Below are 115,343 nucleotides of genomic sequence, written 5' to 3'. Positions count from 1 at the left end.
TTGTATTAAATCAGAAACAAATTTTGAGTTTGGAGTAAGACCAATGTATATAAATATACCATCTATATCTAATCTTGATTGTTGTTTTGTTTTTACATTCTCAATGAGGACGCCTTTAACAAATTTATCGCCTAAAATTTCTTTTACTACACTATCAAATACAATTTCTATCTTATTATTTTTCTTTACTCTATCCTGTAAAATTTTTACAGCCCTAAATTGATCTCTTCTATGAATTAAATATATCTTCTTTACAAGGTTTGCTAAATACAAAGCTTCTTCTAAAGCAGAATCACCACCACCTACTACGGCAACTGTTTTGCCTTTAAAAAATGCACCATCGCATGTCGCGCAATATGAAACACCTTTGCCAATAAACTTTGCCTCTCCTGGACAGCCCAGCCTATCCGCACTTGCTCCTGTTGCTAAAATAATTGTTTTTGTTGTTATACAGCTTTTATTTGTAAGAATTACTCTTTTGCAAGAGATATCGTTTTCTATCTTCTCAACACCATCATAGCTAATTTCAACTTCAAATTTTTTTGCCTGTTCTAAAAACTTGTCTATTATATCCATGCCGCTTATACCTTCTGGAAATCCAGGATAATTTTCTAAATCGGCGCTAAAAACTATCTGTCCACCGAATACTTTTTCTTCTAAAATAATTGTCTTTAAACCACTCCTTGCTGCATAAATACCTGCTGTTAAACCAGCTGGACCGCCTCCTACAATAACAACATCATACATCCCATAACCCCTTTTAAAAATTGGACCGAGAAAACCTCGATCCAATTATAAAATTTTATCCAACCTTTGAGTGAAATATTCTTTTGGTGCAGCACCGATAATCTGATCTACTACTTCTCCGTTTTTAAAAATCATAAGTGTTGGTATACTCATAATTCCATATCTAACAGCAATATCAGGCTCTTCATCCGTGTTTAATTTTCCAACTTTAAGCTTACCTTCATACTCATGCGCAATTTCTGATACTACAGGTGCAACCATTCTGCAAGGACCGCACCATGGAGCCCAAAAATCTACTAAAACCGGAATATCCGATTTTAATACCTCTTGTTCCCAGTTATCAGTAGTCAACTTTACCTCGACTGCCATAATTCCTCCTTGAATAAATCTCGTTTAGATTCTATAACGAAAAATATTTTTTGTCAAATGTAACTCATTAACTTAATTTTTTCAAATAGCTTGGCAACCTGTTTTTTTGTGTCTTCTAACGAATAAGAATTATCAATTACAAAATCAGCTCTTTGTTTTTTTTCTTCTATATCCATTTGTAAATTGATTAGTTTTAACGCTTCAGTGTATGTTAAATTTTGCCTTTTCATTAATCTTTCTATTTGTATTTCTTTTTTTGCATAAACTACAATAATTTTATCAAAACTATCTTCTAAGTGCTTTTCAAACAACAATGGAACGTCATAAATAATTATAGCATTTTTTTCTTTCTTCAAAATAGATTCTTCAATTTCTCTTCTTTTTTGCTGAACAAATGGGTGAATAATCGACTCTAAAAGAGTCAATTTTTGTTTATCACTAAATACAATTGCACCTAATTTTTTTCTATCTATATTACCGTTTTCATCAAGTATTGACTCTCCAAACACTTCAATTATTTGCTTGTGTGTATTTTGATTTTTTTTAAGAGCATCATGCGCAATCTCGTCTGCATCAATCACATATGCACCAAGCTCTTTAAACATGTTTGCAACTGTAGATTTACCGGTGGCTATTGAGCCAGTTAAACCTACGCGCATTTAATGGGGCACTCCGTACAGTATGGGTTTTTTCTGCAATATGTTTTGGCTAATTTTACAATCAAAGCGTGGTATTCTTTAAACAATTCAACATCTTTTGGTAAATTTTGCATAAAAAAAGACTGAACCTCTTCATATTTGCTTGACTCAAAAAGCTTTTTTCGCTTTAAAAGTCTTATTGTATATGCATCTATAACAAAAACTGGCCTTGAAAATGCATAAAGCAAAATTGAATCGGCTGTTTCAAAACCTATACCTTTAACATTTAAAAGCATTTTTCTAAACTGCAAAGTATCTGTATTTTCATCAAAGTTTTCAAAAAATCTTGCAATTTCTTTTAAATAAACACTTTTTTGTTTATAAAAACCCGCAGGTTTTATTAGCTGTTGTATATCTTCTAAAGGAATTTCTCTAATTTTACAGAGACTACAAAAACCTTCTTTTTTTAGATTAAAAATAGCTTTTTCAACATTATGCCAGCTTGTATTTTGCGTTAGAATTGCTCCAATTATTATTTCATCTTTCGTTTCAGCTGGCCACCAGTATTGCTTGCCAAAAAATTGTAAAAGCGATTTGTAAATTTCAATGAGCATTAAGTTCGCTTAAAATCTCTTCCAAAATTTCCGAAGCACTACCTTCTAAAAATACATCTACAATCTTATCAGTATATTCACTAAATGTTTTGTTAATTTCGATAATTTTTGCACCTTTTTTCTTTGCCATAGGCGGCAAAAAGGCCGCTGGATAAACTAATCCACTTGTTCCAATAATTATTAACAAATCACAATTATTCATTAATTGTTCGCTTTTTTCTTGAACTTCTTTTTGTATCATCTCACCAAAAAAAATAAAATCAGGCTTCAATGGTATCTTACAGTATGGACAATATGGAACGCTTGATAAATCAAAATCGCTTATATTAAATTTTCTACCGCAGTTTCTACAAACAAGCATTCTTGAGTTACCGTGGTATTCAACGATGTTTTTGCTGCCTGCTAAATAGTGTAAATTATCTATATTTTGGGTTATTAGGGCTTTTATATAACCTAATTCTTCAAGCTTTGCAAGCGCAAAATGGGCTTTGTTTGGCTTTTTGTCTTTGAGCACTTCAAAAAAAATTTTGTTGATCAAAGCCCAGGATTTATCTGGGTGTTTATAAAAATAATCTATTTCAAACATGCTTGGGTCATACTTTTCCCATAAGCCATCTTCCCCTCTAAACGAAGGAACACCGCTTTCTACACTTATTCCAGCACCAGTAAAGCAAACTGTAAATTTTGATTGTTTTATTAAATATGCTGCTCTTTTAACCTGACTCATATTTGCCCCCAATCCCTTAAAAATCTGAAATCCCAGTTTATGCTTCTTCTACTAACTTTAGCTATGATTGGCGGCAACCTTTTAAACTGGTTTTTCCTTACTCTCTCAAAAATGCCATTTACAATGTTTTTTGAAAAACCTAGATTAATAACTTCATCAATACTTAGTCTCTTGTCAAATAAGTGATACAAAATCAAATCTGCCTCATCGTAAGAAAAACCCAATTCTTCTTCATCGCTTTGACCTACCCATAAATCTGCAGTAGGTTTTTTATCAATAATGGATTGAGGCACTCCCATGTATTTTGATAAAATTCTAACTTGCGTTTTGTACAAATCACCAATTGGGTTTAGGCTTGATGCCATATCACCATACCATGTACCATAACCAAGCAATAATTCTGTTTTATTGCTTGTTCCCACAACAAGTGCATTTGTTTCATAACTTTGATCAAACAAAACTATCATTCTAAGTCTAGCTAAAATATTGCCTATCCTTACTTTATCAAAATTATTTTCAATATAGCTATCAGCCATCTTTGTTATATCTATTTTTTTATAATTTATGCCAAGTTCATTTATTATTTTAAATGCATCATCAACACTTTCAGCAGAGCTAGTTTTATATGGTAGAATAATTGCATATACATTTTCTTTTCCTAAAGCTTCTTTCAATAAATAAGCCACCAAACCAGAATCAATACCGCCTGACAAACCAATTACTGCCTTTTCAAAACCAACCTTGTATATTTCATCCCTTAAAAACTCAATTAAATAATCTGCAATTTTAGGTTCATCAAAACCCAATACTTTATATGGATCCATAGCTTTTATCCTTCAATAAAGGCATAAATTCCTTAGCGTGTGCAATATCGCTTAATTCTAAATCAAGTATATACAGATTTTCTTTTAAAAAATCTCCTTTAAATATGCACGCACCAAATGGATTATAAACCAAAGAACTACCAAAAAAACCCACGCCATCTTCAAAACCTGCCCTGTTTACATATATTACAAAGTTGCCGCTTAATGATGAGATATTGTTGCAAATATTGTCCCATATTTTTGTTTTATCTGCCTTATTTTCATAAATCCAGTAAGGGGAAGCAGATATGATAATTGTCAAATCACTTTTACTTTGTTCAACAAAATGGTGAACACTTAAATGAAATGCTTCTTCACATATAAGTATATTTACTTTGCCAAATTTTGTTTGAGTTGTTTCAAGTGTATCACCCTTTGCAAAGTATCTTGCTTCTTCAAACATTCCGTAGTCTGGCAAGTATACTTTTTTCCTATTTGTTAAAATAAGGCCTTCTGATAAATACAGGGCACTATTGTAGTACAAATTATCTTCTTTTTGAGCATAGCCCAGCACAATATCTATAAAATTACTTTTTTGTATAATATTGCTTAAATCTTTGTTTTGTAAGTTTATGCTAGCATAACTAACCAAATCACGCAGCGCATACCCGCTTGTGGCTAGTTCTGGGAAAATAATTAAATCGCTTTTTTTGTTTATAGCTTCATCTATAAAAATTTCAATCCGCTCTAAATTTTCTTTTACCTTGCCAAGTTTTGGCTTGAATTGAGCAATAGCAATTTTCATTTAAACACCAATTTTCATATTTACATCTACCCAAACGGCATGATGTATTATAGAACCACTTGATATAAAATCCACACCTGTTTTTGCAATCTCAACAATATTATCCTCATTAACATTGCCAGATGCTTCAAACAAAACTTCACCTGCAAACATTGATACACAGTTTTGTATAGTTTCTACATCCATATTGTCAAGCATAACCACATCAACTTTTAACGATACAGCTTCTTTTACTTCTTCAATGTTTGAAGTCTCGACTTCTATTTTTTTCATAAAGTTTGTTTTTCTAGCAAGTTCTACTGCTTTTGTTATACTACCAGCAATTTTTATATGATTATCCTTAATCAGAATTGCGTCAAACAAACCAATGCGGTGATTTAAGCCACCTCCAACAAGAACTGCATATTTTTCAAAATATCTAAAGCCTGGTGTAGTCTTTCTTGTTTCAACAATTTTAGCTTTATAGTCTTTTATCAATTGGCTATAAAATTTAGTTTTAGTTGCAATACCTGATAATCTTCCAATGATATTTAAAATAAGCCTTTCTGCCTGTAGCAATGCACTATCTTTTGCTTCAATTACAGCAATATGACTACCAGCCTTAACAAATTGACCTTCTTGAACATAAAACTCAATTTTGGCTTCTTCTTTTAAAACATCAAAGATCGGTTTTATAAAAATTAAACCCGCAACTATAAAATCTTCTTTTGCTTTAATTAATGCTTTTGTTTTAGATCCATTACATATACTTTCTGTAGTTACATCGCTATAGTAAATGTCTTCTAATAGATATGACTTGAGTAAATCTTCCAAAAATAATCTGTTCATTGTCTTTTTATGGATATCATGCGTTCAATTGGCTTCTTTGCTTTTTGAATTTGCTCATCTGTAAGAATTATCTCATAAACTTCTCTTTCAAGTGCATTTAACACATCTTTTAATGTTGTTTTTTTCATATTGGCACAAATAGATTTCGAACCTAATGTATAAAAAGTTTTATCTGGCGCTTGTCTTTTAAGTTCAAAAACTATGCCACTTTCGGTTGCTATTATAAACTCTTTTGCATTGTTTTTTATGCAATAGTTTATAATCCCGGCAGTAGATCCTATAAAATCTGCAAGTTCAATAACCTCCATTGGAGATTCTGGATGAACACATACTTTAGCTTCAGGATGAATTTTAAGCAAATCCTGTATGTCTTTTCTTGTAAAACTATCATGAACCAAACAATACCCATCAAATAAATAAATTTCTTTATCTGCTACATTTTGTTTTACATATTCACCTAAGTGCTTATCTGGTACAAAAAGTATCTTTTTGGCTTCCAGACTTTTTACAACATTAATTGCATTCGCTGAAGTACAACAAATATCTGAAACCATTTTAACATCTACATTTGTATTAACGTAAGAAACAATGCTCACATCACCAATTTCATTTTTCATATTAAGCACTTTTTCGGCTGTTGCCATATCAGCCAAAGGACATCCAGCATCTATAACTGGTAAAATTACCTTTTTTTGAGGCGATAAAATCTTAGCAGTCTCTGCCATAAACTTAACACCACAAAACACTATTATATCAGCATCAGTTTTGGAAGCTTCTATTGATAAAGCTAAAGAATCACCAATAAAATCAGCTAATTCCTGCACTTCATCTCTTTGATAATAATGTGCTAGAATAATAGCATTTTTTTCTTTTTTAAGCCTTGTTATTTTAGATTGTATTTTTTCTTCCATAAAAACCTCGCTTTTTAGTATATAAAATTTAAATATTTAATCAAGCTTTTTATAACGTTTAAACTCATACTTTTATTAACAAATTGACAAATACTTAACTATATGCTAAAAATAAAGTGTTGCAAGTTCAAGGGAAGAAAGGGTGAGATTCCCTCGCTGTACCCGCAGCCGTATTAAGGCAAAAAGCTTAAGAAACAGCCACTGCCTCTTTGGCGGGAAGGCCTTAAGCCATAGGCCTTTAAGCCGGAAGACCTACTTGCAGCAAAAGTATCTTTTTATGCAGCGGGAGTTCTGCTAAAAAGATTGTAAAATTTCATATAGGAGGCTTTATATGTGGTATAAGTTATTGGTTGGTTTTGTATTGGTGGGATTTTTGTGTAATTTTGCTTTAGCTGATGAAAATGTTGTTGTAACTGCTTCTAAAGTAGATACGCAGATTGCTAAAACACCTTCTTTTGTTGAAGTTGTTACCCAAAAACAAATTGAAGATTCTGGCTCTATTTTCACACAAGATGCGCTTATTGGCTTACTTGGTATATCAATTTCATCAAATGGTCCATTTGGTGGTCAAACCTCTTTTTATATGAGAGGACTTAGAAGTTACTATACAAAGTATCTAATGGATGGCGTAAATATAGGTGATCCATCTTTAATGCAATCGCAGTTTGATATGTCCTCACTTTTGCCATACAACTTAAGCAGAATTGAGATTGTTCAGGGCTCTCAAAGCGGGCTATATGGAGCTGATGCAATTGCTGGCGTGGTAAATTTTATCACAAAAAAAGGCGAAGGTAAACCTCATGCAACCTACACTCAAATGTATGGTTCGTTTGGCACATACGCAGAAAACCTATCTTACTCTGGTAAAGTTGGCAATTTTTCTTTTTATTTAGATGGCACCAGATTTGACACTACAGGTACATCAAAAACCAATTCTTACAATCACCAAACTGATTCATATTCCTATGGAGGCAAAAGGGATGGATATCACCAAAGTGCTTTCAATTCAAGGTTAGAATACGATTTAAATGATTTTAAAATTGGTTTACTCATTAATGCACAAAAAGTACAAAACTATTTAGATCAGTATAGTCCAACATATTTTAAACCAGACAATAGCTCATGGTTAAACACAACATATCCAGGCAAATCCTATAGAGAAGATAGCGAAACCTACCTTACAAAAGTTTACGCTCAAAAAACTTTTGATAAGCTGACATTAAAGCTGGATGGTTATTATTTTCAAAACTTAAGATACTTTAAGGATAATTACAGCTACCCATATCCGGCTACTATACCAGCTCCACAAAGCGACTTTTACAGCAATAACTACAAAGGTTATCGCTATGGAAGTGATCTGCAACTTGAGTATGTTTTTAGTAAAAACTTCAAGGCTGTAGGCGGTTTAAACTATACAGTTGATAGAATGAGCTATGACTACCCGAGTTATTTTAGTAAAAACAGAGACAATGTAGGTGCTTTTGTTGAATTTTTGCCAAGCATAGGTAATTTAAACCTTCAAGCAGCTTTTAGAGAGGATCATTTTCAAACATTTGGAGACCATGGCACATACAAGCTTGGCGCAAGCTACTTAATTGAACCTACAAACACAATTTTAAAAGCCAACTGGGCAACAGGTTTTGAAGCACCTACTTTATTTGAGCTTTATGCATCCGGCGTTCCTGCATGGTTTTTTAGCGGAGGAAATAGAAATTTATCACCAGAGCAATCAAAAAGCTGGGATATAGGATTTATACAAAACCTATTTAACAATAAAGTCATGCTAGGCGCAACATACTTTAGAACAACAATAACAAATAGAATTGAATACTATACAAACCCAAATACATGGGAGTCTACATATAAAAACGTTCCAGGAAACACAGTAGCAACAGGTATAGAATCCTACATAAAAGTAAAACCAATAAAACAAATTGAATTAGGTCTAAACTATACCTATACAGACAGTACAAACCCAAACACAAATATGCAGTCAGCACGTATACCATACAGCATTACATCGGGCTATATAAACTATTCACCAATAGAAAACCTAACACTCCACTTAGATGGTAGATATATAGGCACAAGGTATGACAATGATTCTCATACACATCAAACAGGCAGATACACAGTATTTGATGCAAATATTGCATATAACATTACAAAAGACCTGAAGGCATCTGTTGCTATCTACAATATTTTTGATAGGTTCTACCAGGATATTTGGGGTTACACAACACTAAAGCGCAGTGCCTATGCAACGCTTAACTACACATTCTAAACCCATAAGCTGGGCTTTAGCTTTTTTGCTAAATATGGCAATAGTGGTTGGCTTTGCCCAGCTTTTTAAACTTTATACAATCAAAACATCAAAAATATACACAGTAGATATTTATAATGTAAATCAATACCAAAAAACAATAAGAGCTAATCAAACTTTAACACAAATTAAGCCAGAAAATACAAAAAAGTCTTTATTTCAAAAAATACCAAAAAACGATATATCAAATCAAACTATCAATCATAATCGCACATTAATTACACAAAAAGCTCCACTACTTAAACATGATAGGAGATTTTTCGCTAACGCTCAAAATGACAATGAAAGCCTCACACCAACAAATCAATCCACCAATCAACCTCAAACAAGCCCAATACAAAGCCCACAAACAACCACTGTTAATACAAACTCACCAAATACTTTAGCTAATCCAATTGATATTCAAAATACCCCTCAAATTGCAAATTGGATTGAAAAACACAAATTCTACCCACAAGAAGCTATTTTTAAAGGCGAAGAAGGTAAAATTAAACTGGTTTTTTTGATTGATAAAAACGGCTATCTAAAAAACATCTCAATATTGGAAAAATCCCCATACGATAGTTTAAACAAAGCAGCAATAAAAATAATACATAATTCTTCACCAGTTCCTCAAAAACTATTAACAAATGTTAATCTGCCATTTTATGCAAAAATAAATATAATATTCAAACTTGAATAAGTTTTGATAAAATATTCTTATAACAAGTTATAATTTCTTGAGTTTTTCGTTCTAAATTACAAAAGTTTGATTTTTCATACTCTAATATGTAGCTTTTTAAGTTATCGAAATTATCTATTTGAACCAAACAACCTGATCTTTTTAAAAACTCAACTTCTTGAGCAAAACTATCCATATATAAACCACAAAACACAAAATTGTTGTAAATTGCTGGCTCAATTGGATTATGACCTTTTAGCTTGTAAGATAGTGAGCCGCCAATAAATACCATAGAACTTACCGAGTAAAATGCTTCTAAAACGCCAAATTTATCAATAAGTATGCAATCTTTAATGCTTGCAAGTTTTGATAACATTGTATATTCTATATTAAGTTCTTTTAAAAAATCTGTAAATAAAGGTAAATCTTCCAAGTACCTGGGTGCAATAATAATTCTAAAACCCATATTTAAAACATCAATAAGTCCTTTTCGCAAAAATTCTAATTCCAGCTTATGAAGACTTGCAAAAACAAAAATTTTTTTATTATCCATTTTTATAAAATGTAAAAAATCGTTATCAAATACTTTCTTTCTTAGAGCGTATTTTATATTGTCACACAACTTAACATTGTTATTAAACTTATCAAATTTCTCTTTATCTTTTTGTGATTTTGCAATTATAACATCAAACTTTGAGATAGTTTCATAAAACACTTTAAATCTTAGGTAAAATTTATAGCTTTTATCAGACATTCTAGCATTAATCAAAATAACTCTTGTATTATGCTTTTTAAGGTAATTAATATAAGATGGCCAAATTTCTGTCTCAAAAAAAATAGCTAAATGTGGCAAATTTTGCTTAAACAACCTTTTGTATAAAAAATTAAAATCAAGAGGTGCTAAAAAAACCTCTAATCCTTGAGATTTTAGGTAATCATAGCCGATATTGCTTGTTACGCTAAAGAGTAATTTTTTTTTAAATATACTTTCAACTGTCTCTTTTATATTTAAAAAAGCTTTTGCTTCACCTAAGCTTGCAAGATGTATCAAAATATAGTCGTTTTGTTTTATGGGTTTTGGGTTTATTCTATCAAAAAATTTATATCTAAAACGTTTGCTTGATACAGCTTTTACTAACAAATAAGGCAAACTCAACAAAAAAACAAAAAAAAATATAATATTGTAGCTAAACATTTTCAAACTGAAGCTCTATAAGTCTTTGATAGTATTTGTTGTTTTCTAAAAGTTCTTTATGTGTACCGATACCTACAATCTGGCCTTGCTTTATTACTACAATTTTTGATGCGCTAAGTGCAGTGGACAATCTATGAGCTACCAAAAAAACCGTTCTATTTTTAATCAAGTTTGAAATAGCTTTTTGTACATAACTTTCTGCTTCTGCATCAAGTGCACTTGTTGCTTCATCTAAAATTAAAATATCAGGGTTTTTCATAATAGCTCGAGCAATTGCAATTCTTTGCCTTTCTCCTCCAGACAAAATTACAGCTTGTTCACCAAGATTTGTATCGTAAGCATTAGGTAGTTTCATTATAAAATCATGTGCATAGGCTAGTTTTGCAGCTTCAATTACTTTTTCTTTATCTGGATTTTCTAAACCATAAGCTATGTTGTTAAAAACTGTATCTGCAAAAAGTAGTACATTTTGTGAAACACTGGCAATTTTTTTTCTTAAACTTTTAATATCAAAATCTTTTATATCTATTCCATCTATTAAAATCCGCCCATCAGTTGGATCATAAAAACGCGGTATCAAATCCATAAGGGTTGTTTTACCCCCTCCACTTTCACCAACAAATGCAACGATCGTTTTTGCTTTTACTTCTAAATTAATATTTTTTAGAGCATATTTTTTACCATCGTATGAAAAACTTACATTATCAAATACAATTGAGTTTTTAACACCTTCAAAAATAATTCCTTTAGAAGTGTTTTCTTGCGTAGATTTTGTATCTAAAATGAAAAACACCCGCTCTATTGCACCAATAGAAGAATTTATACTGTTACTTGCTTTGGCAATTGTTTTAAACGGTCTATATAGCATAAAAAGGCCTGCCATAAATGAAAAAAACCCACCAACACTAATTGCACCTCTAAAAACAAGCAAACCCCCAAACCAAATCAAAAATGCAATACCCAAAGACCCTATAAACTCCATTAATGGGCTTGTAATTTCTGATATTCTAAAGCTTTTTAAATTAATATTTAAAAATTCCTGACTTTTTTTAAAAAACTTTTCTGTTTCTTTTTCTTCGGTCAAAAAACCTTTTATAAGGCGTATATTAAAAAATGATTCCTGAATGAGTGTAGTAATAGCTGCTATTGAAACCTGTCTTTTTTTGCCAAGTTTTTTCATATCCTTACCAAATTTAATAATAGGGTAAAGTGCAATAGGAAACACAATCGTTGAGATTAAAGCCAGTTTAAAGTCTATTGTATAAATCACTATAAATAAAAATATTATTGTAAAAAATTCTCTTATTGCCTCTGGCATCACTCTTGCAATTGTATCTTGAAGACGCTCGGTATCATTTAATACTCTAGATAGTAGCTCTGAAGTATGATATTTTTCAAAAAAATCAACAGGTAAACTCACTATATGCTTAAACATCTGGTTTCTTATGTTAAATAAAATATTTTCTGCTACATATGCTGTCTGATAAGATTGAATGTATGTAAATAAACCCTTAAAAAAATAAGTTGCCATAACGGCAAATGGTAGCAAAATCAGCATCTTTTTATCTTTTGCTATAAAAATTTTGTCTAAAACAGGTTTAATTAAGTATGCAGTAAGAGAAGTTAAAGCACCAACAATAATCATAGCTATAAAAGACAGAATAATCCTTTTCCAGTATGGCTTTATATACAATAATAGTCTTTTTAAATATTCTTTGTTTATATTAAGTTTCACGCAACACCTTCTAATAGCTTTTCATAGTCAAGCAAAATTTCAATATCAACATAAACTATCCCTGATTGTTCAATTTTTACAAAATCTTTGTATGTAGTAAGTAGAACTTCGGATTTGGTTTTTGACTTTAAAGTTCGAAGTATTTCTATATCTTTTTTTGTATAATTATAATGATCTCTAAAGCATTTAAAGCCTTTTACAAAAATTCCAGTCTCTTTAATGCTCGATAAAAATTTGAAAGGATTACCAATAGAACAAAATACAAAAGCACTTTCAGGTTTGTTGACCCTCCCATTAATATCAAAAAAACCATTGTTTACTATTTTTGCTTTTATTTCGCAATCCCCTTCAAAACATATAAGTTTACTACACCTTTTTAAGCTTTTTTTGCTATCGCGCAAAAGCCCAAAAGGCAAATAAAACTTTTCTTGATCTATTATACAAACCTCTAAATCTTTTGCAATTTTTCTATACTGTAGACCATCGTCTAAAATAACATAGTTGGGTTTAAATTTCTTTAATAATTCTACAGCGCTCAATCTATCTTTTGCGCTTGCTACAATTGCTTTAGTTTTTTTAGCAATAAGGTATGTTTCATCATTTACAAAAGGTGTTTTGTAAAAAACGCTTTTGCCATCAGAAACAATCAAAGCATTTTTGTGTTTTGCTTTGTAAGCATTTGTAACAATAGCTACTACATATCCTAAAGAAAGCAAATAATTTGCAATTCCTATGCAAAGCGGCGTTTTACCTGTGCCACCTGCTTTAATATTGCCTATACTTATAATTTTTACATCATCAACTTTTACTGTTTTAAAAAAACCAATATCGTATAAAAAATTCCTTGCGCTTACTATAGCTAAATATAGTAATGAAACCGGAAATAAAATTGGCGCTAAAATCGTTTGGAAAAATTTAATATTCTTCATTGTTTAGCTTGCTTTCAAGCTCTGCAACCTTTGATTTTATCTCTTCTTTTGTTTTAACGTAAATGGGTTTTTTGTATATGAATGTGACACTTGAAAAAGGTTTTGGTATGGCAAACCTATCCCAGCTATTTAGCCTCCAGGCGCTTTTTGGCTCAAAAGCTATAGGTACAATAGGGTGTCCAGAAAAATAAGCAAGCTCTAATACACCAAGTTTTGCCTTTCTTCTTGGACCTCTTGGCCCATCTGGCGTTATACCTATATCGCACGCTTGATTCTTAATTAGTTTTAACATCTCTAAAAATGCTTTTTTAGGATTTCTGTTGACTGAGCCGCCAATTGTTCCCATTTTAAAATACTTTATAACATCGCTTGCTAATCTGCCATCTTTGTGAGTACTTATCAATACACTCAAATTATTGCCTAAATAAACAAAAGGCAAAAATAAAATACTCTCATGCCAAAAAGCATAAATTATAGGTGAATTAATAGATTTTATTGGGTATTCTTCAACAACATTTATTCGCAAAAATAACCTGTAAAATCTCAAAAAAATATAAAAAACAAATGCCTTCATGCTAAATAATCTAATATGGTTTTTGCTATTTTTGGTGTTACAGGATAATTTCCCAAAGCATAGCTTATTTGCTTAAAATCATGTTTTATTTGTCGCTGGTAATTGTTGCTTTGAAGGATTAATTTTGAGTATTCATAAATTTTTTTAGGTGTTGCGTCAAATTGTATTAACTCTGGTATAATTTTTTTCCCATATATAATATTTGGCAAGGCAATTGAATCAACTCCATGAATTAAAGCTTTTCCTATAATATAGCTCAAATTTGACAGTTTATACGCAACAACACATGGCAAACCAAACAAAGCAGCCTCTAAAGTAACAGTGCCGCTTTTCGTAATTGCAAATGACGCTTTTTTCATCATATCGTATGTATCGAGACTGAATTCAATAAATGGAAATTCACTTTTGAATTGCTCAAAATATTTTAAAAAACGCTCTTGCGTTGCCACAACAAATTTATAGTCACTAAATTCTTTTTTTAGTAAATAAGCAGCTTCAAAAAAATTTTTAGTATGAAAATGCAATTCTGACATTCTTGAGCCTGGCAAAATAAGAATAATTTTTTCTTTATCCTGACGTTTTTCTAAATAATCGTGAAGTATGTCTACAAGGGGATGCCCAAAATAAGCTACCTTTTTAAAATCAAAATTATGCTTAACAGATTGAGTGTTAAAAAATGTACGTTCAAACGGTAGTATTGGTATAATAAGGTCTACATATTTAAACAATTGTCTTATACGGGATTTTCTCCATGCCCACAACTGGGGTGTAATGTAATAAATAACCTTAATATTATTTTTATTTGCAAACTTTGCAAGTTGCATATTAAAATCTGGAAAATCCATTAAAACTAAAGCATCTATATTGTTTTTAATAATTGCTTTTTTTACAACATTTAAAATTTCAACTGCTTTTGGCACAACAGAAAGAGCTTCTTTAAAGCCAATTACACTTATATCTTTGTAATCAGCTATCTTTTGAGATTGAGTCGCCAGCAAATCTGAACCAAATGATAAAATTTCAATTGAACTATCGGCTTTTTTAAGCTCTTGAGCCAACAAAAATGCGTATTTTTCTGCAGATCTTTCTCCTACGGATAAAAAAAATTTCATCGTTCTCTGCAAAAACCGCGCTCTGATTTCCTTAAAAATTCAATCATATCAATTACATGTTTAGATGAGCTTTCTTTGAGTTTTTCATAAGCTTCATCAAATTTTAGGTTTGACCTAAATATAACCCTGTATGCTTCTTTTAGTTTCTCGATTTCTGAAAGGCTAAATCCATTCCTTTTTAAACCTACCAGATTAAGTCCATTCAATTTAGCTCTGTTACCTACTGCCAATGTAAAAGGCGGAACATCCAGTGATACTCCACTCATACCGCCTACCATAGACAAACTACCAATTCTCACAAATTGATGAACAGCACTCATACCACCAATTACAGCGCTATCTTCTACAACCACATGGCCAGCAAATTGAACCATATTTGCAATTATACAATTATTTCCAATAATACAATCATGAGCTACATGCACATAAGCCATTATTAAATTATTATTACCTATTTGGGTTTTACCTATACCACCTTTTGTACCTCTATTTATCATAGCAAATTCTCTTATTGTATTGTTATCTCCTATAATAAGTTCGCTAAACTCGCCAGAAAATTTCAAATCCTGAGGAATTGTACCAAGTACAGCTGAATGAAACACTTTGCAATTATTACCAATAGTTGTAAATTCATCAATTACCACATGACTTTGTATATCACAATTATCTCCAATTTTTACATTAGATTTTATAATAGAATAAGGACCTATCGTCACATTTTCACCTAATTTAACATTATCTCCAATAATTGCCGTTTTATGGATATTTACCATGCTAACTCCTTAATCCAGTTTTGCACTCATTGTTGCCTCAGCCACAAGGACATCATCAACAAAACACTTACCAGACATTTTCCAAACCTTCATTTTATGCTTTATAATCTCAACTCTAATTTTTAACGTATCCCCGGGCACAACAGCTTTTCTAAATCTAGCATTTTCTATACTCATAAAATATACAACTCTATTTGCATTATCTTCTTCTTCTAAAGATAAAAAGGCCAGTATCCCACCAGCTTGAGCCATTGCTTCTACAATAACAACACCAGGCATAATATGCTTTTTAGGAAAATGTCCTTGAAAATATGCTTCGTTATACGTTACATTTTTAATAGCTTCTATAAATTTAAATTTTTCATAATTTATTACTTTATCTACGAATAAAAAAGGATACCTATGTGGTAATATTTCTTTAATCCTTTCAATATCAATCATTTTTTTCAAGCTCCTTAAGTCTATTTTCTAATTCCTGTATTTTTCTGTATATATCTGGCAACCTTGGTATTATTGCACTTGATTTTAACCATTTTGAATGTTCATATACTGGTATACCACTATATATACCACTTTTTTTAATATTGGTACCAACGCCAGATTTTGCTGTAACAATAGTATTATCAGCTATAGTTAAATGACCTGCAATTCCAACCTGTCCTGCCAGTATTACATTATTGCCAATTTTTGTAGAACCTGAAATGCCACATTGAGACACTAAAATAGAATTCTCACCTATCTCAACATTATGTGCAATTTGGACTAAATTATCTATCTTTGAACCTTTTCTAATTATTGTTTCATCAAGCGTAGCTCTGTCTATAGATACATTTGAGCCTATCTCAACATCATCTTCTATTATAACTTTACCTATTTGTGGAATTTTATAATGTCTTCCATTATCTTTAACATAACCAAAACCATCACTTCCTATAACGCTTCCAGAATGAATTATCACATTATTTCCAATTTCAACATTTTCTCGAATTGTAACATTTGGATAAATAATACAATTATCGCCAATTATTGAATTTTCACCTACATAAACCATAGGCATAATATAGCTATTGCCAATTTTTGCATTTTTTGCAATATATGAAAAATCCCCAATATAAGCGTTTTCGCTTACAATTGCAGAACCATCTATAGTAGCTTTTGGACTCTTAAAATTACCATCTAATTTAGTTTTGTAAAAATACGTTAAGGCAAGTGCAAAACCTAAATAAGCATTTTTACATACAATAAAATTTTTATCTTTATATAAAGAGATATCAAATAACTCATCAACTATTATGCAACCTGCTTTAGTACTAGATATGTATTTTGTATATTTTTTATTTGATAAAAAACTAACTTTATATTCATCTGCACGCATTAAGCTAGCTACACCATCTATCTTAATATCCTTTTCCCCAATATAAGTGCCATTTATAATCTGGGATAGTTCTAAAGCACTGATCATTTTTTGCTTTGCTCGTATATTTTGTTATATTCTTTTATAACTTGTGGCGTAATATCTAAAGCATCATTCCAGTAAACTAAACCTTGGTGAACTTCAAACACAAGATCTATACCTTCTTTTTGACTTATATTTTTGACTGTTTCAACAAGCCCATTTATGATATTTTGTGTATATTCTCTTTCTTTTGATACAACATCATCTGTAGCATCAGCTTTATATCTTTCCAAATCTCTTGCTTTTGTTTGATATTCAACTTCTAATTGTTGTTTTTCTTTTTTAGGTGTTGATGGATTTTGAATTTTTTGTGCCAAAGCATTTAATTCTTGTTGTTTGTTATCTATCACAGTCTTTTTTGCTTGAATAATCTTTTGAAGCATGGATTTTGCATCAATACCTGCTTGGCAATCCTGCAATGCTTTATTTAAATCTACGACAGCTACTTTTAGTGCAAATGCATTTGCGCTAAAAGTCAGTACCGAAAAAAAGACTACCAACCCTAAAATGTATTTTTTCATAAATCTTCAAACCCTCCTCAAATTATTTTCAAAATAAAGCTCCCATGGAAAATTGGAACACATAAGATTTTTCTCCATTTTTAGGCGCTAAATTCTTACCTACTTCAACTCTAATTGGCCCAAGCGGTGATATCCACTTAATACCGACACCCACATCTTTTTTTAGGTTACCAAAATCATACGAATATAACCATGAATTACCTATATCAAAGAAAGCTTCACCGTACAACTTTAAAGCCTCAACTAACGGGAAAATAGTTTCTGCTTGAGCATATGCATATCTTGTGCCACCTATATAGTTTCCATACTTATCAGTTGGGCTTACAGTACCATAATCAAAACCTCTTAAGTTATCTATACCACCCAAAAAATACCTATCCTGCAAAGGAACTCCTTTCCCACCTATGCCTTTTGCAAAACCTACACTACCTTTTAGGTGTCCAATCATACTCCAAAAAATTGGATGAAAGTATTCTACAGTATTGTCCCATTTTATATATCTAGTGTTTCCTCCAAAACCAGTCAATCCTAAACTTGAGGAAAACAGTGTGCCTATAGTAGGAAATATGTTATTATCAAGAGAATTCCACTTTATAAATGGTGTAATGGTACTTTCTGTAGTTGTGCCTTCTTCTTGCAATAAGTAATAACTTGGTGTACCTGCTGTTATATTGATTTTATTTTGAGATAATGAATAAGAAGCGCCAACACTTAATTGATCATCATAAAATCTTTTTGCAACAGTAAATTTAAAACCATACGTTTTCTGATCATAATCCCAGCCATAATACATCATATTATACAAATCTAAGCCTACAGATATTGGCCTATTATCAACCCATGGATTTACAAAACTTACATCAAACAAATGGCTGTTGGCAGAAAGATTTGCATAAAGCTTACCATATATACCAGAACCAAATAAGTTTCTTTGCGTAACAGAACCCATAACACCTACTTTGTAGTACGAACTATAGCCAACACCTAAAGATAGCATACCTGTCATTTTTTCTTTTACATTAACTTTCATATTCACTTCATCTTTACCAGGAATTTTTTCTGTACTAATTTTAACATCATCAAAAAAATCTGTATTGTAAATTTTTTGTCTTGATTCTTTTATTTTTGATTCTGAATATAAGCTACCCTGATCAAGCCTAATTTCTCTTCTTATTACATTGTCCCATGTTTTATCATTACCAGTTATCTCAATCCTGTGAATATAAACTTTATTGCCTTTGTTAATATCAAATGTAACATCAACTGTATGATTTTGTCTATCTAGAGTCACTATTGGGTTAATATCACAAAACGCATACCCTTTGTCTGCATAAGCAGTTGTTAAATTTTCAATATCTTTTCTCAATTGCACACCATTAAATGTTTTATTTACTTTCAATTTCACTATGTTTTCTAATTCTTTTAAGGTAAATGGCTCAATATGTTCAAATTTAAGATTTTTTAGTGTATATTTTGAACCTTCATCAATAGAAATATCTATATCAATATATCCTGTATCAGGCTCTATGTTTATAGTTGGCCCATTTACTTTAACATCAGCGTAACCTTTTGAAAGGTAAAGATCTCTAATTGCTTGTATATCAGCATCAATATCTTGAGGATACAATTTACCAGTATAAAACCAAGGTAAAAACGTTAGTATATAAGGACCATATTTTTCATGATTTTTCATTACATCAAAAATTTCACTTGTTTTAATATGGTGATTGCCAATAATATTAATTTTGTGTATAAATGTTTTTTTACCTTCTCTTATTTGGAAAACGACATCTACGCGATTGCCTACCACAGGTTCTAACTTGTATGAAACATTTGTCAAGTATATGCCTTTAGATGCATAAAAACCAATAATTGCCGCAACACTTTCTTGCAAATTTTTTTTGCTAAGAATTTGATACTCTTTAACTTTACAAACTTTGTATAATTCTTCATCCTTAAACATTTTATTGCCTTCAAATTTTACAAATCTTATTGCTGATTTTTCTTTTACATCAAATGTTAAAATAACTCCACCGGCAACATTTTTTATCTTAGCTGAAACTGTTTCAAAAAAACCTAAATTGTATATATTTTTAATGTCTTCATTAACAGCTTCTAAATTTAGTGGTGTATTGGTTTTTTCTTTAACGACACTTAGAATTGTAGGTTTATCTATTCTTACATTGCCTTCTACATTAATTTCAACGATATTTTGTGCGTATGCAAAATTTATCAAAACAAAAAATATGAACAAAGAGCTAAATATTATTTTCATTGGCTAAAACCCCTTCTGATAAAAAATATGTAATATCACAAAAATTAGCAATTTTTTTGCTATGTGTGGAAATTACTACTGTTGTGTTAAGTGACTGTTGTAAATTTCGCAAAAGCGTCATCAAAAGCATAGCATTATTTTCATCTATATTAGATGTTGGCTCATCTGCAATTATTAGCTTTGGTTTATTTACCAAAGCACGAGCTACAGCAACCCTTTGTTTTTCTCCACCAGACAAATTATAACTCCGTTTGTCAAAAAGTTCTTCACTAATTCCAACTCTCAATAAGAGTTCTCTTGCATAATCTTTTTTTATTATACCATTAATCATAGTGGGAAGCAAAACATTTTCTAACACTGTAAGCTCGTTTATAAGAGAATAAAACTGAAAAACAAAACCAATATAACTATTTCTGAAAATTGCCAGCTTTTTTTTATCAGAAAAAATTACTTTTTCTCCAAAAAACAATACCTCGCCATCATCTGGTTCATCAAGTAAACCAAGAATATGAAGCAATGTTGATTTACCTGATCCAGAAACACCCATAATAGCAACCATCTTACTTTCTTCAACATCAAGATTTACATTGTTTAAAACCAATGTATTGGTTTTTCCGCTTTTAAAAGATTTTTTTATGTTATGAGCACTAATTATCATTGTCTTAAAACCTCAATTACATTCATTTTGGATGCTTTTGATGCAGGATATAGGCTTGCAAGCGTACACAAACCAATAGATACTATAGAAATTATAACTACATATGTAAACGTTATATCAACTGGTATTTTTGTTATATAGTAAACTTGCTTTGGAAGACTAACAATATTATAGTGCTTTAGTAAATAACCAAGAGTCAAACCTAAAAAATCACCAAAAGCAGTACCTATAATACCAAGAATAAGACCCTGTTTTATAAAAATTCTTTTAATATTACTTGCTGTAGCACCAAGCGATACAAGTATTGCTATATCTTTAACTTTTTCCATAACAAGCATTGTAAGAGAGTTCATTATATCAAATGCAGCAACAATTATTATCAAAAGTAAAATTATAGCCATTGCAATTTTTTCTAATTTCAAAGCGGTAAAAAAGTTTTTATTCATTTGAGCCCACGTAACAAAATAATAACTTGCTGGCAAAATATGCTCTAAATATTTACCGACTTTATTTATATCATAAGGGTTATATAAGTTTATAGCTATTGTATTTATTAAATCGTATGTTTGCATTTTTTGCCAGAGTATATTCAAAGGTATATATGAAAAAGCAAGATCATACTCGTACATACCAGAATCAAACACACCTGTAACTGGAATTTCAAAAGAAACAGGTGAAAAACCAATGGCTGTTGGGTTGGAATAAGCAAGCGTAACTCTAACATTTTGACCTACTCTAACGCCAATAGCTTTCATCAATTCTTTGCCGAGTACAATACCTTTGGTGTTTCCTTTAATGTATTTTTCTATGTATGGTTTATCATTAAAATCAACACCATTTAGTATTGATCCACTTGATTGGCCATTTGCACTTATTATACACTGTTCTACAAGCGATGGATAAACATTTGAGACAAGTTTATCTGTTTTTATTGATTTTATAAGGTTATTATCTAAATTAAATGTTCCATTAAAATTTTTTACAATAATATGTGGATTTGCCCCTATAATCTTTGATTCAAGCATTTTATCAAAACCATTCATAATTCCTAAAACTAAAATCAAAGCTCCCACACCAATTGCAATGCTGATAATAGAAAGCAAAGAAGACAAAGAAATAAGTTTCTCTTCTTTTTTCGAACTTATGTACTTTATAGCTAAAAAATTTTCAAAATTGAATTTTTTCATTGAAAAATCATTCGTCTTTTAGCGCATATTTTAAAACTTCTTTCATATCCTTTACAAAATAAAACTTTACATCTTTTATTTTAAGTTGAGATTGGATTTCTGCTACATCTTTTTTATTATCAAATGGCACTATTATTTCTTTAATACCAGCTCTAAGTGCAGCTAAAGTTTTTTCTTTGAGACCACCTATAGGTAAAACTCTTCCAGTAAGTGTAATCTCACCAGTCATTGCAACATCCGATCTTACAGGTTTATTTGTTAAAGCAGAAATTATTGCACATGCAATGGTTATACCTGCACTTGGACCATCTTTAGGTGTTGCACCTTCTGGTACATGTATATGAAAATCATATTTTTCATAAAATTCCTCTTCAAGATTTAACTCTTTATACTGAGCCCTTGCAAAAGAGACAGCAGCTTGAGCAGATTCTTTAAACACGTCTCCAAGTGAACCGGTAAGTATAAGCTTTCCACTACCTTTAACTTTTAGTGCTTCAATAAATAGCACATCACCCCCAACGGGTGTCCAAGCAAGACCGGTAGCAATTCCAACATAATCTCTATCAAGTTTTTCGCTGCTATAAAATCTTGGTATTCCCAAATACTTTTCTAAATTTTTCACATTAATTTCATACAAAGTTGTTTTATCCTTTTTTGGAGACTCCACAATCTGTCTTGCAATTTTTCTCAAAATAGCTGTTATATTTTTTTCTAAATTTCTAACTCCTGCTTCTTTGGAGTAGTTTTCAATTATACTTAAAATAGCTTTATCTGTAAATTTTATGTTATAATCTTTAAGGCCATGATTTTCGATTTGTTTTGGAATAATATATTTTTTTGCAATTTTTAATTTTTCTATAGTAGTATAGCCAGAAAGTCTAACAATCTCCATCCTATCTAAAAGTGGTGCTGGTATTGTATCTGTTGAATTAGCTGTAGTAATAAAAAAAACTTTTGATAAATCAAATGGGACACCAATATAGTGATCTTCAAATTCATAATTTTGCTCTGGATCTAAAACTTCAAGCATAGCACTTGCTGGGTCACCCCTAAAATCGCTACCAAGCTTGTCAATTTCATCTAGCACAAAAACTGGATTGTTTGTACCTGTTTGCTTTAAACCCTGTATAATCCTGCCAGGCAGCGCTCCCACGTAAGTTCTTCTATGCCCTCTAATTTCGGCTTCATCTCTTACACCACCTAACGAAATTCTCCAAAGTTTTCTACCCATTGCCCTTGCAATAGATTTTGCAAGAGAAGTCTTGCCTACACCAGGCGGTCCAACAAAACACAAAATAGGACCTTTCATATCATTTTTTATTTTTTTAACAGCTAAATACTCCAAAATTCTTTTTTTTGCATCCTCTATATCATAGTGATCTTCATTTAGTGCTTTTTCGACAAGTTTTATATCAAGTTTATCTTCAGATGATACACTCCATGGTAAACTGATCATCCAATCCAAATAAGTACGTATAACATTTGCTTCCGCGGAATCGGGGTACATTTTTTCTAGCCTAGAAAGTTGTTTTAAACATTCTTTCTTAGCTTGTTCACTCATATTTGCAGCTTCAATTTTTTGCCTTAACTCTTCTATTTCGTCTGAATCTTCTTTTTCGCCAAGCTCTTTTTTGACAGCTTTTAATTGTTCTTTTAAAAAATATTCCCTTTGAGCCTTTGAAATTTCTTCTCGCGCTTCACGCTGAATTTTAGCCTGCATATCAAGTATCTGTAATTCTCTATTTAAAATACTTACAATTTTTCTGAGTCGTTCTTTAACTGAAAGTATTTCTATTAATTCTTGCATCTGATTAAGTTTTAACTGTAAATTTGCAATTATAATATCAGCAAATTGTTCGCTTTTTTCTATATTATTTGCAATCACTACAATATCATTTGGTATATTTTTATTTAATGCAACGAGTTTTTGAAGCTGATCCTTTATTGTTCTAATTAAAACTTCTACTTCAATTTCTTCTTCGGGTGTTGATGGGAGCTGATCTTGCAATATCGAAATGTGAGCTTCAAAGTAAGGACTATCGCTTATTGTTTTTGTATAGTTAACAATAGAAGCTTTTCTTAAACCTTGAACAAGTATTTTAACTCTCCCATCTGGCATTTTTAGCATTCTTAAAATTAAACATACTGTACCAACAGTATTGATTTGGTCTGGTGTTGGTTCATTTACTTCAAAATTTTTTTGGCTTACAACAAAAATTATTCTATCTTTTGACAAAGCTTCATCTATTGCCTTTATAGAAAATTCTCTACCTACAAGCAGTGGCGTTACCATATAAGGGAAAACAACCATATCTCTAAGAGGTACAACAGGCAAAATATTAGGTATTTCTATATCTTGGTTAAATACATTTTCGTTAGTGTCGCTCATAAATTAAAACCTCTCTAAAATAATCTCTAATACTCCATTATTGTAATTAACTTTACTTATACTTTTGAAATGAAACGGTAAGTCTATGTATTTTTTAAAATAACCAAATATACGTTCTGCAACCATGTATGTAGCGTTATTTTTTTCTCTTTTTTTCTTTATACCAGAAACAATTAAAGACATACTATTTTTTTCTATAACCAAGCTATCTACTTCTAAATCAGGTATCTCAAGTTCAATGTATACTTTGCCATTTTCTTCATAAATATCAGCTAAAATTGAATCAGAGCTAGCATTTTTTTGTAAAACAAAAAATTGGGCCAAAATAATAACTTTGTTGGGATTCATTTGCCTGCCTTATTTAACTCCTTTTCAAATCGGATAACATACTTGCTATTTGGATACTTCTTTTTTAACTCATCAAAAAAATTTAAAGCTTGCTGTTTCTTGCCTAAGTGATCATAAACAGATGCCAGTAAATATAACATTTCATCATTAAAATTTAGATCAGAAAAATGCTTTGCCATATAGTTAAGTTCAATTTCAGCTGCTCGATATTTTCCTAAATCATAATAAAACTTTGTAATATACAATTGGTGCATATAAAGCTGTTTTACACATTCAGTTAAATGATCATAAACTTGGTCCTTATATGGGTTGTTTGGATATTTATCAAGCAATATGAGAAAATTTTCTATTGCATTTTTTGTAGGTGTTTGATCAAGCTTATATCCGTTCATCATTTTATAATAACTCATTGCAATTTTATATTGAGCAAACATAGCATCTTTTGTATTTGGATATAATTCTATAAATTTCTTATATTCATCGATTGCCAAAAGATAATCACCTTCACTATAATACACATCCCCTAAAATAAGACTTGCTTTTTTTCCATAAATACTACCTGGGTGTTGTTGATTTATCATGGATAAACTGTGTTCAGCTTCTTTGTAGTTATGATTTATGTAATATTGAACGCCTTCGTTGTACCATTCATAAGCACTTTTTTCAGGTTCAGTTTTTACTAACTCTTTAGATGTTGAACAACTTGAAATAAAAAAAACTACCAAAGCCAGCGCACTGTAAATAATGGTTTTTTTCATATTAATAACCTATTTTTGTATCAAGTGCTAAAATCATAAATTTATCTCCTTTACGACTATAGTATCGAATTTCAAATCACTTGATAATTCATTTAATTTCTTTATGATAATGTCTTTTATGTTTTCTATTTCCTGATGCCATATTGAATTACAAACACCTAAAGTTAAAGTACCTTCTTTATAATTAAGAACACAAACACTGTTTTCATCAAAATTAAGTTGTCTGAAAATATCTTTTGCTTTAACTATATACACAGCTCTTTCTAAACCTAGATCTTTTAATAGATCAAAAGTAGCTGTGGATATATCAACCAAAGCCATTTTTTTTATGCGTTTTGCGTTTGCTTAACATCATTTTTTATCATTATAACAAAATCATGTTCATTTTTCTTAAGTACATTTTCTATATAAGCACCAAGCTGTGATAATTTTTGGGCAATTTTAGATATATAATCGTATTCATTAACATAAGCAAGCACATATTTACCCTTTTGGGCACTTTTTATTGTTCCATCTAATATACTATAAGCCTCATTTTCACTTTTACCCCTTAAATCCAACTCTTTTGCTATATCAAAGCTATCACTTTTGCCGTCCATAAAACCTCCTATTTTTTAGCATATTTTTTCTGGAACTTGTCTACTCTTCCACCTTCATCAACAATTTTTTCTTTACCAGTAAAAAATGGATGACACTTATTGCATATTTGAACCTTAAGATTCTTAATTGTTGAACGCACTTCTACTTTATTTCCACATGCACATTCTATCGTGGTTAGCTCATACTTTGGATGAATATCTTTTTTCATTTACTACCTCCCTTTTGCTAACGTTAAATTATCATAAATCAAGCTTTTTATCAAGTGCCAATATCCCTTTTGTATATATAATCTTTTATTGTCTGGTTTAGTCTTTTAAGTTCATTTCTTATGGATAAAAGCACTATAGGTAGTGCTACCCACATTACAATACTAACGCTTAAAAATACAATTATTATTACAAAAAAAACATCATAGATAGTTGAAGTAAAAGACTTACTTAATATAGAAATCATTTTTCACCCACCAACACACTAAAACCACCTTCACCATAACCTTCTTTGGGTTCTTGAATAAGATCTATTTTGCTATAATCACCAAAAAGTACCTGATAGGCTTGTTTAAAAACAAACCCCGCCTTTTCAAATAAATCTAAAATTTCCTTTGATGAAAAAAACCTCGCATACTTATAAAAAACACTATTTTCCTTTTTTTTCAAATAGACCTTACCAAGTGGCGTATCTGCATCCACAATACCTACTATAATTTGCCCTTTTGGTTTTAAAATCCTATAACATTCCTTAAGACTCTTTAGTGGATCGTTTACAAAACAAATTGTAACTGCCATTAAAGCAAAATCAAAACTATTATTATCAATCGGTAAATTTTCAGCAACACCAAATATTACATCAATACCATTTCGTTTTGCAATTTCACCCATTTTTCTTGAGGGTTCAACACCTACTTTGATACCAAGCGGAACCGCAAACTTTCCGCTTCCAACACCAATCTCAATACCTTCGCCATGCAGAGGCAATGCTTTTTTTAGTGCTTCTATTTCGGATAAGTAAACATACTTATTTTTTTCAAACCAATCTTCGTACTCTTGTGTATTTTCATCAAAAACCTTTATTTTATTTGAATAATCCTCAAAATAATTTAAAGCTTCATCAATATTTAAAAAATCTAAAAATATGTAATCGAATTTTTTATCTTTGATAATGTTTCTAAATTGGTCCGAAGCATTTCTACCTATCAAAACGTAATCTTTTAGCTCACTCAAATTCAGTGCGCAATCTTGTATTTTTTTTCTTTCATTTTTACCTCTAACTATCAAATAAAATGGAGAATCTTCAAAATTACCTTCAAATAAGTTACCTTTTTCATTAATTGCTATGACAGCTTTTTTCATTTTTATCCCCCTTTTTAATTTATTATATTCATAAAGTACTCAAAACTCAAGAAATTTTAGAATTTTACTTGCAAAAAAAAAGCTTTTTTGTAAAATTGATTTTGATAATGAGCTTGCCATGCTTTATTGGAAAATTTTCAGATGGCTACTTAATTATAGATGGGCAAGAATACCATCATGCAATAAATGTCAAAAGATTAAAGATTAATGATAAAATTGAAGTTAATGACTTGAATGGCAATTATTTTGTAGCAACAATCAACAAAATTGAAAAAAAATACTTAACAGCAGTAATTAATAATAAAGTTAAAAAAAATATTCCTAAAGCAAGCATAGTGCTTTACCAGTGTTTGCCAAATAAATTATCAAAAATCGATGAGTTAATAGAACCAATATCTCAACTTAATACAACAATATTTATACCAACTATATCCCAATATTGCGCTTTGAAACCTAAAGACATTGAATCTAAAATTGCCAAATGGGAAAAAATTGCAATCCAGTCTATTAAACAATGTAAACGACTTTTCCCAGTTAATATTGATAAACCTCAATACTTATTTAATATTAACCCACAAGAACAAATAAAAATAGTCTTTTATGAAAACGAAAAATCTATGACACTCAAGAATTTGGAAATTAAAAAATTTGACAGCATAGCAATTTTAATAGGTCCAGAAGGTGGATTAAGCGAAAAAGAGATAATTTACCTACAAAAAAAGGGTTTTAAAACTCTAAGTTTAGCAACAAATATATTAAAAACCGAAGTTGCAACCATTACAGCGCTATCTCAAATAGAGTTAATGCTTAGATAGTTTTCCATCCATCTAAAACCAAGTATTTAAACCCAAGAATTTTATTAAGCTTTATTGTGAAATTTTCACTGTCTCCTACAAATTTATCTATATAAACATCTACGCCGTCAATATTGACCAAGATATACTTATCAGGGTTAAGGGGTAAACCGATTGACACTTCAGGAATTGTTTTTACATCTATACAGGTATTTGCAACATCATGGTAGGTAATGCTGACTTTACCACCTTTTTTTAAAATGTAGTCTCTTGCTGAAGCGTCAATCTTCATTTAAACCCATTAAAATTAAGTTTTTTCTATTTCTACATCAGCTGCAAATGGCTGATAAGATTCCTTTTTAATTAGCCAATTATACCATTTAATAAATGAATCTACAATTATGCCGATTGCTGTTAGCATAATCATAATTGTCAATACAACAAGTAAAATTTTTCCCTTTGGCAAAAAATTGCCTACGATATTCAAATAAGAAGCGTATAATGTAGTCACAGATACAAAAGCAAATGGTATAAATGTAATCCATGCATATTGGGCTCTGCCTAACTTTATAATAACAGTCGTGCCAATAGCCAATGCAAGAGAAGCAAGTAATTGATTGGATGTTCCAAAAAGTGGCCATATAGTAGATATATCACCACCATAAACTAAATATCCCCAGGTAAATGATATTAATGCGCTCGTTATAATTATTCCTGGCCACCAGTTCTTATCTTTAAATGGCGCATATATACCGCCAAATGCTTCTTGTAATAAATACCTTCCAACACGTGTTCCTGCATCAACTGTTGTTAATATAAACATCGCTTCAAACAAAATTATAAAATGATACATATAGGACATCAAGCTATCAAGCCAAGGTATTTTTGAAAATATAAATGCCATACCTACAGCAAGCGAAACCGCGCCTCCTGGTCTGCCTGCTACATTTTCACCTACCATTGCAGACAAGTTTGCTAAATCAACTGGATGCATGCCAAGTTTTGCAAAAACAGCAGGTGGTACATTAATAGCAAAGTAATCCGCAGGAATAAGGCTTGTTGCTGCAATTAGAGCCATGATTGCAACAAAACCTTCTGCAAGCATTGCACCATATCCAATTGGCAATATGTCTTTTTCGTTTTCTATCATTTTTGGCGTTGTACCAGATGACACAAGGGCATGAAACCCAGATAATGCCCCACATGCAATTGTTATAAACACAAACGGCCAAACCTTACCAGGAACAATTGGTCCACCACCATGAATAAACTGTGTCAAAGCTGGCATTTTTAAAGTTGGGTTTACGATAATTACACCAATAGCCAATAAAAGCATAACCCCAAGCTTCATATAAGTACTCAAATAATCCCTTGGGACAAGCAATATCCAAACAGGCAATACAGCTGCAATAAAGCCATATGTTGCAATAATAACAGTCATCTGTTTTTTACTAAACGTTAGCGCACTTGCAAAACTGCTGTGTTGAATGAAAGGGCCAACCACAACGCTGATAATCAACAATGCTACACCTATAATCGTAGCTTCCATAACCTTACCAGGTCTAAACCATTTCATATAAGCACCCATTAATATTGCAATAGGAATTGTCGCTCCTACTGTAAAAGTACCCCACGGACTCTTAAATAAAGCATTAACCACTACTAAAGCAAGTCCGGCCAAAGCTGTAATAATGATAAATATAACTGCAATTGCTGTTAAAATACCACTAAATGTACCGATTTCTTTTTTTGCAATTTCAATTAGAGATAAACCATTATGCCTAACTGACGCAAATAAAATAACCATATCATGTACTGCGCCAGCCAAAACTGCACCTATCAAAATCCATAAAGCACCAGGCAAATACCCAAATTGAGCTGCAAGCACAGGACCTACAAGTGGACCTGCTCCAGCTATAGCTGCAAACTGATGCCCAAACAATACCCACCTGTTTGTGGGGACATAATCATAGCCGTTTTCTAGCCTATACGCTGGTGTCTTACGGTGTGGATCTGTTATTAATACCTTTGAAGCAATAAATGCACCGTAAAATCGATAAGCCAATGCGTATAATGCCACAGCTGCCACAACCAAAGCAATAGCACTCATACAAACCCCCTTTTTAAATTTACTAAATTATAAATTAAAATATCTATTACGTTTTTACAATATTTTTGCCACAAAAAGAAGATTTTTGAAGATAAAAAGAAATTGTGTAGGATTAAAAAGAAAAAAGCAACCCATGTATGTACATATTGGGTTGCTAATAAAAATTAAGCAAGTTCTTCAAATGTTTTGTAGATATTATCAAATGCAGCAGAAAGCCATTCTTTAGCATCGTCTATATACGATAAAACAACATCAGTATTATTTTGATTATCACTAAAATAGCTTTTTGATACTAAATATGCAATTGTTGCAAGTAAAGCAGAATTAACAAACTTAAATTTTTTAAATAATAATTTTTGCAAAATAGATGCACCAAGCAAAGTAGCACCTGCAATATAGATAGATTTTGAATTTGTATCTTCTTGTTGAATTAAATCAATTGGCGCTACATAAAGACCATACTCTGTCAGGCTTTGTGCTCTTTCTAATATTGTTTTTTTCTTGTATTCGTCGATCTGCTTTGAATCAATTAAAGATTTTAACTCCAAAAACATTAGATTTAAATTATTTTTGCCCCACTGATTAATTTCATTTCTAATTTCTTCTAGTAATTGACTTGTTAATGGTTGTTGTTTTACTTTTGCTTTTAAAGATACTATAAAATCATCAAGTTTATTTTTATATACGTCAAATATTTCTTTCATTTAAAATTTCCTCCTTGATCTCTGAGTTAGGTGAAACCTCTTTAAAAATTTGACTTTCAAATCTGTAAAACTTACAATTTCTGTCATTCATACAATCATCATACATTGAAGCTTTTCTGCACACCTCCTTTAAAAATGTTTTTTTATCAAAACCCCACTGAGTAGCAACCTGAGGCAGCAGTAATCCGCTTTTACCATACAAATCGCACACCACAAGCAAACCATCCCTACCAATCTCAATTTGCTCCTCATAGGGCTTATTTTGGTCAAGTGGTATCATGGGCGAAAGTATTGTAACCTCAAAAATTATATCATCCAACTCCTCTTTTTTCACACACTCAAACCTTGGATCTTCGCACGCAGCTTTTATACTTGCTGAAATACACAACTTAATCAACGAGTTAAACGCATAAGGATACCCAATACAACCTCTTAAGTTTTCATTAGGAAATGTTGATAGAGTAACAAATACACCCATGTTTTTATCAAGTTTTGGAGGATAATTTTGTGGGAGAGGTGGGTATTTATTGGAACTTAAAAAGTACTCAACCGATTGCCTTGCCAATTTAACTAAAAACTTGCCTTCCTCTAAGCTAAAATTTAAGACGCTGTTCATTTATTACCTCTTGACAACGTTTACATAGATGATTCTCGTTTTTTGAAACACTTTCATCAAACTTCCAACACCTATCACACTTTTCACCAATTGCTTTTGTTACCTTTACGATTAAACCCAAAGTTTCATCTGTATAATCTACAAGTGCATTATCAACGCTTTTACAAAAAACATGAGATACTATAAAAATATCGGCTAAATTTATTCTTTCATCAAACAAAATACTATTTACTAAAGAATTATTTGAATTTAAATATACATCTGCTTCTAGTGAATTTCCTATATATTTTTGTTCTCTTGCTAATTCTAGAGCTTTTAGTACAGAAAGTCGTATTTTGCTAATTAAACTCCATTTTTCTCTTAAAGGTTCATTTTTATATTTGTCAATTGTAGGCACAAAATATTCCATATGAACACTTTCTTTTTCAGGTTTATTTAGTTGATAGGCTTCTTCGGCTGTAAAGGACAATATAGGTGCTAAAAACTTTATCAGTACATCTAACACTTCTTTCATTGCTGTTTGAGCAGATAATCTTTTTTTAGAATTTAAACTATCGCAATACAATGTATCTTTTAAAATATCCAAATAAAAAGAGCTCAATGTATTAATACAAAAATTTGTAACATTTTGGTAAATCAAATGGAATTCGTAGTTTTCATATGCTTTAAATAATTTTTCTTTTAAATTTTCTAGTTCAGCCAATATCCATTTATCAATTTCTTCTAAATCTTCGTATTTTAAACTGCGCTCTTTATAAAAATCACTTAGGTTTCCCAATAAAAATCTAATTGTATTGCGGATTTTCCTATAACCTTCAATTAAGCGAGTCATTATTTCATTTGAAAGTTTTATATCTTCACGATAATCAGTAGCACAAGCCCAGAGTCTCAAAATATCAGCACCATATTTTTCAATTATGCTTTGAGGTGCAATTACATTGCCCAGCGATTTACTCATTTTTCGCCCTTTCGCATCTACTACAAAACCATGTGTCAAAACACTTTTATATGGAGCTTTGCCAAGTGTGCCTACAGATTCTAAAAGAGATGAATGAAACCAGCCTCTGTGCTGATCTGAACCTTCCAGATACATATCGGCAGGCCATTTTATTTTATTGTAAAGCACTGCTTTGTGAGAAACACCAGAGTCAAACCATACATCAAGTATATCTTCAACTTTCTCAAAATCTTGGCTGCCACACTCACATTTATAATCTTTTGGCAAAAAATATACATTATCTTTTTCAAACCATACATCTGCGCCAAATTGTTCAATACTTTTTGCTGTAAAATCTAGTATTTCTTTATCTTTAACTATTCTGCCACATTTTTTACATCTAAATAAAGCAATAGGCACACCCCAGGCACGTTGCCTTGAAATGCACCAATCTGGCCTGTTTTCTACCATCGCATAAATCCTATTTTGGCCAGATTTTGGTATCCATTGAACTTTTTTTATTTCTTCCAAAGCTTTTGATCTTAAATCATTTTTTTCCAGTGATATAAACCATTGTTTTGTGGCTTTAAATATTACGGGTTTTTTACATCGCCAACAATGCGGGTAAGAGTGAACAATTTCTTCTTCTTTTAGCAGCATACCGTTTTTCTTTAGTAATTCTATAATTTTTTCATTGGCTTTAAATACGTGTTCGCCAGCAAAATATTGAACATCTTGTGTAAACCTACCATCTTCATCAACAGGTGAGTAAATACTTAAATTATATTTAAGACCTACTTCATAATCTTCTTCACCATGACCTGGAGCTGTATGAACTAAACCTGTACCCACCTCTAAATTTACATACTCAGATAGAATCATTTTTGATATTCTATCATAAAATGGATGTGCAAGCTCATACCCTTCTAAATCTTTGCCTTTTGTTTCTTTTATAATCTGTGCATCTTTTATTTCAAATTTTTCCATTAATTTATCGCATAATTCTTTGGCAACAAGCAATACTTCCCTTTCTTTTACTTGTACAAATACATAATCAATATCTGGACCAACAGCCACGGCTAAGTTTGCTGGCAAAGTCCAGGGAGTAGTTGTCCAAATAACTGCACTTACTGCTTTGCCCAAAAACTTTTTATCTTCTGATCCTAAATCGCTTATAAAATCAAATTTAACATATATAGAAATAGATTTATCTTCTTCATATTCAATTTCTGCTAAAGCAAGTGAGGTTTTGCAAGACATACACCAATGAACTGGTTTTTTGCTTTCATACACGTAACCATTATTTAGAAACTCTAAAAATTCCTTATAAATTGTAGCTTCATAATCATAACTCATTGTTAAATAAGGTTTATCCCACTGACCCAATACACCGAGTCTTTTAAATTCCTGCTTTTGAATATCTATAAATTTTGTCGCATAATCTCTGCAAGCTTTTCTTGTTTTTGCTTTATCCATCACGCCATATTCTTTTTCTACATTATGTTCTATTGGTAAACCATGACAATCCCAGCCAGGTACATATGGTGAACTGTAACCCATCATAGTTTTGCTTTTTATAACCATATCTTTAAGTATTTTATTTAATGCAGTACCCATATGTATATGCCCATTTGCATAAGGCGGTCCATCATGTAAAACAAACATATTACTATTTTTTCTTGATTCCAAAATTTTATTATATATATCTTTATCTTCCCAAAATTTTAAAATTTCTAATTCTTTAATAGGCAAATTTGCTTTCATTGGAAAAGCAGTTTCTGGCAAATTCAGCGTATTTTTATAGTCCATTTTCTTTCCCCCTAATAGCAGCTTTAAATTTATCTTTTAAACTTAAAAATATCTCATTGATAAGTTTTTCTATATCTTCATCTGAAAGTGTTTTCTCCTGGGAATATAACTCTATTCTAAAATTTAGACTCTTTTTGTTTGCCATATCGTACACATCAATAAGATTTACTTTATAAACAAATTCAAAATTACTGATAGTACTTTTTATTTCATCTACACGTTCACTTTTATCAACCACAATATTTAAATCTCTAACAACTATCGGGAATTTTGGTAAAGACTTATAATGAAAACTCTTAAATCTATCAAAACTATCAATTAAGATCTCTCCATATAAAACACCTGATTTTAAAAACTTAATCTCAAAAATATCATAAACATTTGGGTGAATTTCTCCAAAAAAACCAATATAATTTCCATTGTTATAGACAGCTAAAGTTTTTTTGGGATGCATAAATGCAAGCTCTTGATTTTTAAATTCTATATTACACTCAAATAAACCAAATATTGCCTCAAATAATCCTTTTATATCATAAAAGTCAAATAAATTTTTTTGCGTATACCAATTTATTGGTTTAAATCCATGCAATATTATGCCAAGTGCATTACTTTCATTTTCCAAATCAAAAATTTTACCAATTTCAAATAAAGCAACGGATTTTATATTGTGATTTAAATTAAAAACTAAATTTTCCATTAAGCCTAAAAATAGCGTATTTCTCATGCAGTTTTGTTCTTGTGTTAGTGGGTTTTTTAAATACAATAGATTACTTGAATTGGTAAGTTTTGATAGTAAATGACCATCAATAAATGAATAATTTATAGCTTCAAATAAACCATTTGATTTTAACAATAGCCTAATTGAGTCTTTTTTATCTTTAACAGGCTCACAGTTTATACTCATACAAGGCTTTGTAGAAGGCAGTTTATCGTAGCCATCAATTCTAGCTATCTCTTCTGCAATATCTTCCATATTTTCGATATCAATACGATAAGTGGGGACAATAGCAACCAAATTCGAAGGTGTTTCTTTAATTTCAAAACCTATTTGATAAAACTTTTTCTTTTCATATTTTGAACCTAAAAAATTATTTATTTCATCAACAGTAAATGTTACTTCTATGGGTGCTTTTTTGGTAATATTTTTTGTGATGCCGACTACTTCAGCATTAGCATATTGCTTTAATAAATCTATAGCAAAATACGTTGCATATTCATTTAAATTTGGATCAATGCCTCGTTCAAACCTATAAGAGCTCTCAGAAGATAACTTTAGTTTTTTTGATGTTTTTCTTATGCGTTCTGGAACAAAATAAGCACATTCAAGAATTATGTTAGTTGTATTTTCATCTATTTGACTATCCCTGCCACCCATTATACCAGCTATTGCAATAGCTTTTTTATCATCAGATATGACAAGATCATCTTCAAGTTCATACTCCACATCATTTAAAGCTACAATGCGCTCTTTTTTAAAAGCATTTCTAACAATAATCTTATTTCCAATTTTATCTTTATCAAAAGCATGCATCGGCTGACCTAAAGCCAACATGCAATAATTTGTAATGTCAACTACATTATTTATGGGCCTTACACCACACTTTATAAGCTTTTGTCTTATATCAAAACATGAAGATGTTATGTTAACTTTCAAATTACTTGCAATGTAACTTGGACAATCTTTATCCAAAATCACACTAAATTTATTATCTTCTTTAATTATCTGGCATTCTTTTAATTTTATTGGTTTATTGTAATAAATGGATACTTCTCTTGCTATACCCAAAATACTTAAGCAATCAGCCCTATTTGGCGTAATACTTATGTCAAAAATAAAATCGTTAAATACTTCCAAGTCTTTAAGTTTTGTGCCAACCTCAAATGAACTATCAAGGACAAATACATTGTTTGAAGTTTCTTCTAAACCAAGCTCACTTGCTGATAGCAAAAAGCCTTCAGAAATGTATTTCCCAAATTTCTTTTCTTTTACTATACCATTAAAATTAGTACCTGCTTGTGCAACGCCAACTTTATCACCGATATCTAAATGATAATCACTTGTTACAATAGAAAGTTGTTTTTTTCCAATATCAACAACTAAAAGGTAAAGATTGTTTGGCAAAGGTTGCCTGGATAAAATTTTTCCTACAATACTATCAAAACATGCATCTTGTGTATTAATGATAGATTCTACTTCTAAACCAGATAACGTAAATTTTTCTGCTAATTCAAAAGAACTAACAGGTATATCTACAAATTCTTTTAACCAATTATACGATACTTTCATACTAAACCTTTTGGATAAAATGAATTACTAAATTGTTCCAAAAACCTTAAATCATTTTCAAACATCAGCCTTATGTTATCAATTCCATACTTTAACATTGCAAATCTTTCAACACCAAGGCCAAATGCAAAGCCTCTAAAACCCTCGTACCCTACATTTTTTAATACATTTCTATGAACCATGCCGCAACCTAGTACTTCTAAATAGCCAGTATTTGTACACACCCTGCAACCTTTACCACCACAAATAACACAGCCAATATCAACTTCAGCTGAGGGTTCTGTAAATGGGAAATAGCTTGGCCTGAATCTCACTTTAGTTTTACCAAAAAATTCATTTAAAAAAGCCTCCAGTACACCTTTTAAGTCGGAAAATCTTATATTTTTATCTACAGCTAAACCTTCAATCTGATGAAACATTGGTGAGTGTGTTAAATCCGAATCACGCCTGTAAACTCTACCTGGAGCTATAAACATCAATGGTGGCTTTTTTTTAAGCATTGTTCTAACCTGGACACCACTTGTTTGTGTGCGCAAAAGTCTATTTTCATCAATGTAAAAGGTATCCTGCATATCACGTGCAGGATGGTTTTTTGGTATATTTAACAACTCAAAATTATATAAATCAAGTTCAACTTCTGGTCCATCTTCTACGCCAAAACCCATTGATAAGAAAATATCAGATATTTCTTTTATCACAAGGTTAACTGGGTGAATACTACCAATATTTGGACTTTTACCATCCAAAAACAAATCAATTTCTTGAATTAATTCTTGTTGTTTTTTTGCATTTTTTATATCTTGAAGTTTACTTTCAATTTTTCGCGTAACAATTTCTTTTAATTCATTTAAAACTCTGCCCTCTTTTATTCTATCTTCTTGTGATAAACTAACCAATTGTTTAAATAAATTGGTTATAAGACCGTTTTTACCTAAAAAAAAGCTTCTTATTTGCTTTATATCTTCTTGTGTCTTGGCTTTCTCAAGTTTTTCATCAAGCTGATTTAATACATCATGCAAATTTGCCTCCTGCAATTAAATAACTTTATGTTCTAACTTTATCCAAAAGCGCTTTAAAGTTCTCAGGATTATTAATAGCAAGCTCACTTAGCATTTTTCTGTTTAGCAATATATTTTTTTGCTTTAAAAGATTTATAAATTGGCTGTAAGTTAAACCATTTTCACGCACTGCTGCATTAATTCTTGCAATCCATAGTCTTCTGAATTGTCTTTTGCGTTCTTTCCTTCCTACATAAGCATTAGCTAAAGCTCTTCTTACTGATTCTTCAGCATTTTTAAATGTAGAATGTCTTCTTTGATAGAAACCTTTTGCTAATTTTAAAATTTTCTTATGTCTTCTTCTTCTTACAATACCAGTTTTTACCCTCAATTTAAACCTCCAAGCATCTTTTTGAGATTGTTAGCAATTGTGCCTTTCAAAATTCGAGCCTGTCCTAGTCTCCTTTTTCTTTTTGAAGATTTGTGCGCAAGTAAATGACTTTTATTGGCTCTTCTTGTTTTTAAAAATCCATTAGCTGTTACTTTAACTCTTTTTGCTGCAGATTTTTTAGTTTTAAACTTCATTAAAATATCCTCCAATTATTTTTTTGGTATAAAAGATACAGTTAACCTTCTTCCTTCGAATGTTTCTTTACCTTCCGGGACTGCATAATTTTCTAAATCATTTTTAATCCTATCAGATAAAACAAAAAACAAATTTTTCTTTTCAATTTCCCTGCCTTTAAAAAATATACTAAATTTTACCTTATCACCATTTTTTAAAAATTCAATTGCATTGTTAAGTTTTACTTTGTAATCATTTTCTGCAATATTGAGCCTCATTTTCAGCTCTTTAACTTTCATTATTTTTTGTTTTTTCTTGCTTTTTTCTTCTTTTTTTTGCTTATCATACTTGAATTTTCCATAATCCATTATTTTGCAAACTATTGGATCCGCATTTGGCGCAATTGCAACCAAATCCAAATCAGCAGCGTGAGCTTTTTCCAAAGCTTCTTTAAGGCTTACTATACCAAGTTGTTTGCCGTCTTGATCAATTAGCCTTACTTTGTCAGCTCTAATCTGGTCATTAATTGGTGGCAGGTCACTTTTGGAAACTATAAAACACCCCCTGATTCATTCTTAATCTTTGTAATAAATTCATCAATACTAAATAGACCCAAATCTCCTTCTTTTCTTTTTCTAACCGAAACCCCATTTTTTTCACTTTCTTTTTGGCCTACAACAAGTATATATGGTATTTTTTCTAGCTCAGCGTAACGGATTTTCTTGCTTATGGTTTCGTTTCTTTTTTCTATATCAACTCTAATTTCGGCTTTTTTTAGTTGCTCATACACATCATTTGCATAATTGTCAAATTTTTCAGAAACAGGAATTACTCTTGCCTGAATAGGTGCCAACCACAAAGGAAAATCACCTGCATAATTTTCTATCAACACAGCAATAAAACGCTCTATCGAGCCAAGTATGACCCTATGTACCATAACAGGTCTTTTTGGTAAACCATCTTTATCGATGTATTCTAAATTAAACCTCTCTGGTAATGTAAAATCACACTGAATGGTAGCGCACTGCCATTTTCTGCCAATTGCATCTTTTAGTTTAACATCAATTTTAGGTCCATAAAAAGCGCCATCGCCTTCGTTTATCTGATATGGCCTTTTTGTATTTTCTAAAGCATTAATTAGCGCATTTGTTGCATTTTCCCAATCTTCATCAGTGCCAATTGATTTTTCAGGCCTCGTTGATATTTCCATCTCGTAATCAAATTTAAATATGTCCATGGCATATTTTACAAAATCCAAAACACCTATAATTTCGTCATTTAGTTGTTCTTTTGTACAAAAAATATGCGCATCATCTTGCGTAAATTCTCTAACCCTAAGAAGACCATGCAACACGCCACTTTTTTCATGTCTGTGAACCACCCCAAGCTCAAAAAATCTTTTTGGCAATTCTCTGTAGGACCTTAAACGAGATTTGTAAACCTGGATATGGCCAAGACAGTTCATAGGCTTTATACCAAAAGAAACATTTTCAATTTCTGTAAAATACATATTTTCTCTGTAATTATCATAATGACCGCTAACTTTCCATAATTGAGTTTTTAGTAATTCTGGACCTCTAACAAATTCATATCCTCTTTTTAAGTGCTCTTTTTTCTCAAATGTTTCAATAATCTCTCTAAGCATTGCACCTTTTGGGTGCCAAATAACAAAACCAGCTCCTACGTCATCATTTATACTAAATAAATCAAGTTCTTTCCCTAACTTTCTGTGGTCTCTCTTTTTAACTTCTTCTAAAAAATTTAAATAATTGTCCAGATCTTCTTTTGTTGCAAATGCTGTACCGTATATACGCTGCATACTTGGACGAGTTTCGTCACCCCTAAAATAAGCGCTTGCAACGCTTAAAAGTTTAAAATGCTTTAAATAATTAGTTGATGGTATATGTGGCCCCCTGCAAAAATCAACGAAATCACCTTGCTGATACAAGCTTACCTGTTCATCTGGTATACTTTCTATAATCTCTACTTTGTACTCATCGCCTTTTTCTTTAAAAAGTCTTAAAGCTTCTTTTTTTGATACATTTGTGCGAACAAATGGATAATTAGCTGCTGTAATTTTTTTCATCTGCACTTCAATAGCTTTTAAATCATCTTGTGTTAGAGGCCTACCAATATCAACATCATAATAAAATCCATTTTCTATTGCAGGACCTATAGCAAACTTTGCATTTTTAAATAGTGTTTGAATAGCTTGAGCCATAATATGAGCTGCAGAATGCCGAAGAATTTCCAAACCTTCTTTTGAATCTATATCTATAAATTCCACATCGCTTTCTTTATCTAAAGTAAAATTTAAATCAACAATTTTGGCATCAACTTTTGCTGCTATAACATTTTTTAACTTATGCGCTTTAACATAATCAAACAAATTTACACCTTTTCCTATTCGCATTTTAACCTCTATATGGTGGGCGCAGGTGGTTTCGAACCACCGACCACTTGCGCGTCAAGCAAGTACTCTTCCCCTGAGCTATGCGCCCAATTGAGACTATTCATAGCATTTTATTTAAAAAATGTCAATTTACTTTTATCTGTGGCAAATCTTTTAACGCTTTTTCAATTAACTCATCTGAAAATTCAGCATCTTGCATACTTCCAGATAAGTAATTGTCATAGGCTGCCATATCAAAATGGCCATGACCGCTAAAACAGATTAAAATATTTTTTTGCTTTTGCTCTTCTTTGGCTATAATTGCTTCATTTATAGCAGCTTTTATTGCATGGGCTGTCTCTGGTGCTGGAATAATGCCTTCCGTTTTAGCAAAAAGTACTGCTGCTTCAAATACTTCCGTTTGTTTAAGTGTTGTAGCTTCAATTAGACCATCTTTGTAAAGCCTGCTAATAATAGGCGAGTCTCCATGATAACGAAGCCCACCAGCATGTATGGAAGGCGGCATAAAATTATGACCTAAAGTGTACATAAACAAAAGTGGTGTCATTTTTGCAGAATCTGCAAAATCGTAAGTATAAACACCTTTTGTAAGCGTAGGACAACTTTGTGGTTCTACTGCAACTACCCTAACTTGTTTACCATTAATTTTGTCTCTAATAAAAGGCAAAGCAATACCACCTAAATTGCTTCCACCGCCGCAGGGCGCAAGTATCACATCTGGATACTCACCAATGAGTTCAAATTGTCTTTTTGCTTCCAAACCAATAATAGTTTGATGAAGCAATACATGATTTAAAACGCTTCCAAGACTGTAATGCGTATTTGGGTTTTCAAGGGCTGCTTCAATTGCTTCACTTATGGCTATACCCAAAGACCCATTGTTATGTGGATCTTTTTCTAAAATTTTTCTACCTATATTCGTTGTGTTTGAAGGTGATGGATATATCGTAGCACCCCATACATTTATCATTGATTTTCTGTATGGTTTTTGCTCATAGCTAACCTTTACCATATAAACTTTTACATTTAAACCAAACATACTGCCAGCAAAAGCCAGTGCGCTTCCCCATTGGCCTGCTCCAGTTTCTGTAGTCAAAGACAATATACCTTCTTTCTTATTGTAATACGCCTGCGCTATAGCTGTATTTGGTTTATGAGAGCCAGCAGGAGAAACTGATTCGTTTTTGTAATAAATTTTAGCTGGTGTATTCAATGCTTTTTCTAAATTATAAGCTCTAACCAAAGGCGTTGGTCTATATATTGCATAAATTTCTCTAATTTCTTGAGGTATTTCTATCTCACTTTTGTTGCTTAATTCTTGTTCAATCAGCTCTTTTGCAAATAAACGCTCCAGATCCTGCGGATTTAAAGGTTGATTTGTGGCTGGATTCAAAGGCGGTTCTATTTTGTTTGGTAAATCTGGCAATACATTATACCAATATTTTGGCATATCCGATTCATTAAGCAAAATTTTTTTTACTTCCATTATCTACTCCTTAATAATTTTATAACAAATTTATAACACTATTGATAAAAAATTTCAACAATAAAAATATTGACTAACCAAAAAAATACCTTCTCGTAAACATTGAACTATTTAAAACATAGACATGTTTTTTTGGATCTACTTGCTTTATATAATTGAGTTCTTTCAATGTTTTTATGTGTTTGTATACAATTACTTTTGATAAACCCAAATCTTCTGCAATAATTTCTGGATCGCCTTTAATTTGCCAATTATCTGTAGGTATCTTTGAGGCTTCATTAAAAAACCACCATAATGTATTTAATGCTCCCCCTAATTCTTTTTCTTTTATATCTTTTAATATTTGAATAATGGTCGATTTTGGTATATCAATATAAATAGTCATAAATCACATTCACTTTCTACCCAGATACGCTTCTACAACTTTCTGGGAAGATAAGAGCTCTTCAGATGTGCCACTTAACACTATTTTCCCCACTTCCAATACATATCCTCTATTTGCAAATTTTAAAGCCGCTTTGGCATTTTGTTCTACCATAAGAATTGTAACACCACTGTTTCTAATTTGCTTTACAGTATCAAAAATAATCTTGGTTAAAGCAGGTGATAATCCAAGGCTTGGCTCATCTAAAAGTAAAAGCTTTGGCTTGCTCATTAAAGCCCTTCCAACTGCTAACATCTGTTGCTCACCACCTGAAAGTGTTCCTGCGAGTTGTTTTGATCTTTCTTTTAATCTTGGAAAAAGATTATAAATCCATTCAAGCGTGTTTTTGTCGATTTGTTTTTGCGTATATGCTCCAAGCATCAGATTTTCATATACTGTCAATGTACCAAATATCCTTCTGCCTTCTGGAGCATGTGATATACCTAAACGCACTATTTTATGGGGATGCAAGTGATCAATTCGTTTTCCTTCAAAAATTATTTCTCCTTTTTTTGGTTTTACCAGACCACTTATGGCTCTTAGCGTTGTGGTTTTGCCTGCACCGTTTGCGCCTACAAGTACAACTATTTCTCCGGATTTTACATTAAAAGTAATATCTTTTAGAGCTACAACAGAACCATAAGAAACTTCTAAGTCAGTTATTTGTAAAATTGTTTCCATTATTCACTTCCCAAATACGCTTCTATTACCTGTGGATTTGATTGAATTTCGCTTGGAATACCTTCAGCTATTTTTTCACCAAAATTCATCACTATTATATATTCTGCAAGACTCATCATCATATCCATATCATGTTCAATAAGAAGTATTGTAATACCCATAGCTTTAATCTGATATATTAAATCAACAAGTTCTTGCGTTTCTTTATTATTTAAACCTGCTGCTGGTTCATCTAAAATAAGCAACTTTGGTTCACTAGCAAGAGCTCGCGCTATTTCAACTTTTCTTTGTAATCCATAAGGCAAACTACTAACAATTGAAGTTGTATATTCACTCAATTTTAACAAATCAATATAATATTTTATTTTTAACCAATTTTCTTTTTCATCTTTAAAGTATTTTGGAGTCCTAATTAAACTATCAAACCAAGTTTGTCTACATTTAGTGTGTCTGCCTGCCATAATATTTTCTGCAACACTCATAGATGGAAACAGTCTAATAGTTTGAAATGTTCGTGCGATGCCTAACTTTGATATAACATGAGGTTTTAAACCCGTTATATTTTTTCCATCAAAGTAAATAGTGCCTTTTTCAGGTTTATATATACCCGTTATACAATTAAAAACTGTGGTTTTACCAGCTCCATTTGGTCCAATGAGACCCAAAATCTGATTGTTTCTTACTTCAAAACTTAAATTATTTATTGCAACTATACCACCAAATGTTTTAAAAACATTATTCAATTGTAAAAGCATACTTAACTCTCTTTGGTTAAATACTTTGGTAATTTTCCAAACTTTGCAGGCCAAATACCTTGAGGACGTAATATCATAGTTAAGATCATAGCAATGCCAAAAACAAAATATCTTGCTGTTGCAAACTCTCTAAAAAATTGAGGCACAACAAACATAACAAAAGTACCAAGAAGTATGCCAGGTATAGATGATGGGCCACCAACAATAACTATAGTAAAAAATAGAACAGATTGTGTAAAGTTAAATGTTTCAGGACTTACAGCAGCATATTGAACTGCAAAAATTACACCTGCTAAACTTGCGACACCAGCTCCCAAAGCAAATGCTAAAACTTTATAAAATCTTTTATTTACACCAAAACTTTCTGCTGCTATTTCGCTTTCTCTTAAATAATGAAACGCTCTTCCTAATTTACTTTTATCGATATTGTATATAATGAGCATTGTAATTAACAAAATAAACCATGCAAAGTAATAGATTGCCCTTTGACTTGAGATATTTATTCCAAATATCACTGGCGCTCCTATACCAAATATTCCATTTGGACCACCTGTTAAGCCAAATAAATTATTCTGCAATGCCTGGTAAAAAATAATATTAAAACCAATTGTTGCAACAAGTAAATAATCTCCTCTTAGATGAATTATTGGCCACGATATGATAATCCCAAACAAAGCGGATAATGCTATAGCAATGGGAATTGTATAAATTATAGGAATATTGTATACTGTATTTAAAATTGCTGCAGTATAAGCACCAATGCCAAAAAAAGTAGCATGACCCATATCAAACATGCCTGCTTTACCCAAAACAATATCCTGACTTAAAGCCACCACAGAGTAAAGTGCAAACGTTGTACCTATATCAACCCAAGATGGATCAACAAAATGTGGGTATATAACAGCAATTGTAAAAAACAAAATATACCAAACCAAGTTTTTTCTCATTAAACTTTCTCCGCTACTCTTTCACCTAAAATCCCGGTTGGCTTTATAATCAAAATTATAATTAAAAGTGCAAAAGTTAAAGCCTCAGACCATGTGTTTGAAACGTAGCCAGCGATAAGCACATTAAAAATCCCAAGCAACATACCACCAAGCATAGCACCGGGAATATTTCCAATGCCTCCAATAATTGCAGCAATAAAAGCATTAAGTCCATAAATCCAGCCCATTTGAAAATAGAGTTCTCGATAATAAATACCTATAAAAAGGCCGCCAATAGAGCCCAAAAAGGAACCTAGCGCAAATATTGCTATTATTATACCATTAACATTAATACCCATCAGTTTTGCAGCATCTTGATCTATCGCGCTTGCTCTAATAGCAGTGCCAATTTTTGTCCTATTAATAAAAATATACAAAGCAATCATTAAAATGATTGAAAGCAAAAGTATTGCTATTTGAGTGGAATTAATAACTACACCACTTATGTGCCACCTCGTGCTTGGAAATACATTTGATGGAAAAACCTTGATGTTTGGTCCCCAAATCAGCATAATACCGTTTTCTATTGCAAGCGATGCACCAAGCGCTGATACAACTGCACTCAGCCTTGGTGCTTTTCTTAGCGGTCTATAAGCTAATCTTTCTAATATTATGCCAAATAAAGATATAAACATAGCTGTTACAGTAAACATTAAGATAACTGCCCATAAATTAGACAAATGCATTCCAAAAGCTTGCATAAGAACAGTTAATCCCACATAGGCCGCAAGGGCCACAAGGTCACCATGTGCAAAGTTGATGAGCTTCATCACACCATACACCATAGTATAACCTATGGCCACAAGGGCATAAATACTTCCTATTGCCAAACCATTAACAATTTGCTGTAAAAAAATTTCCATACTTAGTCTTCTTTGTAAACAACTTTGTATTGATTGTTATTGTAAATTTCATAAGCCATAAACCTGCTACCAGCTCTTTCACCATCTTTTGTAAAAGTTATAGGACCGGTTATACCAGGAAAATTTTTCAAATTGTGCAAAAAGGCTGCTAGTTTTTTGGTATCTGTTGTTTTAGTTTTTTCGATTGCATACATTATGGCCCTTAAACCATCTGCATTAAATAGCGTCCAAATACTTGGTGGCATCATATGGTATTTTGCTTGGTAATCTCTCAAAAATTCTTTTGCTAAAGGATATGGCAAAATATCTGGCCTTGGAACATTAATCATATAAACGCCATTTGCAGACTTTCCTGCTAATTTAAAGAATTCTGGGTTATCATTTGAGTCTCCACCTACAAAAGCTGCTTTAATACCTAAAGCAACTTGTTGTGCCCTAATTAATCCACCATCTGTATAATAGCCGCTAAAATAAATCACGTCAGGGTTCATAGCTTTAATTTTAGTTAAAATTGGCGTAAAGTTTTGTGAACCAGCTTGAATTTTTCCTTTATATATTACATTGCCGCCAATTTTCTTAAGGGCCGCTACAGTAGCATCAGCTAAATCTGAAGAATAAGTAGAGTAATCAGATAAAACCACAATACGTTTAAAATGCATTTTTTTAACTAAAAAATCAGCTGTAAATGTTGCTTCTGCGCTATTTGGACAAGAGTTTCTAAAAAATGTCCAATAACCATGTTTTGTTAGAGAATCGGCTGTAGCATCGCTTGTTTGCAAAACACCTGCTCTTGCATAAATTGGTTCAGCTGACTCTGCTGGTGTTGAAGAATATGTACCAATTACTGCTATAACACCATCATTTACTAGTTTTCTTGCGCAAATTGCTCCTCCTACTGCCGTGCCTTCATCGTCACATGTAACAACCTCTAACTTTTTACCCAACAAACCACCTTTTGCATTTTGCTGTTCAACCAACATTTTTACTGCATTATCAATACCTTGGCCTTCATTTGCAAAAGGACCTGTAATTGGTGCTTGAACACCAATTTTAATTACACCTGCAGCATAAGAACTGCTAAAGCTTAAAACAAAGATGAGCGAAACTACTACCCATAATAGGTTTTTTAGTTTCATAAAAACCCCCTTGCATAAATAAATTTTTACATTTAAATATAGAACTAAATTTACTAAATATCACAAATTAATTTAATAGTCAAGTAGTTTTAAATTTTTTTTATAACTTACTTGACTTAATAAAATTAAGTGTATATAATTTAAAGTAAAGTAAGTTTTTGGAGGTTCAAAATGAAAAATTGTAAAGTTAAATTACCTCAAGCATTAAATGAACCGGTTTATAATTATGAGGTAGGATCAACTCACAGGCAATTATTAAAGGATGCTATAAAAAAAATAAAATCGGAGAGGGTTGAAATACCTTTAATTATTGGTGGCAAAGAGTACAAAACAGAAAAAAAAGTAGAAATTCGTTCCCCTCATGATCACAGTGAACTTCTTGGTTATTATTACAAAGCATCAAAAGACGAAATAGCCCTGGCTATAAATGAAAGCTTAAAGGCTGCAAAAATCTGGAGTAAGTACGATTTTTCAGAACGCGCTGCAATTTTTCTCAAAGCAGCAGAACTATTAAGTACTAAATATAGATACCTGATAAATGCAGTTACGATGATTTCTATAAGCAAAAATGCATTTCAAGCGGAAATTGATTCAGCTTGTGAGCTTATAGATTTCTTGCGTTTTAATGTTTACTACATGCAACAAATTTATGAAGACCAGCCTTACTCGCCAAAAGGGGTGTGGAATATTATGCAGTATAGACCACTTGAAGGTTTTATTTTCGCTGCACCTCCATTTAATTTTGTATCAATATCTGGCAATTTACCTACAGCACCAGTAATTATGGGTAATGTATCAATATTTAAACCTGCATCAAGTTCCGTATATGCCCCATATATTTTTATGCAAGTATTAAAAGAAGCAGGTTTACCTGATGGTGTAATAAACTTTTTACCTGCACAAGGCTCTGAAATAGGTGAATACATTTTTTCTAACCCATATTTTGCAGGTCTACATTTCACTGGTAGTGTGGAAACTTTTCATAATATGTGGTCAACAATTGCCAAAAATATCCCATTATATAAGTCATATCCTCGCATTGTTGGTGAAACGGGCGGCAAAGATTTCATATTTGCACATCAAAGTGCCGATAAAAAAGCTTTAATAACAGCTATAATAAGGGGCGCTTTTGAGTATCAAGGACAAAAATGCTCGGCGGTATCAAGAGTATACTTGCCAAAAAGTTTATACAATGAAATAAAAGATGATCTATTCCATGAAATAGACAAAATTAAAATTGGAAGTCCAGAAGATTTTAGAAATTTTATGAATGCTGTTGTTGATAAAGAAGCATTTAAAAAAATATCTTCATATATTGAGTATGCTAAAAACTCAAATGAAGCTAAAATTCTAAAAGGTGGAAAATGCGACGATACTCAAGGTTACTTCATAGAACCAACGGTTATTTTAACTGATAACCCACAATTTAAAACAATGACAGAAGAGATCTTTGGACCTGTTGTAACATTATATTTATACGATGATTCAAAATATGAAGATACACTCGAGCTATGCGACCAAACAAGCCCATACGGTTTAACAGGCGCTGTTTTTGCACAAGATCGAGCAGCCATTAATCTCGCCGTTGAAAAGTTAGAACAAGCAGCTGGAAACTTTTACATTAATGATAAGCCAACAGGAGCAGTGGTAGGCCAGCAACCATTTGGGGGCGCAAGGGCAAGTGGTACCAATGACAAAGCAGGTAGTCTATTAAACTTAATCAGGTGGACAAGCGCAAGAGCTATAAAAGAAAACTTTAATCCACCCCAAATGTTTGAATATCCTTTCATGATGGAGGAATAAAATAATGTCTTTATTTCACACAATTGTGTCAAATACAATTGATTACGTGCCATCAAACATCGTTTCTATATTTGCCAAAAAATATATTGCAGGTTCATACTTAGAAGATGCTTTGAATCTTACTAAAATATTTAACAGAAATGGCATCATGAGTACGATTGATGTTCTTGGTGAAGATGTAAAAAAAATTGAAGAAGCAGTTTTTTATAAAAATGAGTGTATAAGAGTACTTGAAGAAATTAAAGCTAACAATTTAAATGCCAATTTATCCCTAAAGCCCACACAGATGGGCTTTGCTTTAAGTAAAAGATTAGGTTTTGACCATATTAGAGAGATAGTAAAAAGGGCTTTTGAACTTGATAATTTTGTGCGGATAGATATGGAAAACTCCCCATACACAACAGACACTATTGAAATGTATAAACAACTTAGAAAAGAATTTGGTCAACACGTAGGGACAGTTTTACAAGCTTATTTAAAAAGAACAATAGATGATATTGAGTATTTATCCGATGATAAAATGAACATAAGACTTTGCAAAGGCATTTATGTTGAATCAGAAAAAATTGCCTACAAAAATCGAGAGATTATTGTAGAAAATTATAAGTATTGCTTAGAAGAATTGTTCAAGAAAAAAGCTTATGTGGGCATTGCTACACATGATGAAAAGCTTATATTTCACGCAATGAAATTTATTAAAGATTATAATCTAAAACCAGATGAATATGAGTTTCAAATGTTATTGGGAGTAGGCGAAAACTTAAAACAATTTATATTAGATAAAAAACATAGACTAAGAATTTATGTTCCATATGGTGAACAATGGCTAGCATATGCTAAACGCAGACTAAAAGAAAATCCGAATATAATTAAAACTGCTTTACATTTAGAGTAAATTAATGTCTAAAATAAACATATATAAAGAACAACTTAGTGCATATTTTTATTTAGCGCTTTGTATTATATTATGGGCAGCAATTCCTGTAGTATCAAAAAAAATACTTGTTGAGTTAAATAATATCCAAATGCTTTTTTATTCAAGTATTATATCTTTTGTTGTTTTATTTTTCGTTAATATTTTTCAAAACAAATTACATTTACTAAAACAATACAAATTCAAAGATTATGCAAATATGTTTTTACTGGGCTTTTTGGGTACTTATTTTTGTTATCTTATTCTTTATGGAGCTTTTAGTATTGCTGGTGCACAAGAGGTTTTTCTGCTTGCTTATACCTGGCCTATAATGGTTGTGATTTTAGGAGTTTTTATATTAAAAGAACGTTTAACTTTTAAAAAAATAATCGCTATCCTTATTAGTTTCTTTGGTATATTTGTAATTGTAACAAATGGCAATTTAACAAACCTAAATTTTTCTAACCTCAAAGGAGATTTTCTTGCATTGCTTTATGCATTTGTATTTGCTTTATTCAGCATACTTGGTAAAAAATTTAAATATGATCAAACTGTATCGGCTTTAGTATTTTTTTTAGCTGCAGTTATTTTTATGATACCAACTGTTTTACTATTATCACATATAAAATTACCAAGTATAAATGTATGGTTTTGGTTGTTTTTAAATGGTTTTTTTATAAATGGCATATCTTATGTATTTTGGTTTAAAGCACTAAAAGCTCCAACGCATCTTGTTTCTAATTTGTTATATTTAACACCTTTTCTATCTTTGGTTTATATACATATATTTTTGGGCGATAAAATACTTATTAGTTCATTTATAGGTCTTAGTATAATTGCAAGCGGTATATTAATTCAAAGCATCAAATCAAATTAAATCACCATCAAGACCGCGTATTTTCATTGCTTTTGTGGGACATACTTTAACACATAACTCACATGCTATACATTTATCCTTATAAAATGAAACCTTCATTGTTTGTCTATCATCTATAATAAGAGCATCGGTTGGACAAACACTTAAGCAATACCCGCAGTGGTAGCACAAATCATCGTCTCTAAAAACTCGGTCTTCTATACTAGAAATCTCAACACCGTTTTCTTTTAAGTATTCAATACCGCTATTGTAGGCATTTTCTGTTCCAATAAGCTCAAGTATCATCAAGCCTTCTTTTTTAGGCGAAATTTTTGCTTCCATCACATTAAATGTCAAATCGTACTTTCTGGAAAGTTCACAAATAATAGGTCTACCAGCTGCTTTTTTGGAAAATTTTAATAAAACTTTTTTTGCTATCACTATTAGCCTCCTAACTCAATATCGCCCCAAAAAGCTATCTTGCCATCACAAATAAAGCAACATCCAATTGTTTCTTTGTATTTTCTTGCAAGATCAACTGCTTTATGAAGGTCTTTATCGTTTTTTATTATATTACCACAAGCACTTGCCAGACAATCACTAAAATATGCATCGTGAGAAATAATAAGTGACACATCACTTATGCCAAATGATAGAGATGGCCCTACCTTAGCACTTGATGTGCATATACCATATGGTTTATCAGATTTTTTCAAAAGTATTGTAATATCATTTAATGGGTGATCTTTACCTACATATAAACCTAAGCTTACGTCTTTGTTTAACTTCAAAAAAATATCGCCACCATTTTCTACAATGCATTCTTCGCAATGCTTCAATAATACCTTTCCTAATTCCTGCGAAATAGCCCCAGCTACGCAAGCCATTGGACCAACATCCATCATTTGTGATGTTTTAATCATTTTTTTTACTATAAAGGGAGCGCTTTTATCTTGTTTTATGGGTGAAAGTGATGTAAAAAATTCTTTTGACTTTAAAATATAGTTTTCTAAATCTTTCCTAATTTTATATAATGTTTCAAATGCTATTTCCTTGAGATCTTTGCATGTTTTTACAAATAAATTACTCTCTTTTATTGTTACTTCAAAACCGTATAAATCGTTAACAACATTTTGCCTATAAAATCTTAGCATTTCACATACTTAAGTGGTTCATAATCACTTGATTGCCCAATTAAACAAGCTGGTTTTGTAAGGTAAAATTTGCCATCTAATATCCATTTTTTTAACTCTTCAGCAATTTCAAGCGCCATGTAATAGCTTGATAGTGGTGTTGTTGGTACTTCTTTGCCGTCAATTATGATTGTTCCACTTTTTAGCTCTTTGTAAGTTACAAGACCATATGTTTTGCTAATTTTATTTGGATAATCATAACCGTAATCATAAACATATGCCTGTATATCTTCATCGCTAACACCGCAAAAAAAAGCCATTTCTTCATTGATTATCGGTATAGGTACACCAATACCTAAACTTAAAGATACACCGTATCCTAAAATTGATGCTCCTTTTATATATCTAGTATTCATTTGCTTCATATCGCCAGCAACCGCTAATGTTCCTGCACCTGATTTTGGCAAGCCTCTTTCGTTTCTTTCTACGTCCGGGTCATGTTGAGTACCCTGGTAGATTACATAACCTATCCCACCACCTAAGAATATCCTTGTACCTATGCCTATTGTCCTGTAAAACGGGTCATTAAACAACGGAGATAGCTCTCCTGCCGAAGAATACGTGGCATTGCTTATATTTGGTTTTAATACACCCATATATGTATAAATTGTTTTATCTGTCGTATTTATAGCAACAGAATAATTTTGGTAAACATTGCGCGGGTTTAATAATGTAGCATCTCTTAAATCAGAAATAGTAATTTCTTTTTCAAACTCTTTTGCTGGATAACAATCCGTACCATAACCTTCTGCTCTAAGCAATACCTTTTTGCCAGCAATTAAATCTTCGATAACATGGCCACCGCCGTAATTAAATCTACCAGGATGAATACTATTTAACGGATCACCCTCTTTAACCGCTGTTGCTCCAAGATAACAATCAACAGCAGCAACACCGCCATAAGCTTCAACATCATTAAACCATACCTTAGAAGCTTTTATCTTTGGTTTTGTATGCCAAAAATTTATTAGTGCGCCACTTGAGCACATTGTTCCAAAAGTGCCTGTGGTTACAACATCAACCTTTTTAGCTGCTTCTATACAACCATGTTTTCTAACGATGTCTATCATTTCTATTGCATTAACAACCACTACCTCTTTTCTTTTTATTTTTTCGTTTATTTCATCGATTGTCTTATTAACCTTAAATTCCACAGGACACCTCCTTGAATAATAATCGGTTAGTATATTACTAACCAATGTGTTTGTCAAGACTAAGCTTCATTTATTTTTTCTATATTCAGTGCTTTGCCTGTATAAACATTAATATCAACAATACAGGCATTTAGCCTCAAATCCTCCTTGCACACATCAAATTTTGTTGGCATATAAGTTATAAACTTTTCGATTATAGCTTGCTTTTTAAAGCCAATAACACCGCCATGGCATCCTGTTAAACCTACATCTGTAATATATGCTGTACCACCCGGTAAAATTTTTTCATCATTTGTCTGCACATGCGTATGTGTTCCAAGTATTGCACTAACTTTACCATCACAAAACCAGCCAAATGCCTGTTTTTCGCTTGTTGTTTCCGCATGAAAATCAATAATCTTTATTGTAGGTAAATCTTCCCTAATTAATTGATTTAATAAAATAAATGGATTTTCAACAGGATTCATAAAAATTCTACCTAAAAACGTAGCAACCAAAACCTGTGTATAATTTTTTTCTACAATTACGTAAGGTTTTCCTTTTGTATTTGGCATATTAAAAGGCCTTGCAACTTTATTCATACTATCAATATTAATAAGAAAATCCTTTTTATCCCAAACATGATTACCTGTAGTAAATGCATCAAAGTAAGGTTCTATAGCATCATACGTTTCTTTTGTTATCCCAAAACCGCCTGCTAAATTTTCTATATTTGCTATAGCTACATCGTAAGCGTATTTTTCTTTGAGAAAATCCAGTTTATCTATAACAATTTTTCTTCCTACATCCCCCACTATATCGCCTACAAACAAAATGCGCAAAAACTCAGTTTGCATACTCAACAGCCCTTAATTCTCTAATTGTTACTACTTTAACCTGTCCAGTATAAGTCATGTTTTCTTTTATTTCTTCTGCAATCTCTTTTGCGACAAGATAAGCATCATTATCGCTTGTAAATTGATCTTCAATTATAACTCTTAGCTCTCTGCCAGCTTGAATTGCATATGCATTTTTGACATTCTTGTATTTTTTAGCAATTTTTTCCAATTCTTCCAATCGCTTAATATAGTTTTCAAGTACTTCCATTCTAGCACCGGGTCTTGCTGCGCTCAAAGTATCAGCAATTGAAACAAGAACACTTTCAACACAGTTGGGCTCTACCTCACCATGATGAGACATAATAGCATTTATAACATACTCATTTTCTCCGTACTTTCTTGCTATTTCTGCCCCAATTGTTGTATGTGAGCCTTCCATTTCTTGATCCGTAGATTTTCCTATATCATGCAAAAGACCTGCCCTTTTAGCTAATTTTATATTAAGCCCAAGCTCGGCTGCCATAATCCCAGCCATGTAGGCTACCTCCACAGAATGTTGTAAAACATTTTGCGTATAGCTCGTCCTATATTTTAACATTGACAAATGCTTAATAATCTCTGGATGTAAATTTTCTATACCTAAATCGAATATTAAAGATTTAACCTCTTCAATAGCTTCCTGTTCTAGCTCCTGTTTAACTTTTTCAACAACTTCTTCTATGCGAGCCGGGTGAATTCTACCATCCTGTATCAACTTTTCTAAAGCAACTTTAGCAATTTCTCTTTTCTTTGGATCAAAACTTGATATTACAACAACCTCTGGAGTATCATCGATGATTAAATCTACACCGGTTTCTTTTTCAAAGGACCTAATATTTCTGCCTTCTCTGCCTATAATTCTTCCTTTCATCTCATCATTTGGCAAACTAACAGTAGATATTGTTTTTTCCATTACAAACGTGCTTGCCATCTTTTCCATGGTAAGGCTTAGTATTTTCTGCGAAATTTTTTTTGCATTTTCATTAACTTCTTCTTCGATTTCTCTAAGTCTTACAACAGCTTCTTTTTTTGCAACATCTTCAATTTGTTTGATAAGGTATTCTTTAGCATCTTCAGTAGTCATTCTAGCAATTTCTTCAATTTTTCTTTTTTGTTCTTCGAGTAAACTTGTAAGTTTAGCACTTTCCTCGTCTAAAAATTGCTCTTTTTCTTTAAGTTCTTCCAATTTTTTATTTAACTGTTCCTGTTTACTATCAAGTTGAAGTTGTTTTTTGTCTAAAGTCTCTTCTTTCATTTGAAGTCTTTTTTCCCATTTTTGAATTTCTTTTCTTTTTTCTCTGATTTCTTCATCAATCTGGTTTTTTGCTGTAAGTGTATAATCTTTAATATCAATTTCGGCTTTCTTTAACATGTTATTTCTTTCAATTTCTGCATTTTTGATTATATCCTCAGCTTTTTGTTTTAAATACTCCTTTTTTTTGATTTGCAGAAAATAAACACCAAGATAACCTATTAAAAGACCTAATATTAATGTTAAAATACTAAATAATATCATTGACATACCTATCTCCTACACTTTAAAATTCTTTTTTCAGTAATTATGTAATCAAGAGAAACATCAAAATCATCTTCTTGAATATAAAAATTTTTAACTTGAAAATCAAAACATACACCTACTTTTAAAGCTTTTGAATTTTTAAGTAATTTATCGTAAAAACCCAAACCATATCCCACTCTATAACCTCTTTTATCGACTGCCAGGGCAGGAACAATAAAACAATCAATGTTTTTTTTAAATGCAAAAATACCACAAAATGGCTCTAAAACAGAAAATTTACCTTTTTTAAAACTTTTTGATTTAGCAATACGTAGAAACTTTCCTTCCATTTTTGTAAAAAATATATTAAAGCTATTGCCTATTATGAAAAAGTTTGGTTGAACTTCATTATTTATAGGATTATATGAAACTACATTTTTAATACGCTTATTTTTAAGAAAATCCGCTAACTTTTTCGATATGATTTGACTTTTTGATAATACGAATTTTTTAGAATAGAGTCTTCTTTCGTTTAAAGCATCACGCCTTAATTGTTTTTTTGTATATTTATAAACTTCCATTACAAACTTCTTTAAAATTTATATTAAAGCCTAAGGTGCCGTGTGCGGAATTTTCCTAGAACCTAGCAATGATAAGTGGGTACCTCGAGAATAGCCTTTCACGGCACTTTTTCAAGCGCCATAAGGCTACCTGATACTGGCCCCCCATTGTTAGGTGTTGGCTCTAAGGAAAAATTGCATCACGAACACCCAAGGCCAATTTAAATTAAACTAAAACCTAAACCTATTATACCAAAAATAATAGAAATTTCAACATCATACAATGCTTTTAATATCGCTTTGCGATAATATTTGTATGTTATTTGCAATACAACATTTTATAGTTTCTTCTAAATCAGAAACTTTTATTATCATCACAGCATAATCTTTTATTTTTGCAGAAAACCCATACATATACTCTATGTTAATATTGCTTTCTTTGAAAGATTTTAACACTTTTGCAAGCGATCCTGGCCTATCGCTTATAGCTATAGCCAAAACTTCGGTTAGGCTTGCAGTAAAACCATTTTTGGTAAGTATTTCATGAGCAAACTTCGGGTCTTCGCAAATAAATCTTACTATGCCAAAATCCGATGAATCTGCAAGGCTTATGGCCTTTATATCAATGTTATTATTACCCAATACCTCAACTACATCCAGTAATCTGCCAGGTTTGTTTTCAACAAAAACGGAAATTTGATTTAATCTTTTCATTAGCTTGCCTCTATATTTTTCTTTTATCTATTACACGCTTGGCTTTACCTTCGCTGCGCTGTATAGTCCTTGGCTCAACAAGTGTAACTTTTGTTGTAATACCTAAAAGATCCTTTATATCCTTTTGAATTTGATTTTGTAAACTTTGAAGCCTTTTGATTTCATCAGAAAAAACCTTGCTATCAACTTCTACTTGCACTTCAAGCGTATCCAAATTATTAACTCTATCCACAATCAACTGATAGTGAGGTGCAAGTCCTTCAATTTCCATCAAAACTGATTCTATCTGGCTTGGAAATACATTTACACCTCTTATAATTAACATATCATCGCTTCTGCCTAATATTTTTTGTATTCGCCTATGGGTCCTGCCACACTTGCATGGTTCTTTTATAATTCTTGTAATATCTTTTGTTCTATATCTTATTAGTGGCATAGCCTGTTTTTTTATAGTTGTAATAACAAGTTCCCCTTCCTGACCATCTTCTAATGGTTCTAGTGTTTGGGGATCTATTATTTCTGGTATAAATGCATCTTCCCAAATATGCAAGCCTTCTTTAGCTTCACACTCAATTGCTACACCAGGACCCATTATCTCGCTTAGACCATATATATCCATAGCGTTTATTCGGAGTTTTTCTTCTAATTTTTGACGCATATTTTCACTCCAGGGTTCAGCCCCAAAAACGCCTACTCTTAAATTTATTTTATCAAGTAAACCCATTTCTTCGATTGTATCTGCAAGAAGCTGGGCATAAGAAGGTGTAGCTGTTAGAACAGTTGACTTAAAATCCACCATAATCATAATTTGCTTTTTGGTATTGCCTCCAGATATAGGAATTACTGCTGCGCCTAATTTTTCTGCACCGTAGTGGGCGCCTAATCCCCCTGTAAACAAACCGTAGCCATAAGCATTTTGTATAATATCTTTATCCGTTACACCGCAAGCAACAAAAGATCTAGCCATCAATTGAGCCCATTCTTCAATATCAGCTTTTGAATAACCAACAACAGTAGGTTTACCCGTTGTTCCACTTGATGCATGTATGCGAACGATTTTGTTAATAGGCATACTAAACATACCATAAGGATAGCTTTCTCTCAAATCATCCTTAGTGGTAAATGGTAATTTATGTAAATCTTTTAGAGATTTTATATCTTCTGGTAAAATATTTGCTTTTTTAAATGCTTCTTTGTAAAAAGGCACAAGAGCGTATACCCGCTCAAGTGTTTGCTGAAGTCTTTTAAATTGCAGAGCTTCTAGGGCTTCTCTTGGTAGAGTTTCAATTTCATCATCATATATCATGAAGACAACCCTAAAAGTTTATCAATTTTTGCTTTATCAAAACCTACAATAGCCCTTGAACCGATAAGTACCACCGGCACACCGGTTTGACCTGTCATTCTCACCATATCCTCCGCTGCTTTTCTATCTCTTGAAACATCTACATCTTTAAAATTAATACTGTTTTTCCTTAAATAGTCCTTTACCCTTGTACACCAAGGACAACTTGGCGTTGAAAAAACTACTACGCGTGGTTGTTTTTTTATTGTATCTTTTTGAGTACTATCCATACTTAAATACCTCCTTTTTTGTTTTAGAATATATACATTTTGTAGCTATTGTCAATTGTGTAAGTTTATCACTTTATAATAATTTTGTTAACTTTTTTAATTTTCGCATAATTAAAATATATGTTAAAATTTAGTTTACTTTTTTTGACGTTAAGTATATAATTTAGTGCAAGCATTAAAAAAGGAGGATTCAAGATGAGCGAAAATGGCTACAAAAACTGGCAAGAAAAAACCTTAATACCTTACATCAAAAAAAACCCCACAAGAAAAGAAAGGTTTAAAACAAGCTCTTATCTTGATGTGAAAGATTTATATACAGATTGTGATGTAAAAGATTATGAACAAAACTTATCGTATCCTGGTCAGTATCCTTTTACAAGAGGACCATATCCTACCATGTATAGGGGCCAGTTTTGGACAATGCGACAATACGCTGGTTTTGGTACAGCAAAAGAATCAAATGAACGTTATAAATATTTATTAAAGCAAGGCCAAACAGGCTTATCTGTTGCATTTGATTTGCCTACACAGATTGGTTATGACTCAGACTCTCCTATGAGCGAAGGAGAGGTTGGTAAGGTTGGTGTAGCTATAGACACAATAGATGACATGGAAACTTTGTTTAAAGATATTCCACTTGATAAAGTGTCAACATCTATGACAATTAACGCTACAGCTTTTATATTGCTTGCTATGTATATAGTTGTAGGCAAAAAGCAAGGTGTGGATAAAAAACTTTTGCGCGGTACTATCCAAAATGATATTCTAAAAGAATATATTGCACGCGGTACATATATTTATCCACCAAAACCTTCAATGCGAATAATCACAGACATTTTTGAGTACTGCTCAAAAGAAGTACCAAAATGGAATACCATAAGTATTTCTGGCTATCACATAAGAGAAGCAGGCTCAACAGCTGTCCAAGAAGTAGCTTTTACATTGGCAAATGGTATTGAATATGTTAAAAGTGCTATTGAAAAAGGTTTAAATGTAGATGATTTTGCTGGAAGGCTATCATTTTTTTTCAATGCACACAACGATATTTTAGAAGAAGTAGCGAAATTTAGAGCTGCAAGGCGCATGTGGGCAAAAATCATGAAAGAACGCTTTCATGCAAAAAATGAAAGGTCGCAAATGTTAAGATTTCACACACAAACAGGCGGTTCAACACTTACCGCTCAACAGCCAGAAAACAACATCATAAGAGTGACACTTCAAGCACTTGCAGCCGTACTTGGTGGTACGCAAAGCCTTCATACAAATTCTATGGATGAAGCCCTTGCTTTGCCTACTGAAAAATCCGTTCGAATAGCCTTAAGGACCCAGCAAATAATAGCTTATGAGTCAGGTGTTGCAAATGTTGTTGATCCGCTTGGCGGATCATATTATATAGAAAGCCTAACAGATACGATAGAAGAAAAAGCATGGGAATATATAAATAAAATCGACGAACTTGGTGGTATGGTAGCTGCCATTGAACAGGGTTTTGTACAAAAAGAAATTCAAGATTCAGCTTACCAATACCAGATGGATATTGAAAATAAAGAAAGAATTATTGTAGGTGTAAATAGTTTCCAAATTGAAGAAGAACCACCAAAAGATTTACTTAAAGTTGATCCTTCGCTAAGATTTGAACAAATAAAAAATCTTCAAAGAATTAAGTCTCAAAGAGATAACGAAAAAGTATTAAAAAGTTTAAATCTATTAAAAGAAGCTGCCAGATCTGATCAAAACATAATGCCAGTTGTTATAGAGTGCGTTGAGAATTATGCTACATTGCAAGAAATTGCAGATACACTAAGACAGGAATTTGGTGAGTACAAAGAAAGCGTGATAATTTAATGGAGGCAAAATGCGAAAAATTAGAATTTTAATAGCAAAACCAGGTCTTGATGGCCATGATAGAGGTGCAAAATTTATTGCAAGGGCTTTACAGGAAAATGGCTATGAAGTAATTTACACTGGCATAAGGCAAACTCCAAAACAAATTGCGCTTGCAGCGGTCCAAGAAGACGTGGATTTTGTAGGTTTGAGTTTGCTAAGTGGGGCTCATAATGAATTATTTCCAAAAGTAGTTGAAGAATTGCACAATGCTGGTGCAGATGATATAATTGTTTTTGGGGGCGGTGTTATCCCAAATTCCGATATCGAATTTTTAAAATCTAAAGGCATTAAGGCAATTTTTGGACCAGGTACATCTATTAAAACAATTGTGGATTTCATTGAAAATGAATCAAAATCAAGAAATTCAAAAATTGGTTGATGGTATTTTAAATAAACAAATACGCTATATAGCAAAAGCCATAAGTTTTATTGAAAACTCTGAGTATAAAATAAAAAAACCTTTTTTAAAATTAATATTTCCCTATACCGGAAAAGCAAGTATTATTGGAATTACTGGCTCACCTGGTGCTGGTAAATCTACAATTACAGACAAATTAATTAAAGCTTTTAGAAATGATAACAAAAGCGTTGCGGTTTTAGCAATAGACCCAAGCAGTCCATTTACAAAAGGAGCTTTACTTGGCGATCGTATAAGAATGCAAAGCCACACCACTGACCCATTTGTATATATACGATCAATGGCTTCACGCGGTGCGCTTGGTGGTTTATCTCAAGCTACAAAAGATGCCATTAAGGTTTTAGATGCAGCAGGTTTTGATATAATTATTGTAGAAACAGTGGGCGTTGGTCAAAGCGAAATTGACGTTGTAAAAGTTGCAGATTGCGTTGTACTTATATTTGCACCTGGTTTTGGTGATGAAATTCAGGCCATGAAAGCAGGTGTAGTAGAAATTGCAGATATATATGTTATAAACAAAGCAGATCTAGATTTTGCTCAAAAATTATTCAAAGAAATATCCGATATTGCAAACTTAAGTCAAAAACAACCCAAACCAGCAGTGTTGAAAACGATTGCTACAAACACTTTTCAAGAGAGTGGTATAGACTTACTTAAAAAAGAAATATCAAATTACTTGAATTTCATCAAAAACTCGAGCAATTTAGCTAAAAAAAGACAGTATTTTATAGAGTCAGAGCTTATTGATACACTTAGTAAAGCTATGATTGACAAAATTTTATCAAACCAAAACATAAAAAGCTTTTTTGATAAAGCAACCATAAAAAAAATTTACAACAAGGAGTTGAATTTTTACACTGTGATTGACAAAATAATGGAGGCAATATGAAAAGCATTGATCATATAGGTATAGCTGTAAATGACTTAAATGAAGCCATAGAAATTTATAAAAACATATTAGGTTTTAACTACTTAGGCAAAGAAACAGTAGAAGAACAAGGTGTAAGAATTGCCAAATTTGATTGTAATGGCGTTCATTTAGAATTTTTAGAACCAATATCAGACAATAGCCCAATAAAAAAATTCTTGGAAACAAAAGGACCTGGGATTCATCATATAGCCTATAAATGTGATAATATAGAACAAAAAATTGAATCCTTGAAGAAAAAAGGCGTAAAAATGATTAACGAAAAACCAAAACAAGGCTCAAACAACACATTAATTGCATTTTTACATCCAAAATCAAGCATTATTTTAACAGAACTAGTGCAAGGAGGATAATATGGAACCATTAAAAATTGTTGTAATAGGAGCAGATGCAGCTGGTGCAAGTGCTGCAAGCCAGGCAAAAAGAAGGCAAAAAGATGCACATGTTATTATGCTTGAAAAAACCCAGGATGTTTCATACGGTGCCTGTGGTATGCCGTATATAATAGGCCTCAAAAAAGATATGGAAGAAGTTGTAGCAGTAAGCGCAAAAGAATTTAGAGAAAAACGCAATATAGATTTAAGGTTAAATGAAGAAGCAATTGGTATTGATACAAAAAAGCGCGTAGTTTTGGTGAAAAATAATCTCTCAAACCACCAATATGAGCTTAATTATGATAAATTAATTATTGCTACTGGCGCCAAAAGTAACTTACCACCTATTGATGGAATAACAAATGAAGGCGTTTTTTCCCTAAAATCATTGGAGGATGGAAGAAAACTAAACAAATATCTAATAAGCGAAAATTGTAAAAAAGCAGTTCTTATAGGTGGGGGATTTATCAATTTAGAACTTGCAGACAATTTAAAAAAACGTGGTTTAGAAGTTGTAATTTTAGAAAAATTAGATAATATTTTGCTAGAATATACTGATGAAATAAGACAAAAGGCTATTGAAGAATTACAAAACAATGGCGTAAAGCTAATTTGTTCTGTTGATATAGAAAAAATAGATTCACCTCTCAAGGTGATAACAAACAAAGACACATTTGAGTGTGATGTTGTTAATGTATCAACTGGGTTTAAACCAAATACAGACTTTTTGATTGGTAGTGGTTTAAACTTCTTCTCAAACAATGCAATTGATGTTGATCAAAAAATGAAAACTAATATTGAAGATGTTTTTGCCTGCGGAGATTGTGCAACTATTTATCATAAATTATTAAAGAAACATGTATATTTTCCACTTGGCACAAATGCAAACAAGCAAGGCCGCATTGCAGGCATAAATGCAACAGGAGGTAATGAAGTATTTGAAGGTATAACAGGCACTTCTGTATTTAAATTGTTTGATTTAGGTATAGCAAAAACTGGATTAAGCTTAAAACAAGCACAAGATGCTGGATTTGAACCAAAAATTACAACTATTGTTGCAAATGAAAAAGCACATTATTTACCAAACAATAAGGAAATAATAGTTTCACTTATAAGTGATATAAAAACAAAACAGCTGCTTGGTGCTCAAATTTGTTCTTATGACGGAATTTTAAGGATTAACGCTTTGTCTGTTGCAATATATGCAAATTTAAAAGTTAGCGAAGTTAAGTATTTGGATTTTGCATACTCGCCACCATACAGTGCTGTATGGGATGCTGTACTTATTTGTGCAACACAAGCAGATAAATAAGTAGAATATTATTAAGGAGGAAAATTGATGCAAGACAAAACCCTAAAGCAAGAAGCACTAGACTACCATAGCTTGGAAAAACCGGGTAAGATAGAAGTAAGGTACACAAAGCCATTTAACAGTCAAAAAGACCTATCGCTAGCCTATACACCAGGCGTTGCAGAAGTATGCATGCAGATAAAAGAAAATCCGCAGGATGCATACAAATACACCACAAAATCAAACCTTGTAGCTGTTGTAACAAATGGCACAGCTGTACTTGGCCTTGGCGATATTGGAGCGCTAGCTGGAAAGCCAGTAATGGAAGGAAAGGGTAATTTGTTTAAGAAGTTTGCAGATATAGACGTATTTGATATAGAGCTAAACGAAAAAGACCCGGATAAAATCATAGAAATTGTAGCTGCCATGGAGCCAACATTTGGCGGTATTAACCTTGAAGACATAAAAGCCCCAGAATGCTTTTACATAGAAGATGAACTTAAAAAGAAAATGAACATACCGGTATTCCACGATGACCAGCATGGTACAGCTGTGGTCTCTGGCGCAGCACTCCTTAATGCTTTAGAAATAAGCCAAAAAGAAATACAAAACATAAGGGTAGTAATAAGTGGCGCAGGAGCAGCGGGCATTGCCTGCGCCAAGTTTTATGTAGGCCTTGGTGTAAAAAGGGAAAATATCATAATGATAGACTCAAAAGGTGTAATATACAAAGGCAGAACCGAAGGGATGAACCCATACAAAGAAATGTTTGCAACTACCCTCCCTGTTAGAACGCTAAAGGAAGCCCTAGAAGGTGCTGATGTATTCTTCGGCTTATCCCAGCCAAATATACTTACAAAAGAAATGGTAAAATCCATGAATGATCACCCTATAATATTTGCCATGGCAAACCCAACGCCTGAGATTACATACGAAGAAGCAAAAGAAGCAAACCCCAATGCTATAGTAGGAACAGGCAGAAGCGATTACCCAAACCAGATAAACAATGTGCTAGTATTTCCCTTCATATTCAGAGGCGCACTGGATACCATGGCTACTGCTATAAATGAAGAAATGAAGATAGCAGCTGCAAAAGCTCTAGCAAACCTAGCTAAAATGGATGTGCCAGAAGGTGTACTTAAAGCCTACGGCTTATCAAACTTAAAGTTTGGTCCAGACTACATCATACCAAAGCCATTTGACCCAAGGGCTTTAATATACGTATCAAGCGCCGTTGCACAGGCTGCAATTGACTCTAAGGTAGCAAGGATAGAGCACTTTGACATGCAAGAGTATAAGAAGACTTTGGAGTTAAAACTTGACAAAACAAGATCCATAACACGCTACATATATGAAAAAGCCAAAGAAAATCCAAAAAGAGTGGTGTTCACAGAAACTACAAATCCAAATATTTTAAGAGCTGTTCAAAATGCCTTGGAAGAAGGTATATTTAAACCTGTATTTGTAGGTTCAAGAGGTAGAACCAAAGAGTTTGTTGTAGACAAGGTAAAAGAATTAGGGCTAAACCCAAAGATCATAGACAAAATAGAGTTCATAGACCCGATGCAATCACCAAAAAGACAGCACTATATAGAAAGACTGCTTGAGATAAGGCAAAGAAAGGGCATAACAAAAGAAGAGGCAGGCTACATTATAAACCATAGACCCAATGTATTTGCTACTATGATGGTAAGGGAAGGTGATGCTGATGCATTGCTTATCGGGGAAACCTACAACTACCCAACAGTTATAAGACCCATCTTGCAGGTTACAGAAAAATCTCCCAATGTACCTGTTGCAGGTGTATATGTAATGGTCATTAAAAACCGTATATACTTATTTGCGGACACCACGATAAATATAAACCCAGATTCTCAGACTCTTGCCTACATAGCTATAGAAACAGCCAAATTCTATACAGACCTGACAAACGCACAGGCTGTTGTTGCAATGTTATCGTTTTCAAACTTTGGCAGCAATGACCAAGAAGAAGCAATAAAGGTAAAAAAAGCAGTAGAGATAGCAAAATCAATAAATCCGGATTTACTAATAGAAGGAGAAATGCAGGCAACCATTGCAAGCGATGTAACCCTAAGGGATGAATTCTACCCATTTAACACAATAAAAGGCAAAGAAGCTAATGTATTTATCTTTCCAAACCTAGATGCAGGAAACATCTCCTATAAGCTCATGTACAAGCTAGGTGGTGCATACCCTATAGGACCAATACTGCTTGGTCTTAAAAAAAGTATACATGTCCTTGAGATGGGCTCACCTGTTAGAACCATAGAAGATATGATAGCTTTAGCTGTATTTGATGCTCAAAGGAAAGAAAGACAAAACGGCAATAGTAATTCTTAAAACTCTGAAGCCAATGCAAAAAAGTTTACCTTTATATCAAGACTTGATAAAACTTTAGCGCACTCGTTAATAGTTGATGCTGTTGTTACAACATCATCAACTATTAATACCTTTTTAAATTTCTTCGCTTTTGGATTTAAAACAAAAGCATTTCTTAGGTTATTTTGACGTTCATGCCTTTTTAGACCTACTTGAGGTTTTGTTTGTAGTGTTTTTTCGATTATATCATAATATACACAAATACCCGATAAAGTGCTGAGTATTTTTGCTATAATAAGAGACTGATTGTAACCTCGTTTTTGTAAATCCTTTCTATGCATGGGAACGGCAATTAATGCCTCAACACCATCAAAAATACTAAAATCTATATGTTCTTTGAAATGTTTTATTGAATTTAAATAGTAAAAATGTCCACTAAATTTGGACCACTTTATCAAATTGGCTACTTTTTGATTATTATATGAGAAAAGCACAAAACCTTTTTCATAATAAGTTTTTTGCGAACAATTTGAACATAATAGTGTATTTTGATTAACAGGTTTCGAACACTTTATGCATCTTGGGCCTTTATACACCATATCATTCATACAATTATTACAAATATAGCCGTTTTTAATTGGTCTTTGGCAGAAAATACAAACTGAAGGAAAAATAAGATTTTTAAGACTACCTATTAGATTCGATAATACGTTTACACTTAGCACAGTATTTTGCTGTAGGTTTTGCTTTTAATCTCTCAATTTCTATAGGCTCTTTGCATCTTTCGCAAATACCATATGTATTGTTTTCCATTCTATAAAGCGCTTCTTCAATTTCAATTAATTGGGCTCTATCTTTTTCTATTAAATTGTAAGTAAGATCTTTGTAGGAAATACTATTTGAAAAATCAGCTTCATCGCCACTTTCTAAGCTTCTCACACGATCATTATTGTCCTTAATTCTCTGCTGAATCTCTCTTTTTAAGTATAACAATCTATCTTTAAGCTCGTTTAAGGTTTTCTCGTCCATACTAAAACCCCCTAAAATCTGTTACTATTAAAGCTTATTTTTATAATTTGTCAAGCAAAATCATTTATGCTATAATTTTATTATGTTATCAATATTATTTATAAGCTTAATTTTGCTTTTGACACAAATATTTGGCAAATGGCTTAAAAATTTTGGAATACCAGAACTAATTACTTTTGTGGCAATAGGTATCTTGCTAGGCCCATGTATTTTTAATCTGATTGTACCAAACGAAGTATTTTATGTGTTTGCAGAAATAGGTATATTGTTTTTGCTTTATGAATCTGGTTTAGAAATAAATTTAAAGGCTGGGTTTAAAACAAATTTAAAAGGTGTTTTTGTAGCTATTATAGGATCTTTTGTTCCATTTTTTATAGCACTTACTATTGCTAAACTTTTAGATTATAACCAAAACGAATCATTTTTTATAGCAGGCAGTCTTGTGGCAACAAGCATAGGAGTTACGCTAAAAACTTTTATGGATTTAAAAAAACAAAACACGACTGTTGCAAACATTGTGTTAGTTGCAGCTGTTATAGATGATATAATTGGTATTATAATGTTGCTTTTAGTATCAAATTTCGCGCAAACAAAAACTATCAATTTAGAAATTGCATTTAGTATTATACTCTATGCTACAATACTTTTTTTAATGGTGCCTTTTATAAAAATTATATTACAAAATGCAATAAATTTTAGTTTTGATAAAAACGCAAACTATGTTAGTTCAATAATTTTTTTTGCAATTATAGCATACTCTTTCGTTTCTTATAAACTCGTTCATTTAAATATTTTGGGTGCATTTATTATAGGCTACAGTCTGCAAACGCTAAATTTGTCTAAAACTATCAAACTTGATAATTTATTCAAAAAGGCAAAATCACAACTTAAAACATTACAAAATTTTTTTGAGCCATTCTTTTTTGTATATATAGGTTTGTCATTTAATCTAAGCCAATTGAGTTTTTCAACTTTTAACAGGCTTATAACAGACTTGCTTATATTCTTAACAATAGCTATCCTAGGCAAGATGGCTAGTGGATTTTTTATTAATGGTTTTTATAACAAATTAGCTGTTGGGTTTTCAATGATACCAAGGGCAGAAGTTGGATTAATTTTTGCTACAATTGGAAAAACAAGTGGAATTCTAAATGATGAGCTATATGCTTTAATTGTTTTAATATCACTATTAACTACACTTGTTACACCCTTTGCGTTGCAGCTTATAAGCCCAAAAATTTCTTGACAAAAAAAATAGCCTAAGTTATACTAGCTGCAGTTTTAAAATTAGGAGTTTAATGAATGGAAGTTCCCAACTCGTGCAACAAAACTTATATGTAAGCAGATGGGTAAACTTAGCATAAACTCATCTGCTTACAAATGTTAGGGGTGAGTTTATGCTAAGTTTATCAAGTATAAATTTTGATGTTGTTAAAAAAAGAAGTTTGATTGCTGATTTTATATTTATTTTATTGCTTTTAAGCTTTCTGTATATAATTTCACACTATGCCAAACAAGCTACATCTCATATAAACTATGAAGCAAATATAAATCTTTCTATCGGTTCATTGATCAAATACAGTCTTTTCTCTTTATCAAGAGCACTTATTGCATTTGGTTTTTCTTTTGTTTTTACAATTTTTTATGGGTACTTTATGTATAAAAATAAAACCGCAGAAAAACTATTGTTGCCTATCTTAGATATCTTACAAAGTATACCCGTACTTGGTTTTTTACCTGCTGTAGTTTTAGCTTTAATTGCATTATTTCCAAATAGTAATACAGGTCTTGAACTTGCCAGCATAATAATGATTTTTACAGGTCAGGTATGGAATATGGTTTTTGGGTTCTATGGAACATTAAATAGTATACCTCAAGAATTTAATGAAGTTGCAAGTATATATAAACTAAATTGGTGGCAAAAGTTTAAATGGATAGAATTTCCCACTACTATTTCATCCCTTATCTGGAATAGCATGATGAGTATGGCAGGCGGTTGGTTTTTTCTTATGGTATGTGAAGAATTCTCACTTGGAAATAAAAATTTTAGATTAGAAGGTTTAGGGTCTTATATGTCTACAGCAGCAAATGCTGGAAATTATACTGCAATGTTGTATGGTATTTTGGCTATGATTATAATTATCGTGGTACTAGATCAATTTGTATGGCAACCACTTGTCGCGTGGTCTGAAAAATTTAAGATTGAATATTCTTTAACTTCAAAACCCAAAGAATCATGGTTTTTAAACTTACTTATAGATTCAAATATATTAGAATTTGTAAGAAATTCATACAAAAAAACTTCAATGTGGTTCGAAGAAAAATTTAAATATTTAAAAACAAACACAAAAAAAGAAAAAAACAGAAAAATAAAAAAAAATCTGGTAGCTAAATTTTTTGCAAACCTAATCTTAATAGCAATTGTTATTTTTATTATCTACACTAGTTATAAAATCATTTTTATGATAAAAAATCTGCCATCTATTACATGGTATACGATTTTCAAATCAGATGCATATACACTAATTCGTGTACTGATAACAATTTTAATAGGTTCTTTATGGACAATACCGCTTGGTATATATTTAGGTCTATCTCCAAAACTATCAAAGATTTTACAACCAATTATACAAATTACTGCTAGTTTTCCTGCACCTATGCTTTTCCCTGCTTTAATAGGTCTATTTTACATTTTAAAAATAAATTTAAGTTATGGAAGTGTTATTTTAATGTTGATGGGTACACAATGGTATATTCTCTTTAATGTGATAGCTGGTGCTTTAAGTATTCCGTCTGAAATGATTGAGATGGGCAAAATTTTTAAGCTTTCTTTATGGGAAAGATTTAGCTCAATTTACTTTAAAGCTATATTTCCCTATCTCGTAACAGGTTGGATAACAGCCGCAGGTGGTGCTTGGAATGCTTCTATTGTAGCTGAATATGTTACATTTAAAAATCAAACTTTAACAACAACCGGTATAGGAGCCCTTATCAGTCAGGCAGCTAACTCAGGACAAATTCCACTTTTAGCAGCCAGTGTTTTAACAATGGCTCTAACTGTGGTATTTTTTAATAAACTTGTATGGAAAAACCTCTATAAGATATCGCAAAACTATAAAGTGAGGTGAGTTATGGATGCAATTTGCAGTATAAAAAATGTCTCGCAAAGTTTTAGCCTATCAACAAAAAAATCATTAGAAGTGCTTAAAAACATAAGCTTTGACATATATGAAAATGAAGTGGTATCAATTTTGGGACCTTCTGGTTCTGGGAAATCTACGCTTTTGCGTATGATTTGTGGTATATTAAAACCATCTTCAGGTAGTGTATTCTATAAAGGAAAACCTGTAGTTAATATAAATCCTAATGTTTCAATGGTTTTTCAAAATTTTGCCCTATTGCCATGGCTTAATGTTGAAGAAAATATAAAATTGGCCTTAAAACCACTTAATCTTGATAAAAATGAAGTAGAAAAATATACAAACATGGTAATAAAAATAACAGGTCTTACTGGTTTTGAAGAAGCATATCCTAAAGAATTATCAGGTGGCATGCAACAGCGTGTAGGTGTGGCAAGAGCTCTTGCGGTTCAACCAGAATTACTTTTAATGGACGAACCTTTTAGTCATGTTGATACGCTTGTTGCTGAATCATTAAGATCTGAGTTAATCGATATCTGGCAATCAACCCAAAATCCCAAATCAATACTCATTGTAAGTCACGATATCAAAGAAGTTGTGTATTTGAGTGATAGAATAATCGTTCTTGGTGGTAAACCAACGCAAATTAAAACCGTAATAGAAAACAAATTGCCTCGCCCAAGGGATTATAGAAGTATTGATTTTTTAAACATGGTTGATTACATCCATGATATTATTACAGCAAGCGATTTACCTGATATACCAGAAGCTATAGAAACACAAAGAAAAGAAAATGTTTTTGAAGCATTACCAGAGGCCTCACCTGGAGAAATTGTTGGTTTACTTGAATTTTTAGACTCACACGGAGGCTATGATGATATATTCCATATAGCTGTTGAACTAAATAGAGAATTTGGGGATATAATTAAAATTACAAAAGCAGCTGAATTGTTAGATTTTGTTGATACACCAAGGCGAAGCATCGTTTTTACCACAATTGGAAGAAAATTTATTGAATCAGACATAGAACAACGCAAACAAATTTGGAAAAAAGAAATTCTTGATTTAAGACTCGTAAGACACCTTGTTGATATCGTTAAAAATTCAGATAACGAATTTTTGTACAAAGAAGATATTATAAATGAAATAAGCAATAGACTACCTCAAGAAGATCCCGAAAAAATATTTAAAACATTTATTAGCTGGACAAGGTTTGCAGATTTGTTAGCTTATGATAGTGAAACAGAAGAGGTAAGCTTGCAGTAAATGATCAATGAAAATGGCATTATTGTAAAAAAAACAGGATCACCAAATATCAATTTTGTCAAAATAATTACACCAAAAGGTAAAATTGATGCTATTGTTTACGGTAAGAAACAATTAAGTTTACTTTACCTATTCAATTTTGAACTTAAAGAATCAAATAATATATACATTGTTAGTAAATTTTATCTAATTGATAAATTTGAATTTTTGAACACAAAAGAAAAACTAATGGCAGCTTTTTTTATTATAGATGTTGCAAGCCAAATTGATATCGATTACGATTTTCTCTTACAAACAATAAAATTGCTAGAGCAAAACAATATAAAATATTGTATAGACAGTTTTCTGGTTAGGCTTTTAAGTCAAAATGGCATATACAAAAAAGAATTTAGCAAAACAGAAAACCTTATTTCAGAGCTAGAAAAATATTTAGGAAAAAAATTGAAGGTGAGCTTAGATGAAGTGTTTATTGCAACGCGTTAGTTACGCAAAACTTTATATTGATAATACACTGTATTCCCAAATAGCCAATGGTTTACTTGCGCTTGTATGTTTTTGTAAAAATGATAATAAACAAAATATTGATTTAATGGTAAAAAAGATTATCAATCTGAGAATTTTTGAAGATTCTAATAAAAAGTTTAATTTATCATTAAAAGAAATTAATGGCTCTATAATGCTTGTTAGTCAATTTACTTTGGCAGCAGACACAAAAAAGGGCAACAGACCATCTTTTTTTGATGCGATGGAACCCCAAAACGCTTCCCAGCTTTACAATGAAATGATAGAGGAATTCAAAAAATATAATATAAATACTCAAACTGGTATTTTTGGTGCTTCAATGAAAATTGAACTTCTAAATGATGGACCTGTCACAATAATGCTTGAAAATTAAATGGGCTCTAAAAATAATAGAGCCCAAAAAAATTATCTATTCTATAACCACTAATTTTGAATCAGCAGCAATATTTTCTCCTTCTTTTACGAAAAGCTCCTTTACTTCACCACTTTTTGGTGCTTTAATTTCATTTTGCATTTTCATTGCTTCTAATATTAACAGTATATCGCCTTCTTTAACGGTATCGCCAACAGCTACTTTTACACTTATTACTCTTCCAGGCATTTCTGATTTTATTATCTGTTTGCCTTCTGCAACAGTCCCACCTCTGCGTTGCAACAATTTTGCTTTCATTTCATCAATAACACTGATTTTAAACAAATCACCTTCAGTTAATACATTATAGTTGTTTTCACCTTTGTAATCTACATCAGCTTCAAAAGATTCATTGTTAATAAGCAAAGAATACACACTACCTTCTGTTAGTCTTGCATCTACAACATATGATTTATCGTCTATATAAACTTCAAATTTGTTAGCTTCAAGTTCTTTAACTTTTACCTTATACTCAATATCATCCATTTTTACTACATAGGACATATTTTAACTCCTTTAATTTTTTAAGAGGTTTTATAGATATCTCCAAAGCTTAAACCAAGCATTGCAGCCCTTTTTCCTGCTTCTTTCCATGGGCTTCCGGCGCCACACGTTTCTTTAAATACTAAGAGTTTATTTTTTAGTGATTTTTCTCTTAAATACTCAGCAATAGCAGCAGCAGCAATTGCAGCTATAGCAGAACCTTCCCTTGGTTGAGGTTTTTCTAAAACTTCCTTATCTATGAAGTCTGTACTTATATTACCATCTATAAAATCTTGATTCCTTAAAACTTTTTGATGAAAAGGAATTGTAGTTTTAATGCCTTTTACGATAAACTCACTTAAAGCCCTCTGCATTCTTGCTATTGCTGCGTTTCTATCCTTTGCCCATACAAGCAATTTTGCTGCCATAGGATCGTAGTATATTGGGATTTCTGCTCCTTCATACACGCCTGTATCTACCCTAACACCAGGTCCACCGGGTAATCTTAAACCTTCAATTATACCAGGTGATGGCATAAAGTTTTTGTCTGGATCTTCCGCATAAATTCGACATTCAATTGCATGACCATACTGGCGAACTTCTTCTTGTTTTATTGGCAAAGGTTTACCTTCTGCTATACCTATTTGAAGTTTTACAATATCAATACCTGTTACAAGTTCAGTTACTGGATGCTCTACTTGAACTCTTGTATTTACTTCAAGAAAATAAAAATTCATATCTTTATCAACCAAAAATTCTACTGTACCCACACTATCATAATTTGCAGCAGCAACTGCTCTAACAGCGGCCTCACCCATTTTATGTCTTATTTCATCGTTAATTGCCATTGATGGAGATTCTTCTATAACTTTCTGATGCCTTCTTTGGATAGAACATTCCCTTTCAAATAGGTGAATACCTGTACCATATTTGTCTCTAGCAATTTGAACCTCAACATGCCTAGGTTTTTCTATAGCTTTTTCAATATACATTCTATCGTCGCCAAATGCGCTTAACGCTTCACCTTTAGCTAAATCATAAACAGCTTGAAATTCTTCCTTTGATTTTATAAGTCTCATGCCTTTTCCGCCGCCGCCAGCCGAAGCTTTAAACATTATTGGATATCCAATCTCATCTGCAATTTTTAGTGCTTCATTCAAATCTTTAACAGGATCTTTAATACCCGGAACTATTGGAACACCAGCTTCAATCATTTTTTGTCTTGCTCTAGTTTTGTCTCCTAAAATATACATTGATTGAGTATTTGGTCCAATAAATGTAATATTGTTTTTATTACAAGCATTTACGAATTCTGAGTTTTCTGCTAAAAATCCATACCCAGGATGAATGGCATCGCAATTGCTCTTAAGTGCGACTTCTATTATTTTGTCAATTCTTAAATAGCTATCAGTTGCAGGTGCAGGGCCAATATAATATGCTTCATCGGCATACCTTACATGTAAAGCATTTCTATCTACTTCGGAATACACTGCCACTGTTGTAATACCCATCTCTCTACAAGCTCTACATATCCTAACGGCTATCTCGCCTCTATTTGCAATCAATACTTTCTTAAATTTTTTATAAGCAACCATTTTCCCTCCTATAGTGGAATGTTACCATGTTTTTTTGGTGGATTTGATTCTCTTTTGTTTTTAGTTAATTCCAAAGCTTGAATAAGTTTTAATCTGGTTTGGGCTGGATCAATTATTTCATCAATATATCCAAGTGATGCAGCAATATATGGGTTTGCAAATTTTTCTCTATACATCTTTACAATTTCAGCTTTCTTTTCTACAGGATTTTCTGCTTCCTGAATTTCCCTTCTAAACAATATATTAACTGCACCATCTGGTCCCATAACTGCAATTTCTGCAATTGGATACGCATAGTTTATATCTGCTCTAAAATGTTTTGAACCTAAAACATCATAGGCTCCACCGTAAGCTTTTCTTACAATCAATGTAATTTTAGGAACAGTTGCCTCAGCGTATGCATAAAGCAATTTTGCACCATGGATTATAACGCCATTGTGTTCTTGAGCAACACCTGGCATATATCCTGGCTGATCTTCAAAAGTAATAATTGGAATATTAAACGCATCACAAAACCTAACAAATCTTGCAGCTTTAATAGCTGCTTTATAGTCAAGAGCACCTGCAAAATACATTGGCTGATTTGCAACAATGCCAACGCTTCTGCCTCCAAGCCTTGCAAAACCAATTACAATATTTTTCGCATAATTTTCTTGAATTTCAAAGAAATAATTTTCGTCAACTACTTTTTTAATCAGGTCTTTTATATTATAAGGTTTATTTGGGTCAGATGGTATAAGATCATAAATTGATTCTTCATTTCTATTTATTGGATCATCTGTTGGCACAAATGGTGGCTCTTCCATATTGTTTTGTGGTATAAATTGCAACAATTCTCTAACTAACATTAAAGCATCTTCATCATTTTCTGCAGCAAAATGTGCAACCTGCGTCTTAGTAGTATGAGCTTCTGCACCACCAAGTTCCTCTTTGGTTATTTTTTCGCCTGTTACTGCTTCTATTACATCTGGACCCGTTATAAACATAAAACTTGTATTTTTTACCATTATTGTAAAATCTGTCACTGCAGGAGAATACACTGCACCACCAGCCGTTGGACCCATAATAACTGAAATCTGTGGCACAACACCAGAAAACAGTGTATTTCTCAAAAATATATCAGCATAACCACCAAGTGATTCTACACCTTCTTGGATTCTAGCACCACCAGAATCATTTAAACCAATTACAGGAGCACCTGTTTTAGCGGCTAAATCCATAATTTTACATATTTTTTTGGCATGCATACTAGAAAGAGATCCACCAAAGACTGTAAAATCCTGACTAAAAACATACACCAATCTTCCATCAATCGTGCCATATCCAGTAACAACGCCATCACCATAAATTTTTTGTTTATCCATCCCAAAATCTGCACATCTGTGCACAACAAATTTATCTAACTCAACAAAACTGCCTTCATCAAGCAGTAAATTAAGCCTTTCCCTTGCTGTTAGTTTGCCTTGAGCATGCTGTTTTTCAATGCGCTGTAAACCGCCACCAATTTCAGCTTCTTGCTCTTTTTCTTTTAGTTCATTCAGTTTATCTTTCATTTACTCCTCCTATAAAAATATACTATCTTCCTAATTTATACTAAGTTTATTAAATTTTGTCAATCTTTTTACTTATTTATTTTATAGAGTTAATAATATTTAGAATTTCTTGTGAATTTTTGCTATTATTTATACAAAAATTAATTAACTTTGCGTTTTTATACCCACTTAAATATCGATGCGCAAATTTTCTAAATAATTTATGTGCATTTTCTCCATACTCTTCAATCATTAAAGTAAAATGATTTAACATAAGATTTTTTATATATTCAATATTTCTTGAGCTATCTTTTTTATTTAATAAGTCTTCAAAAATGTACGGCTTTTTTAAAGCAGCCTGTCCGATCATAAAATACTTGCAATTTGTAATCTTTTTGACTTCTTTTAATTTTTCATAAGAATCAATACCTCCATTAGCTACAACAGGTATTTTTAAACGGCTACAAACAAGAGCAATATGTTCATAATCAACGCTTGAGTTATAAAAGCCATTTCTTAAACGAGCATGAATTGTAACCATGTCACAGCCTGCATTTTCCAGATCTTTATAAAAATCTATCGTATTTATGTTATCATTATCAAACCCCATCCTGACTTTAACACTAACTGGTTTTTTAATGTATTTTTTAAGTGATTCCACAATACTTATAAGATGTTTTTTTTCTTTTAACAAATATGCGCCTGCTTTTGCCTTTAAAACTTTTGGTACAGGACAGCCTGCATTGATATCTATGATATCGCACATTGATTCTATCTTTAATGCAGCTTTTATAAACAGATCTATATCATACCCAAAAAGTTGGATAGCAAAGGGTATTTCATTATAATTTCGTTTTGCTAAAGCAAATGCCTTAGGGTTGTTGTAGTATATAGAATTAATAGATATTAGTTCGCTAACGGTCAAACCTGCCCCATAATCTTTGGCTATTTTTCTAAAAGGTTTATCCGTATAAGATGCCATGGGTGCTAAAAAATAGTTAGATGAAAAATTCATCTATTCATAGATTCTAAAAATTCTTTGTTGCTTTGAGTCTTTGAAAGTTTCTCCAGTAAAAATGTCATAGCATCTACATCGTTCATTTCCATAAGTACTTTTCGCAGTATCCATAATCTGTTTAAATCTTCTTTTGGTATCAATAATTCTTCTTTTCTTGTACCACTTCTTGTCACATCTATTGCAGGGAAAATGCGCCTATCGGATAAATTTCTATCCAAATGCAATTCCATATTACCTGTGCCTTTAAATTCTTCAAAAATAACATCATCCATTCTTGAACCAGTATCGATAAGAGCTGTTGCAATAATCGTCAAACTACCGCCTTCTTCAATATTTCTTGCTGCCCCAAAAAATCTTTTTGGTTTTTGCAAAGCATTAGAATCCAAACCACCAGATAAAACCTTACCGCTTGGTGGAATTACTGCATTGTATGCCCTTGCAAGTCTTGTTATTGAATCAAGCAAAATTACTACGTCAAGTTTTCGCTCAACAAGCCTTTTTGCTCGCTCTAAAACAATTTCTGCAACCTGTATATGCCTATCTGGTGGCTCATCAAATGTTGAACTTATTACATCGGCCTTTACAGAGCGAGCCATGTCTGTTACTTCTTCTGGCCTTTCATCAATCAATAAAACCATCATAACAACTTCTGGGTGATTTTGTGATATACTATTTGCAATATTTTGTAAAAGCACAGTTTTACCAGTTCTTGGGGGTGCAACAATTAAACCTCTTTGACCTTTGCCAATTGGCGTTATTAAATCCATCACACGCATTGCAACATTATCTTTTGAAACTTCCAATTTTATCCTTTCCATTGGATAAAGTGGCGTTAGATTATCGAAATAATCGCGTTCTTTCATATGCTCTGGGTCTTCGAACTCTACAGCCTCGACCCTCAAAAGTGCCCTGTATTTTTCATTATCTTTGGGCTCTCTAATTTGTCCAGAAACAAAATCACCCGTTCTTAAGGCAAATCTTTTTATCTGGCTTGGAGATACGTATATATCGTTTTGAGATGGTAGGTAGTTATTTTTCTGAGATCTTAAAAAACCAAAACCATCAGGCAAAATTTCGAGTACACCTTCGCCATAGCTTATACCTTCTTTTTCAGATAGCTTTTTCGTAATTTCAAAAATTAACTGTTCCTTTTTTTTACTTGCAATAGCTATCTCCAAAGCTTTTGCTATCTCTATTAACTCTACAAGTTTCTTTTTTTTTAAATCTTCAATGTTGATATCCATCATGCAATTTTAATACCCTCCTATTTTATTTATTTTTTTATTTCAATTTGGTTATACGTGTCAAGCTTGATTTAAGCGAAAATTTAATATAACTATCTATCACTTTTTTATCTATCTTTTCTATCTTGAAGTTATTGACAACTATGTTTTTTGATATTGAAGAAATAGCATTTTTTGTTGATAATCTCAATATATTTTTGCCGATAAAAGTATTAATGACAAGTCCAAAATTTGCTTTAAGAGGTTTATCTAAAGCGCTTTTTCTTTTTAATACAAACGAAACGACATTTAAATAATTAGCATAGTAGGCATCTGATAAAAGCTCAACACTAATATGTTCAAATGAATTTACTATTTTATAATCACTCAAAAAAACTTCATGCATTATTTTATCGGAAGCCAAATGAGATAAGTACCCAAGCGCAAATGATAATTCTTTTTCATTTTTTGCACTATCAATAAGTTTATCAGCAAAATCAAAATTATGTGAGTTGTTTTTCTTTGATACAAGTTTTTTTGCAACCATAAAATCTGGTGCTAAACTACCGTATAAAAATTCCCAAAAATTGTTTGAAACGATAGGATAAAAAACGCTTCCATAAGCTTTAAGCTCATCGAGCAAGTTAAACGATATAAGTGTATGTACGCCTGGACCCCATGCAAGAGCCATTTGTGGTATAAGCAAAAAGATAAAAAAAATTAAGAAAATTAACATAAATGTATTTGCTATTTTATACATTTTTTTCTAATAATCAAGCAAAAAAACACCACCAATGTTGCGACCAGTAAGCTTATCTCTTCTGTAAGAAAAAAAATCTTTACTTTCATAAGTGCATATTTTTAAATCAACTATATTATTCATATTAATGCCTTTTTCTACTAACGATTCAATTATAGATGAGCTCAGTGATAAAAATTTTTTACCATCTTTGAATTTTATAAATTTCTGGTCAAATAAATTTGCAACATCGTCTTTGACTTCATAGCAATTCTCACAAATATGAGGACCTAATGTTACTATAATATCTTCACTTTTAGAGCCTAAACTGTAGAGTTTTTCAAGCATTTTTTGTGAAATTTTCAAATATGCACCCTTCCAGCCACTATGAACACTTGCAATAATTTTATTTTTTACATCCATAAAAATTACTGGACAACAATCTGCAAATTTTATAGACAAAAAAACACCCTTTTTATCAGTGAAAAAACCATCAGCATCAACAACTTCTCCATTATATTCAATAATATTATCAGAATGAATCTGATTTAACATTGCAATTGTGCTAACATTCAATTGTTTTTTGACAATTTCAAGGTTTTTTTCTACATTTAATGCCAAATCACCTACAGTATAGCTAACATTTAGAGAATCAAAAGGGGGATTGCTAACACCTGATTCTCTATCAAAAAAAACGCATCGTGCGCCAAATTGCCTGTATCTTTCATCTTCAAAAATCATACCAAAAACTCACCACCATAGTAGGAAACTAGCTTTTCAGGAATTTTAACATTTCCATCTTTTGTTTGGAAATTTTCTAAAATTGCTGCAAAGCATCTACCAACCGCAACACCAGAACCATTTAAAGTGTGTGGATAATAATTTCCTTTACTTCCTTTCACTTTTATTTTAGCCCTTCTTGCTTGAAAATCAAGTGTATTTGAACAAGATGAAATCTCTCTATAACGGTTTTGCGAAGGAAACCATACTTCAAGATCGTATGTTTTGGCGCTTGCAAAACCTAAATCCCCGCTACATAACATAACTACCCTATAGGGCAAACCTAATTCTTTTAAAACTAATTCGGCTTGGTTTGTTAAGCTTTCTAAAGCATCAAATGAATCTTGAGGCCTAGTAAATTGTACAAGCTCAACTTTATTGAATTGATGCTGTCTGATTATGCCACGGACATCTTTGCCATAGCTTCCTGCTTCTTTTCTAAAACATGCACTGTAGGCTACATACTTAATTGGAAGCAATGATTCGCTTAATAGTTCATCTTTGTGAAAATTAACCAGGGGCACTTCTGCTGTAGGGATTAAAAATTGACCTTCCACATTGTAGGCTTCTTCTTTAAATTTTGGAAACTGACCTGTACCAATCATGCTATCTTCATTTACAATATAAGGAACAATGATTTCGCTGTAGCCATTTTTAGTATGCAAATCAAGCATAAAATTGATTAGAGCACGCTCTAATTTTGCACCCTGATTTTTATAATAAACAAACCTGCTACCAGAAACCTTAGCAGCCCTATCAAAATCCAAAATATCCAAATCTTTTGCGATCTCATCATGGGCTTTTACTTCAAATTCAAATAACTTTGGCTCTCCAACCCTTCTTATTTCAACATTTTCGCTCTCATCTTTTCCAAGAGCGACTGAGTCATCCACTAAGTTTGGCACCAAAAGCCACATAGACAAAAATTGCTCATTTTTTTTAGATAGACTTTCTTCAAGGTTTTCTATTTCTAAAGAGATACTTTTGACTTTGGCTTCAAGCTCTTTTGAATCACCTTTTTTTGCTTTAATTGAACCAATTTCTTTGGAAATTACCTTCCTTGTGTGTAAAAGAGAGTCTATTTCAGATTTAATTTTCCTTATTTGTTCATCAAGCTCAATAAGTTTATTCAAATCTATGCTTGTATTACCTCTTTTTTTTAGCGTATCTTCAATTAATCTTGGGTTTTGTCTTAAAATACTCACATCAAGCATTTACAACCTCTATCAAATATTGTTTAAATTCTTCTTTGATTGAATCATCCTGTAAGGATAGCTCAACTGTAGCTTTGAGAAAACCTAACTTTGATCCGCAATCAAATCTTTTGCCTTCAATCAGTTTGCCATATATAGCTTCTTTTGTAGATAAAAACTTTATGGCATCAGTTAATTGCAATTCATTATTTTTTCCATAAGGTATCGACTGTAATGCTTCAAAAATACGTGGTGTAAAAATATACCTGCCAATAATAGCAATATTACTTGGTGCTTCTTGAGGGCTCGGTTTTTCAACAAACTGGTCAAGTTTATATATATTTTCTTCAAATTTTATACCACCAACTATCCCATACTTGTCTGTTTCTTTTTGATTAACCATTTCAAGACCAAGCACAGAACAATTGTACTTATTGTAAACTTCCATTAATTGCTCTATCGCACCTTTTTCATTAATAATTATGTCATCTGGCAAAATCACAACAAACGGTTCATTACCCACAACATCTTTTGCTCTCAAGATTGCATGTCCAAGACCCTTCGGCTCTTCCTGGCGCATGTAAACAAAATCTGCCATATTACTAATCGAGCGCATTTCTTCGATCAATTCTTCTTTATTGTGCAACTTTAAATGAAATTCAAGCTCAAAAGAAATATCAAAATAGTCTTCAATAGCTCGCTTGCCTCTTCCTGTTATTAGTATTACCTGTTCAATACCTGCATCAACTGCTTCTTTTACACCGTAGTGAATTAAAGGCTTATCCACCAAAGGCAGCATTTCTTTTGGTGACGATTTAGTAACAGGCAAAAATCGGGTACCAAATCCTGCAACTGGAAATACCGCTTTTCTTATTTTAGGCATGTTAACCTCCCAGTGATTTATCAATTAACTCAAGCGTATGGAGCGTTTTTATCTCATCATGACCTGCAATATGCAAAGCTTCTGATAATTGCATAATGCATGCACTGCAACCTGTCACAAGTACTTGAGCTTTACTATTCAATATATTGTTAATTTTTCTTGAAGCAATTTTCAAAGATAAATCTCTGTAGTCTATACTAAATGTACCACCATTACCACAACATCTATCGGCTTCTTTCATTTCTTTAAATTTTGCAGCATGCTTTATTAAATCTCTTGGTTCATTTTTAACCTTTTGCGTACGCTTTAGGTGACATGGATCATGGTAGGTTACAGTTAACCCAGTGTCCTTTAATCTATCTTTTATATCTGTATTATCATATAGGTATTTTACCGGGTCAATTATCTTTTCTGCAAATTCAGTAGCTTTTTTTATGTATTCTTCATCATCAAAATACATAAATAATTTTGGATAATCAAACTTCATCATGCTAGCGCAAGTTGGCTCAAGAACCACTAAATAATCAATATCTTGATTGTAAAATAAATCAATGTTTCTTTTGGCAAGAATTTTTGCATCATCAAAATTACCACTAAAATAAATAGGAGCACCGCAACAACTTGCTTTTTTTTCTATTAAGTAGCTAATATTTAGTTTATGTAATATATTTATAAAAGCATCACCTATTTTTACATATGTATAATTTATCAAGCATCCAGGGAAAATTGATATTTTTGCATTTTTTCCGTAACTTTCATATTTGTGATAAAAAGTTTTTGGCGCTAAAGGTGGTAGTAGTCTGTCTTTATCAACAAAAGGTAATTTTATTTTTAAGCTATTAGACTGTCTTGATGTATTGGTATTTTTGTTAAATAAAAACACAGATAATAAATTTGCGCTTAGAGCACTTAAATCCATAAGGTTCCTATTTAGAAGTATTTTTGCCATTACTTTTTTATAAAGTGGCAAACCATGTAATTCTACAATCCGCCTTCTTGCAATTTCAACTATTGTATCTGTGCCAGAATCATTTGGACAAGCTTCAACGCAAGTGGTACATAAAAGACACTTATATAGATAATCTTTGGATTTTTCACTATCAAAATCAAAGTTGCCTTTTATAAACTCACTTAATAAACTTATATGACCACGGGCAACAAAAGGCTCCTGGCGCAATTCCTTAAAAACGGGACATACGCTGCGACACAGACCGCACTTTACGCACGATTCCCACTCTTTTTTTAATCTCTCATCCATTATAGTTTCATTTTATGAGGGTTTAGTATATTGTTTGGATCAAATGCATATTTTATTTGTTTGTATAACTGTATTGTTCTTGAACCCACCTGGCGCTCCAGATAATCTTGCTTGGTGATACCAATACCATGCTCACCGCTAATAGAACCACCTAACTTTAAACATTCATCAAAAACTTCATCCATTGCTTGATACGCTCTTTTTTCTTCATCTTTATCTTTTGTGTTATACATAATATTTGTATGAATATTACCATCACCTGCATGACCAAAATTGACTATCAAAACATTGTACTTTTTTGCAATCTCTTGAGTTTTTTTAATCATTTCGGCAATTTTAGATCGTGGCACAACTATGTCCTCGTTTAATTTACCATCAGCTATGCGCTTTAGTGTAGGTGAAATCGACCTTCTTGCAAGCCAAATGCTTTCTTCTTCTTCAATTGAATGTGCAATTTTAACTTTTGCCCCATTTTCAGTACATATTTGCACTATTTTTTCTACATCTTCTTTAATTTGAAATTTTGAGCCTTCCACTTCAATGATTAAAATAGCATCGGCGTCTGTTGGCAAATTAGCTTTCAGAGCATCTTCTACAGTAAGTATTGCTTGATGGTCAACAAATTCTAAAGAACTCGGTATAATTTTATTTTTTATTATATCACTTACAGTTTTAGCTGCAAGGCTCATATCATAAAAAGTAGCTTGCAATGTTTGACTACCTTGTGCAATTGGATGTAACTTCAATAGCGCTTTTGTTATAATACCTAGTGTTCCTTCACTACCTACAAATAGCTGTGTTAAATTATATCCTGCAACATCTTTAACATTTTTAGATCCAATATTAATTATAGAACCATCTGCAAGCACCACTTCTAAACCTAAAACCCAATCTTTAACTACCCCATACTTAACCGCTTTTGGACCACCTGCATTTTCTGCTATATTACCACCAATTGAAGAAAACTTCCAGCTTGAAGGATCCGGTGGAAAAAACAAACCAAACGGCTTTAATTTTACTTGTAAATCATAATTTACCACACCAGGCTCAACTGTAGCAATCAAATTATCTAAATCAATCTCTATTATATTATTCATAAGTTCCATTGAAAGCGCAATCCCACCATCAATATTTAAAGCTCCACCACTAAATCCACTTGCGCAACCTCTGGCAACAACAGGTATTTTATTTTCATTTGCAAACTTTACTATTTTGCTTACTTCTTCAGTATTTTTTGGAAGTACCACGCAATCTGGCATATACATTTTTTGCGTGGCATCGTAAGCATACTGCAGTTTATCAATTTTTTCATCTAAAAAACGATTTCCCAGTAAATCCTTTAAATAATCAAATTTCATATTACGCCTAATTTATAATATGGTTATTAAAAAGTCAATGGTGACTATACATTAGCATTTAATTCTATAAAATGTTTGATTGCTTCAATACTATTTTCTTGCTCAAAATTTCTTTTTTTTGTTTTAAGCTTTGCTAATTTTTCAGGCATGTCTATTTTAAAGCCCAAAGCATTTTCTATAGCTTCACTAAATTTAGCGGGGTGAGCAGTAGCCAAACATATTGTTTGTTTACCTTCCTTTAAGGCCGCTTTAACTCCACAAGCAGTATGTGGATCTATAATATAATTATATTTTTCATAAAAATATTTAATAGTTTCTAAAATTTCCTTATCGCTTGTTCTATACGCGCTAAAATCGCTTTGTATTTGATTGAGTTTATCGGTAAATGAAAGTTTGCTATTTTTATTTAATTCCACCATCAAATTTTTAACTTTGTTACAATCTTGATCATATAAGTAATAGATATAACGCTCAAAATTGCTTGCAAGTTGTATATCCATAGAAGGACTTAGCGTTTTTTTAACATTTTGTTTTGAATAATCACCAAAGCGCACAAACCTATACAATACATCATTTTCGTTAGTAGCCAATATAAGTTTTTCTATGGGTAAACCCATTAATTTAGCTAAATATCCTGCAAATATATCACCGAAGTTGCCTGTTGGTACACTAAACAATACATTTTTACCTATTTTTAAAAATGCATAGTAATAATATACAATCTGAGCTAAAATACGCGCAAAATTAATAGAATTGATAGAGCCTAAATGGTACTTTTCTTTAAATGCATTGTCTTTAAAAATTTCCTTTATGATATTCTGGCAATCATCAAATGTACCATATATGGCTATTGGAAAAACATTTTTATCTTCAATATCACACATTTGAAGCTCTTGAGTAGGGCTTACGCCATTTTTAGGATAAAGTATAAATACCTTGACATTTTTTTTGCCTTTAAGTCCATAAATTGCGGCACTACCCGTATCGCCACTTGTAGCACCAAGCACATTCAATGTTTGATTGCGCTCATCTAAAATATACTCAAAAAGATTTCCTAAAAACTGCAAAGCAATGTCTTTAAAAGCATAAGTTGGGCCATGGAATAACTCTAAAATATATAAGCTATCAAATTGCCTAATAGGTGTAACCTCAATATCATCAAAAACAGCATAGCTCTTTTCAATAAGATCAAATATGTCTTTTTCTTTGATATCATCTATATAGAGTTTAAATATTTCAAATGCAATGGATTTAAAATCATCGTTTTTTAAATTTTGTGGCAAAAGTTTTGGTACAAATTCTGGCACAATGAGGCCACCATCTGTTGCAAGGCCCATCATTATTGCATCTTTAAAGCTAATCTTATCTACACCACATCGCGTGCTTTTATAAAACATATACTCTCCTTAATTATGCGGTATACTGCTTGCAGCCCCTGCAAAGTATTTTAAATCCTCGTTTGTAAATTTCATACCCAAACCTATAAAAGGCGATCTTGATTGGCTATTCAATAAGTCATTAACACCACCATATAAATAAAAATGTCTTAAAATTCTATATGAAGCTTGAATCCTAACTTGTGCATTGTGATCCCTTATATCGTTTGAATGGTTAAAATCAAATGCATCCGCTGTTAATTTCAGATCAGGCGTAACATAATAGTCGGCACCAACACCAAAAGTTGACTCAATAATGCCACCTCTTATAACTATGTTATTGTAGCGCTTGCCCATTTCTGCTGTTATGCGCGTTTTTGTATTCTGACTAGAAGGATTTGGTGTATTTTCGTAATTCTTCTCATTAACCGCTTCAATTCTATAAAACCTATCAGGTGCTGTATATATATTTACACCCGCAATTCCCATAGAATTGCCACCGCGCGTTAAGTAATTACCTTGAATATTTGCCTGTACAAGTATTCTATTCATGCGGCCAAAGTACTCTTTTAAATCTTTAAGTGTTGAATTTAGGTTATCATAAACACTCTCATCATTAACAAGTTTACCTACTGTACCTTTGCCTTCATTAATCTTTCTTGAAATCTCATCGATATTTGCCGTTGCGTTATTAATGTTATTGTAGATTTCATCTTTTGTCATAAGGCCACCAATGGTTCCTTTACCTTCTTTAACATTTTCTGTTAAAGCATAAATATTATTCAAAGAAGCATTGAGTTTACCCATTGAAGTTTTTGCATTTTCAAGCGCTACTTTTAAATCAGGTCTAGATTGCAAAACAGTTTCGTTTATATTTGACATTGCTTGGTTAAATGCAAGCATTGCCTGTTTTGCTTCTAAAATTGTCGCCCTGAGTGCCGCTCTGTTTTCATTGACTACTTCATTTAAATTAGCCGTTAATACGGCAATATTTTCAAGCGCTTTAGCAAGGTTATCTCTGTTTTGCTGATTTAGTACTTCACTTGCACCACGCACAACATTATTTAATCCAACAGCAGATTGTGTATAAATAAAAGACTGATTATTGGCTAAATAAATATTGCTTTTGCCTTGCGTAATCTCAATGTAGGTTTCTCCAAGCAAGCTTGTTGTAGAAATTGAACAAATTGAATCTTTGGGTATTTTATAATTAGAGTAAATTTCCATGGCAACTTTAGCACCCTGTGGTGTTAATTCAATATTTTTAACATAACCTACTTCAACACCAGCAACAGTTACTTTAGCCTTATTTTTCAGTCCAGATACATTTGAAAATGTTGCATAAAGTGTGTATGTTGGTCTTTTTGTAAGGCTAATTTGACCAAGCTTTATTGTCATTGCCCCAAACAATACTATTATAGCAAAAGCGAAAAGACCAATTGTTGTCTCTTTTTTCATTAATTAGCCTCCTTTAAATGCATCTAAAAACTCTCTAACAATTGGAGAATTTGATCTAAAGAAATTTTCTTTTTCATCAAACTCTATAATTTTCCCGCCATCTAAAAAACCTATAAAGTCAGCAATCAAGTTTGCTACATCAAGATCATGTGTAATAACCAGACACGTTGTATTTAATTTAGCTTTCATATCTTTAATAAGTTTTGCTATAGAATATGAAACAATTGGATCTAAACCAGTCGTCGGCTCATCGAAGAAAATTATTTGAGGTTTTGTAATAATAGCTCTTGCTAGCCCTACGCGTTTTTTCATACCACCAGATAGTTCACTCGGGTATTTTTCTTCCACATCACCAAGTTCTACCAAATCCAATACTCGTCTTACTTCGTCTTTGATATTTTTTTTATTAATAAGCTTATGTTCAACAACAGGAAAAGCTACATTTTCAAAAACATTCATCGAATCAAACAGGGCGGCTTCTTGAAAAAGCACACCAAATTTCATTCTTATTTTGTTAAATTCTGGCAATTTCATATCCAATAAATTTTTATTATCAAACATTATTTTACCAGAATCTGGTTTTAATGTACCTATAATACTTTTAATTAAGACACTTTTACCCTGGCCACTTTTGCCCAATATCACTGTTATTTTACCTGCTTCTATTTTTAGATCTAAATTGTTTAAAACTACCTGATTGCCAAAAGCTTTTCTTAAATTTTTAATTTCTATCATATTAAAATAAAAATGCTGACAAAATGTAATCAGCAACTAAAATAGCTACGCTTGATACTACAACAGCTTTTGTTGTAGACAAACCAACACCTTTTGCTCCTTTTGAGGTATTTAGACCCATATAGCAACCAATTGAAGAAATAATCAATCCAAATACTGCCGCTTTAATAAAACCATAGGTTAAATCGCTTAAATCAAGATATTGTTTTATATTGTCAATATAAGATACTGAATTGACTTTTAGTATAAAAACACCAACAATATAACCACCAATATTACCTACAACATTAGATAAAGCAACTAAAAACGGTAGCATAACAACAGTAGCAACAATTCTTGGCGTAACAATATAATTTATAGGGTCAACTGCCATAACCTCCATAGCATCTATCTGTTCTGTAATTTTCATTGTGCCAATTTCTGCACTCATTGCAGAGATATTTCTTGCAACTATCATTAAAGCAGTAAATACAGGAGAAAGCTCTCTGCCTAAAGACACGGCTACAGTATAGCCTATTATGTTTTCTGCACCAAACTTTTGGAAGCCATGGTAAATTTGTAAAGCTTCAACCATACCAATAAAAAGCGAGGTTAAAATTACAATAAAACTTGATGTTACGCCAATAGTGTAAAATTGATCAATGGTTTGTTTTATTCTCAAAGAACCCTTAAAAACATTAATTAATGCTTTTGAAGCTAAAATAACAATACCACCTAATTGGTCAATAAAATTTACTATTAAACTTCCAAAGTAAGTAAAAATAAACATTATATGTATACCTTTTTTGTTCTTAAACTTTTTCCAATATTAGTAAGAATTTCATAATTAATAGTTGATGCAAAGCGTGCTAAATCATCTGCATCTATCTTGCAATTTTTACTTTCGCCCATAATAATAACTTCGTCACCTACTCTGGCTTCAACATCGCTAACATCAATAGCAAACATGTCCATGCAAATAGTACCCACGCTTTTACATATTTTATCGTTTACAATTGCATTAAACTTATTAGACATGCATCTAAATAAACCATCAGCATAACCAAAAGCTACAATTGCAATTTGCATATCTTTATCTGCAATAAAGCTTGGACCGTAGCTTATTCCTTCCCCTTTATTTACAATTCGTTTACTTATAATAAAACTTTTTATACTCATAGCAGGCTTTATATTAATAGGATTATCTTCTATTTTTTTGGGATAGTATCCATACAAAGAAATACCAGCCCTTACCGCATTAAAATACGCATTTTTATAGTTCAATAAACCACCACTATTTGCTATATGATAGTATCTAACATCTAAATCACTGGATTTTATGGTATTAACTATATCTTCAAATTCGTCGATTTGCTTACTTGTTATTCTTACATCTGACTCTGAACTTGAAAAATGCGACATAACACCAACAATATCTATAAAATCTTTATTTTTTTTGTATAGCTCAATTATATGATTCAAATCAGATTTATTAAAACCTAATCTATTCATGCCTGTGTTGAATTTTAAATGTATCGGCAGCCTGCATTTTTTTGATTTTGAAAAATCTATAATTGATTGCAAAACAAAAAAATCATGAACAACAGGTGTTAAATTATAATTATATAAATCTTCAACATCGTCAAACCCCGATCTGCTTAAAATTAATATGTTGTTTTTAATGTTATTTTTTCTCAATTCGATAGCTTCCTGTGTAAAAGCTACGGCAAAATAGCTTTTTACATAGCTTATTAAACTTTGTGCAACTTCAATTGCTCCATGTCCGTAAGCATCTGCTTTAATTACAGGTATTACATCTACATTACCCACATAATTTTGTATGTTCTTAAAATTCTCAACTATTGTTTTTAAATTAATTTCTTTTATTACTTCATACATCAAAACTACCTATATTTATTTTAGCATAGTAATTGATTTTTGAAAAGAAAAAAGAAGGGCAAAAGCCCTTCTTAAAGTAAACTAGTACTTGCGTTTTAAAATCTCTTTTTGGAGAGATGCTATAGCTTTTGTGGGGTTTAATTCTTTTGGGCAGGCATGTATACAGTTTAATATAGTATGGCATCGCCATACACCGTGTATATTATTTACAGCATCAAGTCTCTCATCGCTGCCTTCATCCCTTGTATCCATAACAAAACGTGCTGCATTAAGTAATGCACTTGGACCCAAATAATCTGGATCAGCCCAATAGGAAGGACAAGAGCTTGAACAGCATCCACACAATATGCACTCATACAAACCATCAATTTTTGCCCTGTCTTCTACACTCTGCAATCTCTCTGTTCCAGGTGGTGGTGTTTTTTCTATTAGATACGGCTTTACTGCATAATACTTATTAAAAAAGTCAGTAAAATCGCATACCAGATCTTTAATAACAGGAAAACCTGGTAGAGGTTTAATAATTAAAACATTGCTGTTGTAATCCTCAATATGAGCCATACAGGAAGTTGTATTCATGCCGTTTATATTCATACCATCAGAACCACATACGCCTTCCCTGCAGCTTCTTCTATAACTAAGTGAACCATCTATATGCCACTTTATTTGATTTAAACCATCAAGCACCATCATTCCTTTTCTTTCTATAGTAACTTCATAATCTTTAAAATAAGGAGCTTTATCTTTTGCAGGATCGTACCTAAATACCTTAAATATTACTTTATCTCCAACATCAAATGCCATCTTGCCCCTCCTTAATATACCCTTTTCTTTGGTGGGAATGTTGGCGCAGTTGCACCTTTCATTCTAACAGGTTTGTAGTCAAGTTCCACTTTCCCATCTTTCCATTTGACAAGGGTATGTTTAAGCCAATTGACATCATCCCTTTCTGGATAATCATCCCTGAAATGACCACCGCGGCTTTCCTGCCTTGCAAGAGCAGCTTCTGTTTCCACTTTAGAAACATAAAGTAGAGATTCAAGTTCTAGTAGCTCAATCAACTCAGTGTTGAAATATGGGCTTTTATCTGTCATGCCAACTTTTTTAAATTCTTCAAAATATTTATCTATTTCTTTTAATTCTTCTTTAAGTCCACTTTCAATTCTAAACACAGACATGTTGTGCTGCATAGAATCTCTTAATCTCTCCCATATATCATCCATTTTAATTTCGCCTGGACCACCATCAAAATAAGCTTTAACCTGTTCAATAGTTTCTTTACCGTACTCATCGGCTATATTTTCAAGCGGTGGAGTCGGCCATTCTGGTTTTTCTTCTAAAACATATCTTGCCGCCCACTGTCCTGCCTGTTTACCGTTCACAACAAGATCTAGCAATGAGTTTGTACCAAGCCTGTTAGCTCCATGCACTGATTGACAAGCACACTCACCAGCTGCATAAAGACCTGGAATTCTAACTTCTTTTTCACCATCCCAATCTACAACTTCACCTTTTATATTAGTAGGTATACCACCCATATGGTAGTGAGCCGTTGGTTGGACTGGTATAGGTTCTTTTGTACAATCCACACCTACAAATTTATAAGCAAGTTCCCATATTCCTGGAAGTTTTGACATAATTAAATCTTTGCCCAAATGGTCTAATTTTAGCAGTATGTGGTCTTTCTTTGGACCCACGCCTCTACCTTCTCTTACTTCTGTTGCCATAGCACGTGAAACAACATCGCGAGAGGCAAGATCCATAACTTTAGGTGCGTATTTTGGCATAAAACGCTCACCAAGACCATTAACTAAATAACCACCTTCACCTCTAACACCTTCTGTTATAAGGTTTCCGACACCATAAATACCTGTTGGGTGAAATTGGACAAACTCTGGGTCTTCAATTGGAACACCAGCTTTTAAGCAAAGCTTCCACCCATCTCCAGTATTAATATGAGCGTTAGTACCAGTTCTATAGTTTCTTGTATTGCCACCGGTTGCAAAAATTACTGCTTGGCCAAAAAACATAGTAAATCCACCATTTACCATATCCCAGGCCAAAATTCCTATTGCTCGTCCAGTTTCTTTTTCTCTAAATAATTCTGCTGCATAGTACTCTGTATAATAACTTACATATTGAACAATATCAGGTCTTAATGTGCGCTCAAATAATGCGTGCAATAATGCATGGCCGGATCTGTCTGCTATTGCACATGCCCTCTGAACTGCTGACTCGCCAAAGTTTCTTGTGTGTCCGCCAAATCGTCTTTGGTAAATTGTGCCATTTTCATTCCTTGAAAAAGGCACTCCCCAGTGTTCTAGCTCGTATATTGTCTCTGGTGCATGTTTAATAAACTCTTCTATAGCATCTTGATCGCCTAAGTAGTCAGAACCTTTAACAGTATCATACATATGCCAAATCCAGTGGTCTTCTTCCATGTTACCAAGAGCAGCTGCAATACCACCTTGAGCAGATACAGTATGAGATCTTGTTGGATAAACTTCTGTAATAACAGCAGTTTTTAGTTTAGCAAGTCCGGTTTGCACAGCAGCAGCCAAACCTGCACCACCAGCACCAACTATAATAACATCAAATTCTTCAAGTTTAACTTTTATATCAGCCACATTAGCCTCCTTTTAGCCCTTAAATGGTATAATGGTTAGCGCAGCTAAAACCCAGTATAGTACGCCAACTACCCAAAAAAATCCTTTCCAAAAAACCCTCCATCCAGAATAAACATAATCTTCTATAACCATAAATATACCATTTATACCATGATAAAGTGCAAATGTCACAAATGTCATATCAAAAAGCTTCCATCCTAAATCAGACAGTCTTGCAGCTACTGCAGCATAACCTGCTCCGCCCACTGGTGCACTAATAAAGTGCTGTATAAAAAAGTGTCCAAGCAAAAGTACTAATAGAGCAATACCTGATACACGCTGCATTAACCAATTAAATTCACCTGATTTGCTACTGCCTTGATACCTATCAATATATCCTCTCATGTATTCCATAATCTACCTCCTAGCCAGCTAAACCCATCAACATAGGTATAGCGCCTGCTACAAAAACTAAGGCAAAAATAACCCAAAAAATCCATACGTTAGTTTTGTAATTGCTGCGTTCTGCTGCTCCTGCAAAATTAACAAGCACTACCCTTAAACCATTTACAGCATGATATGCTGCTACAAGCCACAGACCAACTTCTAATAACTTAAATACAGGACTTTCAAGAACGCCCATTGCCTGAGAGTAGCTTTGTGGGTTTTGTAAATTTGATATTACCCATTCATGGGCAAAAAGGTACAAAATTAAAAGTAAACCCGTCACCCTATGCAAAACCCAAGCTACAAAACCTTCGTGCCACTTATAAGATGCACTTGGTCGATACCAATTCATAAGCGTTTCTCGGCTAAAATCTTAGCCTCAAACCCCCTTTCATAAAATTTGTTAGAATATTAACTTAAAATTTATAAAATGTCAAATATTTCATAATTTATTAGCCCACTCTTTTTTTGCGAGCTCATAAAGATCATTTCCATAAGCATCGTAGCAAACAAAAACGGGCATATCTTCAACCTCAAGTTTCCTTACAGCTTCTGGACCCAAATCATCGTAAGCTATAACCTCTGCTTTTTTTATTGCGCTGCCTACAACAGCTGCTGCGCCACCGATACTTGCAAAATAAACAGCTTTGTATTTAACACAAGCGTCTTTAACTTCCTGACTCATTTTACCTTTGCCTATCATGCCTTTTAAGCCTTTTTCAATTAGTATAGGAGCAAAGGGATTCATACGATAACTTGTCGTTGGTCCTGCTGAGCCTATTGGATAGCCTGGCCTTGCTGGACTTGGACCTACATAATAAATAACCTGCCCTTTGGGATCAAAAGGTAACTCTCCACCTTGTTTAAGTGATTCTATCATGCGCATGTGTGCCGCATCCCTACCTGTATATACTACACCACTTAAATAAACCTTATCACCTGCTTTAAGCTTAATAATGTCTTCATCTGTTAAAGGTGTTTTTAATTTATATTCTGCCATATAGTGCTCCTCAAATTAAAATTTCTTTATGCCTGTTTACATGGCACGCTGTATTTATAGCCAAAGGCAGTGTTGCGATGTGGCAAGGTTCCATCTCTATATGAACACCAAGAGATGTAGTGATACCGCCAAGGCCTGCAGGACCTATACCCGAGTTATTAAGTTTTGTTAATATTTCTTCTTCCATTTCTGCAAGTCTTGGATCTGGGTTTTTTTCTCCTAAATGCCTTAGTGTTGCTTTTTTTGCTAAGATTGCACTACGTTCAAAATCGCCTCCAATACCTACTCCGATTATAGTGGGTGGACATGGATTTGGACCAGCTTCTATTACCCAATCAACCACGGTTTTTATTATACCATCTCTACCGTCAGCAGGTTTTAGCATCTGCACTTTGCTCATAGATTCACTTCCGCCACCCTTTGCATCAAAAAAGATTTTAACCTTATCACCAGGCACTATAAATGTATGCACTATAGCTGGCAAATTGTTACCTAAATTTTTTCTCGTAAGCGGATCACATGTTGATTTTCTTAAATACGCATCTTTATAGGCCCTTTCAACACCTTTATTTATAGCATCTATCAAATTTCCTTCTACAAAATGAACATCCTGGCCTATCTCCATAAATACTACAGCCAAACCTGTATCCTGGCACAAGGGAAAAACCCCTTGTGCAGATACTTCTACATTTTTTAAAATAGTTTCCAATACTGCTTTGCCAACAGGAGATTTTTCCTTTTCAAACGCTTCTTTCTCTTTTTGATGAATATCATCAGGCAATTTATAAGCAGCTTCAATTGCTAAATTATAAATAGCATCTTCAATGATAGAGACATTTATTTCTCTAATGCTAGACATAAGCCACCTTCTATAAAAGTTTTAATTCTTCAACTCTATTGCATAATTCTTTAACATGATCTGCAGATACTTTTAATGCTTTTAATTCCTCTTCTGATAACTTTAACTCAACAATTTCTTCTACGCCTGACATACCAAGTTTTACAGGTAAACCTACAAATAAATCCTTTTCTAAACCATATTTGCCTTGTGTCTTAACAGCGCATGGTAAAACATCTTTTTTATCCCTTACGATCGAGTCAATCATTTGTACTATTGCAGAACTAGTTGCATAGAATGCTGAACCAGTTTTTAGTAATTTTACAATTTCACCTCCACCATTTCTCGTCCTGTCTACAAGTCTATCAATTTGTTCTTTTGTGAAAAATTGACTAATCGGAACACCTCTAATTGTAGAGTAGCTAACTAAAGGCACCATATCATCACCATGGCCACCAAGTGTCATAGCTTCAACAGACTTTACACTAACACCTGCTTCCCATGCAATAAATCTCTTAAATCGAGTCGAATCCAAGCATCCTGCTTGACCCATAACTTTATTATCTGCAAAACCGCTCACCTTGCTTGCCGTATAAACCATAGCATCTAATGGGTTTGTAACTACTATAATTATAGAATTTGGAGAGTATTTTGCCACTTGTTCTGTAACTTCTTTAACGATTTTGACGTTAACACTTAGTAAATCATCCCTTGACATGCCAGGTTTTCTGGGTAGCCCAGAAGTAATTACAACGATATCGGAATTTTCTGTGTCTTTGTAATCGTTTGTGCCTATAATTTCTGTATCAAAGCCTTCAATTGGAGAAGCTTCCATTTCATCCAAGGCTTTGCCTTGTGGTAAACCTTCAACTATGTCTACCAAAACAACCTGCCTTGCCAACTCTTTTTCTGCAATCCTCACTGCTGTTGTAGCACCAACCTGACCTGCACCAATAACGCTAATTTTAGCATTTGCTAACATATAAAACCTCCTAAATTAAAATTAAATCTGTCTAAACTATATTCAATTTGAGTTTTTTTGTCAATCTTTTTGACCAACAATTTTTTTAAAATACACTCTTTCCTAGTTCCACTTCACCATCTACACATAAAAGTTTTACGTTATTATTTTTGTCATTAACACCAAACACCAATACTTCTGATAAAAAATCTGCAATTTGCTTAGGTACAAAATTAACAACTGCCAAAACTAACCTTCCTACCAATTCTTCTTTTGTATAATTATCAACAATCTGTGCACTTGATCGTTTCAAGCCTATTTCACTACCAAAATCAATTAGTAATTTGTAAGCTTTTTTTCGTGCTTTCGGAAAATCTTCTACAGTTAAGATTTTACCTACCCTTATATCTACTTTTTCAAAATCATTATAAGTAATTGTTTGTTTTATCGTCATATTTTCACTCCTTTTTTAAAAAATATTTTATCAAAAAAAACTTATAAATTCAAGTAAAAATACTTATTAACTAACGCTTGACATGAGTTTAGTCAATAATATAATCTTAATTAAGAATTAACAGGAGGTTATTTATGTTAGATTCACAAACCTGGTCTTCTTCCTACTCTGAGCTTTTAGCCAGACACAATATCAAAGACTCATGTCTATCTTGCTTTAATGATGACTACAAGCTAAACATTGAACCAGATGAAGCACTGATTGATACACAGGCAATACTGGATGTAATAGCAACTCAAAATAAACAGGTAAGGTTTTTTAAGCACAAAGATGAGTTGTTTTTTAAGGTTTATGCTTTTTGCAAAATACCTTTATACGAAGTTTTACCTGTTTTAAAAAACTTAGGATTAAATGCATTGTATGAAGATTTCTTTGAGTTAAACATTAAAGATAAAAATATACTTATCCAAAGGTACAATATAGAAAAGAGTTTTGACTTTGACATAGAAAAAAATGCCCGTCTTGTAGAAGAAAACTTTCTTGCTGTAATTGATAAGGTTGTAGAAAACGATGAGCTAAATATACTTACCACAAAAGAGCTTTTGGACTACAAACAGATAGACTTATTAAGGACATTTGGCAATTACCTGATGCAGGTAGATTTTAGCGTAAAAAGGATATCAATGCTTGGTTCTTTAATTAAGTACTCCCATTTGTCAAAGCGCTTTATTGAAGCATTTGATCAAAAGTTTAACCCAACTTTAGACCAGCGCAATACAAAAGAACTCTTTGAGCAAATAAATAAAGAATTGGAAACAATAAACAATATACAAGACTATAAGATACTAAGTGCTATATTTAACATAATAGACTCTACAATCAGAACAAACTTTTACAAACAAAAACCTTACCACTACATATCTTTAAAAATAGACTCTTCTAAGGTATCAAAAATGCCCCTTCCAAGACCTATGTATGAGATATATGTACACTCTTTTTTAATGGAAGGCTGTCATTTAAGAGGCGGCAAGGTAGCGCGAGGTGGTATAAGATGGAGCGATAGAAAAGATGACTTCAGATTAGAGATCTTAGAACTAATGAAAACACAGATGGTAAAGAATGCTGTCATTGTCCCTGTAGGCTCAAAAGGCGGTTTTATAATAAAGCACACAAATGGGGGTCACTTACAAGAAAAAGCCATTGAATCATACAAAACACTAATTAGAGGCATGCTTGATATCACAGATAACTATTCAAGCTCAAAAGAGCGTATCAGGCCAGATGAAGTAGTATGCTATGATGATTTTGACCCTTACCTTGTTGTAGCAGCAGACAAAGGGACAGCAAAGTTTTCGGATATTGCAAATGATATAGCCCAAAATGAATACAACTTCTGGTTAAAAGATGCTTTTGCTTCCGGTGGTAAGTTCGGCTATGACCACAAAGAACTTGGTATTACTTCAAAAGGCGCCCTTGTGTGCACAAGAAGACACTTTAGAGAGCTTGGCATAAAACTTGACTCAACGCCAATAAGCGTCGTTGGCATTGGGGATATGAGTGGAGATGTGTTTGGAAATGCTATGATTGAACTAAAAAACATACAGCTAAAAGCAGCTTTTAACGATAAAGAAATATTTATCGACCCAAACCCAGATATAGAAGCTTCATACAAAGAAAGAAAAAGGTTATTTGACAATGCCCTAAGCTGGAGTTTTTACAACAAAGAGGTACTATCAAAAGGTGGTTTTGTATGCAAAAGAGATGAAAGATCCATTTTGTTATCACCTCAAGCAAAAGAGTTTTTAAAAACAAACGAAGATAGAGTCTCTTCAGAAGATCTAATCAAACTGATACTCAAAGCAGATGTTGATCTGTTATGGATGGGTGGTGTTGGAACATACGTAAAAGCAAGCGATGAAACAAACGAAGAAGCAGGCGATAAAACCAATGACAATGTACGTATAAATGCAAACCAGGTAAGGGCAAAGGTTGTAGGAGAGGGTGCAAATTTAGGTTTCACACAGAAAGCTCGCATTGAGTATGCACTGCTTAAAGGTAAAATAAATACAGACTCTCTGGATAACTCAGCAGGTGTTGATCTATCAGATCAGGAAGTAAACCTCAAAATTCTCTTAAATGATCTAATGGAATCTAAAGTAATTAAAGACCTAGATGAGCGCAATGCTATTTTAAAAAAACTTACACCTGAAGTCATACAAAGGGTGCTTGACCATAACTACATGCAAAGCCTGGCTGTGTCTCTTGACGAGATAAGGTCTATCAAAGAACCAGAGATATTCTATGAGCTAGTTGAGTTTTTCAAGCAAAAAAAGCTATTTAGCGAATCTGAATATTACTTTCCAAACAAGCTAACACTTGCAGCTCGCATTGACTCAGGTATTGGCTATACTAAACCTGAGCTTTCTATTATGCTTTCTTTTCTAAAGATATTTATATATACAAACATACTAAAAGAAACAAACTTTGACAAATACCTGATAGATAAATACGCTTTGCTTTACTTTCCACCTTCTGCAAGAGAGGTCTACAAAGAACACATACAAAAGCACCTATTGAAAAAAGAAATAGGCTCAACCTACATTACAAACCTTATTGTGAACAGCAATGGTGTGGGTTGTCTGATAAAGCTAAACATGCTTACAAACCAGCCTTACACATCTATAATAAAAACGCTTATTTTCATATACGATCTTCTTGATGTGCAAAATATAAGAAACGAAATATTTTCTTTTGAAGATAAGATTGATCAATCAGTAATCTATAACACCATAATAGATATGTTTTACGCAGTAGAAAAATTTGCTACAAACCAGTTATACCTATTTGGTGATTCAATTATAGAGTATGTGTACAAACAAGAGATATTAGGCTACATGGATTACTATGTTGAAAATACCATAAAAGAAGGTGTATTTAAATCAAAGTACGAAGAAAAAACAAAAGAGCTATCTAAATACTTTTCAAAAGAACTAGCAGAAAAAATCGCTCAATTCTACTTTATGGATGACTTTATATTGGCATACTACATAACAAGAAAAACTGACAAAAACTTTATCCAGGTGGTTCAAACAATAGAAAAAACAAACGAAGTCTTTGGTTTCCAAAAAGTCATAGACTACGTAAACTCAATAAGAATTGTAAACGAGTGGGACAGGTTTGCTCAATTTTCTATGATAAGAAAATACACTATGGCTATGGTAAAAATATCCATGAAAATTCTAAACGAATATGACAGTAGTATTCAAGCACTGCTAAATGCTAAAAAGACTTTTTTTGATAGCTATATAAGCCAGCTAAACTCTATTTCTACACTATCTGCAAATAACCTACACCCTGTATTGTTGCTTTATGATAGGTTGGAGGGCTTTATATAAAAGTTGTTGAAAAATATTTAAATAATTGTATAATAAATATGTGAAAAAAATTTATTATAAAGAGGGTTTTAATGAGTGAAGTTGTTTTGGAAACTAATTTAGGGGGGGTAAATCTTTTAAAAAGAGGCAAAGTTAGGGATGTTTATGAAATTGATGAAAAATTACTTATTGTTGCAACAGATAGAATATCGGCATTCGATGTAATTTTGCCAAATGGAATACCTGGTAAAGGGGAAGTTTTGACGCAGATTTCTTTGTTTTGGTTTGACAAAACAAAAAACATCATACAAAACCACATAATAACTGCTGATATAAATGAGTATCCATCCCAATTAAAACAATACATTAAGTTACTCCAGAAACGCAGCATGCTTGTAAAAAAAACAGAGCCAATTCTAATAGAATGTATTGTAAGAGGCTATATTTCTGGTTCTGGCTGGCTAGAGTATAAACAAACAGGTAAAATATGTGGAATAGAATTACCAAAAAATTTAAAAGAATCTCAAAAGTTACCCGAACCTATCTTTACACCTAGCACTAAAGCAGAAAGCGGCCATGATCAAAATATAACTTTCGAGCAAATGTCCAATATGATTGGAAATGATATTGCATCTCAAATAAAAGATATTAGCTTAAAAATATACGATAAAGCAAGTCAATACGCATTAGAAAAAGGTATCATAATAGCCGATACAAAAATGGAGTTTGGTTTTTATAATGGTAAGCTTATGTTAATTGATGAGTTGCTAACACCCGACTCATCCAGATTTTGGCTTGTAGAAACTTACAAAGAAGGTCAACCTCAAGATAGTTTTGATAAACAAATTGTAAGAGATTACCTTTTAACACTTGATTGGAATAAAACATATCCAGGTCCAGTCCTACCTGATAATATTGTTGAAAAAACTGCTAAAAGATACAAAGAAATATTAGAAATGCTTACACTATAAAATTAATTTTTCTTGCTTATCTTATCGTATAAGATAAGCAAGATCCCTATCGTAATAAATGAATCTGCAAAATTAAAAGCCGGATAGTGATAGGTTTTTATGTAAAAATCAAAAAAGTCCAAAACATAGCCATGCACGATTCTATCGTATAGGTTACCTAAAGCTCCGCCAGCAAGCATGGTTAAGCCAATGAATAACGTTTTAGATGTGTTTTCTTTAAACATAAAATAAAATGCAATAATTACAACGATAGCACTTATTGCTATCAAAAAAATAAATCTATATATCCCGCTTAAGTGAGCTAAAAATCCAAACGCTATGCCAGTATTTTGCACATAAACCAGATTAAAAAAATTAGGTATAACTGTAATAGTATGATTTATAGTAAATTTTGCCAGATAGTATTTACTAACCCAATCTATAGCAAAAAAAAGGAGTGTCAATGACACTCCCAGGAAGTATCTGTACTTTTTAAACATTGCTTGAAAACTATTGAAATTTTATAAGAGAAATTTTAGCTGCATCACCTTGTCTGTAGCCTATTTTGTATATCCCAACATAACCACCGTTTTTGTCTATATACTTAGGTACAATGTCATTAAGTAATTTTTTAACTGATGGTTTATGAGGCAATCTTGATAATAAAAGTCTTCTAGAAGAAAGCGTATTTTTTTTGCCAATACTTACAAGCTTACTTATGAATCTTTGCAATTCTTTTGCTTTAGCATCAGTAGTTTTTATCTGACCATGTTCAATTAATGCAATTGCTAAATTTCTAAGAAGCGCTTTTCGTCTATCGCTATCTATACTTAGTGTTCTATAAGCCTTTCTATGCCTCATTCCTCACTCCTTTTTATGGCTTCTTCTATTCGTTTTATATATTTTTCATCGAATGTCATACCTAAACTTAAACCCATTTGTTTTAAAGCTGCTTTAATTTCTTTCAATGATTGTTTACCAAAATTTCTTGTGTTAAGTAAATCTAAATCTGTCTTTTGTACTAGTTGCCAAATATATTTTATATCATGATTTCTCAAACAGTTAGAAGCCCTTACATTCAATTCAAGATCATCAACAGTTTTTAAAAGATTTTCATCTATTTCCTCATTATCATTGCCATATCCTAAATCTGGCTCTGGTTCTTTAAAACTACCCATAAATAACTTAAAATGAGAATTTAAAATATAGCTTGCCTGTCCTAAAGCTTCTTTTGGTGTAATACTACCATCTGTTTCCACTTCTAATACTAATCTTTCATAATCGTAAAAGCCTCTTTCCATACTCTTGTCTGCACTAAAAGACACGCGTCTTATAGGAGTAAACAAAGCATCTACAGGAATATAGCCAATTTCTCTATTAGCGCTTTCCTGATTTGATTGTTTGTAGCCGATGCCTTTTTTTAAGTAAATTTCAGCATGAAAATCAACATTATCATTAAGCTGAGCAATATAATGGTTTGGATTTATGATTTTAAGATCAGAAGTCAATTCTATATCACTGGCTTTCAACACACCAGGCCCTTTCTTATTTATTTTTAAAACACATTCTTTAAAGTTTTCAGACAAACTTTTAAAAATTACATCTTTTAAATTTAAAATAATAGTAATAACATCTTCTTTAACGCCATTTACTCCGCTAAATTCATGTTCTACGCCTTCTATTTTAATACCCACTATACCAATACCCTGAATGGATGATAACAATACCCTTCTTAGAGCATTGCCAATAGTAGTAGCAAAACCTTCATTAATAGGCTCTAATATAAATCTTTCATGCCTTTCATTTATACGTTCAACTTTTATTTCTTGGGGCAACTGTAAATATTCAAAAATATCATTACTCATAATCCAACCTTTCTTTAATCTTATCTTGAATAAAGCTCAACTATTGTATCAGCTTTAAATGGTACCCTTATATCCTCAATCGATGGTATATCCAGCACCTTAACTGACATATTGTTTGGATCCAAACTCAACCAGGGTGCAATACCGGATTTATAGGCATAATCAATCTTTTCTTTTAATTCTTGAGAGCTTTTTAATTTTTCTTTAATACTAATTATGTCGTTTTTAGAAACAATTAGAGAAGGAATTGTTACTTTCCTGCCATTAAGCAATATATTGCCATGGCTAATTAACTGTCTTGCTTGCTTTCTTGATGATGCAAAACCTGCTTTATAAACAATATTGTCTAATCTGCACTCAAGTATTTTGACTAAATTTTCGCCCGTTTGACCTGGCATTTGTTTTGCGTTTTTAAAATACCTTCTAAATTGTCTCTCAAGTACTCCATAATATGCTTTAGCTTTTTGTTTTTCCAATAAATGCTCTGTATAGCTTTTTAATTTTCTTCTTGATGTTTTGTCTTTTCCTGGTGGGTAAGGAGCTCTTTCAAATGCACATTTTTGAGTAACGCATCTTTCACCTTTCAAAAATAATTTTAAGCCTAACGCTCTGCACTTTCTGCATGATGGACCATGATAAACTGCCATATTATATCACCCCTCAAACTCTTCTTTTCTTTGGTGGTTTACAACCATTATGTGGTATAGGTGTTACATCTCTTAGAGATTTAATTTTTAGACCAGCTGCCTGCAGTGCCCTAATAGCAGTTTCCCTTCCCGAACCAGGACCTTTGACACGGACATCAACCTCTTTCATACCTCTTTGCAATGCTACTTTAGCAGCTTGCTCAGCTGCCATCTGGGCTGCAAACGGAGTACCTTTTCTAGTTCCTTTAAAGCCTACACTTCCTGATGATGACCAGCATACAACATTGCCATCTTTATCTGTAATAGTAACAATTGTATTGTTAAATGTAGACTGAATATGAGCCACACCACTTGAACTTACTTTCTTTACTTTTTTTCTTTTTGCTTCAGCCATTCAATTTCTCCTTAAAAACCATTATTTACCTCCAACTGTTTTTCTCCTGCCTTTTCTTGTTCTTGCATTTGTTCTGGTTCTTTGACCTCTTACAGGCAAACCTTTCCTATGCCTTAAACCTCTATAATTTCCTAAATCCATTAATCGTTTAATATTCATTCCAACAATTTTTCTCAGTTCACCTTCTATCGTATAGTTAGACAACGCTGATCTTAATTTTTGCAACTCATCTGGTGTTAAATCATCCGTTTTTCTGTTAGGATCAACGCCGGTTTTTTGAAGTATTTCTTTAGCTCTAGATTTACCTATACCATATATGTATGTTAAGGCAATCTCTATACGCTTATTTTTTGGTAACTCTACACCAACTAAACGAGCCATTTAACCTCCTAACCTTGTCTTTGTTTGTGTTTTGGGTTTTCGCATATAACCCTAACAACACCTTTTCTTTTTATTATTTTGCATTTTGGACAAATTTTTTTCACAGAAGATCTTACTTTCATTTATTTAACCTCCATTATTTTTTATTTATATCTATAAATTATTCTACCTTTTTCTATACTGTATGGCGAAATTTCTAACTTTACTCTATCTCCAGGTAAGATCTTAATAAAGTGCATACGCATTTTACCAGCAACATGAGCTAAAACTACATGGTTGTTATCCAATTTTACTCTAAACATTGCATTAGGTAGTGCTTCAATAACCTCACCTTCAACTACTACTGGCTTTTCTTTTGCCATAAATGTTAATTCTCCTTGCTCAATATTAAAGGCCCTTCTTCTAAAATTGCTATAGTGTGTTCAAAATGCGCAGAAGGCAGTTTATCTTTTGTAACAACACTCCAACCATCTTTTTTAACCTCAATTTCGTAAGAACCCATGTTTACCATTGGCTCAATTGCCAGCGTCATTCCCACCTTTAACAGGACATTTGGACTATTGCTAGGTACATAATTAGGAACTTGAGGCTCTTCATGCAGATTTCTGCCTATACCATGACCAACATAATCCCTTACTACGCTAAAACCATTTGATTCTACAAAATTTTGAATTGCCCTTGAAATATCAAATAAATAATTACCCGCTCTTGCTTGCTCTATGCCTTTATATAAGCTATCGTGAGTTACATCAATAAGCTTTTGCTTTGCTTTTGAAATGCTACCCACGCCAACAGTAATAGCTGAATCTCCATAAAAACCATCATAAAATAAGCCAAAATCCAAGCTTACTATATCACCTTCTTTCAAGATTTTTTTCTTGGAAGGAATACCATGCACTACTTCTTCGTTAACAGAAACACACAAAGCGTTTGGAAAACCTCCGTATCCCAAAAAAGCTGGCTTTGCATTCAATTTAGCAGAATATTCCATTGCAAGCCTATCAAGCTCATATGTTGTTATACCAGGTTTTACTTCATTTTTCAACATATTTAATACTTTAGCTACCATTGCGTTTACAATACGCATTTTTTCTATTTCTTGCTTTGATTTTAAAATTATCATATGCTACTTAATGCTGTTAGTATTCTAGAAAACACTTCATCTACTGTACCTAAACCACTTACCGAGTTTAATTTTCCTTGTTTTTCATAATATTCAATCAAAGGTTTTGTGTGTTCTTTAAAGACTTTTAGTCTGTTTTCAACAGTTTCTTTTGTATCGTCACTTCTTTGAATCAATTTTGATCCACAAATATCACATATCATATCTTGTTTTGGAGGTTTGTTTTTCAAATGGTAAATTGCACCGCAAGTTGGACAAACTCTTCTTAACGTAAGTCGATCTATGATTTCATCATCAGCAACATCTATATATATTACTTTATCAAGATCTAACCCTTTTTGTTTTATCATTTTGTCAAAACTTTTTGCCTGTTCAATTGTTCTTGGAAAACCATCAAGTAAAAAACCATTTGCGCAATCAGGTTGCGATATGCGTTTTTCTATCATTTTTATTATAATATCATCTGGGACGAGCTCACCTTTTTCCATATATTGCTTGGCAGTAAGGCCAAGTTCGGTTTCGTTTTTAACTTCATTTCTTAAAATATCGCCAGTAGATATTTGAACAATTGAATATTTTTTAATAATGTTTTGCGATTGAGTACCCTTTCCAACTCCTGGAGCTCCAAGTAATATTAAAATCACCTATTTACCTCCTTTTTTCAAAAAACCATCATAATTTCTCATATAAAGATGGGCCTGTATTTGCATTATTGTATCAAGAGCAACTTGAACAACAATCAATACAGCTGTGCCACCAAAATAAAATGGTACACTAAAATGTTGCATTAAAATCCATGGCAATACACAAACAAATGATAAATATATCCCACCTACAAAAGTAAGCCTTGTAAGTATCCAGTCAAGGAAATCAGCAGTATATTTACCTGGTCTTATGCCTGGTATAAAACCACCATTCTTTTTAAGATTATCTGCTACATCTCTTGGGTTAAAAGCAATAGATGTGTAAAAATAAGCAAAAAAGAAAATCAGTATAACATAGAATACATTATATAAAGTTCCGCCAGGATTTAGCCAGTTAGATATTTTTTGGATAAAAGGCACATTTATAACTTTTGCTATAGTTGCAGGAAACAACATTATAGAAGAAGCAAAAATTGGTGGTATAACGCCTGATACATTTATTTTTAATGGTATATAGCTACTTTGTGCATTATATAAACGTTTTCCAACCATTCTTCGAGGATATTGAACTGTTACTCGTCTTTGAGCTAACTCAACAAATATTATTAACGCAATAACTCCTATTACTACTACAAATATCAAAAGCAAAGCCAATATCGACATATCACCAGAGCTTACCAAGTTAAAAGTGTTACCTATAGCAGCAGGAAGTCTTGCAATAATACCTGCAAAAATAATAAGAGATATACCATTTCCAATACCTCGTTCTGTTATCTGCTCACCAATCCACATTAAAAATACAGTACCTGTTGTCAATGTTATGTCTGCAAATATAATAAAACCTATGCCATGCCAAATAACAACAGGTGCATTATTTGGCCCATGCATAGATTGCAAACCTATTGCAATGCCAATTCCCTGCAAAAGCGATATTATCACAGTTAGGTATCTTGTATACTCGGATATCTTTCTCCTACCTGATTCGCCTTCTTTTTTTAATTTTGCAAGCTCTGGACTCACAGCAGTAAACAATTCCAAAATAATAGCAGCAGAAATGTAGGGCATAATACCAAGCGAAACTATACTGAAGTTACTTATCGCACCACCACTAAAAAGATTGAATAATCCCAGTGCGGTAGACTGATTCTGATTTACAAGAGTAGCTAAAACATGCGTATCAACGCCCGGAGTTGGTATATGAGCTGCCAATCTAAATACAACAAACATTATAAATGTAAAAAAAAGCCTTTTATTTAGCTCTGGCACATTAAACATGTTTGAATAATCTTGCATCAAAGAACCTCAAATGTAGAATTTGATTGTTCAATTTTGCTGATTGCTTGCTTTGAAAAAGCGTGTGCTTTAATATTTAATTTTTTTGACAAAGTACCGTTTCCTAGAATTTTTACCAACCTTTTACCACTTACCAGTCCTTTTGATATAAGTGTTTCAAGTGTAACTTCATCATTTTCATTAAATTTTTTATCTAGTGTATGAAGATTTACAATATCGTATTCTATTTTGAATTGGTTTTTAAAACCCCTTTTTGGTAATCTTCTATAAATAGGTGTTTGTCCGCCTTCATAGTATGCACTCAAGTGCCCATGGCCGCTTCTAGCCCTTTCGCCTTTATTGCCTTTGCCTGCTGTGGTACCATAACCGCTTGCATCACCTCTTCCAACTCTTTTGCGTTTATCAACTATTTTTGGCAATTCAAATAACTGCATATTAATACTCCTTATTAACTTATTCAACTTCTTCAACTTTAACCATAAAATATAGCTTTTTAATCATCCCTCTTATATGAGGTGTGTCTTTTCTTAATACAAACTGGTTTGGCCTTTTTAAACCTAAAGACCTTGCTACTTTTTTTATTTTATCCTTTTGACCAATGCAACTTCTTGTCATTGTAATTTTAAGCGTCATTGTGCTAATCCCCTTCCTTTCAATATTTCTTCTTTGCTTCTTAGCAGTTTGAGAGCTTTAATGATAGCATTTGACAAATTAAACGGATTATTTGAACCAATAGATTTGGTTACTATATTTTTAATACCGCATGCTTCTAAAATAGACCTTGCAGTATTACCTGCAATTATACCAGTACCTGGTTTAGCAGGTTTTAATAAAACAATTCCAGAACCCTGCTTTGTTTGAATAATATGAGGTATACTGCCATCTTCAGTAATAGGAACTCTAAACATTTCTTTTTTTGCTTTTTCTACAGCTTTTTTAATTGCTTCGGAAACTTCTTTTGATTTACCTAACGCTATACCAACCTGACCGTTTCCATCGCCTACTACAACTAATGCATTGAACCTAAATCTTCTACCACCCTTTACAACCTTAGCAACTCTTCCAACTTTTATAACATATTCTTGAAAACCTTTATCCACTTGAACCTCCTAAAATATCAAACCGCCTTCTCTTGCAGCATCTGCTAAGGCTTTAACTTTTCCATGATACAAATAACCATTTCTGTCAAATACAACATTTGATATCCCTTTTTCTAAAGCCTTTTTTGCTATTAGAATACCTACTTGCTTTGCAGTTTCAATATTACAACCTTTTACCTTACCTTTTAATTGACTATCTAAACTTGAAGCGCTAATAATTGTATTACCAGTTGTATCATCAATTAGTTGAGCATATATGTGATTTAAGCTTTTAAATACGCACAATCTTGGTTTTTGCAGAGTTCCTCTGATTTTATACTTTATACGAGTTTTTCTTTTTAATCTCAATTCGTTTCTACTGCGTTTTTTTAACATTCAACCTCCTACTTTCCTGCAGCTTTACCAGCTTTTCTTCTGACTTTTTCATCTTTATACCTAATGCCTTTACCTTTGTATGGTTCAACTTTTTTAAATGCTCTGATATCAGCTGCGACTTGACCTACTAAATATTTATCAATCCCAGATATTGTTATGTTCGTACCGGTTTTATCGACTTCTACAGTAATGCCATCGGGAATTGGATAAAAAACATCGTGTGAAAATCCAAGACTTAACTTTACTTTTTTTGATTCTACGCTTGCTCTATATCCAACGCCTTCTATAATTAGTTCTTTTTTAAAACCATTAGTTACGCCAAAAACTGCATTTGCGATCAAACTTCTATATAAACCATGAAATGCATTAGCTTTTTTATGTTCTTCATTTATATTTTTAACAATCAAAGTATTACCTTCTTTAACTACTTCTACGAATTCTGGTTTAATGGTTTGAGTTAAAACTCCCTTGGGACCTTTGATTATTACTTTATCTTTTTCTATGTTCAAATCAACGTTTTTAGGCAGCTCAATAACTTTTTTACCTATACGAGACATTTTTTCCTCCTAAAACAACTCACAGATCAGTTCTCCACCTAGTCTTTTCTTTTTTGCTTGATAAGTTGTCATTACACCTTGATTGGTTGATATAATACCAATACCTAAGCCACTTACTACTGGTTTTATTTCATCAGATTTCACATATACTCTTCTTGATGGTTTGCTTACAATCTTTATTTCACTTAAAGCAGGTTTTTTTCGTTTTTCATCAAGATATTTTAATTCAACTTTTATTTGCGTTTTTAAAGGATCAATAATCTCATAATTTTTTATGTAGCCTTCTTTTTTTAATATTTCGCAGATATTTTTAACAACACTATTTCCGTATATTATTACATCTGTTTTTTTTGTTGATAAGGCATTTTTTAAACTTGATAATGAATCACTAATTCTATTCATTGATTACTCCTACCAGCTTGCTTTGGTTATACCAGGAATTTCTCCCTTTGATGCCAGATTTCTAAAACAAATCCTACAAATACCAAAATCCCTCATATAACCCCTTGATCTTCCACATATATTACACCTATTTTTAGACCTAACTTTAAATTTTGGTGTTTTTTTAGCTTTTTCAATCATTGCCTTTCTAGCCATTAATCCTCCTAACTTGCTTTAGCAAAGGGCACACCGAAAGCTTTTAATAACTCAAAAGCCTCTTCGTCGCTCTTTGAAGTAGTAACAAAAGAAATACTCATACCATGAATTTTTAATATTTTATCGTAATTTATTTCTGGAAAAATCAATTGCTCTGTAACACCAAGCGTATAGTTACCTCGGCCATCAAAATTCTTTTTTGAAACACCTCTAAAATCTCTAATTCTGGGTAAGCTAAAACTGATAAACCTTTCTAAAAACTCATACATTCTATCTTTTCTTAATGTTACCTTGCAACCTATTGGTTGACCTTTTCTCAATTTGAAGTTGGCAATCGATTTTTTAGCTCTTGTAATTACGCCTTTTTGACCTGTTATGGCAGCAAGCTCTTCAAGAGCAGAATCCAACATTTTAATGTCAGTTGCACCTTCAGCCATCCCGACATTTATAACAATTTTTTCCAATCTTGGAACCTGCATAACGTTTTTATATGAAAATTTTTGCATCATATATGGTATGACATTTTCTCTATAGTGTTTTTTCATACTAGGTATATACAACTTAGAACCTCCGCTATTAAATTGTTTCGTTGCATTTTTTACAAACCCTTACTTTTGTGCCATCATCTAAAATCTTACTTGCAACCCGTGTAGGTTTGTTGCAATGAGGGCATACAAGCATTACATTTGATATGTCAATAGGCGCTTCTTTTTCAATTATTCCACCTTTCGATGTTTGAGTGGCTTTTTCATGTTTTTTTATTATTTTAATGCCTTCAACAATAACTCTGTTTTTCTTTGGCACAAAAGAAATGATTTTTCCTGTTTTTCCTTTGTCTTTGCCAACTAAAACTTTTACTAAATCACCTTTTTTAAGTTTTGTTTTCATCTGTGAGTATACATTCGCCATTTTTTACTCCTTATAGAACCTCTGGGGCCAAAGATATAATTTTCATAAAATCCTTCATCCTAAGCTCTCTTACTACAGGCCCAAAAATTCTTGTTCCAATTGGTTCTTTTTGGTTATTAATTATAACTGCAGCATTTTCATCAAACCTTATATAAGAACCGTCATCTCTTCTAAACTCTTTTTTAGTCCTAACAATCACAGCTTTAACCACGTCACCTTTTTTTACTTTACCATTCGGTATTGCTTCCTTGACAGATGCGACTATAATATCGCCGACATAAGCATACCTTCTTTTTGATCCGCCAAGAACTTTTATGCACATTATTTTTTTTGCTCCAGAATTATCTGCTGATTTAAGCATTGTATATGGTTGTATCATATTTCATCTCCCAATCCAGAGTATTTTTGCACAATCTTAAGCAACCTGAAGCTTTTTTGTTTTGATATTGGCCTGCAACTTATAAATTGGACAATATCACCAACTTTTGACTCATTTAGCTCATCATGAACTTTAAACTTCTTTGTTTTCTTAACATATTTTTTAATTTTTGGGTGTAATTTGTACTCTTCAACTCGAACCACCCTGGTTTTATTCATTTTATCACTAACTACAATACCCTCTCCAACAAACTTACTCATAAGGCTTTCTCCAATTGTTTAACTCTTGTTAAAACTCGTGCTAAATCTTTTCTTAAATTTCTCATTCTTTTAGGATTCTCTAGCTGCTCAAAACCTTTTTTCAATCTTAAACGCATAAGTTCTTCTCTAATTTTTTGCTCTGTTTCTTTCAAAGTTTTTATATCCATGGCTGCTATATCGTTTTTCTTCATAGCCACTCTCCACTCTTTACAAATTTAGTCTGGATATTTAGTTTGGAAGCAGCTAACTCAAAAGCGCTTTTTGCCAATTCTTCAGTTACACCGCCAATTTCATATAAAATTCGTCCGGGCTTAACTATACAAACCCACTTTTCAATTGAACCTTTTCCTTTACCCATCCTTGTTTCTGCTGGCTTTTTCGTAAGTGGAAAATCCGGAAATATCCTTATCCAAACTTTACCTTGATGTTTTAGTCTTCTATTTATGGCAATTCTAGCGGCTTCTATCTGATTACTTGTGATTTCGCCCCTTCCAATAGCTTTCAAGCCATACTCACCAAATGCAAGTTCACTTCCTCTTTTTGTTAAACCTTTCACACCACTTCTATTGCGTTGATATTTTCTATATTTTGTTTTCTTTGGCATTAACATATGTTTTTCTCCTTTAATCCATTACGTAGCCTTTAAAGACCCAAACTTTTATACCTATTATACCAGCAGTTGTCAAACTTTCTGCAAAACCGTAATCAATGTTTGCTCTAAGTGTGGTAAGTGGCACACGCCCTTCTTTTATCCATTCTGTGCGAGCCATTTCGACACCACCAAGCTTACCCGCGCATTGAATTTTAATACCTTGAACACCTTTTCTCAAAGCCAGATATGCAGCTTTTTTCATGGCTCTTCTAAAATGTGTCCTTTTTTCAATCTGCAAAGCAATATTCTCTGCTATTAACTGGGCATCCGTTTCTGGTGCATTAACTTCTCTAATATTTATTGAAACTTCAGATTTAGTTAAATCATTTACAAAACTCTTAATTTTTTCAACTTCTGATCCTTTTTTTCCAATCAATATGCCCGGTCTTGCTGCATATATATTTAGTGTTAGCTTATTCATTTTCCTTTCGATCTCTATATTAGAAATACCCGCATAATACAGCTTTGCTTTTACTTCTTTTCGTATTTTTTGATCTTCAAGTAATTTATCTTTAAAATCATTCTTTGCAAACCATCTTGATGACCACGTTTTTATTATTCCAAGTCTTAATCCAATGGGATTAACCTTTTGACCCAAAATCCACCTCCTTTGCCAATACGAGTTTTATGTTTGTGGTTCTTTTAAGTATTCTACCTGCACGACCCATAGCCATTGGTCTATACCTTTTAAATCTTATACCATCATCAGCGCATACTGTTTTAATATAAAATTTATTAGGATCTTCACCTTTTTCTAAACATCCTGCAACAGCGGATTCTATTAATTTTGAAAGTATCAAAGCGCTTTTTTTAGGCATAAGTTTTAATATAGATATTGCTTCACTTGCTTTTTTGCCTTTTATCAGACCAAGAACCTGTCTAACTTTTATAGGCGAAATTCTTGCTCTTGACAATTTAACTGTGTGTTCCACTACCTTACCCCCATGATTAGTTTATTTGAAATCACTATTTACCTATCTTCTTTTGAACAACACCTTTATGACCTTTAAAAGTCCTTGTTGGTGAAAATTCACCTAATTTATAACCTACCATATTTTCTGTTACATAAACAGGTACAAATTTTCTTCCATTGTGAACCCCAAAGGTTAAACCAACAAATTCAGGGATAATCACACTTCTTCTTGACCATGTTTTTATGATAGTTTTCTTACCTTCCGCTTTTGCTTGATTTGCTTTTTTGAGCAATTTTTCATCAACAAACGGCCCTTTCTTTAGTGATCTAGCCATTAAACCCCCTAATTAATCCTTTTAATAATAAATTTATCTGTACGTTTATTATGTCTGGTTTTGTAACCTTTTGTTGGTTTACCCCATGGTGTTACTGGTGTTCCACCTGTCCCTGTTTTTCCTTCGCCACCACCATGTGGGTGATCAATTGGGTTCATAGCTACACCCCTAACATGTGGTCTTCTGCCCATATGTCTGACTCTTCCTGCTTTACCATAGTTTATATTATTATGATCAATGTTTCCAACCTGTCCAATAGTTGCATAACAATCAGCTAATACATACCTCATTTCACCACTTGGCAATTTTAATGTAACATATTTGCCTTCTTTAGCCATAAGTTGGGCAAAAGTACCGGCACTTCTTGCTAATTTTCCACCACCATTGATTTTTAGTTCTATATTATGTACAAAGCTACCTACTGGAATTTTTCTTAATGGAAGTGCGTTTCCTACTTTTGGTTCAACATTTTCCCCTGCTTGCACTTTATCGTTAACATTTAGACCAACTGGAGCTAAAATATACCTTTTTTCACCATCTTTATAACTCAGTAAGGCAATTCTTGCGCTTCTATTTGGGTCATATTCGATTGCTTTTACAACGGCTTCTATATCTCTTTTGTCTCTTTTAAAATCAATTATGCGGTACAACCTTCTTGCGCCGCCACCACGAAACCTAGTGGTAATATGACCTTTATTATTTCTGCCCGATTTCTTTTTTAATATTATGGTTAGAGATTTTTCTGGTTCAGTTTTTGTTATTTCGCTAAAGTCACTAACACTTGCAAACCTCATACCGTTTGTAATAGGCTTATAATATTTTATACCCATATCGTCCCCTTTTTATAAATTTATACTGTAGCCTTCTTTTAAAGTGACTACACATTTTTTTCGTGAATTCTTCTTACCAACAATGCCGCGAAAAACTTTAACTTTTCCCTTAGAATTAATAACATTCACATCTTTTACCTTAACATTAAAAATAGATTCTATTGATTTTTTAATTTCAGGTTTTGTAGCTTTGACTGGTACATAAAATTCATATTTATTTAATTCTTGCATCATAAGAGCTTTTTCAGAGACTACACGACCTCTAATTATATCCCACTTATCCATTTGCAAATCTCCTGCTTAATTTTTCAAAAATATCTTTTGTTGTAACGACTTTAGGAAACCTCATTATATCGTAGACATTGACTGTGTCTACATTTCTAATCTCAACTGATTTTAAATTTCTAAGCGATAAATAAGCATTTGTCATATTTTTATCTAAAATAAATAATGACTTATCAGCATTAAGTTTTTTTACTAATTCGAAAGCAACTTTTGTTTTTGGCTGTCCAAAATCTAAATCATTAAGTAAAATAAGTGTTTTTGCTTCAATATGATCTATAAGTGCTTCCAAAAACGCTTTTCTTTTTTCTTTTTTGTTAATTTTTAACTCGAAATCTAGTTTTGGTTTTGGCCCAAAAATTACACCCCCACCTCTAAATAATGGTGATCTAATTGAACCAGCCCTGGCTCTGCCTGTACCCTTTTGTTTCCATGGTTTTTTACCACCACCTGAAACTTCAGACCTAGTTTTAGTTGAAGCAGTCCACTGTCTTTTGTTTGCAAGCAATACGCGGATTACCCTGTTTAACATAATATCAGGCTTACTTGAAGGTTTAAAGTTTAAATTAAAATCGATTTCTCCAAGTCTATTAACATCTTTATCAAAATATTCAATTTTCATGATAATTTCTCCTTTTTCCTTAATAAGGTGACATAAGAACCCCTCGAGCCAGGTACTGCACCAGTTACAGCTATTATATTTTTTTCTTTATCAATATAGGCAATTTTTAGGTTTTTAATAGTTACTCGTTCGTTACCTAAATGTCCGGGCATTTTTTTCCCTTTTATAACCCTACCAGGCCATTCTCTGTTTCCAATAGAACCTACCCTTCTGTTAAACATAGACCCATGGCCATCCGGACCACCAGCAAAATTATGCCTTTTCATAGCACCTGCAAACCCTTTTCCTTTAGATGTACCTACAACATCAATTTCGTCACCTACATTAAATATATCCATCTCAATCTTATCGCCTAATTTAAAACCACTAATATCGCTTACTTTAAATTCTTTTAAATATTTTTTTGGTGATGAACCAGATTTTTTTAAATGACCTAATTGTGCTTTTGTAATTCTTGTTTCTTTTGTATCTACAAAACCCACCTGTATAGCATTATACCCATCATTTTCTTTTGTTTTTATCTGTGTAACTACAGCAGGTTCGGATTCTAAAATAGTAACAGCAACTGCATTACCATTTATAAACATCCTTGACATTCCAATTTTTTTTGCAATCAATCCTATCATTTTTTACTCCTATAGTCTATATATAAGAGGTAGAGAAACCAAAAGGTTTTTACCTCTTTTTTAAATTTTTAAAGTTTTACTTCTACATCAACACCCGCAGCTAAATCTATTTTCATCAATGCATCAACGGTTTGCTGAGTAGCATCATCTATTTCTAAGAGCCTTTTATGAACTCTCATTTCAAATTGTTCTCTCGAAGTTTTATTAATATGTGGAGATCTTAATACAGTATACCTTGTAATATCAGTTGGCAGTGGTATAGGACCTCTAATTGTAGCTCCTGTTCTTTTTACAGTTTCAATAATATCTTTTACTGATCTATCCAATATTTTTGCTTCGTAAGCTCTAAGTTTAATCCTAATTTTTTGCGACATTCAAAACACCCTCACTTAATAATCTCAGTAACTACACCAGCACCAACAGTTTTACCACCTTCTCTTATAGCAAATCTTGTTTCTTTTTCAAGTGCTATTGGAGCAATAAGTTCTACTTCCATTTCCACATTATCACCTGGCATAACCATTTCTACGCCTTCTTTTAAGTGAACTGTACCTGTAACATCTGTAGTTCTTACGTAGAATTGTGGTCTGTAGCCATTAAAGAATGGTGTGTGCCTACCACCTTCTTCTTTGGTTAGGACGTATACCTGTGCTTTAAATTTTGTATGTGGTGTAATGGATCCTGGTTTTGCAAGAACCATACCGCGCTCTACTTCTTCTTTTTTTGTACCTCTCAAAAGTACACCTACATTGTCGCCAGGTAAAGCTTCATCAAGTATCTTTCTAAACATCTCAAGAGAAGTTGCAACAGTTTTTTGTGTAGGCTTTAGACCTACTATTTC

The 115,343-nt window shown here is 32.4% G+C and carries 134 protein-coding genes, 1 tRNA gene, 1 other RNA gene and 1 riboswitch (1 of these 137 running past the window's edge); of the genes, 19 read left to right on the top strand and 117 right to left on the bottom strand.

Going from position 1 to position 115,343, the window contains the following annotated elements:
• The 9 genes in view from trxB to nadA are tightly spaced (at most 53 nt apart) and all read right to left on the bottom strand, a layout consistent with a single transcriptional unit that may run on beyond the window.
• A protein-coding gene (gene trxB, locus BLQ93_RS03540) for a thioredoxin-disulfide reductase (RefSeq protein ID WP_025391584.1) crosses the window boundary here: on the bottom strand, positions 1 to 747 show its 5' portion. Its footprint begins 174 nt before the window's first position; 747 of the gene's 921 nt are visible here — the first part of the coding sequence; the start codon lies at positions 745 to 747; its stop codon lies beyond the left edge, outside the window.
• A 45-nt stretch (positions 748 to 792) separates the two neighbouring features.
• The gene (gene trxA / locus BLQ93_RS03535) at positions 793 to 1,116 is read right to left on the bottom strand and encodes a thioredoxin (RefSeq protein ID WP_092128182.1); all 324 of its coding nucleotides are present in this window, start codon (positions 1,114 to 1,116) and stop codon (positions 793 to 795) included.
• Positions 1,117 to 1,169: 53 nt separating this feature from the next.
• The gene (gene coaE / locus BLQ93_RS03530) at positions 1,170 to 1,775 is read right to left on the bottom strand and encodes a dephospho-CoA kinase (RefSeq protein ID WP_092128180.1); all 606 of its coding nucleotides are present in this window, start codon (positions 1,773 to 1,775) and stop codon (positions 1,170 to 1,172) included.
• A complete protein-coding gene (locus BLQ93_RS03525; protein WP_092128178.1) occupies positions 1,766 to 2,368 on the bottom strand; it encodes an endonuclease III domain-containing protein in 603 nt (200 codons plus the stop codon). The genes coaE and BLQ93_RS03525 overlap by 10 nt, the downstream gene beginning before the upstream one ends.
• Positions 2,358 to 3,095, bottom strand: coding sequence for an SIR2 family NAD-dependent protein deacylase (locus BLQ93_RS03520; RefSeq protein ID WP_092128176.1), 738 nt, complete (start codon positions 3,093 to 3,095; stop codon positions 2,358 to 2,360). Before BLQ93_RS03520 ends, BLQ93_RS03525 begins: the two co-directional genes overlap by 11 nt.
• Positions 3,092 to 3,919 (bottom strand): NAD+ synthase, encoded by an 828-nt coding sequence (locus tag BLQ93_RS03515; RefSeq protein ID WP_092128174.1) that lies wholly within the window; start codon positions 3,917 to 3,919, stop codon positions 3,092 to 3,094. Before BLQ93_RS03515 ends, BLQ93_RS03520 begins: the two co-directional genes overlap by 4 nt.
• Positions 3,906 to 4,703, bottom strand: coding sequence for a nitrilase-related carbon-nitrogen hydrolase (locus BLQ93_RS03510; RefSeq protein WP_092128172.1), 798 nt, complete (start codon positions 4,701 to 4,703; stop codon positions 3,906 to 3,908). The genes BLQ93_RS03515 and BLQ93_RS03510 overlap by 14 nt, the downstream gene beginning before the upstream one ends.
• Positions 4,704 to 5,531: a carboxylating nicotinate-nucleotide diphosphorylase gene (gene nadC, locus BLQ93_RS03505; RefSeq protein ID WP_092128170.1), complete on the bottom strand. Its 828-nt coding sequence runs from the start codon at positions 5,529 to 5,531 to the stop codon at positions 4,704 to 4,706. It lies immediately after the preceding gene.
• A complete protein-coding gene (nadA, locus tag BLQ93_RS03500) occupies positions 5,528 to 6,442 on the bottom strand; it encodes a quinolinate synthase NadA (RefSeq protein WP_092128168.1) in 915 nt (304 codons plus the stop codon). Before nadA ends, nadC begins: the two co-directional genes overlap by 4 nt.
• Positions 6,443 to 6,548: 106 nt before the next feature.
• Positions 6,549 to 6,716: riboswitch (cobalamin riboswitch) on the top strand.
• Between the two features lie 57 nt (positions 6,717 to 6,773).
• On the opposite strand from nadA, the gene BLQ93_RS03495 reads away from it, so the two are divergent.
• Together BLQ93_RS03495 and BLQ93_RS03490 are read left to right on the top strand one after the other, a co-directional pair.
• Positions 6,774 to 8,726 (top strand): TonB-dependent receptor, encoded by a 1,953-nt coding sequence (locus BLQ93_RS03495; RefSeq protein WP_092128166.1) that lies wholly within the window; start codon positions 6,774 to 6,776, stop codon positions 8,724 to 8,726.
• Positions 8,701 to 9,447: an energy transducer TonB gene (locus tag BLQ93_RS03490; protein WP_092128164.1), complete on the top strand. Its 747-nt coding sequence runs from the start codon at positions 8,701 to 8,703 to the stop codon at positions 9,445 to 9,447. Before BLQ93_RS03495 ends, BLQ93_RS03490 begins: the two co-directional genes overlap by 26 nt.
• On the opposite strand, the gene BLQ93_RS03485 is transcribed toward BLQ93_RS03490, so the two are convergent.
• From BLQ93_RS03485 to BLQ93_RS03390, 20 genes are read right to left on the bottom strand one after another with little or no spacing between them, the layout of a single operon-like run.
• A complete protein-coding gene (locus BLQ93_RS03485; protein ID WP_159427477.1) occupies positions 9,434 to 10,621 on the bottom strand; it encodes a 3-deoxy-D-manno-octulosonic acid transferase in 1,188 nt (395 codons plus the stop codon). The two genes, BLQ93_RS03490 and BLQ93_RS03485, sit on opposite strands and share 14 nt — an antisense overlap.
• Positions 10,614 to 12,356, bottom strand: coding sequence for an ABC transporter ATP-binding protein (locus BLQ93_RS03480; RefSeq protein ID WP_092128160.1), 1,743 nt, complete (start codon positions 12,354 to 12,356; stop codon positions 10,614 to 10,616). The genes BLQ93_RS03485 and BLQ93_RS03480 overlap by 8 nt, the downstream gene beginning before the upstream one ends.
• Positions 12,353 to 13,285, bottom strand: a complete 933-nt coding sequence (gene lpxK / locus BLQ93_RS03475; protein WP_092128158.1) for a tetraacyldisaccharide 4'-kinase — start codon at positions 13,283 to 13,285, stop codon at positions 12,353 to 12,355. The genes BLQ93_RS03480 and lpxK overlap by 4 nt, the downstream gene beginning before the upstream one ends.
• Positions 13,272 to 13,859, bottom strand: coding sequence for a lysophospholipid acyltransferase family protein (locus tag BLQ93_RS03470; RefSeq protein ID WP_092128156.1), 588 nt, complete (start codon positions 13,857 to 13,859; stop codon positions 13,272 to 13,274). The genes lpxK and BLQ93_RS03470 overlap by 14 nt, the downstream gene beginning before the upstream one ends.
• Positions 13,856 to 14,971: a lipid-A-disaccharide synthase gene (gene lpxB, locus BLQ93_RS03465; protein ID WP_092128154.1), complete on the bottom strand. Its 1,116-nt coding sequence runs from the start codon at positions 14,969 to 14,971 to the stop codon at positions 13,856 to 13,858. The genes BLQ93_RS03470 and lpxB overlap by 4 nt, the downstream gene beginning before the upstream one ends.
• Positions 14,968 to 15,744 (bottom strand): acyl-ACP--UDP-N-acetylglucosamine O-acyltransferase, encoded by a 777-nt coding sequence (gene lpxA / locus BLQ93_RS03460; protein ID WP_025391568.1) that lies wholly within the window; start codon positions 15,742 to 15,744, stop codon positions 14,968 to 14,970. Before lpxA ends, lpxB begins: the two co-directional genes overlap by 4 nt.
• Before the next feature lie 9 nt (positions 15,745 to 15,753).
• The gene (fabZ, locus tag BLQ93_RS03455) at positions 15,754 to 16,185 is read right to left on the bottom strand and encodes a 3-hydroxyacyl-ACP dehydratase FabZ (RefSeq protein WP_092128153.1); all 432 of its coding nucleotides are present in this window, start codon (positions 16,183 to 16,185) and stop codon (positions 15,754 to 15,756) included.
• Positions 16,178 to 17,206 (bottom strand): UDP-3-O-(3-hydroxymyristoyl)glucosamine N-acyltransferase, encoded by a 1,029-nt coding sequence (gene lpxD, locus BLQ93_RS03450; protein ID WP_216818729.1) that lies wholly within the window; start codon positions 17,204 to 17,206, stop codon positions 16,178 to 16,180. Before lpxD ends, fabZ begins: the two co-directional genes overlap by 8 nt.
• Complete coding sequence (locus tag BLQ93_RS03445) at positions 17,203 to 17,721, bottom strand: OmpH/Skp family outer membrane protein (RefSeq protein ID WP_025391565.1); 519 nt, start codon at positions 17,719 to 17,721, stop codon at positions 17,203 to 17,205. Before BLQ93_RS03445 ends, lpxD begins: the two co-directional genes overlap by 4 nt.
• A 28-nt stretch (positions 17,722 to 17,749) precedes the next feature.
• Positions 17,750 to 19,996: an outer membrane protein assembly factor BamA gene (gene bamA / locus BLQ93_RS03440; RefSeq protein ID WP_092128151.1), complete on the bottom strand. Its 2,247-nt coding sequence runs from the start codon at positions 19,994 to 19,996 to the stop codon at positions 17,750 to 17,752.
• Entirely contained in the window at positions 19,980 to 20,654 is a 675-nt protein-coding gene (locus BLQ93_RS03435) for an ABC transporter ATP-binding protein (protein WP_025391563.1), read from the bottom strand. Before BLQ93_RS03435 ends, bamA begins: the two co-directional genes overlap by 17 nt.
• Positions 20,651 to 21,841 carry an ABC transporter permease gene (locus BLQ93_RS03430; RefSeq protein ID WP_025391562.1) on the bottom strand — a complete coding sequence of 397 codons (1,191 nt, stop codon included), beginning with the start codon at positions 21,839 to 21,841 and terminating at the stop codon, positions 20,651 to 20,653. Before BLQ93_RS03430 ends, BLQ93_RS03435 begins: the two co-directional genes overlap by 4 nt.
• Before the next feature lie 7 nt (positions 21,842 to 21,848).
• Complete coding sequence (gene lon, locus BLQ93_RS03425) at positions 21,849 to 24,230, bottom strand: endopeptidase La (protein WP_092128149.1); 2,382 nt, start codon at positions 24,228 to 24,230, stop codon at positions 21,849 to 21,851.
• A 3-nt stretch (positions 24,231 to 24,233) separates the two neighbouring features.
• Positions 24,234 to 24,578, bottom strand: a complete 345-nt coding sequence (locus BLQ93_RS03420; protein WP_092128147.1) for an Hsp20/alpha crystallin family protein — start codon at positions 24,576 to 24,578, stop codon at positions 24,234 to 24,236.
• Positions 24,575 to 25,336: an outer membrane protein assembly factor BamD gene (locus BLQ93_RS03415; RefSeq protein WP_092128145.1), complete on the bottom strand. Its 762-nt coding sequence runs from the start codon at positions 25,334 to 25,336 to the stop codon at positions 24,575 to 24,577. The genes BLQ93_RS03420 and BLQ93_RS03415 overlap by 4 nt, the downstream gene beginning before the upstream one ends.
• Before the next feature lie 33 nt (positions 25,337 to 25,369).
• Complete coding sequence (locus BLQ93_RS03410) at positions 25,370 to 25,657, bottom strand: DciA family protein (protein ID WP_025391558.1); 288 nt, start codon at positions 25,655 to 25,657, stop codon at positions 25,370 to 25,372.
• Between the two features lie 5 nt (positions 25,658 to 25,662).
• Positions 25,663 to 25,935, bottom strand: a complete 273-nt coding sequence (locus BLQ93_RS03405; RefSeq protein WP_025391557.1) for a hypothetical protein — start codon at positions 25,933 to 25,935, stop codon at positions 25,663 to 25,665.
• 8 nt (positions 25,936 to 25,943) lie between these two features.
• Positions 25,944 to 26,144 carry a 50S ribosomal protein L31 gene (gene rpmE, locus BLQ93_RS03400; protein ID WP_025391556.1) on the bottom strand — a complete coding sequence of 67 codons (201 nt, stop codon included), beginning with the start codon at positions 26,142 to 26,144 and terminating at the stop codon, positions 25,944 to 25,946.
• Between the two features lie 50 nt (positions 26,145 to 26,194).
• A complete protein-coding gene (locus BLQ93_RS03395; RefSeq protein WP_025391555.1) occupies positions 26,195 to 26,389 on the bottom strand; it encodes a hypothetical protein in 195 nt (64 codons plus the stop codon).
• Positions 26,386 to 27,285, bottom strand: a complete 900-nt coding sequence (locus BLQ93_RS03390; protein ID WP_092128142.1) for a class I SAM-dependent methyltransferase — start codon at positions 27,283 to 27,285, stop codon at positions 26,386 to 26,388. Before BLQ93_RS03390 ends, BLQ93_RS03395 begins: the two co-directional genes overlap by 4 nt.
• A gap of 107 nt (positions 27,286 to 27,392) precedes the next feature.
• Between BLQ93_RS03390 and BLQ93_RS03385 the strand changes: the two genes are divergently transcribed.
• Positions 27,393 to 28,100 carry an RsmE family RNA methyltransferase gene (locus BLQ93_RS03385; protein ID WP_092128242.1) on the top strand — a complete coding sequence of 236 codons (708 nt, stop codon included), beginning with the start codon at positions 27,393 to 27,395 and terminating at the stop codon, positions 28,098 to 28,100.
• Here BLQ93_RS03385 and BLQ93_RS03380 read toward each other — a convergent pair.
• From BLQ93_RS03380 to BLQ93_RS03290, 19 genes are all read right to left on the bottom strand, one after another.
• Complete coding sequence (locus BLQ93_RS03380) at positions 28,093 to 28,371, bottom strand: CC/Se motif family (seleno)protein (RefSeq protein ID WP_025391552.1); 279 nt, start codon at positions 28,369 to 28,371, stop codon at positions 28,093 to 28,095. The two genes, BLQ93_RS03385 and BLQ93_RS03380, sit on opposite strands and share 8 nt — an antisense overlap.
• Positions 28,372 to 28,386: 15 nt before the next feature.
• The gene (locus BLQ93_RS03375) at positions 28,387 to 30,189 is read right to left on the bottom strand and encodes a carbon starvation CstA family protein (protein ID WP_025391551.1); all 1,803 of its coding nucleotides are present in this window, start codon (positions 30,187 to 30,189) and stop codon (positions 28,387 to 28,389) included.
• Between the two features lie 164 nt (positions 30,190 to 30,353).
• A complete protein-coding gene (locus tag BLQ93_RS03370; protein ID WP_025391550.1) occupies positions 30,354 to 30,893 on the bottom strand; it encodes a hypothetical protein in 540 nt (179 codons plus the stop codon).
• The gene (locus BLQ93_RS03365) at positions 30,877 to 31,509 is read right to left on the bottom strand and encodes a TIGR00296 family protein (RefSeq protein WP_092128141.1); all 633 of its coding nucleotides are present in this window, start codon (positions 31,507 to 31,509) and stop codon (positions 30,877 to 30,879) included. The genes BLQ93_RS03370 and BLQ93_RS03365 overlap by 17 nt, the downstream gene beginning before the upstream one ends.
• Complete coding sequence (ileS, locus tag BLQ93_RS03360; protein ID WP_092128139.1) at positions 31,487 to 34,255, bottom strand: isoleucine--tRNA ligase; 2,769 nt, start codon at positions 34,253 to 34,255, stop codon at positions 31,487 to 31,489. Before ileS ends, BLQ93_RS03365 begins: the two co-directional genes overlap by 23 nt.
• Positions 34,245 to 36,542 carry a phenylalanine--tRNA ligase subunit beta gene (gene pheT / locus BLQ93_RS03355; protein WP_092128137.1) on the bottom strand — a complete coding sequence of 766 codons (2,298 nt, stop codon included), beginning with the start codon at positions 36,540 to 36,542 and terminating at the stop codon, positions 34,245 to 34,247. The genes ileS and pheT overlap by 11 nt, the downstream gene beginning before the upstream one ends.
• Entirely contained in the window at positions 36,539 to 37,561 is a 1,023-nt protein-coding gene (gene pheS, locus BLQ93_RS03350; protein ID WP_173801004.1) for a phenylalanine--tRNA ligase subunit alpha, read from the bottom strand. The genes pheT and pheS overlap by 4 nt, the downstream gene beginning before the upstream one ends.
• Before the next feature lie 25 nt (positions 37,562 to 37,586).
• Positions 37,587 to 37,931 (bottom strand): 50S ribosomal protein L20, encoded by a 345-nt coding sequence (gene rplT, locus BLQ93_RS03345; RefSeq protein ID WP_025391545.1) that lies wholly within the window; start codon positions 37,929 to 37,931, stop codon positions 37,587 to 37,589.
• Positions 37,928 to 38,125, bottom strand: coding sequence for a 50S ribosomal protein L35 (gene rpmI, locus BLQ93_RS03340; protein ID WP_025391544.1), 198 nt, complete (start codon positions 38,123 to 38,125; stop codon positions 37,928 to 37,930). Before rpmI ends, rplT begins: the two co-directional genes overlap by 4 nt.
• 15 nt (positions 38,126 to 38,140) lie before the next feature.
• Positions 38,141 to 38,632, bottom strand: a complete 492-nt coding sequence (infC, locus tag BLQ93_RS03335) for a translation initiation factor IF-3 (RefSeq protein WP_272979645.1) — start codon at positions 38,630 to 38,632, stop codon at positions 38,141 to 38,143.
• 23 nt (positions 38,633 to 38,655) lie between these two features.
• A complete protein-coding gene (gene thrS / locus BLQ93_RS03330) occupies positions 38,656 to 40,518 on the bottom strand; it encodes a threonine--tRNA ligase (protein ID WP_092128131.1) in 1,863 nt (620 codons plus the stop codon).
• Positions 40,519 to 40,531: 13 nt separating this feature from the next.
• A tRNA-Val gene (locus tag BLQ93_RS03325) sits at positions 40,532 to 40,606 on the bottom strand.
• A 36-nt stretch (positions 40,607 to 40,642) separates the two neighbouring features.
• Positions 40,643 to 42,004 carry a TrpB-like pyridoxal phosphate-dependent enzyme gene (locus BLQ93_RS03320; protein ID WP_092128129.1) on the bottom strand — a complete coding sequence of 454 codons (1,362 nt, stop codon included), beginning with the start codon at positions 42,002 to 42,004 and terminating at the stop codon, positions 40,643 to 40,645.
• A gap of 73 nt (positions 42,005 to 42,077) precedes the next feature.
• A complete protein-coding gene (locus BLQ93_RS03315) occupies positions 42,078 to 42,389 on the bottom strand; it encodes a winged helix-turn-helix domain-containing protein (RefSeq protein ID WP_025391541.1) in 312 nt (103 codons plus the stop codon).
• A 9-nt stretch (positions 42,390 to 42,398) separates the two neighbouring features.
• A complete protein-coding gene (locus tag BLQ93_RS03310) occupies positions 42,399 to 43,112 on the bottom strand; it encodes an ABC transporter ATP-binding protein (RefSeq protein WP_025391540.1) in 714 nt (237 codons plus the stop codon).
• Complete coding sequence (locus BLQ93_RS03305) at positions 43,109 to 43,864, bottom strand: ABC transporter ATP-binding protein (protein ID WP_025391539.1); 756 nt, start codon at positions 43,862 to 43,864, stop codon at positions 43,109 to 43,111. Before BLQ93_RS03305 ends, BLQ93_RS03310 begins: the two co-directional genes overlap by 4 nt.
• A gap of 2 nt (positions 43,865 to 43,866) precedes the next feature.
• Entirely contained in the window at positions 43,867 to 44,811 is a 945-nt protein-coding gene (locus BLQ93_RS03300) for a branched-chain amino acid ABC transporter permease (protein ID WP_025391538.1), read from the bottom strand.
• On the bottom strand, positions 44,811 to 45,713 hold the full coding sequence (locus tag BLQ93_RS03295) for a branched-chain amino acid ABC transporter permease (RefSeq protein WP_092128127.1): 903 nt from the start codon (positions 45,711 to 45,713) through the stop codon (positions 44,811 to 44,813). The genes BLQ93_RS03300 and BLQ93_RS03295 overlap by 1 nt, the downstream gene beginning before the upstream one ends.
• A 2-nt stretch (positions 45,714 to 45,715) precedes the next feature.
• Positions 45,716 to 46,849 carry a branched-chain amino acid ABC transporter substrate-binding protein gene (locus BLQ93_RS03290; protein WP_025391536.1) on the bottom strand — a complete coding sequence of 378 codons (1,134 nt, stop codon included), beginning with the start codon at positions 46,847 to 46,849 and terminating at the stop codon, positions 45,716 to 45,718.
• A 171-nt stretch (positions 46,850 to 47,020) separates the two neighbouring features.
• Between BLQ93_RS03290 and pruA the strand changes: the two genes are divergently transcribed.
• Genes pruA through BLQ93_RS03275 form a run of 3 tightly spaced genes read left to right on the top strand, consistent with a single transcriptional unit; the run spans position 47,021 to position 50,442 of the window.
• A complete protein-coding gene (gene pruA, locus BLQ93_RS03285) occupies positions 47,021 to 48,652 on the top strand; it encodes an L-glutamate gamma-semialdehyde dehydrogenase (RefSeq protein ID WP_092128125.1) in 1,632 nt (543 codons plus the stop codon).
• 4 nt (positions 48,653 to 48,656) lie between these two features.
• Positions 48,657 to 49,547, top strand: coding sequence for a proline dehydrogenase family protein (locus BLQ93_RS03280; RefSeq protein WP_092128123.1), 891 nt, complete (start codon positions 48,657 to 48,659; stop codon positions 49,545 to 49,547).
• 4 nt (positions 49,548 to 49,551) lie between these two features.
• Positions 49,552 to 50,442: a DMT family transporter gene (locus BLQ93_RS03275; protein WP_092128121.1), complete on the top strand. Its 891-nt coding sequence runs from the start codon at positions 49,552 to 49,554 to the stop codon at positions 50,440 to 50,442.
• Here BLQ93_RS03275 and BLQ93_RS03270 read toward each other — a convergent pair.
• The 10 genes from BLQ93_RS03270 to BLQ93_RS03225 form a co-directional block, all read right to left on the bottom strand.
• On the bottom strand, positions 50,434 to 50,862 hold the full coding sequence (locus tag BLQ93_RS03270; RefSeq protein ID WP_025391532.1) for an NIL domain-containing protein: 429 nt from the start codon (positions 50,860 to 50,862) through the stop codon (positions 50,434 to 50,436). The two genes, BLQ93_RS03275 and BLQ93_RS03270, sit on opposite strands and share 9 nt — an antisense overlap.
• A gap of 2 nt (positions 50,863 to 50,864) precedes the next feature.
• Entirely contained in the window at positions 50,865 to 51,575 is a 711-nt protein-coding gene (locus tag BLQ93_RS03265) for a UPF0280 family protein (protein WP_025391531.1), read from the bottom strand.
• Positions 51,569 to 52,768: a homocysteine biosynthesis protein gene (locus tag BLQ93_RS03260; RefSeq protein WP_245670439.1), complete on the bottom strand. Its 1,200-nt coding sequence runs from the start codon at positions 52,766 to 52,768 to the stop codon at positions 51,569 to 51,571. Before BLQ93_RS03260 ends, BLQ93_RS03265 begins: the two co-directional genes overlap by 7 nt.
• 59 nt (positions 52,769 to 52,827) lie before the next feature.
• A complete protein-coding gene (locus BLQ93_RS03255) occupies positions 52,828 to 53,604 on the bottom strand; it encodes a TIGR00282 family metallophosphoesterase (protein WP_216818728.1) in 777 nt (258 codons plus the stop codon).
• Complete coding sequence (gene rny / locus BLQ93_RS03250) at positions 53,594 to 55,141, bottom strand: ribonuclease Y (protein ID WP_173801006.1); 1,548 nt, start codon at positions 55,139 to 55,141, stop codon at positions 53,594 to 53,596. The genes BLQ93_RS03255 and rny overlap by 11 nt, the downstream gene beginning before the upstream one ends.
• Positions 55,142 to 55,149: 8 nt before the next feature.
• A complete protein-coding gene (locus BLQ93_RS03245) occupies positions 55,150 to 55,704 on the bottom strand; it encodes a 5-formyltetrahydrofolate cyclo-ligase (RefSeq protein ID WP_025391527.1) in 555 nt (184 codons plus the stop codon).
• 23 nt (positions 55,705 to 55,727) lie between these two features.
• Positions 55,728 to 55,904: non-coding RNA, 6S RNA (gene ssrS, locus BLQ93_RS03240), on the bottom strand.
• A 55-nt stretch (positions 55,905 to 55,959) separates the two neighbouring features.
• Positions 55,960 to 56,397, bottom strand: coding sequence for an ACT domain-containing protein (locus BLQ93_RS03235; RefSeq protein WP_025391526.1), 438 nt, complete (start codon positions 56,395 to 56,397; stop codon positions 55,960 to 55,962).
• 10 nt (positions 56,398 to 56,407) lie between these two features.
• Positions 56,408 to 57,703, bottom strand: a complete 1,296-nt coding sequence (locus BLQ93_RS03230) for a phenylacetate--CoA ligase family protein (RefSeq protein ID WP_025391525.1) — start codon at positions 57,701 to 57,703, stop codon at positions 56,408 to 56,410.
• Positions 57,700 to 57,972 (bottom strand): glutaredoxin family protein, encoded by a 273-nt coding sequence (locus BLQ93_RS03225; RefSeq protein ID WP_025391524.1) that lies wholly within the window; start codon positions 57,970 to 57,972, stop codon positions 57,700 to 57,702. Before BLQ93_RS03225 ends, BLQ93_RS03230 begins: the two co-directional genes overlap by 4 nt.
• 195 nt (positions 57,973 to 58,167) lie before the next feature.
• On the opposite strand from BLQ93_RS03225, the gene BLQ93_RS03220 reads away from it, so the two are divergent.
• Genes BLQ93_RS03220 through BLQ93_RS09725 form a run of 6 tightly spaced genes read left to right on the top strand, consistent with a single transcriptional unit; the run spans position 58,168 to position 65,231 of the window.
• Entirely contained in the window at positions 58,168 to 59,817 is a 1,650-nt protein-coding gene (locus BLQ93_RS03220) for an acyl-CoA mutase large subunit family protein (protein WP_025391523.1), read from the top strand.
• 10 nt (positions 59,818 to 59,827) lie between these two features.
• Positions 59,828 to 60,238 carry a cobalamin B12-binding domain-containing protein gene (locus tag BLQ93_RS03215; RefSeq protein ID WP_092128117.1) on the top strand — a complete coding sequence of 137 codons (411 nt, stop codon included), beginning with the start codon at positions 59,828 to 59,830 and terminating at the stop codon, positions 60,236 to 60,238.
• Entirely contained in the window at positions 60,204 to 61,166 is a 963-nt protein-coding gene (gene meaB, locus BLQ93_RS03210; protein ID WP_025391521.1) for a methylmalonyl Co-A mutase-associated GTPase MeaB, read from the top strand. The genes BLQ93_RS03215 and meaB overlap by 35 nt, the downstream gene beginning before the upstream one ends.
• On the top strand, positions 61,163 to 61,558 hold the full coding sequence (gene mce / locus BLQ93_RS03205) for a methylmalonyl-CoA epimerase (RefSeq protein ID WP_025391520.1): 396 nt from the start codon (positions 61,163 to 61,165) through the stop codon (positions 61,556 to 61,558). Before meaB ends, mce begins: the two co-directional genes overlap by 4 nt.
• Before the next feature lies 1 nt (position 61,559).
• Positions 61,560 to 62,891 (top strand): FAD-dependent oxidoreductase, encoded by a 1,332-nt coding sequence (locus BLQ93_RS03200; RefSeq protein ID WP_092128115.1) that lies wholly within the window; start codon positions 61,560 to 61,562, stop codon positions 62,889 to 62,891.
• A gap of 27 nt (positions 62,892 to 62,918) precedes the next feature.
• Positions 62,919 to 65,231, top strand: coding sequence for an NADP-dependent malic enzyme (locus BLQ93_RS09725; protein WP_092128113.1), 2,313 nt, complete (start codon positions 62,919 to 62,921; stop codon positions 65,229 to 65,231).
• On the opposite strand, the gene BLQ93_RS03190 is transcribed toward BLQ93_RS09725, so the two are convergent.
• Together BLQ93_RS03190 and BLQ93_RS03185 are read right to left on the bottom strand one after the other, a co-directional pair.
• A complete protein-coding gene (locus BLQ93_RS03190; RefSeq protein ID WP_245670438.1) occupies positions 65,228 to 65,935 on the bottom strand; it encodes a ComF family protein in 708 nt (235 codons plus the stop codon). The genes BLQ93_RS09725 and BLQ93_RS03190 overlap by 4 nt on opposite strands.
• A complete protein-coding gene (locus tag BLQ93_RS03185; RefSeq protein ID WP_025391516.1) occupies positions 65,898 to 66,239 on the bottom strand; it encodes a TraR/DksA family transcriptional regulator in 342 nt (113 codons plus the stop codon). The genes BLQ93_RS03190 and BLQ93_RS03185 overlap by 38 nt, the downstream gene beginning before the upstream one ends.
• Positions 66,240 to 66,321: 82 nt before the next feature.
• Here BLQ93_RS03185 and BLQ93_RS03180 point away from each other — a divergent pair, with 82 nt between their 5' ends.
• From BLQ93_RS03180 to dtd, 5 genes are all read left to right on the top strand, one after another.
• Positions 66,322 to 67,485, top strand: a complete 1,164-nt coding sequence (locus BLQ93_RS03180) for a cation:proton antiporter (protein ID WP_025391515.1) — start codon at positions 66,322 to 66,324, stop codon at positions 67,483 to 67,485.
• Positions 67,486 to 67,636: 151 nt separating this feature from the next.
• A complete protein-coding gene (locus tag BLQ93_RS03175; RefSeq protein ID WP_025391514.1) occupies positions 67,637 to 69,367 on the top strand; it encodes an ABC transporter permease in 1,731 nt (576 codons plus the stop codon).
• A 3-nt stretch (positions 69,368 to 69,370) separates the two neighbouring features.
• Complete coding sequence (locus tag BLQ93_RS03170) at positions 69,371 to 70,645, top strand: ABC transporter ATP-binding protein (protein WP_092128109.1); 1,275 nt, start codon at positions 69,371 to 69,373, stop codon at positions 70,643 to 70,645.
• Entirely contained in the window at positions 70,646 to 71,128 is a 483-nt protein-coding gene (locus BLQ93_RS03165; protein ID WP_092128107.1) for a hypothetical protein, read from the top strand.
• On the top strand, positions 71,103 to 71,540 hold the full coding sequence (dtd, locus tag BLQ93_RS03160) for a D-aminoacyl-tRNA deacylase (protein WP_092128105.1): 438 nt from the start codon (positions 71,103 to 71,105) through the stop codon (positions 71,538 to 71,540). The genes BLQ93_RS03165 and dtd overlap by 26 nt, the downstream gene beginning before the upstream one ends.
• A 36-nt stretch (positions 71,541 to 71,576) precedes the next feature.
• On the opposite strand, the gene BLQ93_RS03155 is transcribed toward dtd, so the two are convergent.
• From BLQ93_RS03155 to BLQ93_RS03040, 24 genes are all read right to left on the bottom strand, one after another.
• Positions 71,577 to 72,083 carry a biotin/lipoyl-containing protein gene (locus tag BLQ93_RS03155; RefSeq protein WP_025391510.1) on the bottom strand — a complete coding sequence of 169 codons (507 nt, stop codon included), beginning with the start codon at positions 72,081 to 72,083 and terminating at the stop codon, positions 71,577 to 71,579.
• 20 nt (positions 72,084 to 72,103) lie between these two features.
• On the bottom strand, positions 72,104 to 73,657 hold the full coding sequence (gene accC, locus BLQ93_RS03150; protein WP_025391509.1) for an acetyl-CoA carboxylase biotin carboxylase subunit: 1,554 nt from the start codon (positions 73,655 to 73,657) through the stop codon (positions 72,104 to 72,106).
• Positions 73,658 to 73,665: 8 nt separating this feature from the next.
• A complete protein-coding gene (locus tag BLQ93_RS03145; RefSeq protein ID WP_092128103.1) occupies positions 73,666 to 75,210 on the bottom strand; it encodes an acyl-CoA carboxylase subunit beta in 1,545 nt (514 codons plus the stop codon).
• Between the two features lie 76 nt (positions 75,211 to 75,286).
• Complete coding sequence (locus tag BLQ93_RS03140) at positions 75,287 to 76,204, bottom strand: tRNA dihydrouridine synthase (RefSeq protein WP_092128101.1); 918 nt, start codon at positions 76,202 to 76,204, stop codon at positions 75,287 to 75,289.
• Complete coding sequence (rho, locus tag BLQ93_RS03135) at positions 76,201 to 77,445, bottom strand: transcription termination factor Rho (protein WP_025391506.1); 1,245 nt, start codon at positions 77,443 to 77,445, stop codon at positions 76,201 to 76,203. The genes BLQ93_RS03140 and rho overlap by 4 nt, the downstream gene beginning before the upstream one ends.
• A gap of 43 nt (positions 77,446 to 77,488) precedes the next feature.
• Complete coding sequence (locus BLQ93_RS03130; RefSeq protein ID WP_025391505.1) at positions 77,489 to 78,190, bottom strand: zinc dependent phospholipase C family protein; 702 nt, start codon at positions 78,188 to 78,190, stop codon at positions 77,489 to 77,491.
• A 6-nt stretch (positions 78,191 to 78,196) separates the two neighbouring features.
• Positions 78,197 to 78,910 (bottom strand): peptidoglycan editing factor PgeF, encoded by a 714-nt coding sequence (gene pgeF, locus BLQ93_RS03125; protein WP_092128097.1) that lies wholly within the window; start codon positions 78,908 to 78,910, stop codon positions 78,197 to 78,199.
• A complete protein-coding gene (serS, locus tag BLQ93_RS03120; RefSeq protein ID WP_025391503.1) occupies positions 78,907 to 80,163 on the bottom strand; it encodes a serine--tRNA ligase in 1,257 nt (418 codons plus the stop codon). The genes pgeF and serS overlap by 4 nt, the downstream gene beginning before the upstream one ends.
• The gene (gene galU / locus BLQ93_RS03115) at positions 80,156 to 81,025 is read right to left on the bottom strand and encodes a UTP--glucose-1-phosphate uridylyltransferase GalU (RefSeq protein WP_092128095.1); all 870 of its coding nucleotides are present in this window, start codon (positions 81,023 to 81,025) and stop codon (positions 80,156 to 80,158) included. The genes serS and galU overlap by 8 nt, the downstream gene beginning before the upstream one ends.
• A 1-nt stretch (position 81,026) precedes the next feature.
• Entirely contained in the window at positions 81,027 to 82,283 is a 1,257-nt protein-coding gene (locus BLQ93_RS03110) for a (Fe-S)-binding protein (RefSeq protein ID WP_092128093.1), read from the bottom strand.
• Positions 82,283 to 83,641, bottom strand: coding sequence for an FAD-binding oxidoreductase (locus tag BLQ93_RS03105; protein ID WP_092128091.1), 1,359 nt, complete (start codon positions 83,639 to 83,641; stop codon positions 82,283 to 82,285). The genes BLQ93_RS03110 and BLQ93_RS03105 overlap by 1 nt, the downstream gene beginning before the upstream one ends.
• Positions 83,642 to 83,685: 44 nt before the next feature.
• A complete protein-coding gene (gene thrC, locus BLQ93_RS03100) occupies positions 83,686 to 85,038 on the bottom strand; it encodes a threonine synthase (protein WP_092128089.1) in 1,353 nt (450 codons plus the stop codon).
• 9 nt (positions 85,039 to 85,047) lie between these two features.
• Positions 85,048 to 86,475, bottom strand: a complete 1,428-nt coding sequence (locus tag BLQ93_RS03095) for an MlaD family protein (RefSeq protein WP_092128087.1) — start codon at positions 86,473 to 86,475, stop codon at positions 85,048 to 85,050.
• Positions 86,476 to 86,478: 3 nt separating this feature from the next.
• A complete protein-coding gene (locus BLQ93_RS03090; protein ID WP_025391497.1) occupies positions 86,479 to 87,210 on the bottom strand; it encodes an ABC transporter ATP-binding protein in 732 nt (243 codons plus the stop codon).
• Position 87,211: 1 nt separating this feature from the next.
• A complete protein-coding gene (locus tag BLQ93_RS03085) occupies positions 87,212 to 87,979 on the bottom strand; it encodes an MlaE family ABC transporter permease (RefSeq protein ID WP_092128085.1) in 768 nt (255 codons plus the stop codon).
• Positions 87,979 to 89,088, bottom strand: a complete 1,110-nt coding sequence (gene alr / locus BLQ93_RS03080; RefSeq protein ID WP_092128084.1) for an alanine racemase — start codon at positions 89,086 to 89,088, stop codon at positions 87,979 to 87,981. Before alr ends, BLQ93_RS03085 begins: the two co-directional genes overlap by 1 nt.
• An 81-nt stretch (positions 89,089 to 89,169) precedes the next feature.
• On the bottom strand, positions 89,170 to 89,892 hold the full coding sequence (locus BLQ93_RS03075; protein ID WP_025391494.1) for a succinate dehydrogenase iron-sulfur subunit: 723 nt from the start codon (positions 89,890 to 89,892) through the stop codon (positions 89,170 to 89,172).
• An 11-nt stretch (positions 89,893 to 89,903) separates the two neighbouring features.
• Positions 89,904 to 91,715, bottom strand: coding sequence for a succinate dehydrogenase flavoprotein subunit (gene sdhA / locus BLQ93_RS03070; RefSeq protein ID WP_092128082.1), 1,812 nt, complete (start codon positions 91,713 to 91,715; stop codon positions 89,904 to 89,906).
• 12 nt (positions 91,716 to 91,727) lie between these two features.
• Complete coding sequence (locus tag BLQ93_RS03065; RefSeq protein WP_025391492.1) at positions 91,728 to 92,108, bottom strand: succinate dehydrogenase, hydrophobic membrane anchor protein; 381 nt, start codon at positions 92,106 to 92,108, stop codon at positions 91,728 to 91,730.
• A gap of 10 nt (positions 92,109 to 92,118) precedes the next feature.
• Positions 92,119 to 92,493, bottom strand: coding sequence for a succinate dehydrogenase, cytochrome b556 subunit (gene sdhC / locus BLQ93_RS03060; protein WP_025391491.1), 375 nt, complete (start codon positions 92,491 to 92,493; stop codon positions 92,119 to 92,121).
• 90 nt (positions 92,494 to 92,583) lie between these two features.
• Complete coding sequence (locus BLQ93_RS03055) at positions 92,584 to 93,141, bottom strand: Fe-S-containing hydro-lyase (protein WP_025391490.1); 558 nt, start codon at positions 93,139 to 93,141, stop codon at positions 92,584 to 92,586.
• Positions 93,142 to 93,151: 10 nt separating this feature from the next.
• Entirely contained in the window at positions 93,152 to 94,000 is an 849-nt protein-coding gene (locus BLQ93_RS03050; protein ID WP_084323525.1) for a fumarate hydratase, read from the bottom strand.
• A 10-nt stretch (positions 94,001 to 94,010) separates the two neighbouring features.
• The gene (gene mdh / locus BLQ93_RS03045; protein ID WP_025391488.1) at positions 94,011 to 94,961 is read right to left on the bottom strand and encodes a malate dehydrogenase; all 951 of its coding nucleotides are present in this window, start codon (positions 94,959 to 94,961) and stop codon (positions 94,011 to 94,013) included.
• Positions 94,962 to 95,046: 85 nt separating this feature from the next.
• The gene (locus tag BLQ93_RS03040; RefSeq protein ID WP_092128081.1) at positions 95,047 to 95,394 is read right to left on the bottom strand and encodes a tRNA-binding protein; all 348 of its coding nucleotides are present in this window, start codon (positions 95,392 to 95,394) and stop codon (positions 95,047 to 95,049) included.
• A 134-nt stretch (positions 95,395 to 95,528) separates the two neighbouring features.
• On the opposite strand from BLQ93_RS03040, the gene BLQ93_RS03035 reads away from it, so the two are divergent.
• Both BLQ93_RS03035 and BLQ93_RS03030 read left to right on the top strand, forming a co-directional pair.
• Entirely contained in the window at positions 95,529 to 98,789 is a 3,261-nt protein-coding gene (locus BLQ93_RS03035) for an NAD-glutamate dehydrogenase domain-containing protein (protein ID WP_092128079.1), read from the top strand.
• A 71-nt stretch (positions 98,790 to 98,860) separates the two neighbouring features.
• On the top strand, positions 98,861 to 99,739 hold the full coding sequence (locus BLQ93_RS03030; RefSeq protein ID WP_092128078.1) for a phosphoribosylaminoimidazolesuccinocarboxamide synthase: 879 nt from the start codon (positions 98,861 to 98,863) through the stop codon (positions 99,737 to 99,739).
• Positions 99,740 to 99,741: 2 nt separating this feature from the next.
• On the opposite strand, the gene lspA is transcribed toward BLQ93_RS03030, so the two are convergent.
• The 33 genes from lspA to BLQ93_RS02865 form a co-directional block, all read right to left on the bottom strand.
• Complete coding sequence (gene lspA, locus BLQ93_RS03025) at positions 99,742 to 100,218, bottom strand: signal peptidase II (protein WP_092128076.1); 477 nt, start codon at positions 100,216 to 100,218, stop codon at positions 99,742 to 99,744.
• A 10-nt stretch (positions 100,219 to 100,228) separates the two neighbouring features.
• Positions 100,229 to 100,579 (bottom strand): 50S ribosomal protein L17, encoded by a 351-nt coding sequence (gene rplQ, locus BLQ93_RS03020; RefSeq protein WP_025391483.1) that lies wholly within the window; start codon positions 100,577 to 100,579, stop codon positions 100,229 to 100,231.
• Positions 100,576 to 101,583, bottom strand: a complete 1,008-nt coding sequence (locus BLQ93_RS03015) for a DNA-directed RNA polymerase subunit alpha (protein ID WP_092128074.1) — start codon at positions 101,581 to 101,583, stop codon at positions 100,576 to 100,578. The genes rplQ and BLQ93_RS03015 overlap by 4 nt, the downstream gene beginning before the upstream one ends.
• Before the next feature lie 20 nt (positions 101,584 to 101,603).
• Positions 101,604 to 102,230: a 30S ribosomal protein S4 gene (rpsD, locus tag BLQ93_RS03010; protein WP_092128072.1), complete on the bottom strand. Its 627-nt coding sequence runs from the start codon at positions 102,228 to 102,230 to the stop codon at positions 101,604 to 101,606.
• A gap of 13 nt (positions 102,231 to 102,243) precedes the next feature.
• Positions 102,244 to 102,624 (bottom strand): 30S ribosomal protein S11, encoded by a 381-nt coding sequence (gene rpsK / locus BLQ93_RS03005; protein ID WP_025391480.1) that lies wholly within the window; start codon positions 102,622 to 102,624, stop codon positions 102,244 to 102,246.
• Between the two features lie 21 nt (positions 102,625 to 102,645).
• Positions 102,646 to 103,005: a 30S ribosomal protein S13 gene (gene rpsM, locus BLQ93_RS03000; protein ID WP_025391479.1), complete on the bottom strand. Its 360-nt coding sequence runs from the start codon at positions 103,003 to 103,005 to the stop codon at positions 102,646 to 102,648.
• 8 nt (positions 103,006 to 103,013) lie between these two features.
• Entirely contained in the window at positions 103,014 to 103,127 is a 114-nt protein-coding gene (rpmJ, locus tag BLQ93_RS02995; protein ID WP_025391478.1) for a 50S ribosomal protein L36, read from the bottom strand.
• 21 nt (positions 103,128 to 103,148) lie between these two features.
• On the bottom strand, positions 103,149 to 103,367 hold the full coding sequence (gene infA / locus BLQ93_RS02990; protein WP_025391477.1) for a translation initiation factor IF-1: 219 nt from the start codon (positions 103,365 to 103,367) through the stop codon (positions 103,149 to 103,151).
• Positions 103,368 to 103,372: 5 nt separating this feature from the next.
• Positions 103,373 to 104,128, bottom strand: a complete 756-nt coding sequence (map, locus tag BLQ93_RS02985) for a type I methionyl aminopeptidase (protein WP_025391476.1) — start codon at positions 104,126 to 104,128, stop codon at positions 103,373 to 103,375.
• Positions 104,125 to 104,772, bottom strand: a complete 648-nt coding sequence (locus tag BLQ93_RS02980; RefSeq protein WP_092128070.1) for an adenylate kinase — start codon at positions 104,770 to 104,772, stop codon at positions 104,125 to 104,127. The genes map and BLQ93_RS02980 overlap by 4 nt, the downstream gene beginning before the upstream one ends.
• A complete protein-coding gene (gene secY, locus BLQ93_RS02975; protein ID WP_173801002.1) occupies positions 104,773 to 106,065 on the bottom strand; it encodes a preprotein translocase subunit SecY in 1,293 nt (430 codons plus the stop codon).
• Positions 106,065 to 106,499, bottom strand: a complete 435-nt coding sequence (gene rplO, locus BLQ93_RS02970; protein ID WP_038572194.1) for a 50S ribosomal protein L15 — start codon at positions 106,497 to 106,499, stop codon at positions 106,065 to 106,067. Before rplO ends, secY begins: the two co-directional genes overlap by 1 nt.
• A 19-nt stretch (positions 106,500 to 106,518) precedes the next feature.
• Positions 106,519 to 106,698: a 50S ribosomal protein L30 gene (gene rpmD, locus BLQ93_RS02965; RefSeq protein ID WP_025391472.1), complete on the bottom strand. Its 180-nt coding sequence runs from the start codon at positions 106,696 to 106,698 to the stop codon at positions 106,519 to 106,521.
• Entirely contained in the window at positions 106,695 to 107,165 is a 471-nt protein-coding gene (gene rpsE / locus BLQ93_RS02960) for a 30S ribosomal protein S5 (protein ID WP_025391471.1), read from the bottom strand. Before rpsE ends, rpmD begins: the two co-directional genes overlap by 4 nt.
• A gap of 9 nt (positions 107,166 to 107,174) precedes the next feature.
• The gene (rplR, locus tag BLQ93_RS02955; protein ID WP_092128064.1) at positions 107,175 to 107,540 is read right to left on the bottom strand and encodes a 50S ribosomal protein L18; all 366 of its coding nucleotides are present in this window, start codon (positions 107,538 to 107,540) and stop codon (positions 107,175 to 107,177) included.
• Positions 107,541 to 107,548: 8 nt separating this feature from the next.
• On the bottom strand, positions 107,549 to 108,097 hold the full coding sequence (gene rplF, locus BLQ93_RS02950; protein WP_025391469.1) for a 50S ribosomal protein L6: 549 nt from the start codon (positions 108,095 to 108,097) through the stop codon (positions 107,549 to 107,551).
• Between the two features lie 9 nt (positions 108,098 to 108,106).
• Positions 108,107 to 108,499 carry a 30S ribosomal protein S8 gene (gene rpsH, locus BLQ93_RS02945; RefSeq protein ID WP_025391468.1) on the bottom strand — a complete coding sequence of 131 codons (393 nt, stop codon included), beginning with the start codon at positions 108,497 to 108,499 and terminating at the stop codon, positions 108,107 to 108,109.
• 9 nt (positions 108,500 to 108,508) lie between these two features.
• On the bottom strand, positions 108,509 to 108,694 hold the full coding sequence (locus BLQ93_RS02940; protein ID WP_092128062.1) for a type Z 30S ribosomal protein S14: 186 nt from the start codon (positions 108,692 to 108,694) through the stop codon (positions 108,509 to 108,511).
• A gap of 8 nt (positions 108,695 to 108,702) precedes the next feature.
• The gene (gene rplE / locus BLQ93_RS02935; RefSeq protein WP_038572191.1) at positions 108,703 to 109,239 is read right to left on the bottom strand and encodes a 50S ribosomal protein L5; all 537 of its coding nucleotides are present in this window, start codon (positions 109,237 to 109,239) and stop codon (positions 108,703 to 108,705) included.
• Positions 109,240 to 109,270: 31 nt separating this feature from the next.
• Entirely contained in the window at positions 109,271 to 109,603 is a 333-nt protein-coding gene (gene rplX / locus BLQ93_RS02930) for a 50S ribosomal protein L24 (protein ID WP_342670532.1), read from the bottom strand.
• 10 nt (positions 109,604 to 109,613) lie between these two features.
• The gene (gene rplN, locus BLQ93_RS02925) at positions 109,614 to 109,982 is read right to left on the bottom strand and encodes a 50S ribosomal protein L14 (RefSeq protein WP_025391464.1); all 369 of its coding nucleotides are present in this window, start codon (positions 109,980 to 109,982) and stop codon (positions 109,614 to 109,616) included.
• Entirely contained in the window at positions 109,979 to 110,242 is a 264-nt protein-coding gene (gene rpsQ / locus BLQ93_RS02920) for a 30S ribosomal protein S17 (protein WP_025391463.1), read from the bottom strand. The genes rplN and rpsQ overlap by 4 nt, the downstream gene beginning before the upstream one ends.
• Entirely contained in the window at positions 110,239 to 110,433 is a 195-nt protein-coding gene (rpmC, locus tag BLQ93_RS02915) for a 50S ribosomal protein L29 (RefSeq protein WP_025391462.1), read from the bottom strand. Before rpmC ends, rpsQ begins: the two co-directional genes overlap by 4 nt.
• Positions 110,430 to 110,852: a 50S ribosomal protein L16 gene (gene rplP / locus BLQ93_RS02910; RefSeq protein ID WP_092128060.1), complete on the bottom strand. Its 423-nt coding sequence runs from the start codon at positions 110,850 to 110,852 to the stop codon at positions 110,430 to 110,432. The genes rpmC and rplP overlap by 4 nt, the downstream gene beginning before the upstream one ends.
• A 13-nt stretch (positions 110,853 to 110,865) precedes the next feature.
• Positions 110,866 to 111,492 (bottom strand): 30S ribosomal protein S3, encoded by a 627-nt coding sequence (rpsC, locus tag BLQ93_RS02905; protein WP_025391460.1) that lies wholly within the window; start codon positions 111,490 to 111,492, stop codon positions 110,866 to 110,868.
• Entirely contained in the window at positions 111,476 to 111,826 is a 351-nt protein-coding gene (gene rplV, locus BLQ93_RS02900; RefSeq protein WP_092128058.1) for a 50S ribosomal protein L22, read from the bottom strand. The genes rpsC and rplV overlap by 17 nt, the downstream gene beginning before the upstream one ends.
• A gap of 34 nt (positions 111,827 to 111,860) precedes the next feature.
• Positions 111,861 to 112,142 carry a 30S ribosomal protein S19 gene (rpsS, locus tag BLQ93_RS02895; protein WP_025391458.1) on the bottom strand — a complete coding sequence of 94 codons (282 nt, stop codon included), beginning with the start codon at positions 112,140 to 112,142 and terminating at the stop codon, positions 111,861 to 111,863.
• A gap of 8 nt (positions 112,143 to 112,150) precedes the next feature.
• The gene (rplB, locus tag BLQ93_RS02890) at positions 112,151 to 112,972 is read right to left on the bottom strand and encodes a 50S ribosomal protein L2 (protein WP_025391457.1); all 822 of its coding nucleotides are present in this window, start codon (positions 112,970 to 112,972) and stop codon (positions 112,151 to 112,153) included.
• A 12-nt stretch (positions 112,973 to 112,984) separates the two neighbouring features.
• A complete protein-coding gene (gene rplW / locus BLQ93_RS02885; RefSeq protein WP_025391456.1) occupies positions 112,985 to 113,257 on the bottom strand; it encodes a 50S ribosomal protein L23 in 273 nt (90 codons plus the stop codon).
• Entirely contained in the window at positions 113,250 to 113,876 is a 627-nt protein-coding gene (gene rplD / locus BLQ93_RS02880; protein ID WP_025391455.1) for a 50S ribosomal protein L4, read from the bottom strand. Before rplD ends, rplW begins: the two co-directional genes overlap by 8 nt.
• Positions 113,873 to 114,502, bottom strand: a complete 630-nt coding sequence (gene rplC / locus BLQ93_RS02875; RefSeq protein ID WP_025391454.1) for a 50S ribosomal protein L3 — start codon at positions 114,500 to 114,502, stop codon at positions 113,873 to 113,875. The genes rplD and rplC overlap by 4 nt, the downstream gene beginning before the upstream one ends.
• A 68-nt stretch (positions 114,503 to 114,570) precedes the next feature.
• On the bottom strand, positions 114,571 to 114,876 hold the full coding sequence (gene rpsJ, locus BLQ93_RS02870) for a 30S ribosomal protein S10 (RefSeq protein WP_025391453.1): 306 nt from the start codon (positions 114,874 to 114,876) through the stop codon (positions 114,571 to 114,573).
• An 11-nt stretch (positions 114,877 to 114,887) separates the two neighbouring features.
• The coding region (locus BLQ93_RS02865; RefSeq protein ID WP_245670437.1) for an EF-Tu C-terminal domain-related protein at positions 114,888 to 115,343 on the bottom strand (456 nt) is incomplete at its 5' end.

This window comes from Desulfurella multipotens (assembly GCF_900101285.1).
Taxonomy (GTDB): Bacteria; Campylobacterota_A; Desulfurellia; order Desulfurellales; family Desulfurellaceae; genus Desulfurella; species Desulfurella acetivorans.
Note: the sequence above shows the minus strand (reverse complement) of the source record. Positions and strands in the feature narration are given on the sequence as shown.

Bases quoted from the DNA above. Each gene is read 5' to 3' on its own strand.
- trxA (WP_092128182.1), bottom strand. From the start codon at position 1,116: ATGGCAGTCGAGGTAAAGTTGACTACTGATAACTGGGAACAAGAGGTA.
- coaE (WP_092128180.1), bottom strand. From the start codon at position 1,775: ATGCGCGTAGGTTTAACTGGCTCAATAGCCACCGGTAAATCTACAGTT.
- BLQ93_RS03525 (WP_092128178.1), bottom strand. From the start codon at position 2,368: ATGCTCATTGAAATTTACAAATCGCTTTTACAATTTTTTGGCAAGCAA.
- BLQ93_RS03520 (WP_092128176.1), bottom strand. From the start codon at position 3,095: ATGAGTCAGGTTAAAAGAGCAGCATATTTAATAAAACAATCAAAATTT.
- BLQ93_RS03515 (WP_092128174.1), bottom strand. From the start codon at position 3,919: ATGGATCCATATAAAGTATTGGGTTTTGATGAACCTAAAATTGCAGAT.
- BLQ93_RS03510 (WP_092128172.1), bottom strand. From the start codon at position 4,703: ATGAAAATTGCTATTGCTCAATTCAAGCCAAAACTTGGCAAGGTAAAA.
- nadC (WP_092128170.1), bottom strand. From the start codon at position 5,531: ATGAACAGATTATTTTTGGAAGATTTACTCAAGTCATATCTATTAGAA.
- nadA (WP_092128168.1), bottom strand. From the start codon at position 6,442: ATGGAAGAAAAAATACAATCTAAAATAACAAGGCTTAAAAAAGAAAAA.
- BLQ93_RS03495 (WP_092128166.1), top strand. From the start codon at position 6,774: ATGTGGTATAAGTTATTGGTTGGTTTTGTATTGGTGGGATTTTTGTGT.
- BLQ93_RS03490 (WP_092128164.1), top strand. From the start codon at position 8,701: ATGCAACGCTTAACTACACATTCTAAACCCATAAGCTGGGCTTTAGCT.
- BLQ93_RS03485 (WP_159427477.1), bottom strand. From the start codon at position 10,621: ATGTTTAGCTACAATATTATATTTTTTTTTGTTTTTTTGTTGAGTTTG.
- lpxK (WP_092128158.1), bottom strand. From the start codon at position 13,285: ATGAAGAATATTAAATTTTTCCAAACGATTTTAGCGCCAATTTTATTT.
- BLQ93_RS03470 (WP_092128156.1), bottom strand. From the start codon at position 13,859: ATGAAGGCATTTGTTTTTTATATTTTTTTGAGATTTTACAGGTTATTT.
- lpxB (WP_092128154.1), bottom strand. From the start codon at position 14,971: ATGAAATTTTTTTTATCCGTAGGAGAAAGATCTGCAGAAAAATACGCA.
- lpxA (WP_025391568.1), bottom strand. From the start codon at position 15,744: ATGGTAAATATCCATAAAACGGCAATTATTGGAGATAATGTTAAATTA.
- fabZ (WP_092128153.1), bottom strand. From the start codon at position 16,185: ATGATTGATATTGAAAGGATTAAAGAAATATTACCACATAGGTATCCT.
- lpxD (WP_216818729.1), bottom strand. From the start codon at position 17,206: ATGATCAGTGCTTTAGAACTATCCCAGATTATAAATGGCACTTATATT.
- BLQ93_RS03445 (WP_025391565.1), bottom strand. From the start codon at position 17,721: ATGAAAAAATACATTTTAGGGTTGGTAGTCTTTTTTTCGGTACTGACT.
- bamA (WP_092128151.1), bottom strand. From the start codon at position 19,996: ATGAAAATAATATTTAGCTCTTTGTTCATATTTTTTGTTTTGATAAAT.
- BLQ93_RS03435 (WP_025391563.1), bottom strand. From the start codon at position 20,654: ATGATAATTAGTGCTCATAACATAAAAAAATCTTTTAAAAGCGGAAAA.
- BLQ93_RS03430 (WP_025391562.1), bottom strand. From the start codon at position 21,841: ATGAAAAAATTCAATTTTGAAAATTTTTTAGCTATAAAGTACATAAGT.
- lon (WP_092128149.1), bottom strand. From the start codon at position 24,230: ATGAGCGACACTAACGAAAATGTATTTAACCAAGATATAGAAATACCT.
- BLQ93_RS03420 (WP_092128147.1), bottom strand. From the start codon at position 24,578: ATGAATCCCAACAAAGTTATTATTTTGGCCCAATTTTTTGTTTTACAA.
- BLQ93_RS03415 (WP_092128145.1), bottom strand. From the start codon at position 25,336: ATGAAAAAAACCATTATTTACAGTGCGCTGGCTTTGGTAGTTTTTTTT.
- BLQ93_RS03410 (WP_025391558.1), bottom strand. From the start codon at position 25,657: ATGGCTTTGGTTGATATATCCACAGCTACTTTTGATCTATTAAAAGAT.
- BLQ93_RS03405 (WP_025391557.1), bottom strand. From the start codon at position 25,935: ATGGACGGCAAAAGTGATAGCTTTGATATAGCAAAAGAGTTGGATTTA.
- rpmE (WP_025391556.1), bottom strand. From the start codon at position 26,144: ATGAAAAAAGATATTCATCCAAAGTATGAGCTAACCACGATAGAATGT.
- BLQ93_RS03395 (WP_025391555.1), bottom strand. From the start codon at position 26,389: ATGATTTCTATATTAAGTAAGTCTTTTACTTCAACTATCTATGATGTT.
- BLQ93_RS03390 (WP_092128142.1), bottom strand. From the start codon at position 27,285: ATGAAAAAAGCTGTCATAGCAATTAATGAAAAAGGTAACTTATTTGAA.
- BLQ93_RS03385 (WP_092128242.1), top strand. From the start codon at position 27,393: ATGAGCTTGCCATGCTTTATTGGAAAATTTTCAGATGGCTACTTAATT.
- BLQ93_RS03380 (WP_025391552.1), bottom strand. From the start codon at position 28,371: ATGAAGATTGACGCTTCAGCAAGAGACTACATTTTAAAAAAAGGTGGT.
- BLQ93_RS03375 (WP_025391551.1), bottom strand. From the start codon at position 30,189: ATGAGTGCTATTGCTTTGGTTGTGGCAGCTGTGGCATTATACGCATTG.
- BLQ93_RS03370 (WP_025391550.1), bottom strand. From the start codon at position 30,893: ATGAAAGAAATATTTGACGTATATAAAAATAAACTTGATGATTTTATA.
- BLQ93_RS03365 (WP_092128141.1), bottom strand. From the start codon at position 31,509: ATGAACAGCGTCTTAAATTTTAGCTTAGAGGAAGGCAAGTTTTTAGTT.
- ileS (WP_092128139.1), bottom strand. From the start codon at position 34,255: ATGGACTATAAAAATACGCTGAATTTGCCAGAAACTGCTTTTCCAATG.
- pheT (WP_092128137.1), bottom strand. From the start codon at position 36,542: ATGAAAGTATCGTATAATTGGTTAAAAGAATTTGTAGATATACCTGTT.
- rpmI (WP_025391544.1), bottom strand. From the start codon at position 38,125: ATGAAGTTTAAAACTAAAAAATCTGCAGCAAAAAGAGTTAAAGTAACA.
- thrS (WP_092128131.1), bottom strand. From the start codon at position 40,518: ATGCGAATAGGAAAAGGTGTAAATTTGTTTGATTATGTTAAAGCGCAT.
- BLQ93_RS03320 (WP_092128129.1), bottom strand. From the start codon at position 42,004: ATGGAAGTAAAAAAAATTTTGCTTAATGAATCGGATATGCCAAAATAT.
- BLQ93_RS03315 (WP_025391541.1), bottom strand. From the start codon at position 42,389: ATGACTATTTATATTGATATACCAAAATCGACCATTATTCAAATATTA.
- BLQ93_RS03305 (WP_025391539.1), bottom strand. From the start codon at position 43,864: ATGCTTTTACAATTGAATAATGTTTTTAAAACATTTGGTGGTATAGTT.
- BLQ93_RS03300 (WP_025391538.1), bottom strand. From the start codon at position 44,811: ATGAGAAAAAACTTGGTTTGGTATATTTTGTTTTTTACAATTGCTGTT.
- BLQ93_RS03295 (WP_092128127.1), bottom strand. From the start codon at position 45,713: ATGGAAATTTTTTTACAGCAAATTGTTAATGGTTTGGCAATAGGAAGT.
- BLQ93_RS03290 (WP_025391536.1), bottom strand. From the start codon at position 46,849: ATGAAACTAAAAAACCTATTATGGGTAGTAGTTTCGCTCATCTTTGTT.
- pruA (WP_092128125.1), top strand. From the start codon at position 47,021: ATGAAAAATTGTAAAGTTAAATTACCTCAAGCATTAAATGAACCGGTT.
- BLQ93_RS03280 (WP_092128123.1), top strand. From the start codon at position 48,657: ATGTCTTTATTTCACACAATTGTGTCAAATACAATTGATTACGTGCCA.
- BLQ93_RS03275 (WP_092128121.1), top strand. From the start codon at position 49,552: ATGTCTAAAATAAACATATATAAAGAACAACTTAGTGCATATTTTTAT.
- BLQ93_RS03265 (WP_025391531.1), bottom strand. From the start codon at position 51,575: ATGCTAAGATTTTATAGGCAAAATGTTGTTAACGATTTATACGGTTTT.
- BLQ93_RS03255 (WP_216818728.1), bottom strand. From the start codon at position 53,604: ATGCAAACTGAGTTTTTGCGCATTTTGTTTGTAGGCGATATAGTGGGG.
- rny (WP_173801006.1), bottom strand. From the start codon at position 55,141: ATGATATTATTTAGTATTTTAACATTAATATTAGGTCTTTTAATAGGT.
- BLQ93_RS03245 (WP_025391527.1), bottom strand. From the start codon at position 55,704: ATGGAAGTTTATAAATATACAAAAAAACAATTAAGGCGTGATGCTTTA.
- BLQ93_RS03235 (WP_025391526.1), bottom strand. From the start codon at position 56,397: ATGAAAAGATTAAATCAAATTTCCGTTTTTGTTGAAAACAAACCTGGC.
- BLQ93_RS03230 (WP_025391525.1), bottom strand. From the start codon at position 57,703: ATGATATATGATGATGAAATTGAAACTCTACCAAGAGAAGCCCTAGAA.
- BLQ93_RS03225 (WP_025391524.1), bottom strand. From the start codon at position 57,972: ATGGATAGTACTCAAAAAGATACAATAAAAAAACAACCACGCGTAGTA.
- BLQ93_RS03220 (WP_025391523.1), top strand. From the start codon at position 58,168: ATGAGCGAAAATGGCTACAAAAACTGGCAAGAAAAAACCTTAATACCT.
- BLQ93_RS03215 (WP_092128117.1), top strand. From the start codon at position 59,828: ATGCGAAAAATTAGAATTTTAATAGCAAAACCAGGTCTTGATGGCCAT.
- meaB (WP_025391521.1), top strand. From the start codon at position 60,204: ATGAATCAAAATCAAGAAATTCAAAAATTGGTTGATGGTATTTTAAAT.
- mce (WP_025391520.1), top strand. From the start codon at position 61,163: ATGAAAAGCATTGATCATATAGGTATAGCTGTAAATGACTTAAATGAA.
- BLQ93_RS03200 (WP_092128115.1), top strand. From the start codon at position 61,560: ATGGAACCATTAAAAATTGTTGTAATAGGAGCAGATGCAGCTGGTGCA.
- BLQ93_RS09725 (WP_092128113.1), top strand. From the start codon at position 62,919: ATGCAAGACAAAACCCTAAAGCAAGAAGCACTAGACTACCATAGCTTG.
- BLQ93_RS03185 (WP_025391516.1), bottom strand. From the start codon at position 66,239: ATGGACGAGAAAACCTTAAACGAGCTTAAAGATAGATTGTTATACTTA.
- BLQ93_RS03180 (WP_025391515.1), top strand. From the start codon at position 66,322: ATGTTATCAATATTATTTATAAGCTTAATTTTGCTTTTGACACAAATA.
- BLQ93_RS03175 (WP_025391514.1), top strand. From the start codon at position 67,637: ATGCTAAGTTTATCAAGTATAAATTTTGATGTTGTTAAAAAAAGAAGT.
- BLQ93_RS03170 (WP_092128109.1), top strand. From the start codon at position 69,371: ATGGATGCAATTTGCAGTATAAAAAATGTCTCGCAAAGTTTTAGCCTA.
- BLQ93_RS03165 (WP_092128107.1), top strand. From the start codon at position 70,646: ATGATCAATGAAAATGGCATTATTGTAAAAAAAACAGGATCACCAAAT.
- dtd (WP_092128105.1), top strand. From the start codon at position 71,103: ATGAAGTGTTTATTGCAACGCGTTAGTTACGCAAAACTTTATATTGAT.
- BLQ93_RS03155 (WP_025391510.1), bottom strand. From the start codon at position 72,083: ATGTCCTATGTAGTAAAAATGGATGATATTGAGTATAAGGTAAAAGTT.
- accC (WP_025391509.1), bottom strand. From the start codon at position 73,657: ATGGTTGCTTATAAAAAATTTAAGAAAGTATTGATTGCAAATAGAGGC.
- BLQ93_RS03145 (WP_092128103.1), bottom strand. From the start codon at position 75,210: ATGAAAGATAAACTGAATGAACTAAAAGAAAAAGAGCAAGAAGCTGAA.
- BLQ93_RS03140 (WP_092128101.1), bottom strand. From the start codon at position 76,204: ATGAATTTTTCATCTAACTATTTTTTAGCACCCATGGCATCTTATACG.
- BLQ93_RS03130 (WP_025391505.1), bottom strand. From the start codon at position 78,190: ATGTATAAAATAGCAAATACATTTATGTTAATTTTCTTAATTTTTTTT.
- pgeF (WP_092128097.1), bottom strand. From the start codon at position 78,910: ATGATTTTTGAAGATGAAAGATACAGGCAATTTGGCGCACGATGCGTT.
- serS (WP_025391503.1), bottom strand. From the start codon at position 80,163: ATGCTTGATGTGAGTATTTTAAGACAAAACCCAAGATTAATTGAAGAT.
- galU (WP_092128095.1), bottom strand. From the start codon at position 81,025: ATGCCTAAAATAAGAAAAGCGGTATTTCCAGTTGCAGGATTTGGTACC.
- BLQ93_RS03110 (WP_092128093.1), bottom strand. From the start codon at position 82,283: ATGGATGAGAGATTAAAAAAAGAGTGGGAATCGTGCGTAAAGTGCGGT.
- BLQ93_RS03105 (WP_092128091.1), bottom strand. From the start codon at position 83,641: ATGAAATTTGATTATTTAAAGGATTTACTGGGAAATCGTTTTTTAGAT.
- thrC (WP_092128089.1), bottom strand. From the start codon at position 85,038: ATGTTTTATAAAAGCACGCGATGTGGTGTAGATAAGATTAGCTTTAAA.
- BLQ93_RS03095 (WP_092128087.1), bottom strand. From the start codon at position 86,475: ATGAAAAAAGAGACAACAATTGGTCTTTTCGCTTTTGCTATAATAGTA.
- BLQ93_RS03090 (WP_025391497.1), bottom strand. From the start codon at position 87,210: ATGATAGAAATTAAAAATTTAAGAAAAGCTTTTGGCAATCAGGTAGTT.
- BLQ93_RS03085 (WP_092128085.1), bottom strand. From the start codon at position 87,979: ATGTTTATTTTTACTTACTTTGGAAGTTTAATAGTAAATTTTATTGAC.
- alr (WP_092128084.1), bottom strand. From the start codon at position 89,088: ATGTATGAAGTAATAAAAGAAATTAATTTAAAAACAATAGTTGAGAAT.
- BLQ93_RS03075 (WP_025391494.1), bottom strand. From the start codon at position 89,892: ATGGCATTTGATGTTGGAGATAAAGTAATATTTAAGGTATTTAGGTAC.
- BLQ93_RS03065 (WP_025391492.1), bottom strand. From the start codon at position 92,108: ATGGAATACATGAGAGGATATATTGATAGGTATCAAGGCAGTAGCAAA.
- sdhC (WP_025391491.1), bottom strand. From the start codon at position 92,493: ATGAATTGGTATCGACCAAGTGCATCTTATAAGTGGCACGAAGGTTTT.
- BLQ93_RS03055 (WP_025391490.1), bottom strand. From the start codon at position 93,141: ATGGCAGAATATAAATTAAAAACACCTTTAACAGATGAAGACATTATT.
- BLQ93_RS03050 (WP_084323525.1), bottom strand. From the start codon at position 94,000: ATGTCTAGCATTAGAGAAATAAATGTCTCTATCATTGAAGATGCTATT.
- mdh (WP_025391488.1), bottom strand. From the start codon at position 94,961: ATGTTAGCAAATGCTAAAATTAGCGTTATTGGTGCAGGTCAGGTTGGT.
- BLQ93_RS03040 (WP_092128081.1), bottom strand. From the start codon at position 95,394: ATGACGATAAAACAAACAATTACTTATAATGATTTTGAAAAAGTAGAT.
- BLQ93_RS03035 (WP_092128079.1), top strand. From the start codon at position 95,529: ATGTTAGATTCACAAACCTGGTCTTCTTCCTACTCTGAGCTTTTAGCC.
- BLQ93_RS03030 (WP_092128078.1), top strand. From the start codon at position 98,861: ATGAGTGAAGTTGTTTTGGAAACTAATTTAGGGGGGGTAAATCTTTTA.
- lspA (WP_092128076.1), bottom strand. From the start codon at position 100,218: ATGTTTAAAAAGTACAGATACTTCCTGGGAGTGTCATTGACACTCCTT.
- rplQ (WP_025391483.1), bottom strand. From the start codon at position 100,579: ATGAGGCATAGAAAGGCTTATAGAACACTAAGTATAGATAGCGATAGA.
- BLQ93_RS03015 (WP_092128074.1), bottom strand. From the start codon at position 101,583: ATGAGTAATGATATTTTTGAATATTTACAGTTGCCCCAAGAAATAAAA.
- rpsD (WP_092128072.1), bottom strand. From the start codon at position 102,230: ATGGCAGTTTATCATGGTCCATCATGCAGAAAGTGCAGAGCGTTAGGC.
- rpsK (WP_025391480.1), bottom strand. From the start codon at position 102,624: ATGGCTGAAGCAAAAAGAAAAAAAGTAAAGAAAGTAAGTTCAAGTGGT.
- rpsM (WP_025391479.1), bottom strand. From the start codon at position 103,005: ATGGCTCGTTTAGTTGGTGTAGAGTTACCAAAAAATAAGCGTATAGAG.
- rpmJ (WP_025391478.1), bottom strand. From the start codon at position 103,127: ATGAAAGTAAGATCTTCTGTGAAAAAAATTTGTCCAAAATGCAAAATA.
- infA (WP_025391477.1), bottom strand. From the start codon at position 103,367: ATGGCAAAAGAAAAGCCAGTAGTAGTTGAAGGTGAGGTTATTGAAGCA.
- map (WP_025391476.1), bottom strand. From the start codon at position 104,128: ATGATAATTTTAAAATCAAAGCAAGAAATAGAAAAAATGCGTATTGTA.
- secY (WP_173801002.1), bottom strand. From the start codon at position 106,065: ATGCAAGATTATTCAAACATGTTTAATGTGCCAGAGCTAAATAAAAGG.
- rplO (WP_038572194.1), bottom strand. From the start codon at position 106,499: ATGCAGTTATTTGAATTGCCAAAAATAGTTGATAAACGCAAAAGAGTT.
- rpmD (WP_025391472.1), bottom strand. From the start codon at position 106,698: ATGACGCTTAAAATTACAATGACAAGAAGTTGCATTGGTCAAAAGGAT.
- rplR (WP_092128064.1), bottom strand. From the start codon at position 107,540: ATGTTAAAAAAACGCAGTAGAAACGAATTGAGATTAAAAAGAAAAACT.
- rplF (WP_025391469.1), bottom strand. From the start codon at position 108,097: ATGTCTCGTATAGGTAAAAAAGTTATTGAGCTGCCTAAAAACGTTGAT.
- rpsH (WP_025391468.1), bottom strand. From the start codon at position 108,499: ATGAATAGAATTAGTGATTCATTATCAAGTTTAAAAAATGCCTTATCA.
- BLQ93_RS02940 (WP_092128062.1), bottom strand. From the start codon at position 108,694: ATGGCTAGAAAGGCAATGATTGAAAAAGCTAAAAAAACACCAAAATTT.
- rplE (WP_038572191.1), bottom strand. From the start codon at position 109,239: ATGAAAAAACACTATAGAGAAAATGTCATACCATATATGATGCAAAAA.
- rplX (WP_342670532.1), bottom strand. From the start codon at position 109,603: ATGGCGAATGTATACTCACAGATGAAAACAAAACTTAAAAAAGGTGAT.
- rplN (WP_025391464.1), bottom strand. From the start codon at position 109,982: ATGATACAACCATATACAATGCTTAAATCAGCAGATAATTCTGGAGCA.
- rpsQ (WP_025391463.1), bottom strand. From the start codon at position 110,242: ATGAGTAAGTTTGTTGGAGAGGGTATTGTAGTTAGTGATAAAATGAAT.
- rpmC (WP_025391462.1), bottom strand. From the start codon at position 110,433: ATGAAGAAAAACGATATAGCAGCCATGGATATAAAAACTTTGAAAGAA.
- rplP (WP_092128060.1), bottom strand. From the start codon at position 110,852: ATGTTAATGCCAAAGAAAACAAAATATAGAAAATATCAACGCAATAGA.
- rpsS (WP_025391458.1), bottom strand. From the start codon at position 112,142: ATGGCTAGATCACTAAAGAAAGGGCCGTTTGTTGATGAAAAATTGCTC.
- rplB (WP_025391457.1), bottom strand. From the start codon at position 112,972: ATGGGTATAAAATATTATAAGCCTATTACAAACGGTATGAGGTTTGCA.
- rplW (WP_025391456.1), bottom strand. From the start codon at position 113,257: ATGGATAAGTGGGATATAATTAGAGGTCGTGTAGTCTCTGAAAAAGCT.
- rplD (WP_025391455.1), bottom strand. From the start codon at position 113,876: ATGAAAATTGAATATTTTGATAAAGATGTTAATAGACTTGGAGAAATC.
- rplC (WP_025391454.1), bottom strand. From the start codon at position 114,502: ATGATAGGATTGATTGCAAAAAAAATTGGAATGTCAAGGATGTTTATA.
- rpsJ (WP_025391453.1), bottom strand. From the start codon at position 114,876: ATGTCGCAAAAAATTAGGATTAAACTTAGAGCTTACGAAGCAAAAATA.